The following is an 84861-nucleotide window of genomic DNA, read 5'->3' on the forward strand; positions in this document are numbered from 1 at the left end:
AGGCCCCCCACCCCAACACGCGCCCCAGCCACCCAGTCCCCGTCCACGTTCCAGAGTCTCGATCCCCGCGACCCGGTGCCCCTCACGCCGTCCGCATCCCAGGTTTCCGTTCGGCCGGGGCGGGCGTGGGATGGCTAGGGTTACGGAAGTGACCGAGGAAATCATCCGGTTGTTGGCCCGACATCTGCCCGGCTACGAGGTCGGCAGCGTCAAGCGGTTGGGCGAGGGACAGGACAACGCGGCGTACGAGGTCAACGGTGAGTTGGTCGTACGGCAGAGCAAGATTGACGAGGCGGCCGGCCGTGGGGAAGCGGTGCGGCGGGAGGCGGCGTTGCTGGCTGCCGTGGCCGAGTTGTCTCCGGTGCCCGTGCCGCAGCCGGTCTTCGTGGACGAGGTGGCGGGCGTGCTGGCGTACGGCAAGCTGCCGGGCCGTCCGCTGAACCTGCACCCGGTCAGGGAGCCGATGCGCCTGGCGGCTCCTTTGGGCGGTTTCCTCAGCCGGCTCCACGCGGCCCCGGTGGAGCGGATGGAAGCGTTCGTGCCGCGGGACATCTATCCGCTGAGTGAGCTGCTGGAGGAGGCCGAGGGCCATTACGGGGAGGTCGTGGCTCACGTGCCGTCGGCCGCTCGGCGGATGGTCGAGGACTTTCTCGGTAACCCGGCCCCGGCGGAGCCCGGCGTGCCGGCGTTCTGTCACAACGACCTGGGCGCCGAGCATGTGCTGGCGGACGCCGAGACGAGCACCGTGACGGGAGTCATCGACTGGACCGACGCGGCCATCGCCGATCCCGCGTACGATCTCGCGCTCGTCTACCGGGATCTCGGTCCGGAGGTTTTCGAGCGGACACTGGCGCACTATCACGGGCGTCTCGACGACGCCGGACGTGCACGTGTCCTTTTCTACGCCCGATGCGCGCTGCTGGAGGACGTCGCGTATGGCCTGCGCTCGGGTGTCCGGTCATACGCGGACGCCGGACTGGCGCATCTCGCGCGCACCTTCTCGTGACGCGCACCTTCTGCTGACGCGCTCGCGCAGCTTCTCGTGACGTGCGTCCCCCTGAGACAGCGATCACCCGGTGACCAGGCGGTACCCCACGCCGCGGACGGTCTGGATCATCGTGTCCTCCACGTCGCCGAGCCGGGCGCGCAGGCGTTTGACGTGTACGGCGATGGTGTTGGTCGACATCCCGTCGGTCGAGTGCCAGACGTTGCGCATGATCTGCTCGCGAGTGACGGTTCTGTCGGCATTGCGCATCAGGTAGTGCAGCAGCTCGAACTCACGCAACGGCAGGTGCACCACGCGTCCGCCGACCTTCACCTGGTATGCCGTGACGTCGAGCTCCACGTCGCCGATCGTGAGCACGGTCCGGTGGCCGTCCTGCCGGCGGAAGGCCGCGTGGACCAGGGGGAGCAGCTCGGGCACGCGGTACGGCCTGGCCACGCAGGCCGTCGCGCCCGCCTCCAGGGCCTGCAGCGCCTGCCCGGCGTCGCCGCCGAAGTCGATGCCGAGCAGGACGGGCACGGATCGCGCGAGCCGTACGGCGCGGACGAAGTCGACGGGTCCGACGATGGGGAGGGAGGCGCAGATCAGCACGGCGTCGGGCCGGAGCGCCCCGGCCTGCAGCAGCGCCTGGGCGCCGTCCGGTACGCCGGTCACGTCGACGCCCTCGGCCTGCATGGCGGCCGAGAGCTGTCGCACGAGACCCGCGTCCGGATCGGCCACCAGGAGCATGGGCGCCGTCCGAGTGTCCCCCTCCACTGCGGGTGCCGTCACCCGGGTCCCTCCAATGCTGTCAGCCGGAAGCGGTCGTCACCCGAAGCGGCCCGTGATGTAGTCCTCGGTCGCCTTCTCGGCCGGATTGGTGAAGATCTTCGAGGTCTCGTCCATCTCGACGAGCTTGCCGGGCTGCCCCTGCGCGGCCAGGTTGAAGAACGCGGTCCTGTCGCTGACCCGGGCGGCCTGCTGCATGTTGTGGGTCACGATCACGATCGTGTAGTCCTGCTTGAGCTGCGAGATCAGGTCCTCGATCGCCAACGTCGAGATCGGGTCCAGAGCCGAGCACGGCTCGTCCATGAGCAGCACCTGCGGGCGTACGGCGATCGCGCGGGCGATGCACAGGCGCTGCTGCTGGCCGCCGGACAGGCCCGCGCCGGGCTTGTTCAGCCGGTCCTTGACCTCGTTCCAGAGGTTGGCGCCCTTGAGCGACTCCTCGACGACGCCCTCCAGCTCCGACCGGGAGTGACGGCCGTTGAGCCGCAGGCCCGCCGCCACGTTGTCGAAGATGGACATCGTGGGGAAGGGGTTCGGGCGCTGGAACACCATGCCGATGGTCCGCCGGACCGACACGGGGTCGACGCCGGCGCCGTACAGGTCCTGCTCCTCTAGGCGCACCTTGCCCACGACCCGTGCCCCGGGGATGACCTCGTGCATCCGGTTGAGGGTCCGCAGGAACGTCGACTTCCCGCAGCCGGACGGGCCGATGAAGGCCGTCACCGACCGCGGCTCGATGGTCATCGAGATGCCCTCGATCGCCTTGTGCGAGCCGTAGTAGGCGTCGAGGCCCGCGACCTCGATCTGCTTGGCCATTCCTTACCTCCTCCTCGCGGGCGAACGCCACCAGGTGATGAGGCGTGCGACCAGGTTGAGCAGCATGACGATCAGGATCAGCGTGAGCGCGCCGGTCCAGGCCCGGTCGATCGCGGTGTCCGTGGGGCGACCGGCCTGATCGAAGACGTACAGCGGGAGCCCCATCTGCGGCCCGTTGAACGGGTCGTTGTTGATGGAGTCGGTGATGAAGACGGTCAGCAGCAGCGGCGCGGTCTCGCCGGCGACGCGGGCGACGGCGAGCATCACGCCGGTCACGATGCCGGTGAACGCCGTGGGCAGTACGACCTTGACGATGGTGCGCCACTTGGGCACGCCCAGCGCGTACGACGCCTCGCGCAGCTCCCCGGGCACCAGGCGGAGCATCTCCTCGGCGGACCTGACCACGACCGGCATCATCAGGATCGACAGGGCGAGCGCGCCGGCGAAGCCGGAGAACGGCATGCCGAGCACGAGGATCCAGAAGGCCAGGACGAAGAGCCCGGAAACCACGGAAGGGACGCCGGTCATGACGTCCACGAAGAAGCTGATCGTGCGGGACAACCGCCCTCCCTCGCCGTACTCGACGAGGTAGACGGCGGTGAGCAGGCCGATCGGGACCGCGATGAGCGACGCGAGCAGGACCTGTTCGAGCGTCCCGATGATGGCGTGGTAGGCGCCGCCGCCGGCGTCGCGCGCCCCGATGTTGCGCATGGAGTGGGTGAGGAACTCCATGTCGAGGCGGCCGATGCCGTTCTTGACGACGAGCCACAGCACCGACACCAGCGGGATGACCGCGAGCGCGAACGCCAGGTAGACGAGCACCTGGACGAGCCGGTCCTTGACCCGCCGGACGGCGGAGATGGGCTGGATTCCGGTCTGTACGGTCACGCTGCGGCCCTCGCGTACTCCTTGCGGCGGGCGATGACGAAGCGGGCGGCCATGTTCACCAGCAGGGTGATGAGGAACAGGACGAGACCCGAGGCGATCAGCGCGCCGCGGCCCACCTCGGTCGCCTCGCCGAAGCCGTTGGCGATGTTGGCGGCGATGCTGTTGCCGTACGGGCCGAGGACCTGGAACGTGATCTTGAACGTCGCGGGGAAGATGAGCGCGACCGCGATGGTCTCGCCCATCGCGCGGCCGAGGCCCAGCATGGCGGCGCTGATGACGCCGGGCCGGCCGAACGGCAGGACCGACATCCTGATCATCTCCCAGCGCGTCGCGCCGAGCGCCAGCGCGGCCTCTTCCTGCATCTTGGGGGCCTGCAGGAAGACCTCGCGGGAGATCGCCGCGATGATCGGCAGGATCATGATCGCGAGCACCAGCGACGCGGTGAGCATGCTCTTGCCGACCACGGTGTCACCGCCGAACAGCGGGATCCAGCCGAGGTAGTCGTTGAGGAACTTCGACGGGCCGAGCATGAACGGCACGAGGAAGGCGACGCCCCACAGGCCGTACACCACGCTGGGGACCGCCGCGAGGAGGTCCACCACGTAGCCCAGGACGGAGGCGAGCCGCCGGGGCGCGTAGTGCGAGATGAACAGCGCGACGCCGACCGCCACCGGGGTGGCGATGACCAGCGCGAGCAGCGAGCTCAGCACGGTGCCGAAGGCGAGCGCCCCGATGCCGAAGACCGGCTCGGTGGCGTTCGGCTGCCAGGTCAGCTCGGTGAGGAAGTGGGATGTGTTCGCCTGGAGGGCGGGGACGGCCTTGACGACCAGGAACACCCCGATCGCGGCCATGATCGCCAGAAGGACGACACCGGCCCCGGTCGAGGCGAAGCGGAACGGGCCGTCGCCGCGGCTGCGCCGGAAGGCGGACCGGCGCATGGCCGGCCCGCTCTCCCTGGTTCTGGTTGACGTCGTCATCTGCTAGGAGATCGCCTCGACCGCGGTGCGTACCTTGGTGAGCAGGCTCGACGGCAGCGGGGCGTAGCCCAGGCTGGTCAGCGCCTGCTGGCCCTCGTCGCTGGAGGTGTAGGTGAGGAACGACTTGACCAGCTTCGCGTCCTCGGCCGCCAGGCCCTTCTCACAGGTGATCTCGTACGTGACGAGCACGATCGGGTAGGCGCCCGCGGCGCTGGTGGCGTAGTCGATCTTCAGCTTGAGGTCGTTGCCGGTGCCCTCGATCTGGGCGGCCTCGACGGTCTTGCCCGCGCTCTCCGGCGTGAGCTCGACGAACTCGCCCGAGCCGTTGGCGACCTTGGCCTTCTGGAGCTGGGAGTTCTCGGCGAAGGACAGCTCGACGTAGCTGATCGCGCCCTCGGTGCTCTTGACGCTGGAGGCGATGCCGTCCGAGCCCTTCGAACCCTGGCCCTGCGCCTCGGCCGGCCACGCCTTCGCGGGCTCGTACGGCCAGTCAGCGGTGGCCGCGAGGAACTTGGTGAAGTTGTCGCTGGTGCCCGACTCGTCCGAGCGGTGGAACGCCTGGATGGCGGTCGAGGGCAGCTTGGCGTCGGGGTTGTCCGCCTTGATGGCCGGGTCGTCCCACTTGGTGATCTTGCTGTTGAAGATGCCGCCGATGGTCTTCGGCGAGAGCTGCAGGCCGTCCACGCCCGGCAGGTTGTAGACGACGGCCACCGGACCGGTCACCATCGGCAGGTTGATCGCCTTGCCGGTCTTGCAGCGGGCGTCGGCCTGGGCGGGCTCGCCCTTGTCCTCCTTCAGGGCCGAGTCGGAGCCGGCGAACGCCACGGTGCCCTGGATGAACGCCTGGACGCCGGCGCCGGAGCCGCTCGGGTTGTAGTTGATGCTGACGCCGGGGTTCGACGACTGGAAGTTCTTCTTCCACTCCGCGATGGCGTTCGCCTGGGCCGATGAGCCGGCGGCGTTGATGGTGCCCTGAAGGGTGTCGTCGCCCTGTGCGGGAGCGGCGGCGCTGGAGGTGCCCCCCGCCGTGCTCGTGTTGTCATCGGTCCCGCATGCGGCGAGCGAGAGCACGCCGGCGATGGTGGCGGCGGCGAGCCGGCCTGCATACTTCACGGTTGTTCCTCCCCTTGTCTTCTCAACATCAGGGACGGTAGGGAGCCAAGGTGACCTAAAACCTTGGTAAAGGTGAACGCGCAATGAACGCCCCCGGTCGCTCTCGTACGACTCCTGAAGAGATAACGAGCAGGTCACGGGCGTTATAGGAGAGGATTGAGTTCATGAAGCGTGTATGTCTGGTCTGCATGGGGAACATCTGCCGATCGCCCATGGCCGAGGTCGTGCTGCGCCGTACGCTGGCCGAACGCGGGCTCGACGTGGAGGTGGACAGCGCCGGGACCGGAGGCTGGCACGCGGGGAAGCCGATGGACGAGCGGGCCCTGGCCACGCTGGCCGACCACGGGTACGACGGATCGTCCCACCGGGCCCGGCAGTTCGACCGGGCGTGGTTCGCCGAGCGCGACCTCGTCCTCGTGATGGACCGCGAGAACCTGCGCGCCATACGGCGGATCGCGCCGCCGGACGCCGACGTGCGGCTGCTGCGGTCGTTCGACCCCGCCGCCCCCGAGGGCGCCGAGGTGCCCGATCCCTACTACGGCGGGCGGCAGGGCTTCGTCGAGGTGCTGCGCATGGTCGAGGCGGCGTGCGAAGGGGTGGCCAAGTACCTTGAGGATCATTAGGAACCTCGGCGGCGGGCACGCCTGGACGCTGCACGAGGGCGTGCTCGACGACGGCCGCCGGGTGTTCGTCAAGAGGAGTGCGGCCGCGTCCGCGGTGCTGGAGAGCGAGGCGGCGGGGCTGCGCTGGCTGGCCGAGCCGGGAGCGGTGGCCGTCCCCGAGGTGATCGCCGCGGACGGCGGCGCGCTGGTGCTGGAGTGGATCGACACCGCTCCCGCGACGGCGGTGGCCGCCGAGCGGTTCGGCCGTTCGCTCGCGGCGCTGCACGCCGCCGGCGCCGCGGACTTCGGCGCTCCCTGGCCCGGCTACATCGCCGAGCTCGCGATGGGCAACGAGCCCGCGCCGGACTGGCCCTCGTTCTACGTCTCCCGCCGGGTGCTTCCGTTCGTACGGCTCGCACGCGACCGCGGCGCGCTGTCGGCCGCCGACGTGGAGCTGGTCGAGGAGGCGTGCGACCGGGTGACGGAGATCGCCGGGCCGGCCGAGCCGCCGAGCCGGATCCACGGCGACCTGTGGAGCGGGAACCTGCTGTGGTCCGCGGACGGGGTCGTGCTCGTCGACCCGGCCGCCCACGGCGGCCACAGGGAGACCGACCTCGCGATGCTGGCGCTGTTCGGGGCGCCGCACCTCAACACGATCCTCGCCGCCTACCGCGAGGCGGCGCCCCTCGCGGACGGCTGGCGTGAGCGCGTGCCCCTGCACCAGCTCCACCCGCTGGCCGTCCACGTCTGCCTGTTCGGCGAGGCGTACCGCGGCAGCCTTCTCACCGCCGCGGGCGACGTCCTCGCCTTGTGACGCTCACCGATAGGAGGCGTGAGGGGACAGGCGCTTGAGGACCTCGTCGTGGAGAAGGCCGTTGGTGCACACGAGATTGCCGCCCTCGAGCGGCGGGGTGCCGTCGAGGGAGGTGCAGGAGCCGCCGGCCTCCTCGACGATGATCGTGAGGGCGGCCATGTCCCACGGGCTCAGCTCGGGCTCGGCGGAGATGTCCACCGCGCCCTCGGCGACCATCATGTGCGACCAGAAGTCACCGTAGCCGCGGGTGCGCCAGCACTCCCTGGTGAGACCGAGGAACGGGTCGAGCCGCCCGGCCTTCTCCCATTCCTCCAGGTCGGAGAAGGAGAAGGAGGCGTCGTCGAGGCGGCCGACCGAGGACACCTCGCAGCGCGTCGCCTTGCTCATGTTGCGCCCGGTCCACGCGCCGCTCTCCTTGGCGGCCCACCAGCGGCGGCCGAGCGCCGGGGCCGAGACCACGCCCACGACGACCTTGCCGTGCTCCATCAGCGCGATCAGCGTGGCCCACACGGGGACCCCGCGCACGTAGTTCTTCGTGCCGTCGATCGGGTCGACGATCCAGGAGCGCATGCCGTACCCGGTCATGCCGAACTCCTCGCCGACGACGGCGTCGCGGGGGCGCGCACGGCGCAGCGTGCCGCGGATGGCCTCCTCCACGGCCCGGTCGGCGTCGCTGACCGGGGTGAGGTCGGGCTTGGTGTCGACCTTGAGGTCCACGGCCTTGAAACGGCGCATCGTCATGTCGTCGGCGGCGTCCGCCAGCAGATGCGCGAGGTGCAGGTCGTCGCGGTACTCCGTCACAGGCCCAACGTATCGTGCCCCGACCTGGTCACATCAGAGGATGGATCGCCCCGAACCGTACCTGCCGGTAACATCCCGGCCATGGACATCGGCGCCTTCATGCTCGACAGCGTTCCTTTCGCGCGGCTGCTCGGCATCACGTTCGACTCGATCCGCACCGGTGCGGCGGTCGCGCGCCTGGCCGATCGGGGAGACCTGCACAACCACGTGGGCGGCCCGCACGCCGGCGCCCTGTTCACGCTGGCGGAGACCGCCTCGGGCGCGGCCATGCTGTCGGCCTTCGGCGACCAGCTGTCCCGGGCCGTGCCGCTGGCCACCGAGGCGGCGATCCGCTACCTCAAGCTCGCCAAGGGCGAGGTCACGGCGGCCGCCACTCTGCGGGCCGAGCGGGAGGCGGTCGTCGCCCGGCTGGACGCGGGGGAGCGGCCCGAGTTCGAGGTCGGCGTCGAGATCCGCGACGCCGACGACGTCGTCGTCTCGGAGATGACCGTCTCCTGGACCCTGCGCACCAACCGCCGGAGCTGAGGCGTCACTCGGCGAGGACGTCGTCCGGGGAGGAGCGCGCGAGCGCGGCGAGGGTGGCGAGGGCGCTTTCCAGCGTGTGCGCGGGCGGTGAGGCGAGGCCGAGGCGGACGGCGTTCGGCGTGCGGTGGTCGCCGACGGCGAAGGCGGCCGCCGGAGTGACGGCGATGCCGTGCCGCGCCGCGGCGGCCACGAACGTGTCGGCCCGCCACGGCGGCGGGAGCTCCCACCAGCAGTAGTAGGACCGCGGGTCGGCGCGGACGGCGAACTCGGCCAGGTGACGCGCCGCGATCTCCTGCCGGGCCTCGGCGTCCCGCCGCTTGCCCCGGCTGAGCGCTCCCACCACGCCGTCACCGGCCAGCCGGACCGCCGCCTCCAGCGCGAAGCGCGGCGGCGCCGCGCCCATCGAGTGCAGCGCCGCGGTCACGCCGGAGGTCGCGGCCTCGGGTACGACCGCGAACCCGACGGTCAGCCCGGGCGCGAGCCGCTTGGACAGGCTGTCGACGAGGATCGTGCGCTCGGGCGCCACGGCGGCGAGCGGGGGCAGGTCGTCCCGGAGGAACGACCAGATGCCGTCCTCGATCGCGGGCACGTCCAGCCGTGTGAGCACGGCCGCGAGCGCGGCGCGGCGCTCCACCGGCATGCTGGCCGACAACGGGTTGTGCAGCGTCGGCTGGAGATAGACGGCTCTGAGCGGAGCCCCGCGCGCGGCGGTCTCCACGGCCTCGGGAACCAGGCCCGCGTCGTCGACCGGCAGGGGGACGAGGGTGACCCCGAGCCGGGTGGCGATCGTCTTCACGACGGGGTAGGTGAGCTCCTCGACGCCCAGCCGCGTGCCCGGCGGGACCAGCGCGGCGACGACGGCCGCGATCGCCTGGCGTCCGTTGCCCGCGAAGAGCACCCGTGCCGGGTCCGGGCGCCAGCCCGGGCGGGCGAGCAGGTCCGCGACGACCTCGCGGGCGACGGGGGTGCCCGCCGCGCCCACCGGCCGCATGGAGGCCTCCAGCACGTCCGGGCGCAGCAGTCGCCTGATGCCGTCCCCGAGCAGACGGGCCTGCTCGGGGATGACGGGATAGTTGAGTTCGAGGTCCACCCTGCTGCCGCTCGGTTCGGCCAGGGCGGTCCCCGGGCGCCGGGCGGAGGCGCGTACGAAGGTGCCGCGGCCGACCTCGCCGACCGTGAGGCCGCGGCGGGTCAGCTCCGCGTAGACGCGCGCCGCGGTGGAGCCGGCGATGCCGCGCCGGCGGGCGAAGTCCCGCTGCGGAGGCAGCCGGTCTCCCGGCCTGAGCCGCCCGGCCGTGATGTCGGCGGCCACCTCGTCCGCCAGCTCCCGGTAGCTCTCCACCGCCGCCTCCTCTCCGTGCCACGGTGACGCATTCAAACACGACATTGCTCCGAGAACAATATGAATTATTGCCCTGATAACGCGAGGAGGATTAGCCTGATAAAGCCGTCCGGACCGGTGTGAATGACCTGCCAAGAGAAAGCGACATCGATGGTCGAACCTCACGCGGTCCTGGGCGTCGTGTCCGTGGCGCTCGGAATGGTGCTGTCCCCGGGCCCGAACATGATGTATCTGGTCTCCCGCAGCATCAGCCAGGGACGCCGGGCCGGAATCATCTCGTTGAGCGGAGTCGTCGCGGGATTCCTCGCCTACCTGACGGCGGCGAATCTCGGGTTGGCCGTGCTGTTCGCCGCCGTACCGGAGGTCCTCGCCGCGATCCGGCTGGCCGGGGCGGGTTACCTGATGTGGCTCGCCTGGAAGACGATCAGGCCGGGCGGTGCGTCGGTCTTCACCGTGCGGGAGGTGCCGGACGATTCACCGCTCCGGCTGTTCACCATGGGACTGATGACGAACCTGCTCAATCCAAAGATAGCCATTCTGTATATCTCCGTCATTCCGCAGTTCGTCGATCTCGGCGCGGGACACGTGCTGGTCCAGGGTGTCGTTCTCGGCCTCTTCCAGATCGCGGTGGCCTCGACGGTGAACCTGTCGATCGTGCTGGCCGCCGGAAGCGTCGCGGGTTTTCTGGCGCAGCGGCCGGCGTGGCTGCGGGCCCAGCGGATCGCCATGGGGAGCCTGCTCGGAGTGCTCGCCGTGACACTGGCTCTCGGCGGTGGCGGCGTGTTCTGACGTCCCGGTCGCCGGGACTGCTTCACCGCCGCCTGAGCGACGCCCGGATCGGCGGACTTCAGTCCTCGTCGGCGGAGCCCTCGCGGCTGGCGAGCAGTCGCCGCAGGGACTCCAGCCGCGTGGGATCGGCGTGCCCCTCCGCGACGTAGCGGTCGAGGGCGCACTCGTCGCCGAGGTGGGTGCAGCCCTTGGGGCAGCCGGCCGTGGCGTCCACCAGGTCGGGGAAGGCGGCGAGCACGGTCTCCACCGAGATGTGCGCGAGCCCGAAGCTGCGTACGCCGGGGGTGTCGATGATCCAGCCGCCCTCCGGCAGTTCGAGGGCGACCGCGGAGGTGGAGGTGTGCCTGCCGCGCCCGGTGACGGCGTTCACGTGGGACACGGCCCGGCGGGCGTGCGGGACCAGCGCGTTCACCAGGGTCGACTTGCCGACCCCCGAGTGGCCGACGAGCACGCTGATCCGGTCCTCGAGCGCTTCGCCCAGGTCGTCGAGCGGGCCGCCCTTGCGGACGACGACGTACGGCACGCCGAGGGGTTCGTACAGCGCCACGAGGTCGGCGGCGGGCGCCAGGTCGGCCTTGGTGAGGCACAGCAGCGGCTCGACGTCGGCGTCGTAGGCCGCGACGAGCATCCGGTCGATCATCCGGGGGCGCGGCGGGGGGTCGGCGAGCGCGGTGACGATGACCAGCTGGTCGGCGTTGGCGACGATGGGACGCTCGATGTCGTCGACGTCGTCGGCGCTGCGGCGCAGCATCGAGGTGCGCTCCTCCACGCGGACGATGCGCGCCAGCGTGTCGGGCTGCCCGGTGACGTCACCCACCAGCGCCACGCGGTCGCCCACGACGATGCCCTTGCGGCCGAGCTCGCGGGCCTTCATCGCCACGACGAGCGTCCGCTCGCCCCTCCGCTTCTTGGGCGTGGCGGAGCGGGGGACGCCCTCGCCCACCAGACAGGTGTAACGCCCGCGGTCGACGGCCACCACGAAACCCTCGACCGCCTCGCTGTGGGCAGGCCGGATCCGCGTCCGGGGCCGTGAGCCCTTGCCCGGCCTGACCCTGACGTCGTCCTCGTCGTACTGCCGCTTTCTCAGTGCCCGCGCCCTTCGGAGTGCACCGACCCCGGGTGATCCCCGCTGCCCAGCATCGCGGTCCACATGCGGGGGAACTCGGGCAGCGTCTTGCCGGTCGTGGCGATGTCCTCTACCTCGACGCCCGGCACGACCAGGCCGATGACCGCGCCCGCCGTGGCCATGCGGTGGTCGGCGTACGAGTGGAAGACGCCGCCGGTCAGCGGCCGGGGGTGGATCTCCAGGCCGTCGTCGGTCTCCCGGGCGTCGCCGCCCAGCCGGTTGATCTCCGTGGCGAGGGCGGTGATCCGGTCGGTCTCGTGCCCCCGGATGTGCGCCACGCCCCGGATGCGGGACGGCCCGTCGGCCAGCGCGGCCAGCGCGGCGATCGTGGGAGTGAGCTCGCTGACGTCGTGCAGGTCGGCGTCGATGCCGCGCACCCTGCCTTCGCCGGTCACCCGCAGGCCCTCCGGCACCCGCTCGACCCGCGCGCCCATCTCGGCGAGCAGCCCGCGAAGCGCGTCGCCGCCCTGCGTCGTCTCCTCCGGCCAGTCCGGGACGACGACCGAACCCCCGGTGACCAGGGCCGCGGCCAGGAAGGGCGCGGCGTTGGACAGGTCGGGCTCGACCGTGACGTCCCTGGCCCGGATCGGGCCGGGCTGCACCCGCCACACGTCGCGCTCGGAGTCGTCCACCTCGACCCCCGCCTGGCGCAGCATCTGCACCGTCATCTCGATGTGCGGCATCGACGGGACGGGCGGGCCGCTGTGCCGTACGGTCACGCCTTTCTCGAAGCGCGCGGCGGCCAGCAGCAGGCCGGAGACCATCTGCGAGGAGACCGAGGCGTCGAGGGTGACCTCGCCGCCCGGGATCGGACCGCGGATCGTGAACGGCAGCGCGTCGTTGTCCACCGACGCGCCGAGCGCCCGCAGCGCGCCCAGGATCGGGCCCATCGGCCGCTTGCGCGCGTGCGCGTCGCCGTCGAAGAAGACCGGCCCGTCGGCCAGCGCGGCGACCGGGGGCACGAAGCGCATCACGGTCCCGGCGAGCCCGACGTCGACCGACGCCCCGCCGCGCACGGGATGAGGGATCACCGACCAGTCCACGCTGTCGGCGCTCTCGTTGGACGGCGTCATCTCGGCGCCGAGCGAGCGCAGCGCCGCCGCCATCAGGTCGGCGTCGCGGCTGCGCAGCGCGAGCCGTACGGTGCCGGGGGCGTCGGCCAGCGCGGCGAGCAGCAGCGCGCGGTTGGTCACCGACTTGGAGCCGGGCAGGCGGACCGTCGCACGGACCGGCTCGGCGGCCACCGGGGCGGGCCAGAGCGGTGCGGCGGCGTTCTGGTGGACGGCGTGCGGCTCGGCGCCGCCGGACGCGGACTGCGGAGAGGCCATGTCCGCAAGCTTAGTGTGCGCGTGCGCGCCCGGGCCGTCTCGGAGAACGCGTACGGCCCCCGTAAGTGGCAGTCTTGGTGGCATGTGCGGGAGGTACGCGTCGGCGCGCAAGAAGCAGGAGTTGCTGGAGGAGTTCCAGGTCGAGCTGGACGGTGTGCCCGACCAGGAGCTGCGGCCCGACTACAACGTCGCGCCCACGAAGAACGTCTACGCGGTCATGTGCCGCGTGCCCAAGGACGACGACGGGGAGAGCCGGGGCGACGAGCCCGTCAGGCAGCTCCGGGTGGTCCGGTGGGGGCTCGTGCCGAGCTGGGCCAAGGACCCGTCGGTGGGCTCGCGGATGATCAACGCCAGGGTGGAGACGGTGGCGGAGAAGCCGTCCTACCGCAGGGCGCTGAAGTCCCGGCGCTGCCTGATCCCGGCGGACGGCTACTACGAGTGGATGCCGCTCGAAGGCAAGAAGAAGCAGCCGTTCTTCATCCACCCCGCCGACGGCGGCGTGCTCGCGATGGCCGGCCTGTACGAGTTCTGGAAGGACCCCACCCGCCCGGACGACGACCCGCTGAAGTGGCTGTGCACCTGCACGGTGATCACCACCACGGCGGCGGACAAGCTGGGCCGCATCCACGACCGGATGCCGATGATGGTCGAGCGCGAGCGCTGGGCGGAGTGGCTCGACCCGCGGGTGACCGACCCCACCGGCCTGCTCGTCCCGGCCGGGCCGGACCGGCTGGAGGCGTACGCGGTGTCGGACGCCGTGAACAGCGTCCGCCACAACGGCCCCGAGCTCATCGAGCCCCTCGAAGGAGACGACGTGCCGCGGCTCCTCTGACAGGCCGCGGAATCCGAGAAAACCGCGCGTTCGTCCTATCGCGGACAACTTGTTGATCGGGGACATGGCCGGACGTACGCTCCGGTGGCGCTTTGCACGACATGTACGTAACTCGCCACTCCCAGTCACCAGGAGCGTTACATGTCCCTGACGAACGACCTCACGGGCCCACCGGCCGAGCCGAGGACGGTGACCTTCGCAACGGTCAAGGTGACGGCCGACTACAAGGCGCTGCGTGCCCTCACCGCGGACAAGTACCCGGAGTACTTCAACCGCGTCTACACGCTGTTCACCGGGCTCGAATTCGACGTCTGGTCGCACATCGCGCAGTACGAGGGCGAGGACAAGCTGTGGCTGGCCCACGCCCTCTACCTGTACGGCAAGAACAAGGACGCCCTCCCCGCCGGTTTCGACCACACGGCGGCGGTGGCCCGTCTGATGAACCGGGCGACCCAGCGCACGGCGATGCCCGGCGCCCAGGACGACGCGTTCGAACGGGAGGTGCTCCGGGCCAGTGGATGGGTGTCGGCGATGGTCGTCAGGAACCTCGCCCCGCCGGACCAGGGCGAGACCGCGAAGCTGACCTCGATCTACAACCCCCCGGGCCAGGACCGGGACGGCAGGCAGCAGGTCGGGCCGCTGCGCAAGGACGTGCTCAAGGAGCTGATCGACGTGCTGGCGAAGGTGGTGGACGAGCAGCTCCTCCACTGGGTGCGGCCCAGGAACACGCCCTCCGAGCCGGAGTCGCTCGACCATCTCAAGCGCATCGCCGACTATCTCCAGAAGTACGTCGCCCGCGTTCTCGGGCCGTACGCGGACGCCTGGGAGGACGGGCCGTACTTCGACGGATTCCGCTACTCCGAGCGCCTGCAGAGCACGTGGGAACTGCCCGCAGGGCCCGCCCAGCGGCTCAACTGGATGACGAACAGGGCCCAGGCGGTCGGCTGGGACAAAGAGCGGGGAGCGCTGCTCGCCAAGGCGAACTACGACGGCACCCGTGGCGGCGACCAGGAGACGCTGCGCCAGATGCTGCGCGAGCGTCTGGAGTCCGACGAGTCCCTGAGCAGGCGGGTCGGCGCCATGATCAAGCTGACCGCGGCGCACAGCGGGGGCGAGGGCAAGATCTCCGTGCAGCCGATCTTTCCCAGCGCCACCTGGGGCACGAAGGCCGACTGGCGCTGGCGGGTGATCAGGACCCTCGCCCATGAGCTGATGCACCGGCTCGCACACCCCGGCTTCACCGCCACGGCGGGCAGGATCCGGCACGGGCAGATCGTCTCCGAGGGCTTCGTCGATCTGCTGGCCCTCGACGTCTACACACGGCTGTGGGGCCTGGTGTCCCAGTCGAGCGCCGCCACCGAGATCCTGCTGAAGGGCGTCGGCGCGACCAAGGCGCCCGACCCGTCGTTCCTGAAGGTGGGCTACGGCGAGGCGGGAACGTCGGCGGCGGCGGTCCGCGATCTGCTGGGCGACGACCGCGTCAGGGCGGCCTTCTTCCTCGGCGCGACGCACCTCATCGGGCTGCCCTCCGCGCAATGAGCACGTACGGGGATCTCCAAGGGGTGTAAGCGGCGCGCGAAGTGGGCATCCGTTCGGGAAAGCGGCCGCACGTGAGGTGATCGGCCGCTGACCGACCAGGAGACCGGGGGCTCCTGGGCGGGTGACTCCCCCACTCCCGGAGGTGCGGATCCGTGGACGTCGCGACCGTGCGTATGCGCCTGGAAGGCATGCTCGCCGAACTCGACCGGTCGATCAGCGTGCTGCGTGGGGATCCGGTCGCCGCGCACGACAGGTCCCTCGCCGACGCGGGAGCCGACCTCACCGACGCCGACCGGACCCGGGCCATGCTCGACGCCGCGTCCCGGCAGCGTACGGCCGTGCTGGCCGCGCTGCGGCGGCTGGACGACGGCGGTTACGGCCGGTGCGTCGACTGCGGCGCCCTCGTTCCCGAGGGCAGGCTGGAGGCACGCCCCGAGGCGGCCCGCTGCGTGCAGTGCCAGTCGCGGACCGAGCGCCGCCGCTGAGTCCGCCGTCCCCGAACACCGGGAGAGCGGTCACAAGGGCTTGCGCGCGCTGGCCACCAGGTGGATGCCGACCGTGTCGTCGTCGTCGGCCTCGGTCTCGAGTTCGGTGCGGACCAGCCAGGACAGCGACTTGCTCTCCGTGCTCAGCACGTGGTCGACGGTGGAGGGGGACAGCACCGTGCGCGGGCGCACCCACTCCACCTCCAGGCCGGCGCCGGTGATCAGCTCGCGTATCTGCTGGCTGGTGAAGCAGCGGGTGATGCTGCCGTCGGGCCACGGGATGAGCATGACCTCGCCCGTCTGGCACAGATGCGCCCAGTAGTTCTGCTCGGCCAGGATCGCCATCCCGAGGACCAGCGAGTCGACGCACAGCAGCGCGCGCCCGCCGGGCCGCAGCACCCGGGCCACGTCCTCGATTACGGACTCCGCCATGATCTCGACCGACAGCACGCGCTCCTCGGCGACCACGCCGTCCACGCAGCCCTCGGGCAGGAAGCCGAGGTCGTCGGCGCGCACCTTCTGTATGCGGTCGGAGGCGTCGCGCAACCACGGTTCGGCGGGTCTGCGGAAGTCCATGACCTCGATCACCCGGTGACCGGCGCGCGCCGCCTGGACCGGCCACCGCCCCCGCCCGCCGGACAGGTCCAGCAGGAGGGAGGGCCGGTCGGGCAGCCACTGGCGCAGCTGCTCGGCGACGACCGCGTGATAAAAGGTCCAGTACGGCCCGAGTGTGCCCGAGCCGTTGAGTTCGTTGGCCGGTATAGGCAGCACGAGCGGCTCCTGGACTCTGGCTGCCCCACGTATGGGGGTGAGACAGCGAAACTCGGTTTCCGGGCTACCAAGCCGGTGCTTACTTTTTTCCCCGCACCGGGTCGTTCGTCACCTCAATCTGCACCGGGAACAGACTCTACGCCCGCCCTGTTGCAGTTGGGCATGAAGACGTTGGTGCTGCCAGAAGGCCTCGACGGGCTGGACCTCACCGGGCCGGTATCCTCGGCTGGGTACGGTGTCCTTAAGGGGGTGGGTCCGGTCTCCAAGACAGCCGAGGAGACTCTGGAGCAGCGCAGCGAGCGGTTCGAGCGCGACGTGATGCCGTTTCTCGACCAGCTCTATTCGGCCGCACTCCGGATGACCCGAAACGCAGCGGATGCGGAGGATCTCCTCCAAGAGACCTTCGCCAAGGCGTTCGCCTCCTTCCACCAGTTCCAGGAGGGGACGAACCTCAAGGCCTGGCTCTACCGCATCCTCACCAACACCTTCATCAACAGCTACCGGAAGAAGCAGCGGGAGCCCAAGCAGGCGGGCACCGAGGAGATCGAGGACTGGCAGCTCGCGCGCGCGGAGTCGCACACGTCGAGCGGGCTGAAGTCGGCCGAGATCGAGGCGCTCGAACACCTTCCCGACAGCGACGTGAAGGACGCTCTCGCCGCGCTCCCCGAGGAGTTCCGCATCGCCGTCTATCTGGCGGACGTGGAGGGCTTCCCGTACAAGGAGATCGCCGAGATCATGGGCACGCCCATCGGGACCGTGATGTCGCGCCTCCACCGGGGCCGCCGGCAGCTGCGCAACCAGCTCGAGGACTACGCGCGCGAACGCGGTCTCGTGCGGCCGGACTCCCGCGGCGCGGGTCTCGGCGGGACGCTTGGCGAGGAGGAGCGATGAGCTGCGGGAAACACCACGACACCCCGTGTAGCGAGGTGCTCGACCGGGTGTACACCTACCTGGACGGCGAGCTGGACAACGACCGCATCGCCGAGATCAGGCAGCACCTCGACGAGTGCGGCCCCTGCCTGGAGGAGTACGGCCTTGAGGAGGCCGTCAAGCGGATCGTGGCCAAGCACTGCGGGTGCGACCCCGTGCCGCGGGACCTGCGCGCCAAGGTGCTCAGCAGGATCGAGCAGGTACGCGCCGAGATGGTGGAATAGCCCGCGGCCCACGGAAGGCGTGACCGGGCCGCGCCGGGGCAATGGCTCGTTAGGATCTTCCGTACAGGCCGGGAAGGGCGGGGACATGCGGGCACTTGTCACGGGCGGGGCGGGGTTCATCGGATCCACCCTCGTCGATCGGCTGTTGGCGGACGGCCACGAGGTCGCGGTGGTGGACGACCTGTCGTCCGGGCACGTGCGCAACCCCGACGCCCCCCTGCACGCCATGGACGTGCGCGACCCCGCGCTCGCGGAGTTCGCCGAGCGCTGGAGGCCGGAGGTCGTCTGTCACCTCGCCGCGCAGATCAGCGTGCGCAGGAGCGTCGCCGACCCGCTGACCGACACCAGGATCAACGTCGAGGGCACGGTCAACGTGCTGGAGGCCGCCCGCCGCGCCGGGGCCCGCAAGGTCGTCTACGCGTCCTCCGTCGCCGTCTACGGCAGGCCGGCCGTGATCCCGGTCCCGGGAGAAGCCCCTACCGATCCCCGCTCGCCGTACGCCGCCTCCAAGCTCGGCGGCGAGCTGTACCTCGCCACCTACCGGGCGCTGTACGGGCTCGAATACACCACGCTCGTGCTGTCGAACGTCTACGGGCCGCGCCAGTCGCCCGAGGGTGAGGCCGGGGTGGTCGCCATCTTCACCGACGCCCTGCTGGCGCGGAAGCCCACGGTCGTCTACGGCGACGGCTCCCAGACGCGCGACTACGTCTTCGTCGAGGACGTGGTGGACGGTTTCGCCCGCGCCTGCGGGCCGCACGGCGACGGCCGCCGCTTCAACCTGGGCACCGGCGTGCAGACCACCGACCGTGAGCTGCACACCCTGGTCGCCGCGGCGGCCGGAGCACCCGACCAGCCGCGCTTCGAGCCGCCGCGCATGGGCGATCTCCCCGCGATGGCCGTCGACCCCGCTCCCGCGTTCGAGGCCCTCGGCTGGCGCCCCCGGCACGACCTGCCCACCGGTCTCAAGGCCACCGTCGAGTGGGCCCGCCAAGCGCTTGTCTGACCTGTGAACCCGACGACCGGGGCGGACGTCTCAGCGGTGTGATGCGTCTGCGTTCGACCGCCCTCGTCGTCGCCCTCGCCGTGTGCGCGACAGCCGTACCGGCCGGGTGCTCGACCGGGCCGAAAGCGGTGCCGGACGCGTGCCCGCGGCGCTGGGGCGGAGAGGGCGTCGGCGGCTGGGTGCCGGCCGCCGCGGATGTGGACGGCGCCGGCGAGTCGCTGGTGCCCGGCTCGCCGGTCCGGGCGCTGATCTGCGCCTACCCCGGGAGCAACACGGATCCGGGCGGCGAACGGCTGGCCGGGTCGCGCACGCTGACGGACCAGGTGGCGGTGATGGCGCGCGACCTCGCGTACCTGCCGGTGACCTCTGGTGAACCCTCGATGGACTGCACGGACATGGGCGGGCCCATGACGAACTACCTGGTTCGCTTCGCGTACGCCGACGGCTCGGCGCTGTGGGTGGGCAGCGCCGAGGAGGTGAACTCCTGCGTCGCGACGACGAACGGCACGGTCCGGACCCGCTCGTACGTCGGGGAGGCCCTGACCGCCGCCTATCGGGAGGGGACGTGGCGGTCACCCTGGCCGTACGACGGCTGACTGCCCGCCTCGCGCCGGGAGAAGGCACGCCATGAAAAGGCGCTGACAAACCGGTGCAATTGCACGCGGTGTGATGGCTTGGTTACGGTTTGGCTGCGATGGTCGCGACATCCCGGACCGGCCGTCGGCCCTTCTGTAGCCTGAATCCGACATCGACGTGGAGGCGGCGCAATGCTAGGGAAGACCGTCGTCAGGCTGATAGTGGCGCTGGCGCTGCTCACTCCGGTGGTCGCTTTGGCCGGTCTCGCGGCCGGCACCCCGGGGATCTCCTGGACGTAGTCACTGCCCGTGGGCCGGTCCGGCAGGGCCGGCTCACGGGTCCGATCCGCATTCAAGGTGGCGTAATGCGGGAACTGCCGTGGCCCGCCAGGGTCTACTTCGTCGCACTCGTCGGAACCGCCGGACTCGTGATCACGCGAGGTCTCCTCGTGCATCGTGGGCTCGCGCCGGAGGACTGGTCGGCGCTCCTCGTCCTGGCGCTGCTCTTCCTGCTCTGCGAGTCGGTGCCGACGCTGCTCAACGTGCCGCACGTCGCGGTGTCGGTGAGCTTCTCCGCCGCGCTGGCCGCCGTGGTGCTCGTCGGCCCGGAGGGCGCGGCCCTGGTCGGGCTGGCCGCGGTCGTAAGCGTACGCCCCGGCCTGCCGATGGTGAAGCGGCTGTTCAACGGCGCGCAGTACGCCCTGTGCGGATACGCCGCGGGGTGGGCCTACGAGAGCGCGGGAGGCCGGGTCGGGCTGCCCGCACCGGCCGACTTCCCGGGCGTGCTCGTGCCGTACGCCGCGGCCACGGGGGTCTTCGTGGCGGTCAACTTCGCGCTGACGGCGGTCATCCTGCGCCTGGCGTCTGAGGTGAACAGAGACCAGGTCTCGCTCCGCGCGATGGTGCAGTTCCTGAGCTCCTACATCGGCTTCGCCACCTTCGGCCTGCTGATCGCGGCCCTGTGGTCGACGGTGCAGTCGATCTCGGCCGTGCTGGTGCTGCTGCCGCTGTTCGTGGCCCGGTGGGCGCTCGGGCACTACCACGCCGAGCAGCGCGCGTACGACGCGACCATCGCGGCGCTGTGCCAGGCGGTGGAGACGAAGGACTACTACACGCGCGGGCACTGCACCCGGGTCTCCGCGGCGTCGTCCATGATCGCCGAGGAGATCGGGATGGGCACCGAGCGGATGCGCGCGATCCGGTACGCCGGGATGCTCCACGACGTCGGCAAACTCGGCGTGCCGACGAAGGTGCTGCAGAAGGACGGCCGCCTGACCGAGGAGGAGTACGCCGCGATCCAGCTCCATCCGATGCGCGGACTGGAGATCGTGCGGGGCATCGACTTCCTCGACGAGGCGTTCGCCGGGATCATGCACCACCACGAACGGCACGACGGGAAGGGCTACCCGATGGGGCTGGCCGGGGCGGAGATCCCCGAGTTCGCGAGGATCATCGCGGTGGCCGACGCGTTCGACTCCATGACCTCCGACCGGTCCTACCGCAAGGCCAAGCCGATCGAGTTCGCGGTGGCCGAGCTCCGCAAGAACGCGGGCACGCAGTTCGACCCCGACATGGTCTGCGCATTCGTCAAAGCGCTCGACCGGCACGGCTGGCACCTCGCCCAGCCGGTGCAGGTCCCGCCCGACGACCCCGCCGTGGAGACCACGGTCAAGGACCACGACGACCCCACCACGCCCATCCAGGTGGTGTCGGAGCGGTGAGGGAGCGTCGGCTGACGGCCAGGCCGGTGGGGCTCGACTCGGGCCAGCTCCTGCTCATCTGCGCCGCCGGGATGCTGACCGTGGCGGGGATCGCCCACACCACGGCCCAGGGGCTGACCGACCCGCGGGTCGCCATCGGCTTCGGCGCGCTCATCGCCGCCGGGGAGCTGGCCCGGCTCACGATGCCCGGCAACCGCGAGGTCGCCCCGATCTCCACCGCCGCCTCGCTCGGGTACGCCCTCCTGCTCGACGTGGGCGGACGGCCGGCGGACCACTCGGCCCTGCAGGTCGTGGCGGTGATGTCGGTCGGCATGATCGCGGGAGGGCTGCCGCATCTGGCGGTCGGCCGGCCGCCGCGTCTCGACGCGATGGCCCGGCGGCTGCTCGCCGGGTCGCTGCTCGCCTTCGCCTACCGGCCGCTCACCGGCCCGCTGGGGGAGCTCGCGCGGGACACGGGCGACCGGAACGGCAACTGGTGGCCCGCGCTCGGCGTGATGGCGGTGCTCGTCACGGTCATGCTCGCGGCCGACGTGGTGATCGCGGCCATGCACCGGGCCGACCAGGTCAAGACCGCGTTCGGCGTCGCCGTACGGGACGAGATCAGGATGGCCGCGCCGCTCGGCGCCGCCGTCGGGGCGTCGGGCATCCTGCTCGCGCTCGCCTCGCACAGCATGGACATGACCGCGCTGCCCGCGTTCGCCGCGCCGTTGCTCGTCACGCAGGTGGCCTTCCGCAAGTACGCCGGCATCCGGGCGACCTATCTGCAGACCGTGCGCGCGCTGAGCCGGGTCACCGAGGTCGGCGGGTACGTCGAGCCGGGCCACTCGCGCCGCGTCAGCCAGTTGTCGGTCGCCATCGGCCGGGAGCTGGGCATGGCGGAGCCGCAGCTGCTGGAGCTGGAGTACGCCGCGCTCATGCACGACATCGGCCAGCTCTCGCTGCGCGACCCGATCCCCGGCGGCGCGACCGTGCTCGCCGACCCGGCGCAGGCGCGGCGGATCGCCGAGCTGGGCGCCGAGGTGATCAGGAAGACCGGCGTCCTCCACGGCGTCGCGGAGATCGTCCGGCGGCAGTGCGACACGCTCGGCGAGGCCCCGCCGATGGCCAGCCGCATCATCAAGGCCGCCAACGCCTACGACGACCTCGTGGGCGGCTCGACCGACAGGGACCGGGCGGCGGCGGCGCTGGAGCGGCTGCGCCTCGACGGCGGCTCGGCCTACGACCCCGGAGTGGTGGAGGCGATGGCGCGCGTCGTCGAGCGGCGCGTGCTCGTCACGCGCTTGTAGCAGACATAGCATCGGAGCGCGTTCACCGCCGCGCCGACGCCACTGATGTTGTGGCGACCCTACAGAATCGGCCCCCACGTTCAGTCGGAAGGGTCGGAGGGACGGAGCGTCGGGTCACCCTAGAGTTGGCTCCGTGTTCGACTCAGTTCTCGTCGCCAACCGTGGCGAAATAGCCCGGCGGATCACCCGTACGGTGCGGGGCATGGGCCTGCGCGCGGTCGCGGTCCACTCCGAGGCGGACGCCGACCTGCCGTTCGCGCGTGAGGCCGACGACGCCGTGCTCCTCGGCCCCGCGAACCCGGCCCAGAGCTACCTCGACATCGACAAGGTCCTCCATGCCGCCCGTACGACGGGAGCGCGGGCGGTCCATCCCGGGTACGGGTTCCTCGCCGAGAACGCGGCGTTCGCCCGCGCGGTGATCGACGCCGGCCTCGTCTGGATCGGCCCGGACCCCAAGGCCATCGAGCAGATGGGCGACAAGATCAACGCCCGCAACCTGATGGAGGCGGCGGGCGTGCCGGTCGCCGCCGGGACCAGGGAGCCGGTGTCCGGCCTCGCGCAGGCCGAGCGGGCCGCCCGGGAGATCGGTTACCCGGTGATGGTGAAGGCGGCCGGCGGGGGCGGCGGCATCGGCATGGGCGTGGCGCGCGACGACGCGTCGCTGGCCAAGGCGTTCGAGCAGGCCTGCCGGGCGGCCGCCCGTTTCGGCGGCGAGCCGGCCATCCTGCTCGAGCGCTACATCGAGCGGGCCAGGCACGTCGAGGTGCAGATCCTGGGCCTCGCCGACGGCACCGTGGTCGCCCTGGGCGAACGGGACTGCTCGGTGCAGCGGCGTCACCAGAAGGTCGTGGAGGAGAGCCCGTCCCCGGGCGTGACCCCGGAGCTGCGCGAGCGGATGCTGGCGGCGGCGGTACGGGCCGGAGAGGCCGTTGCCTACCGCGGCGCGGGCACGGTGGAGTGCCTCGTCGACGCCGACGCCCAGGACTTCGTCTTCCTGGAGATGAACACCCGCCTCCAGGTGGAGCACCCCGTCACCGAGCTGGTCACCGGCCTCGACCTCGTCGAGCACCAGATCCGCGTCGCCGCCGGGGAGGTCTACTCCGTCGAGCCGCGGGTGAGCGGCCACGCCATCGAGTTCCGCGTCTACGCCGAGGACCCCCGCAGGTTCCTCCCCGGGCCTGGCAAGATCGGGGTGTGGGAGGAGCCGGTCGGCGAGGGGGTGCGCATCGATTCGGGATACACGGCGGGCAACACCGTCACGCCGTTCTACGACCCGCTGATGGCCAAGCTCTGTGTCACCGGCGCCACCCGCGAGGAGGCACTGGAGCGGGGCCGGGAGGCCGTCGCCGGGTTCCGGATCGAGGGCCCGAAGCACAACCTGCCGTTCTGCGCCGAGTTGCTGGACCATCCCGAGTTCGTGAGCGGGGACTACGACACCGGGCTGGTCTCCCGGATGAGAAAAGCCTGATCTGCTGAATTCACGTTGAGGGGAGTTCCCGGGTGGCCGAGGTGCGCGCCGAGATGGTGGCGAACGTCTGGAAGATCGTTGTGAGCGAGGGCGAGGTCGTCGAGGAGGGCGACACGCTCGTGATCCTGGAGTCGATGAAGATGGAGATCCCGGTCCTCGCCGAGGACGCCGGGACCATCGCCAAGCTCCAGGTGAAGGAGGGCGACGTCGTCCAGGAGGGAGACCTCATCGCCGTCATCGAGTAGGACCCGAGGGGGTTCAGAGGCGGGACAGGAACCGCTCCCGGTCGACGACGACCCGCTCGATCGTGCCCGTGGCGACCAGGGCGCCGGTCTTGTCGACGGCCCTGACGGAGAAGACGAGCCGCCTGCCGTCCACCTCCGTGAGCTCCGCGCCGATCTCGACGTGCATCCCGACGGGGCTGGGCAGCCGGTGCTCGAGCAGCACCCTGGTCCCCACCGTGGTCTGCCCGGGCTCCAGGTGCTGCTGGACGGCTTTGACCGTCGCCCCCTCGGCGAACGACAGCAGCCGCGGCGTGCCCAGCACCGGCACGTCGCCGCTGCCGACCCGAATCGCCGTGTCCTCGCGCTCCACCATGATGAGGACCTCGGCGCGCAGACCTGGAGCAAGACTCATGCGGGCCAGCCTATTGGGTCGTGATTTCCCGGTGCCCGCGGAGAACGCAGGCAACTAAACGGGGCGGGGAAGCGTCTTAATCGGCGGCGGGGACTCCGCGATGCTTTCCGGGCGGCGGAGGCGGGCAGCGGTTAGGGTGATGCACAGGTAGGCTCGACTTCCGACCCCCGAGCCTGGATCCCGTACGCGTACAGGGTTCCGTGATCCTGTCGTTATCTACCCGCGACACGAACCTGCTTTGTTGGACACCTTCGGGGGTCGAGTGACTTAGGGGGTACGGGGCGCAAATGGTGGCCCAAGGCACGACCCTGGCTGGGCGCTACCGCTTGGACGCCCGGCTCGGCGCCGGGGGCATGGGCGAGGTATGGCGCGGCGAGGACACCGTCCTCGCGCGCACCGTCGCCGTCAAGGTGCTGCTCCCCGGTCGCCTCGACGACCCCGGATTCGCCGTCCGCTTCCAGGGCGAGGCCCGGGCGATGGCGACCGTCAACCACCCCGGGGTCGTCGACGTCTACGACTACGGGGTCACCGAGGTCCCCGGCGACGGCTCCACCGCGTACCTGGTCATGCGGTTCGTCGACGGCGAGCCCCTCGACCGTCTGCTGACCCGCCTCGGCCGCATCGGCGCCGAGCCCGCGATGGAGCTGATCGCGCAGGCCGCGTCCGCCCTCCAGGCCGTGCACGAGCGGGGCATCGTGCACCGCGACGTCAAACCGGGCAACCTGCTGGTGCGTTCCGACGGCACGCTGGTGCTCACCGACTTCGGCATCGCCCGCGCCGACCAGGGGACCCGTCTCACCGACGCCGGGATGGTGCTCGGCACCGCGGCGTACTGCGCGCCGGAGCAGGCCGAGGGCGCTCCGGTCACCCCCGCCGTCGACATCTACGCGCTGGGCGTCGTGGCGTACGAGTGCCTGGCCGGGCAGCGTCCCTTCGACGGCGACTCGCCGGTGACGATCGCGCTCAAGCACATCCGGGAGGAGCCGCCGCCGCTGCCCCCGCACGTGCCGCCCGCCATCCGGGCCATCGTCGAGCGGGCCATGTCGAAGGACCCGGCGCTCCGCTGGCCGTCCGCCGCCGCGATGAGCCACGCGGCCCGGCAGTCGGTGCTGTCTCCGGGGGCCGCGGCGGACGCGGCGCCCGCCTACGGCCCGCAGGGCCCGGCCGGAGCGGCGTACGGCCCACAGAGCCTGCCCGGCCTGCCCGCGGCCCCGGCCACCACGGGCATGGGGGTCACACCGCCTCCCGTGGGGGCGGCCACCGAGGCCCACCCCCACCCGATCGGGCCGGAGCCCATCCCGGCCACCGGCCACACCTACCGGGTCACCCGCGAGTCCTGGAACGACGCACCGGCCGTCCCGCCGACGACCGTCGCCACGCCGCAGCAGGGCACGCGTACGGCCCGGCGCGCCGCGCAGCGGTCCAGGAGGGGCAAGGGGATGCCCGTCGCGGCCGGGGTGGCGGGGTTCGCCGTCGTCGGAGGCCTGGCCGTGCTGGGCATCAACATGGCATCGGCGGGGCCCACGGCCCCCGTGTCGCCCGCACCGTCCCTGACCGTGGCCACCACCGACCCGCCGACCCCGTCGCCGACGCGAACCGCCACACGGCCCTCCGCGAGGCCCACGCAGGAGGTGCCGGTGTCGCGGCCCAGCCCGTCCAGGAGGAAGCCGAGCCCTTCGCCGAGCCCGACTCCCAGCGCCTCGCCGAGCCGCTCCGCCTCCCCGACGCCCTCGCCGAGCCCGACCGAGGGCATGGTCAAGGTGCCGCAGCTGAAGAACCTGCCGGAGAGCTCCGCGAACGCGCGGCTCAACATGCTGGGTCTCATCCCGAAGGCCGCCTACGAGGGCGCGGAGGAGTGCAAGGGGCTGGTCGTCAGCCAGAAGCCGGCGGCGAACACGCTGGTGAAGGAGGGCACGACGGTCACGTTCACCGTGAAGAGGACGTGCCCGTCCCCCTCGCCCAGCCCGTCGCCGAGCCCGGCGACGACCCGCACGCCCGTGGCGAACTGAATCCCGGAGGAGCGGAGCCCCGCGCGACCACGCGGGGCTCCTGCGCGGGTCACACTCCTGTGGTGTTGCGCGGGTAGGCGATCGCCGGGTCCGTGGCGATGTTCACCAGGTAGGGCACGCCGGAGTCGAACGCGCGGCGCAGCGCCGGCCCGATCTCGGCCGGCGACGTGACGAGCTCCCCGCCGCCGCCGAGCGCGGTGACCACCTGGTCGTAGCGGCACTGCGGCTGGAGTTCGGCCGCCACGTCGTAGCCGTACAGCATCTGCATGGGGTGCTTCTCCAGGCCCCACATGCCGTTGTTACCGCAGATCATGACGACCGGCAGGCGGTGGCGGACCAGCGTGTCGACGTCCATCAGCGAAAAGCCCGCCGCGCCGTCGCCGAGCAGCAGCACGACCTGCGAGGACGGCCTCGCCAGCCGGGCCGCGATGGAGTAGCCGAGCCCGGTGCCGAGGCAACCGTACGGGCCGGGGTCGAGCCAGTTGCCCGGCCGCCTCGGCTCGACGTACTTGCCGGCGTAGGAGACGAAGTCGCCGCCGTCGCCGATGACGACCGCGTCGTCGGCGAGCACCTTGTTCAGCTCGCCATAGATGCGCATCGGGTGGATCGGGTCGGCGTCCGACTCCAGCAGGGCCGCGTCCTCGGCGATCGCCGCCGCCGCGGTCTCGCCCAGCCTGCTCACCCACGGCTCGTACGCCTTGGGGTTCACCCCGGCGGCCCCGCAGGCCGCCGACAGGCCCCAGAAGATGACCGACAGGTCACCGGCGGCCGAGCCGGACAGGCCGGTGTGCGTGGCGAGCTGGGAGGGCGCGTCGGCGATGTGGACGACCCTGGCGAGAGGCGCGCCCTCCTTGCCGCCGAACCAGCCGTACGCGAGCCGGAAGTCGAGCGGGGTGCCGACCACGATGACGAGGTCGGCCTGGCCGAAGGCGACGCCCCGGGCGCGGGTGACGAGCAGGTCGTGCCCGGCGGGCAGGATGCCCCGGCCCTGCCCGTTCGGCACGACGGGCAGCCGCCACTCCTCGGCGAAGTCCCGGGCCGCCTCCTCGGCGCGCTCCATCCACACGTCCGAGCCGAGCACGAGCATCGGGCGCTCGGCCTCGGCGAGCAGCCGCGCGATGCCGGCGAGGGACTCGGGGTCGGGCTCCAGCGGCGACGGGGTCAGCGTCTCCGAGACGTACTCGGGCGACGGGGAGAACAGGTCGTCCATGTGGAAGTCCAGGAACACCGGGCCGCGGTGCGGGGCCAGGGCGGTCCGGAACGCCATCTCGACGTCCTGCCCGATGGAGTCCGCGCCCGACCCGGTGAAGGCGAGCTTGGTGATGGGCTCGAACAGCGGCGGATGGTCCATCTCCTGCAGGGCCCCCGAGCCCCAGCGCGAGCGCGGGGCGCGCCCGCCCAGCACGACGAGCGGTGAGCCGTTGAAGTGGGCGGTGGCGACCCCCGAGACGCCGTTGGTGACGCCGGGGCCGGCGGTGAGCACGGCGAGGCCGGGCTTGCGGGTCAGCCGGGCGGTCGCCTCGGCCGCGAACACCGCGCTCTGCTCGTGGCGCACGTCCATGATGCGCATGTTCTGGTGGACGGCCCCGTCGTACAGGGGGAAGACGTGCCCGCCGGACAGCGTGAACATGGTGTCCACGCCGTAGGCCTGGGAGACGGCGACCGCGATGTCGCCTGCGTGTTTGGGGGACTCCATACCGTGAAACCTACCAGTCGGTCACATATGGGAACAGATGGATGGCCAATGCCCTCCAGCCTCAGGAGAACGTCGGTCACCTCCGCTGATGCCCGATGCGGCCCCGGCTACTCCGCTCGCAGGGCGTGGGATTCCAGCCGCCCGCCGTCCGAGCGCCCGCCGGCGGTCTTCAGAGGGTCTGGGAGAGCGCCTTGACGGGCATCTTGAGGTCGGCGAGCAGCTCCAGGTCGCGCTCCGGCGCGCGGCCCACTCTCCAGGACGTCGGTCTTCACGCGGCCCTCCCCGTCACAGGGGCAGCTTGAGGGTCGAGCGGAATCTGGCCGGGTCGAACATGCCGCCGAGCGCGGGAGCCAGTCCGGCGCGGGCGGCGCGGGTGAACGCCTCCCGGCCGAGCGCGCCCGCGCCCTCCGGCATCGCGCCTGACAAGGGCCGAGCGGCGAGCATCTCCAGGTCGGCGACGTTCGACCGCTCGGCGAGCCCCGGATCGGCCGGCCAGGACCCGATCACCACGCCCGCCAGGTCGAGGCCCCTGCCCGCCATGGCTTCGAGCGTCAGCGCCGTGTGGTTGAGCGTGCCCAGCGCGGCGCGCGCCACCACGAGGACGGGGGCGTGCAGCCGCCGCGCCAGGTCCGCGAGTGTGCCGCCCTCCTCGTCGTAGCGGACCAGCAGGCCCCCTGCGCCCTCGACGAGCACCAGCCGGTGCGACTCGGCCAGCTCCTCGATCCGGGCCGCCGCCGACGTGAGCGACACCGTCGGCAGGCCGCGGGCGCGGGCCGCCGCGGCGGGGGAGAGCGGGTCGGGATAGCGCGTCATCTCGAAGGTCGTCGACACCCCCGACAGGCGGATCACCTCGTCGAGGTCCCCGGGCTCCCCGGCCGCCACCCCGGTTTGGGCCGGCTTCACCACCGCGACCGTCGCGCCTCGCTCCCCGGCCAGCACGGCGAGCGCCGCCGTCACCACCGTCTTGCCGACCCCGGTGTCCGTCCCGGTCACGATGAGAACACTCATGCCCGGGAGGGTAGAGCCTTCCTGCTTACGGGCGGCGGAGGCGGGTGACGAACTTGTAGCGGTCGCCGCGGTAGAGCGACTGGGCGTACTCGACGGGGTTGCCGTCGGCGTCGAAGGCGTGCCGGGTCAGCAGCAGCATGGGCAGGCCGACGTCCACCCCCAGCACCTGCGCGTCGTACGGCGTGGCGAGCACGGTCTCGATGACCTCCTCGGCGTCGGTCAGCCGTACGTTGTAGGCGTTGTGCAGGGTCTCGTACAGCGACGAGTGCACCTCCAGCTCGCGCCGCAGGCGCGGGAACCGCCGGGCGGACAGGTGCGTGGTGTCGATCGACATCGGCTCGCCGTTGGCCAGGCGCAGGCGGTGGATCCGCAGGACCCTGCCGCCGGGGTTGATGGCCAGCCGCCGTCCGAGCGCCTCGTCGGCAGTGATGTAGCTGATATCGAGGATCTTGGTGTCCGGCTCCAGGCCGACCGTGCGCAGGTCACCCGTGTACGAGGTGAGCTGGAGGACCTGGGCGACCTTGGGCTGGGCGACGAAGGTGCCCTTGCCCTGGATGCGCAGCAGCCTCCCCTCGACCACCAGCTCCGACAGCGCCTGCCGGACCGTCGTCCGGGAGGTCTCGAACCGTACGGCCAGGGTGCGCTCGGGCGGGAGCGCGCTGCCCGCGGGCAGGCTCTTGGTGAGCTCCAGGAGACTGCGCTTCACGTCGTAGTACTTCGGAACCCGGGGAGAGTCCTCGCTGTGCTCCGTCACCTGTCCACCCTCAACTCGCCCAACTCAGGCAACATCGTCAACTCGGCCACAGCGGTGAGCGCACCCCGGACCACCGCGAGATCATCGGACCTCAAATCGGCCCCCGCGGTCAACCGCGGACAGGACCGGCACCGAGGCACCGATGGTGGGCGGAAGCATCCCATGCGGACGCCCCGGTCCGCACGCAGGGCTCCCACTCCGGGTGCGAGCGGGGGCGGGCCGGGCACGACCGCTCCCACGGCGGCCGGCGGATCGGTCATCTCCAGCCCGGGTTCACGGGCCGCGGCGGCCGGCTCCCGAGTCCGCTGCAGCGCACGTCCGGGCAGGTCAGCGGTGATTTCCGGGACATCTAGGACATCCAGGACATCCGGGGCGACACCAGCACGGGCCGGGGCGCGGCCGGTGCCGAGGGTGAACGACCGGGCCGTGTCCGGGAGTGTGCCGACCAACTCGGGGGCGCCCGGGACGGCGCCGCCCTGAGCGCCCGGCGACCTCGGCAACGTGACGGTTCTCACACTCTCCCCACACCCGGCGAGGCCCGCCGCCCCACGCTCGGCGGCGGCCGCGCGAACTCTGTCCGTCGACCCTGTCATGAGGTGCATCTTGCCAGGTCGCGATGGTCGATTCGCTTTCGACCCGGACGGCGGCGCATCATGCACTCGTGCCGACTCTCAGCGACCTCGTGTCGCGCCACACCGCGCTCGATTCCGCCGACGTCGACTGGATCCACTCGCTGGTCTCGGACTGGCAGTTGCTCGCCGACCTGTCGTTCGCGGACCTCATCCTGTGGGTTCCCGACCAGGGCGGCACGAGGTGGGTGGCGGTGGCCCAGATGCGGCCGACGACCGGTCCGACCGTCTACCACGACGACGTCGTGGGCATGTCGGTCGAGGCCGGGGAGCGGCCCCTGATCGACGTGGCCTGGAGCGAGCACCGCATCTGCAGGGAGGGCGACCCAGACTGGTCCAGCGGCGTGCCGGTGCGCGAGGAGACGATCCCGGTGCGGCGGGGCAAGGACGGCCCGATCATCGGGGTCATCCAGCGCTCGACCAACCTGTCGTCGGCGCGCACTCCGTCCCGGCTGGAGCTGACCTATCTGCAGAGCGCGTCCGACCTGGCGCAGATGGTGGCCGACGGAAGGTTTCCCTTCGCGGAGGAGGAGCCGATCCTGGTCAGGTCGCCCCGGGTGGGCGACGGCCTGCTCCGCCTGGACAAGGCCGGGCGGGTCACCTACGCCTCGCCCAACGCGCTGTCGGCCTACCGCAGGCTCGGCCTGCACGCCGACCTGGTGGGGGCGGACCTGGGGAAGACGACCGCCGACCTGTGCTACTCCGACGAGCCGATCAACGAGGATCTGATGGTCGTCGCCAGCGGCCGGGCCCCGCGGGAGACCGAGGTGGAAAACGGCGGCACGGTCGTGCAGCTGCGGGCGATCCCACTGATCGTCGGCGGCGGCCGCATCGGGGCGCTGGTGCTGATTCGCGACGTGACCGAGCTGCGTCGGCGCGAGCGGGAACTGCTCACCAAGGACGCGACGATCCGCGAGATCCACCACCGGGTCAAGAACAACCTGCAGACCGTGGCCGCGCTGCTGCGGCTTCAGGCGCGGCGGCTCAACAACCCCGAGGGCCAGGAGGCGCTGAACGAGGCCGTACGGCGGGTCGGCTCGATCGCGATCGTCCACGAGATCCTCGCCCAGATGCCGGAGGAGATGGTCGAGTTCGACGACATCGCCGACCGGGTCATCGCGATGACAGCGGAGGTGGCGGTCGCGCAGGTGACGATCAAGCGGGTCGGCAGCTTCGGCGTGCTGCCCGCCGCGGTCGCGACCCCCATCGCCATGGTGCTCACCGAGCTGCTGCAGAACGCGGTCGAGCACGGGTTCGCCCACTGCTCGGGAAACGTGCAGGTCGTGGTCTCCCGGGACGCCGACCGGCTGGAGTTCGCGGTGGCCGACGACGGCAGGGGGCTACCCGAGGACTTCGACCTCGAGGCCACCGGCAGCCTCGGGCTCCAGATCGTCCGTACGCTGGTCGTCGGCGAGCTGTCGGGCCGGCTGGGCGTCGCGGGGAGAGAGGGCGGGGGCACCGAGGTCAGCCTCAGTATCCCGATGCAGTCCGGCTGATCTCTCGCCGGCGTCTCTCCTCAAGGGACGCGGGAGGCGCCACAGGGGACCCGCTGTGCGGGACCGTTGTGGGGGATGCCATAGTGGACGCGATGTTTTGGTGGACAGACGGCCCTATGGGCGGGAGGCTCCTCGGCCGTCCCGGCCGGGGTCAGGTGCCCCGCGATTCGGTGAATGCCATGGCCGGCATCCACCGAAGGCGTTCGCGTGCGGCGGGGGAGTCAGACGGCGGCGCGGGCGCGGGCGCGCGCCGTACGGCGCTTGAGGGCGCGGCGCTCATCCTCGCTGAGCCCGCCCCAGACTCCGGCGTCCTGGCCCGACTCGAGGGCCCACTTGAGGCAGGACTCGGCGACCGTGCATCGCCCGCATACCTGCTTGGCCTCTTCGATCTGCATGAGCGCCGGACCAGTGTTCCCGATCGGGAAGAACAGTTCGGGGTCCACGTCACGGCAGGCAGCGCGGTGGCGCCAGTCCATGCGTTCCACTCCTTCGTAAAGTGGAGCCACCGTGGCTCCTCGTCAACTTTGTGATTTCTTTCACTAATTGCTGCGAACACCGACCCGGATCCTGGGTGAGGGGCCGGGAGTGTCCGCGTGATCGCCGGGGCTCCTTACGGAGGCTGTGGTCTCCGTAAAGGTCCTACGTTCCGACGTCGTGTTCAGCTTTTCAGCCGTACCAACACCACACAAGAGGTTTGGGACAAGGTTTTGCCCGTCGTGGCTGTCGGATGCGTCACACTATGACTACCTGTAACAGGTCAGACGAGAACTTGTAACGCGTCCGGGATAGCGCGAAAGATCACCCACTCGTGTTCTCCCAGGTAGTCGCCGTCGAGTTGGAAGGCGACCGGGCGGGAGGCGAGGAGAGTGAACTCGGCCTCGTCATGGATCTGAACGAGGTTTTTACCGCGTGGCAATCCCCGGTGTTCGCCGATGATCTGCCGGACGAGCGCGAGCACGGCCGGCAGGCTCATCTTGCGGAGCCCGAGCATGTCGAGCCCCGTCTCGAAACCGGCCCACGGCGTCGGGTTGATCGGACGTGTGCCGGCGTACGTCCACGGCGACGTGTTGGACACGATCGCCATGAAGATCCCATCCTCTGGCGGCCGGCCGGGACGGGTCAGCCGGATCGCCGGCCGTCGACGGTCCGTCACGAAGAAGTGGCGCACCGTCGTGTTCACGTAGAGGGCGGGCAGGGCGCGATGTCCCGCGCTCCGCAGGCCCTCGACGGCTCGGACGACTTCGGCGTCGTATCCCAGCCCAGCACAAAATGTGAAATATCTAGACCTTTGCTGGTCAGGTGGCGCACCTGCCCCCGGATCCGGGCCCGAAACCTCGTCATGCCAAATCGCCTGTCCCAAACCTATGGTGCGGCGGCGTCCTTCCCGTAGCGCCTCCAGGACGGCTCCGGTCGCCTCGACCGGGTTGTTGGGCAGCCCGAGAGCGCGGGCGAAGACGTTGGCGCTGCCGCCGGGAATGACGATGAGAGCGGGCCGGTCGGTCGCGCCACCGCCGGGATGGGCGTCGAGCAGGCCGTTGACGGTCTCGTTGATCGTGCCGTCGCCGCCGAGGACCGCCACCGCGTCGAAGCCCTTGGCGTGCGCGGTGGCCGCGAGCGCGGTCGCGTGGCCACGGTAGGCGGTCTCCTCGACCGACAGATCGACGGCGGCGCCGAGCGCCCGGATCAGTACGTCCCGGGTACGCCGGTGCGTCGAGGTCGCCTTGGGATTGACGAGGAGGAGTGCCCGCATGCCTGAAGGTTAACGAACGGTTTACCGCTCGCGCCGGGTGACGCCTGCTCAGTGGGGCGCACGCCGCTGCGGGTAGGGTTGGGCGGTGTGATCAGCAGTTCCGTGGGCCGTCCCGGCACACTCACCGTGGCCGCCGCTCTCCTGGCCGCAGAAGGCCTGCTCGCCCTCGTCCTGGGCGGCTACGTCGGCGTCGAGACCGTCATCGGCGAGCCCACCGACGTGATCACCAGCATCGCCGTGGCCGGATTCGGCGTGCTCGGCGGCGCTTTGCTGCTCTGGGTGGCCCGGGGCCTGTGGCTGGTGCTGCGCTGGAGCCGGGGCCCGGCCGTGACGACGCAGATATTCGCCCTTCCGGTGGCGATCAGCCTCATCCAGTCGGCGCAGTACGCCTTCGGCGTCCCGCTCATCGCCGCGGCGGCGGTCGCCCTGGTCACCCTGCTCGCACCGACCTCCACACACGCCCTCATGGGCGAGGACGGCGCACCCGGCGCGTCCTGAGCCGTGCGATCGGTGACCGGGCGCCGCCGGGGGGAGCGCGGCGTCGCGGTCGTCTGCCTGGCGATCGTCCGATCGTCCGGGCTCTGATGGGTTTCCGCTCAGTCCTCGGCGGTGAGGCCCTCGCGGAGCTGGGCCAGCGTCCGGGCGAGCAGCCGGGACACGTGCATCTGCGAGATCCCCAGCTCGGTGGCGATCTGCGACTGCGTCATGTTGCCGAAGAAACGCAGCAGCAGGATCCGCTTCTCGCGCGGAGGCAGGCGCTCGAGCAGCGGCTTGAGCGACTCGCGGTACTCCACACCCTCCAGCGACTCGTCCACGATGCCGAGCGAGTCGGACACGGCGGGCGCGTCGTCGTCGCCGGAGTCGGGCGCGTCGAGCGACACGGTGGAGTAGGCGTTGGCCGACTCCAGGCCCTCCAGGACCTCCTCCTCGCTCATGCCGAGGTGCGCGGCGAGCTCGGCGACCGTGGGCGCGCGGCTCTCCCGCTGCGACAGCTCGCTTATCGCCTTGGTGAGCGAGAGCTTCAGCTCCTGGAGCCTGCGCGGCACGCGGACCGCCCAGCCCTTGTCGCGGAAGTGCCGCTTGATCTCGCCGACGATGGTCGGAGTGGCGTACGTGGAGAACTCCACGCCGCGGGCGAGGTCGAACCGGTCGATCGACTTGATCAGCCCGATCGTGGCGACCTGCGTGAGGTCGTCGAGCCACTCGCCCCGGTTGCGGAAGCGACGGGCCAGGTACTCCACCAGAGGCAGGTGGAGCTCGACCAGCTCGTCGCGGATGCGCTGCCGCCTCGGGTCGTCCGACGGGAGCTCCGACAGCTCGGCGAAGAGTGTGCGGGCGCGTACGCGGTCCGGCACCGCCGAGTCGCCGGAGGTCATCGCACTCGTCCTTTCCGTCATCACGACGGCCTCGCCGTACTCCGGCGCTTACGCAGCACGATCGCCAGGTGGTCGGCGTGGTCGGAGATGGCGTCCACGTCGTCGGCCAGCGCGGTCAGCACCATCCAGGCGAAGTCCTCCCGGTTGGGCGAGCTGACCCCGAGCGTGTTGACCTCGACGCGGACTGTCATCTCCGGGCCCGTGAGCTCGAACTCCGCGAGGAGATCCGTTCCGGGCACGGCGTGCCGCAGCAACATGGCGCACGCCTCGTCGACGGCGATGCGCAGGTCCTCGATCTGGTCGAGGGTGAAGTCGAGCCGTGCGGCGAGCCCGGCGGTGGCCGTGCGCAGCACGGACAGGTAGGCGCTCACGGCGGGCAGCCGGACACTCACAGCATCGCGAATCCCGGTCAGATCCACCGCAGGCGTCTCGGTTTCCTCGGTCACGTTCCTCCTCGCCTCTTCAGCCGGCTGAGTGCCGCTGACTGCAACTTACCGCCACTCGCGCGGTGCCGCCCCGGGCGGACGCGCTGATTGTGGCGATCCTTGGAGGTACCTGCACGTAAATTCCGTGCTACCGAATATGGAGTTTGTATGGGCCTTGGGGTGATCTGGCCCCGCGCGGCCCTGAAAGCCGTGCGGGGCCCGAGGTTCCGAGGCTCAGGCGGCCTTGGTCTCCCAGAAGATCTTGGCGATCTCGTCGATCTTCGCGAGGAGGTCGTCGGCCAGGGCGGGGTCCACGGTCCCCTTGGCCCCGGCGGCGCCGGCCAGCTTCGTGGCGTCCCAGAAGAGCTGGTGAAGCTGGGGGTACTGCTCGAGGTGCGGGGGCTTGAAGTAGTCGGTCCACAGCACCCACAGGTGATGCTTGACCAGCTCGGCCCGCTGTTCCTTGATGATCAGCGCGCGGGTCCTGAAGACCGGGTCGTCGTTGTCGGCGTACTTCTTAATGATCGCCTTCACCGACTCGGCCTCGATGCGGGCCTGCGCCGGGTCGTAGACCCCGCACGGCAGGTCGCAGTGGGCGGACGCCTCGTGCCGGGGTCGCAGCAGTCGTGCGAGCATCGGAATCCTTCCTTAGGAATGCTGGTGACAGCACTGTTCCAGGACCGACCTTACTCGTCTCGAAATCACTGTGCGGAGGGGGATGTGCTCACCGCCGTGTGCGTGTCCGGCGATTCGATGCTGCCCGCGTTGCGACCTAGAGACTGGCTGCTGGTACGGCGCGGCGCCCCGATCCGTCCCGGAGACCTGGTGGTCGCCAGGCGGCCGCACGGGCTGATCGTCAAGCGGGCCTTCCGGCTCACGGGCGACGGCTGGTGGCTGGAGAGCGACAACCAGTCGGCCCCGGGGCGCCGGGACAGCTGGGACTTCGGCGCGGTGCCCGAGGAGGACGTCGTGGGCAGGGTCGTGCTGCGTTACTGGCCCAGGCCCGCGCTGCGCTTCCCCGCGCCGGCCGCCTGACCGAGCCCTCCCACGGGCCCTTCCATGGGCCCTTCTGCCGGGCCGTCCTGCGCCTGGCTCAGGCGCCCCGCTTGCGCGCCCGGTAGGCGGCCACGTTCGCCCGGCTGGCGCAGCGTTCCGAGCAGTAGCGGCGCGACCGGTTGGAGGAGGTGTCGAGATAGGCGTTGCGGCACGGCGCCGCCTGGCACATGCCGAGCCGGTCCACGCCGAGCCGGGTCACGACGCTGGCCAGGCCCATGACCGACCCGACCGAGAGGGCGTCGGCGACCCGGCCGCCCTCGGTCAGGTGCAGGTGCCAGGGCTGGCCGTCGTGCCCGGAGATCTGCGGATGCACGGGATGACGGACCAGCAGCCCGTTGAGCCGCTCGACCACCTCCACGTCGTCGCCATCGGCGGCGGACGCGAAGACCCCCGCGAGTTCGTCGCGCAGCTCGCACAGCGCGTCGATGTCACGGCGGGTGAGACGCGCGGCCGCCTCCGTACGACCCGTCTCCTCCAGGAGAGCTCGCAGGGAGAAGGGGTTTTTGAGTTCGTCGCCCATGTTGACCAGCTGTACGGCCAGCTCGGCGTAAGACGTCAAGTCCACTGGGACGCCCAAATACGTAAGAGATCACCGGCAAAGCCGAGTATTACATGCCCGATGGCCTGGGGGAACACCTGAACGTGCAACGATATGTGACCCGATCCGGCCGGGGCGCGTGTCACATCCTGTGGCACAATCAGGGAACGGGTGACCCCCGTACCCCCTCAAGAGACGACCGTCAACGACGACGGCCTCCGGCGGCTACCGAAGCCAGGCTCTCGTTCTCTTGACGGCGTCTACCGAAGGAACTCGTCCTTTCGACACTGGGGTCGCTGTGACCGTCACATCTTCTTCCTTGGAATCTCTCGACCTGGATCCCGCTTTCGCCCTGCACCGCGGTGGCAAGCTGGAGGTCCGCTCCACCGTCCCGGTCCGCGACGCCGACGACCTGTCGCTCGCGTACACGCCCGGGGTCGCCCGCGTCTGCACCGCCATCGCCGACAACCCCGACCTGGTCAACGACTACACCTGGGTCTCCAACGTCGTGGCCGTGGTCTCCGACGGCACCGCGGTCCTGGGGCTCGGCGACATCGGGCCCGCCGCCGCCATGCCCGTGATGGAGGGCAAGGCCCTGCTGTTCAAGCAGTTCGCCGGCGTCGACGCGGTGCCCATCTGCATCGACTGCACCGACGTGGACGCGATCGTCGAGACCGTGGTCAGGCTCGCGCCGTCGTTCGGCGGCATCAACCTCGAGGACATCAGCGCCCCCCGCTGCTTCGAGGTCGAGGAGCGCCTGCGGGGGCTTCTCGACATCCCCGTCTTCCACGACGACCAGCACGGCACGGCGATCGTGGTCCTGGCCGCGCTGCGCAACGCGGCCCGCCTCACCGGGCGGTCCCTCGGCGAGCTGCGCGCGGTGGTGGCCGGCGCCGGAGCCTCCGGCGTCGCCGTGTCGCGGATCCTGCTGAACGCCGGGATCGGCGACATCGCGGTCTCGGACTCCAAGGGAGTCATCCACGCCGGTCGCGAGGACCTGAACCCGGTCAAGCGGGCGCTGGCCCGCGACACCAACAAGCTCGGCCTGTCCGGGTCCACCGAGCAGGCGCTCGCCGGCGCCGACGTGTTCGTCGGCCTGTCCGGGTCGACCGTTCCGGAGCGGGCCATCGCGTCGATGGCGCCGGACTCGATCGTGTTCGCGCTGTCCAATCCCACACCGGAGGTGGACCCCGCGGCGGCGGGCAGGCACGCCCGCGTGGTCGCCACCGGGCGGTCCGACTACCCCAACCAGATCAACAACGTGCTGGCCTTCCCCGGGGTCTTCCGCGGCGCGCTCGACGTCCGCGCGACGACGATCACGGAGAACATGAAGGTGGCCGCGGCGGACGCGCTGGCGGCCGTGGTCGGCGACGACGTCACCGAGAACTACGTCATTCCCTCGCCGTTCGACGCCCGGGTCGCCCCCGCCGTGATCGCCGCCGTCGCGCGGCAGGCCCGGGAGGACGGCGTCATCCGCAAGTAGTCCTCCGGCCACCACCGGACGCCGAAGGGCCGCGAGCCGCGCGATCACGCGGTGCGCGGCCCTTCGCCTTCTCCCTGTCTAGGCACGTAAACATTTGGGAATGCCTTTAGGTCCTCACGGTTAGTGCTATAAAGAAAGCTCTCCGTAACCAAATCGGCTATTGCCTGTCCCGGTTGGAGAGCGATGCGACGTGACCCCAACCGCCTGCTCCAGCAGCACCTCACCGAAGCCGGACTGTCCCGCAAGGGTCTGGCCCGCCGGCTCAACGGTCTCGGCCTGGCCCGGGGGCTGCGGGGGATGCGGTACGACCACGGTTCCGTGCTGCGCTGGATCGGCGGACGCCGCCCGCGCGAACCGGTTCCCGGCCTGCTGGCGGAGATCTTCTCGCTGCGGCTGGGGCGGCAGGTGTCCAGGGAGGACATCGGCATGCCGCGTGGAACGGTCCCCCTCGATCTGGGACGGGAGTTCCCCCATTCGTGGGAGGAGGGTGTGGCAAGCGTGACAGCACTGTGGAGGGCCGACGTCGAGCGGCGCAGGTTCCTGCTCGACTCCACTTTCGCCCTGGGAGCGGGTTCGGCGGGCATCGTCCGCTGGCTGGCGGCGCCCGACGGGGAGCGGCTCTCCGCGAACGGGCCGCGCCGCGTCGGACCTTCGGACGTGGCCGCCATTCGCGAGGTCACCCGGTCGTTCGGCGAGCTGGACAACCGGTTCGGCGGCGGCAGCATCCGCGGCCCGGTCGTGCGCTACCTGCACACCGCCGTGACGCCGCTGCTGCGCGAGGGCGCGTACGGCGAGGCCACCGGGCGCTCGCTGGCGACCGCGGCGGCCGAGCTGACCCGGCTGGCGGGATGGATGGCCTACGACCTGGAGCAGCACGGGCTGGCCCAGCGCTACCTGATCCAGGCGCTCGGCCTGGCGCGCGGCGCGGGCGACCACGCCCTGTGCGGCGAGATCCTGGCCGGGATGAGCCACCAGGCCGTCTACATCGGGCATCCCCGGCACGGTCTGGAGCTGGCCAGGGCGGCGGTGGCGGCGGCCCGGCGCTCGGGGGTCGGGTCGCTGCTGGCCGAGGCCCGGGTGCTGGAGGCGCACGCCCTGGCCCTGCTCGGGGAGCGCACGGCGTCCGGCGGCGCGCTGCACGAGGCGGAGGCCGCCTTCGACCGGCGGACGCCGCAGAACGAGCCCGGCTGGATCGGCTACTTCGACGAGGCCTACCTGGCCGCGAAGTCGGCCCACTGCCTGCGCGACCTCGGCGACGGGGCGCGGGCCGTACGGCAGGCCCGGCGTTCGCTGGTGATGGACGGGCGCTACGTGCGGGGCAAGATGTTCAACCTCTCGCTGCTCGCCACGGCCCTCATCCAGGAGGGCGAGCTGGAGGAGGCGTGCCAGGCGGCGTCGTCGGCCCTCGACCTCGCCGACAACATCCACTCGGCGCGAACCCGGACGTACGTGGCGGACATGTGCCGCCGGTTCGCGCCGTACGCCGCGGAGCCGCGGGTGGCGGAGCTGCTGGAGCGCGGCCGGGGCCGCGCGGGGAACAGGGAGAGCACGAGCAGGCAGACCGCGGCCAAGGAGGCGGTCGGCGTCTGAGGGCCGCCACGCCGGGGCCGGCCCCCTCAGCCGGCGCGCCGGGCCGCGTTGTAGACCTGGAACAGCTCCCCGTCGAAGTACGGCGACAGGCCGGTGCCCGCGCCGGAGAGCCCGATGGTCAGGCCGTTCAGGTACCCCAGGCCGCGTACGCCGCGGTAGGCGGCCAGCCACGGCGACCCGGATGCGGCGGCGAAGGCCGAGCGCACGGCGACCAGTTCGTTCGCGCTCCTCGACAGGTCCTGGGCCAGGAAGGGCCTGCGGTACGCCCGGATGAGCCCGTCCGCGGGACGCGCGGAGGCCCGCAGGGGGTAGCCGAAGATCGCGAGCGGCCGGTCGACCGGCAGGTTGTAGGCGAGGCCCTGCCCGCCGACCTTGTCGCCGAGACGCCCCGCGGGGAGCAGCCGGACGCCGGTGTAGCCGGTCGCGGTCCGGTATTTGGGGCCGCCGGAGAACCCGGCGTACTGCGCGGCGTTCCGCAGCGCGACGCGCTTGGGCAGCACGCCGGCGTGGACGCTGACGAACGCGTAGTCGCGGTCCAGGTCGCCGTACCTGGTGAAGTCACTGTGGGCGAAGGCCTGGTCGCCGGCGTAGACGCCCCACGGTGCGCCGCCGCCGGCGAAGCCCGGAATGAAGATCCAGTTTCGGTGGGGTGTGGCGGTGGAGCCCGCCGCGGACCGTGCGGCGTACACGCAGTGCCCGGCCGTCGCCACGAGATTGCGGTGGTCGGACTGTACGGACGTGCCCGCGCACCAGTGGGGGCGGCCGTCCGAGCCGACGAAGAAGACCTTGCCCGTCGTCCTCGGCAGGTTGACGTTCTTCGAGGGGCCGGTGGCCCGCTTGACCCCGGCGGCGGCGGGCACCACGCCCCGGACGCCGCTGGGAGCGGCGCCGTCGGCCGTGACAGGGGTGGCCTCGATCCCGGTCGGCGCGGACGCGGGAGTCGCGCCGGTGAGCGGGCGACCGCCGTCCCTCAGCCAGTAGGCGAGCACCGAAGCCACCTTCGCGCCGGAAGCGAGGGGCGTCGTCACGGTGATCTCGTAGCCGTGAGCGGGCACCGCCGTCCCGGTGACGAGCAACGCGGCCGTCGCCGCCGCACCCCACAGCGGGGGGAGGATGCGCTTCAACGGATCTCCTTGCTGTGTGACGTCTCCCGCGCCCCACACGTGAACGGGCTGCGAAGGAACATACAGCGATGGGGATCAAGTCGGGAAAACAACGCGGACGCTCGTCGTCGTCCCCGGAACGCCGAAGTGCCCCGCCGCGGCGCGGCGGGGCACTTCCTGGGGGGTGCCTCAGGACTGGGTCGTGAGGTTCGGAGTCCGCTGGGCGAACGTGATGACGATGTCCCTGCCGTTGGCGTAGCTGACCACCGGCCGCTGCAGCATCTCACCCACCCTGCGGGCGACCGTCTGCCACAGATCCACCATCTCCGGGCTGTCGGCGGTGATCCTGAACCGGCCCTTCGCCACGAGGTGTTCGGCGACGAGCTGCGAGAAGTTGACCTCGCTTCGCACCCTCTCCTCCGCGTCGAGGGGGGTTCGCCGGGGGGCGGGCTGCGTTCCGGAAGGGTGGGTCATCGCTGATCTCCTCGTGATCGCCGTCCGCTCAGCATGCCACCCGGGGGGCGGCGCCGGGCGTCCGCGCGACTCAGGCGATCGAGCCGGACCAGTTGTTGGCGGCGGCCTTGTAGACGCCGTAGGTCTCGCCGTCGAAGTACGGAGAGACGCTGGTGTCGATCCGCTTGTTGCCGTCGGTGTCGGAGACGCCGCTGGTGACGCCGTTGAGGTAGCCGAGCCGCTTGGCGCTGCTGTACCTCAGCAGCCACGACGAGCCCGAGGAGCCCTCACCGGTGAAGGACGACTTGACGCCCACGAGCTCCTCGCCCTTGACCGCGGGGGCCTTGGCGGCGAAGGTCTTGCCGTACGACCACTTGAGGGTCTGGCCGGTGAAGGCGTGGTTGCCGTCCGGGTGCGACCCGCTCGGGTAGCCGAACACGTAGACCGAGCTGCCGACCTTCTGGTTGTAGGCCAGGCCCTGGCCGCCGACGTTGTTCTCGAGCCGGCCGACGTCGGTGAACTTGACGACGTAGTACTTGCCGCCCTGGCTCTTGCGGATGAAGCGGTCGTACTTGAGGTAGGTCTTCCTGTCGACCTGCTTCCAGTTCCACTCGGCGATGTTGCGCAGGTCGCCGCCGCGCCCCGCCTTGATGCCGTTGTAGACGGTCACGAAGGCGTAGTCGCGGTCGCCGTCCTCGTAGACGTCGAAGTCGTAGTGCGTGTAGGCCGTCTTGCCGACGTAGATGCCCCACGGCGCCTTGCCCTGGTAGTAGCCGGGGATGAAGACCCAGCGGTCCAGGGTGGCCTTGTTCGTCTTGGTGTCGTATACGCAGTGCCCGGCCGTGGCGACCAGGTTGCCGTACTTCGACTGGACGGAGGTCGCGCTGCACCAGTGCGGCCTGCCGTCGCCGCCGCGGAAGAAGACCTTGCCGGTGGTGCGCGGCAGGTTCACGTTCTTCAGGGAGCCGCCCGACTTGCCGCCGCCGGTGGGCGAGACGGTGCCGGGCTTGCTGTCGGCGGACGGCCCGCCGGTCGAGACGTGCTTGGCGCTGACCCGGCTCTCGTACCCGTACGGGGTGGCGCGGACCAGGTTGGAGGCCTTCTGGTTGAGCCAGTAGGCGATGACGTTCTTCGCGGCGATGCCGCTCGCGGCCAGGGGGTCGGAGGCCGTGTCACCGGCCGCCTGCGCCGGGACCGCGATGGTGGCCCCGATGAGGCCGGCCGCGGCCACACCCCCGATGGGGACGATCAGACGGTTGACTCGGGTGCTCATAGAACTCCAGGTGCTGTCGTGGTACGCCACATGCGTCCCACCCGTGTGTAAAGGGCTAGTAAAGACAGTACCTCTCGCCTTTATTCGATTTTTACGTGGTTTTTGGGGTGTGGTGTCCGTGACTTTTCTGTGACTCCTAACAGGACTTGTCAGGGTCGAGATCATGCCGTGACATCAGTGCAGGTCCACTCGGATGCCTTCCGTGTCAAATCACGCACTGTCCGCAGCCGGATCGGATGGCGGGGTGTGACGTGAATCACACAGGAGCCTGTCGAGGCCCGGAGAGTCAGCCCGTGCTCTGCTTGCTCGCCTGGGTGTACACCCGTCGCGTCAGCTGGTTGAAGTACGGCGTGGAGACGGCGTCGAGGCGTCCGCCGCCGCTGAGGTTCCAGGTCAGGCTGGTGATTCCGGTGAGGTAACCGGTCCGCTTGGCGGCGTCGTAGCCGATCACCCACGGGCCGCCGCTCGCGCCGGCGGTGAACGGGCAGCCCGGCAGCCGCACCCCGTGTTCGAGCTGCCATGTTGGCGCGCTGACGAACTTCTTCTCGGTGGTGCCGTCGCAGGACTTCACCGTCTGGCCGGTGTACGGGCGGCTGCCGTCGGGGTGGGCCCCGGCCGGGTAGCCGAAGACGGAGGTCGGTTGTCCGGTCGGCTTGCCGGAGGCGAAATGGAAGGCGCCCACCTTGTCCTCCAGGCGGCCCACGTCGACCGACCGGTACTTGAGCCTGCCGTTCTCCACGTACGGCTGCCAGGTGAAGCCCCGGTGCACGGTCACGAAGGCGTAGTCGCGGTCGAAGTCGCCCTGGCCGGCGAAGTCCTCGTGCATGTAGAGCGTGTGGCCGACGAAGATGCCGGAGGGGGCGACGCCGTCGTGGTAGCCGGGGATGAAGACCCAGTTGTCCACCGTCTTGTCCTGGGCCAGCGCGTACGCGCAGTGCCCGGCGGTGGCGACGAGGTTGCGGCGGGCGGAGTGCACCGCGGAGGCGGAGCACCAGTACTCCTTGTCGCCGACCTTGAAGAAGACCTTGCCCACCATCGGAGGGGAGGCAGCGGGAGGGGGCGCCGCGGCGCGCGGCGCGACCGCGCGCGGTGTCGCGTCCCCCGGGCCCACCTCCACCAGGGAGGGCGTGCTCTTGGTCGAGGGCGACGGCTTCGTGCTCGGCACGTAGCTGCTCGCCTGCTTGAGCCGCTCCGGGCTCCAGTACGCCGCCACCCGTTGCTCGTCGGCCTGACGGGGGGCGAGGGGGAAGGCGCTGACCCCGTTCTTGCCGATGCCCGCCGCGGCGGAGACCGTCGTCGTGGTGACGCTCGACGCGGCGGTCGCGGGAACGGCGGGTCCCTGACTCCACAGCACGGCGACCGCACTCGCGGCGGCGACGCCACCGGCGGCGAGTGTCAGCTTCCTGGTCACCGTGGGACCTCTCGTTGTGGAGATATGGATAGTAAGGGGTGATTTTTCCAGATCCACACGGTTGTGGCATCCCTTCTTGCCCAGCTCGTTATGAATCCAGCGGAACCGATGTGGTCTGTGGTACGTCAGATTTCGTTGCGGTCCGGAGTGGGCGCTTGCCCTCGGGGGCTCCCCTGAGAACGCTGGTCACCAGCGGAAACGGGGGGATCGCATGAAACCGCTGCTTGTTCTCCTGGCCGGTGCGGCGCTGGCCGCCGGCCCCTCTGCCCAGGCCTGGGCCCATCCCGGCGCGGCCGGCGACGGCGGAAGTATCGCCCGATCCGGGCCGCTCGGGCCCGTGACGCCCGCGAGGGCGGGTGCGGCGCCGGCGCGGAGGGCCACCCTGCCGGCTCCGCCGCCACCCGAGATCGCCCTGCGGGCCGCCCGGTCGCCGGCCTCCCGGGTGCGGGCGGTGATCCTGACCATCGCGGACGGCGAGCAGCCGGAACCCGCGACGCGGTCGGCCTTCCTGAACTGCGCTCCGGTGGGCGGCTCACACCCCGCCCCGGAGAAGGCGTGCGCCTGGCTGAACCGGTCGGGCCGCGACCCGGGCGCCCTGCGGGTGAACGGAACCGAGCCCTGCACGATGATCTACGCACCTGTCACGGTCACCGCCAGCGGCATCTGGGACGGGAAGTACTTCCAGTTCCGGCGTACCTTCGGCAACGACTGTGAGAAGCGGTCGGCCGCCGGGGAACTGTTCGACTTCTGACACGCGCAGCAAACCGCACCCGGCGTACGGGGGACGTAAAGGTCGAAGACGCGATGGCCGCGCGGTCAGGTGTCCGCTCTCGCCGGATCCACCGGTTGGCGGCCACCGCCGTGGAGGTCGCCGAGGGACGACGTCAGCAGTGTGCGGAACGTCTCGGCGAGGTGCCGCGCGGTCGTGGCGGAGAACAGGTGGGCCGCGTAGTCCAGGAAGCCGAGGTGTTCGCCGTCGTCGACGACGAACGTGAAACTGAGGTCGGCCCAGGGCAGCCCCGGCCCCACGCGGAGCCGCCGGGCGGTCGCGCCCGGGAGGTCGATGCGTGGCCGCCCGGGCTCGTCGACCACGATCAGAGTGCGGCACAGTCGCATGGCGCCGGACCGCGACCTGCGGATGAGCCGGACGAGGTCGTGCTGGGTCACGTTCCGGTGGACGAGGGCCTCGTGGACCTTCCGCTTGGTCTGCCTGACGAGGTCCGCGTACGACTGGCCGGGGGCGAGCCGCAGCCGGAGCGGCAGGAGCCTGGTGAGCGGGGCGATCATCTGATCGCGGTCGGCGGCGCCCCGGTAGGACACCGGAGTGCCCACGATGACGTCGCGTGCGCCGCCGGCGGCGTGCAGGAGAAGGGCCGTCGTCGCGGCGAGCAGAACCAGGGGCGTGGTGTGGAGCCTGCGGCAGGCGGCGCGGAGGTTCTCGGCGAGTGCGGCGTCGAGCGCGAACGCCACCCGGTCGCAGTGGGGCGGTGCTCCCGGTGCCAGGGTCGGGGGAATCGTGGTCGCCGTGTCGGGAGACAGGCCGCGCAGGTTGTCGAGCCAGTAGGTCAGCGCCGCCGGGTCGCGTGGCGTCGAGCGTTGCCGGATGGCGTACGGACCGGGCTGCATGGAAGGCGGCGCCGACCGTAGGGGACGGTGTTCGACGCAGGCGCGGTAGTGCTCGGCGAACTCCCGCATGAAGGTGCGCATGGCCCAGTCGTCGGCCACGACGCGGTGGAACTGGACACAGAGGATCATCGCCTCGGGCGACATCTCCAGGAGGGTGGCGCGCATGGGGCTCGCGGCCAGGTCGATCGGCCGCCGGGCGAGTTCCCGCAGCTTCACCGCGGCCTGCTCGGGGGAGCACGTGTGGTGGGCCATCTCCGGCACGTTCCGCGCGGGCAGGACGACCTGGAGCAGTTGGTCTCCGTCCAGGACGAACCGGCTTCGCAGTGCCTCGTGACGGGCCACGATCCGGGCGACCGCCGAGGCGGCGGCCTGCCGGTCGACGTGCCCGCGTAGCTCCAGAGCGAAGGATTCGAGGTGGTGGGACGGCCCGTCGCCGTGCCGGCCGTCGAGCCATATCGACTCCTGTTCCAGCGTCATGGGATAGGTCCACGACGGCGTCGTGAGCGCCTTCCCCGGGGAGTCGTCGCCGGCCCGGCTCGGACGCCGCCGAGTCTCACCCGCCGGCCGGGGGAGGACGCCCGGCGGCCCGCCCTTCCGGATGCCCGTGCCGAAGTCGGTTCTCACGGAGCCTTCCCGCGATCTGCTCATGGTTTGGGTTCCCCCGTCGTCGAGTGCGGGTCCCGGAGGGGCGTCGGCGATCGAGCCGACGCCTTCGGCGATCTCAGCGGTGATTGCCTTTTCAAGTACAAGCGCGGGAAAGCCAACGCTTGTGCGGGCTTTCGCGTACCGCGCCCGTCCCTATCCTGTGCGTGCGCACGAAGGGTGAGAGGTCCCGAAAGACTCGGGCGGTGAACGGCGAGGATGAGCGTGACTTGACGAAGCAGGTGCTAATGGCTGATCGCTCTATAGCAATATCGTCAACGTATTCGCGGCCCCGCCGGCCCGTCAAGGCCGGCCGTACCGTCCCGGGACGGTACGGCCGCCCGTACGTGCTCAGACCTGTCGCCGGTGTGCAACTGTACGGCTGTGCACTCGCACACTTTTTCCGGATGGTGATGGTGGAACGTGCCAGGCTGATGCCGGCGAATTCCAATTGCGGGGCGTGCAAGCCGGACTGCGGTCGGTGACAGCCCGGGACCCCTCGGCGCCGTGGTGCTGTTCACAGCCGAACTTGACACTTTGCGCGGCTCCGGGTTAACGTCGAAATACATTTCTGTGGCAGGCGCGTCCGGCGTTCATTCTGACCGGCCCTGCGCGGCGTCGTCGAATCGTTTTATTCGGCACGCTCATCCAGTGAAGTCTCTCGCCGTACCGATCACTGACAGGGCCGTCCGGGCGGTGACGCGGTGGGGCGGAAACCGTCCGGGCCGCGGGCTCACCCGGCCGTCTCCGCTCGGCGGCGCCTGCCGGGCGGGCGCTGATCAGGCGACCCGTCGAGCGGTATGAGCAGGCAATATCTGTCCGCAGTCAGGCGAGCGACGCCCGTTGCCGGGCGTGGCGCCGGTTCCCGGCCCTCCGGCCCGTTCTGTGGGAGCGGTGTCATGACGCGCTGCTCCTTCCGCGGACGCACCGGATTGTGTCGCACAAGTCGCATCCGCCGCACAATCACCACTCGGATTGCGCACGAGCCCGAATTCGGATCGGTCCACAGCGAAAACACTGATCTGGTCGGCGCCGATTCCTCTGCTTACACATTGCCTCCGCCGCCGGGGCGTGCTTAGCATGCGTCGGTCGAGGAATGAAACCGGCCAATGAAACCATCGGGAGGCTCGTTGTGCACTGCCGGAGGGTGCCGAGATCACACGGCGGTCCGTTGACAGGATTATGTGCAGGCGTGACGTGAGCGACTCTCCGGGGCGCGACTCCGGTCCTCATCGCCACCGCGGGTGTCGTCCGGAGTTGCGTGCGCCGATCTGTGGGTTTTCCTGAAACGGTCGGGAGCAAATGGAATACGGCCGGTATCCGCCGGGTCACCGGACGGTGTGCCGCCCGGCCGGCCACGTCGCACTCGTCCGCCGCCGGATAAAAGCCGGGGAGGACTGGACTCACATTCTGCATACGGGTGATGACGCATGGAAGAAAATCGTGGGAACGGTTCGGATCCGGATGGTTATTGTGCCGCCGAGGGCCGGTGGAGCGATTTTCCGGTCCCGCCCTCACTTGCGAGGTCGCGGGTGCTGTCGATCGGCTCGCTGCTGCCGCCGAGGTCGCTGCGTCTCGAGGGTGAGAACGTCGAGCACACCCGTGTGCTGGCAGAGCTACGGGTCGCCCTCCCGCCGATCATCGTCCATCACCCGTCCATGCGGATCATCGACGGGATGCACCGCGTCGCGGCCGCGAGGCGGCGTGGCGAAACGACGATCCACGCCGTGCTGTTCACCGGGGACGAGCGTGAGGCGTTCGCTCTCGCGGTGCGGGCCAACACCGCACACGGTCTGCCGCTCTCGTACGCCGACAGAGCGGCCGCGGCGGTCGAGATCCTGCGTTACTTCCCGGGCCGGTCGGACCGCTGGGTGGCGGCGACCACGGGACTGAGCGCGGCGACGGTCAAGAACATCCGGGACCGGACGATACCTCCGGGCCAGGAGCCCGGGAAACGCATGGGCAGGGACGGCCGTATGCGGCCGGTGAACGGCAGCGCCGGGCGTAAGCACGTGCAGGAACTGGTGGAGAAGAATCCCGGCGCCTCGCTTCGGCAACTCGCCCGCGCGGCCGGGGTCTCTCCCAACACCGTGCGCGAAGTGCGCAGACGCATGCTGCAGGAGAAGGACACCGCACCGGACGCCGGGAAGACGGCCGGACAGGAAGACCGGGCCGCCTCCGGCGAGGTCGCCGCCCAGGTGACCGAGCCGTCCATTCCCGAGCCGCACATCCCCGAGCCGTCCATCGACGGAGTGCTGCGGCGGTTGAGCAAGGATCCGTCGCTCCGGTTCACGGAGTCGGGGCGTAGCACCATCCGGTGGTTCTTCTCGCGGGTCCTACGGCCCCGCGAATGGGCCGGCGTCATCGACGGCCTGCCCCCGCACACCGCCTTCGTCCTGGCCGCCGTGGCCGACAGGTGCGCCGCCGAATGGCGGGATCTCGCGTGCCGTCTGCGCGATGTGGGCGGGTCCGAATCCGATCGGGGGAAAGGCTCCCCGAGACGCCGATCCGGGTCGTGGCGCGGAAACGGCCGGACCCGGGCGGGTCCCGACTTCCGGTCGTCACCGGGTGTGGACGGTCCGGCGGTCTAGATCCGTTCGGCCTCTCCGCGTGACCGCGCACGCCGCCTCCCCGGCCCGATTCCCGCGCAATCCGCACCGCACCGGACAAGCAGCCGACGAGGGAAGATGGATATGAAGGAGACGCAGATGGCGGGCACGGGCGGAAATCCGCTGGATTTCGCCGCGGCCGCCCCCTCGTATATCAGCGACGTCCTGTATCTGATCGCCTCCGGTTACGAGGACCTGGTCGACTGCGAGGCCGTCGAGCGGCTCAACCAGGCGAACATCAGCTTCGTCCGGGGGGAATTCGTCAACGCGCTCGGCCTGATCGAGGCCGTTCTGGCCGATCTGGACAGGTCACAGCCCGCCTACACGAGCATCGCGGCGTTCAGGATGCTCCTGCAGTCCGTGGTCGGCCCCGATCCCGACCGCTGGAAGGCGGACGTCGACGAGAGACTCCTCGCCGTTCCCGGACCCCCCAAAGTCGTCCACCTCTGTATCGAGTCGGACCGGCTCTGGCACTCGGGCCGGCTCTTCCAGGGGCTCAGGCTGAACCAGCACGCGCTCCAGCAGTCCCGGCACGATTGCGGCCAATGGCACCTTTACGCCCTCGTCCTCCTGGCCAAGAAGCTCACCGACATGCATCTCCGCGGGCAGGCGCACAGGCTGGTCGGCAAGGTCGAGGCATGTGTCCACGACTCCGGGCTGCTGGCCTTCGAGCCCGTGGTGGAAGCCCTGCGGTCGTCCCTGCACCTGCAGGCCGGCGCGTTCGAGAAGGCGCTGGCGTCCGTCGCCGAGACGCTGGAGGTCGCCCAGCGCCGGGGATCGATAATCGGGGTCGAGCTCGCGCTCTCGGTGGCGGCCGTGACCCATCTCCGTCTCGGGAACCGCGACGAGGCGGCCGCGTGCCTCAAGCTGTTCCACGCCCGGAACGGGCAGCACACTCCGGCCGACACCAGGGCGCGGGCGGCCTTCGCCGAGATCTCCCTGGTGGCCGCGGAGGAGGGACCGCGTGCGGGCGCCGAGGAGATCCGGGACCGGTGGCATCTCCTCGCGACCGAGTCGGCGTGCTTCGCCGAGGACGTCACCCGGCCGGCCTGGCTGGTGGCCGTCGCGCTCCGGGCGGGGGACGCCGCGCTGGCCGAGCGGGCGCTGTGCGCGATCGAACGGCTGGCCGGCGACAACCGCGAGGTCCAGCTGCTCGCGGTCGCCGAAGAGCACGCGCGGGCCGTGTACCGGGGCGACGGCCGGTCGCTCCCGCTGCCGCTGGACCTCGACGCCGGCGCCCGTCCCGGAACCGGCGCCGCTCTCGCCACGTCGCAGGAGCCGAAGAGATCGTCGGTGCCGCCCCGGGTCCGCCCGGCCCGGCAGGCCGCGTCGGCGGCCAGGCCCGCCTGCCCGCCGACGCTCACCGCCCGGGAAAGCGAGGTCGCGACTCTCGTGTCGCGCGGCATGACCAACCGGCAGGTCGCCAACGAGCTCGGGCTCTCACCGCACACCGTGAACTTCCACTTACGGCGGATCTTCCGGAAGTTCTCCGTGTCCAGCCGCACCCAGCTCTGCCGGCTCATCGCGCAGACGGGCCCGGTGCCTGCGCCCGGGCTCGGGCCCGGGCGGGACGCCGAGCCGCGGTAGGACGGGCGGGACGATCACCACGCCCGGGCTCGCGTCATCACGGAGCGGAAGGGGCAGGATTCGAACCTGCGTGGGCTTTCACCCGACCGGGTCGCCCCGGTCCTCGTTGGGCCGCTTCGAGTACCCTTCCCTGTCCCGCGTCGCCGGGATCCCTCCCGGTCACAGGATGTTCGTCGTCACAGGATGTTCGTCGCTCGCACCAGGGCCCACAGGGACCGCGGCGACAGTCCGCCGTCGAAGGCGAAATACTCGGGCAAAATCGCCGACGGACCCCACTTGAGCTTGTACTCCAGCTGGCTCTTCGCCGGGTAGACACGATCGCCGTGGTCCGCAATGAGCCGGATGATCCGCGCGCCCGCTCCGCTGGCCGTCGGCAGCTCGTGCTCCTCGTCCAGGCCGGTGAAGGGCGTGAAGCCGAAGTGCAGCCAGGGCGTGCCCAGGGCGCGGAAGTGTTCGACGGCGTGGAAGTTGATCGCCTCCATGACGCCGGGCGGGCAGTCGGGCAGGCGGCGGCTCAGGTCGTGCAGCCAGCCGGGGCGCGAGCCGTACACGGGGGCGAAGGAGACGTACGCGACGGGCCTGCCGCCGATCGTCCCGAGGAACAGCTTGCGCAGCGGCTGCCACTCCCCGCCGATCTCGCCGATCAGGAATGTCAGCTCCTTGGTGTGCCGGCCCTTGTCGCGCAGCCAGCGTGCGTCGATCTCGGCGACGTCTTCGGCGTATCGGGTGGCGTCCACGACCGCTGTCTCGAGGCCGGCGCGCAACGCGCGGGATATCTTGTTGCGCAGTTTGAGGAACCGTTTTCCGCGCAGGTTGAAATCCGCCAGCTCCACGGCATAGGACGCACCGACCTGATTCACGGTGAATCCCAGCTCGGCGAACAGTTCCGCGTCCGCGCGCTGAAGCTGCACGCCGATGACACGGCGGCCGCCGGCGTGGGCGTGCTCGATGAACCTGGTTTGCAGCTCCTTCCTGGTCGCGGCGCCGGTGAACGGCCCGCCGAACTGCAGCCACCTGCGTCCGTGCGGCCGGTAGCACACGAAACCGTCGATCCCTGGCCAGGCGAAGTACTCGTTGCCGCGGTTGAGGGCGAGGAACGCGCTCGGGTTGTCCGCGTGCCGTTCGAGGCCGGACAGGATGTCGTCCCGGCTCTGCAACCGGGGCGAGTCGGGCGCCTTCATGCCTGCTCCCAACGGTTCGGAGTTCGTCGGTCCCGACCCTAGGGACCTCCTCTGACGTCGGGTCGACGCCGCGCCCCCGGTCATGTCAGGGCTGTGTCAGGGCCGGCTCCAATACTTGCGAAGCATGTCCTCGGCGGTGCGCCTCGAAAACGCGCCACCGGCTGTCAGAAACGCCTGGAACGCGGATTGCGGGGTCGTGGTGGCGGCGAACATCACCGAAACCCAACGAGTGCCTTCGTTGGGCAGCTTTGTTCGAGGTAAGGACGTCGAGAGCGGCAAATGGGTGTACAGCCTTCGGCCGCGCGCGGTTCTGGATGACTCGTTCGCCAGCCTGACGCTGAAACGCAGGCTGGAATCCGGCGTGATGTCCCTCGACGAGGCGCCGCCGGGCGTGATCGCCGGCCGCGTCGCGCTGGCGGAGGACGAGACCATCGAGGACGCGCTGGCCGCGGCGGCGGAGGCCACGAAGATCTGGCGGTCGGCGCCGTTGTCCACGCGCCTCGACGCCTGGACCGGGCTGATCCGGCGCGTCCTGCTGGACAGGCGCGACGAGCTCATCCACATGCTGACCCTGGAAGGCCACCCGGTGGAGCTGGCGCGCTGGGAGCTGTCCGGGATGCTGGAGCTGACCAGGGCGGAGACCGTCGAGTTCCTGCGCGGCCAGTTGTGGCAGGAGTTCACGGTCGACGGCCGCCGCAACATCGTGAGGCGCCAGGCCGACGGCGTGGTGTGCGTCAGCCCGCCCGCGAACGCGCCGCTGGTCAGCGCGCTGCTCGGCGCCGTGAGCATCGCGGGGGGCAACGCCGTCGTCGTCCGCGCGCCCCGGGCGGCGCCCTTCGCCGTCTCCCACGTCCTGCGTACGATGATCGTCCCGACCCTGGAGGAGCTCGGCGCCCCGCCCGGCACGCTCAACATCGTCTGCGGCAGCCCGGGGCGCATGCTCGACACCTGGATCGCCAGCCCGCACGTCAACGACATCATGTACTTCGGCGACACCCCCACCGGGCTGAAAATCGAGCGCCGCTGCGTCGAGATGGGCAAGAAGCCGATCCTCGAACTGGCCGGCAACGACGTCGTCCTGATCTGGAAGGACGCCGACCTGGACGCGGCCGCGGCCGCGCTGACGGAGAGCTTCTACGGGTCCGGGCAGCTCTGCATGGTCCCGAACCAGGCGCTGGTCCACCCGGAGGTGGCCGACGAGCTGATCAGCCGGGTGGCGGCCAGGGCGGAGGCGCTGCGGCCCGGCTACCCCGAAGAGGACGGCGTGCTGCTGTCGCCGGTGCTGCGCCACGACCGGTTCGACGAGTTCCTCGCGGAGGCGGTCGAGGCCGGTGCCACCGTCGTCACCGGCGGGCAGGGCATGCAGATCGACGGCACTCCGGACGCCTCCGGGTTCTTCCTGCAGCCGACGGTGCTCCGGATCGACGGCCTGGGCGGCGCGCGCGACCTCAAGGCCGTGCGGGAGGAGACGTTCTTCCCGCTGCTGCCCGTCGTCGTGCCCGAGCCGGCGGACGACGAGATCCTGCTTGACGCCTTCATCGGGTTCGTCAACTCCAACCGGTACGGCCTGCGCAACTCGCTGTGGGCCAGGGACGAATCCGTGATCGGCAGGTATGTGGCGGAGACCGCCGGAGGCGGCCTGCTCAAGGTCAACGACTCGCACATCGCGTTCACCGCGCCCCTGCCGTCGCACGGCGGCACCGGGCTGACCGGCGGCGCCTTCGGCGAGGCCAACTATCCCGCCCTCCGGGCCACGCACCTGCAGGGCATCTCGATCGTCACCGGCGAATCCGGGTCAGCGGCCTGAGGAGGGGCGGCTCCATGCGAACGATGGATGAAGCACGCGCGGTCTGTGAGCGGCACCTGCCGGGCCTGCTGGCCAAGCTGGCGGCCGTTCCGCTGCTCGAGCTGGAGAAGCCGGGCAACCCCGCGCTCGAGCTGTTCAAGGCGAGCGGCGGGCCGGGGCTGGTGATCCCCAAGGCGTACGAGGGGCGCGGCGTCACGCCGATGGAGGCGATCCAGGTCACCCGTGCGATCGGCGCGGCGGCCCCCTCTCTGTCGGTGGCCTCGACGATGCACCACTTCTCGGTGGCGACCATCTTCGCCCTCGCGGAGAGCCTGCGCTCCAGCGGAGTCGAGTGGGCGCTGCTGGAGGGCATCGCCACCCAGAACCTGCTGGTGTCCTCGGCGTTCGCCGAAGGCAACCCCGGCCAGGGCATCCTGTCGCCCACCGTCACCGGCGTACGCAAGGAGGACGGGGTCGTCGTCAACGGGTCCAAGCGGCCCTGCAGCATGTCGCGCTCCATGGACCTGCTCTCGGCGAGCATCGCGGTGCCCGGCGAGGACGGCGGGTCCGAGGTCATGCTGATGCTCGTCCCCAAGGAGACGCCGGGGCTGTCGGTGCATCCGTTCTGGGGGAGCGACGTGCTGGCCGGCGCGGAAAGCGACGAGGTGCGGCTGACCGACGTGTACGTCGACAACCGCCTCCTCGTCCCCACCGAGGTCGGTGAGCAGGGCGAGCTGGACGAGCTGCAGACCGTCGGCTTCATGTGGTTCGAGATGCTCATCACCTCCTGCTATCTCGGCATGGTCAGCGCGCTGGCCGAGCGGGCGCTGGCGAGCGGGAAGCTCGGCGCCGACCTCGCGGCCGAGCTCGGCGTGCGGCTGGAGACGGCCACGCTCCTGCTGGAGAGGATCGCCGCGCAGCTCATGGCGCGGGAGAGCGACAACGCCGCCCTCGCCAAGGCGATGATCGCCCGGTACGGCGCGCAGGAGGCGATCCTGGACGCCGAGAAGCGGGCCGTCGAGGCGCTGGGCGGGATGGCGTTCATCTCCTCGCCGGAGGTCGCCTACCTCGCCGCGGCCGCCCACTGCGTCACCTTCCATCCGCCCTCGCGCTCCGGTACGCGCCGGCACCTGGCCGCGTACTTCCAGGGCGACGTCCTGCGCGTCTCGTGAGGACCTGCCGATGCTCGAGAACCTTGTGACGTACGACGCCGGGATGAGCGACGAACAGGTGTCGGCTCTGTACCGGCGCACGATGAGCTCCGGCCGTGCCCGCCTGGCCGAGGTGCTGGGCGGGCAGGTGGAGGTGGAGTCGTCGGGCGCGTGGCTCACCACCAGCGACGGCCGGCGCCTGCTCAACGTCGGCGGGTACGGCGTGCTCATCAGCGGCGCCCGCCACCCGATCGTGGTGGCCGAGGTCGAGCGGCAGCTGCACAGGCACCCCGTCGGGACGAGGATCTTCCTCGACCCGGTGGCCGCCCGCGCCGCCGAGCTCCTGACCTCCGTGACCCCTCCCGGCCTGACCCGGGTGCACTTCTCCGGCTCGGGGGCCGAGGCGGTCGAGGCCGCCATCAAGATCGCGAGGCTCAACGGGCGGCGTCACCTCGTGGCGATGACCGGCGGCTACCACGGCAAGACGCTGGGCGCGCTGTCGGTGACCGCGAAAGACGCCTTCAGGGAGCCGTTCCACCCGCTGCTGCCGGGGGTGTCGCACGTGCCGTTCGGCGACGTGCAGGCGCTCACCGCCGTCCTGCGGCAGCACCCGGGCGAGTGCTGCGTCATCGTCGAACCCGTCCAGGGCGAGGGCGGCGTGGTGATCCCGCCGGAGGGCTACCTCGGCGACGTGCGCGCGGTGTGCTCCGAGTACGGCGCGCTGCTGGTCGCCGACGAGGTGCAGACGGGCCTCGGCCGGCTGGGGGCGTGGTGGGGCGTCGACCTGGAAGGGGTGCGCCCGGACATCCTGCTGTCCGGCAAGGCGCTCGGCGGCGGCGTCATGCCGGTCGCCGCGACCATCGCCACCGAGGAGACCTTCGCGGTCCTCGACCGGGATCCGGTCCTGCACACCTCCACCTTCTCCGCGGCTCCGATCGCCATGGCCGCCGTGTGCGGCGCGATCCGGGCGATCCGCGAGGACGACCTGGTCGGGCGGGCCGCCCGGCTCGGTGAGCGGCTCACCCCCGAACTGCGGCGGATCACGGCGGCGGGCCTGGTCCACCAGCGGCACGAGGTGCGCGGCCTCGGCCTGCTCATCGGGATCGAGTTCGCCGACCCCGCGACGGCGATCGAACTCTTCATGGCACTGGTCGCCCACGACGTCGTGGCGAACGTGTCCCTGAGCTCCGACCACGTCGTCCGGCTCACGCCGCCCGCGACGCTGGGCGAATCAGAGATCGCCTTCCTTCTGGAACGGTTCGAGCGGGCGGTCGCGCTGGTCGCCGAGCAGAACCCCGAGTACGAGGTGCATGCGGATGCGTAGTGTCGAACTCACCCTGAACTCGCCCGTGGACGCGGACTTCGCGTTCCAGCGGATCACCGAGTTCGAGCGATATCCCGACTTCGTGGACGAGGTCCGCTCGGTCGTCGTGCGGGACAACGACGGCGAGACGCTGGTCAGCGAGTGGGACATCCTGTTCCGCAACGGCCCGTTGCGCTGGTCGGAGGCCGACTACATCCAGCGCGGCGCACGCCGCATCGTCTTCGAGCAGACCGCCGGCGACTTCGACGTGTTCCGCGGGACGTGGCGGGTCGAGCCCGCCGCGACGGGCTCCGTGATCACCTTCGAGGCCACGTTCGACTTCGGCATCCCGAGCCTGGCCGGAGTGCTGGAGCCGATCGCGGCCAAGGTGCTCAAGGAGGCGATCGCCACCATCGTGCACCGGCTGCTGGGAGAGGCGACCGTCGTCGGCGAGCCCGCGATCGCCGTGGCCGTACGCGCCCGGCTCGAACGTCAGCGCGCGGCCGTCGAATCGGCCTAGGCCCCGGGAGGATGGCATGGACCACGCGAACCGTTTCCAGAGCCTGGTCACCTACCGGCTGCTCCGCGCGGAGTACGCCGTCGCCCTCGTCGTGTGCTCGGTGCTGTTCCTCTGGCACATCCGCGAGGTGCGATGGCTGCCGGCCGTGGCGCTGTTCGCCTACATCGACGTGATCGGCTACATCCCGGGGGCGATCGCCTTCAGGCGCGCCCGCGGCCGCCCCATCTCCAAGGTCTACTACGTGCTCTACAACACGATGCACAGCATGGTGACCCAGGCCGTGGTGGTGGGGGTGTGGGCCGCGGTCGCCGGCTTCGAGTGGGCCCTGCTGGTGGTGCCGATCCACCTGTGCGGTGACCGCGCGCTCTTCGGCAACTTCCTCAAGTCCTTCAGCGTGCCGTTCGAACCCGCGGTGATCCCGCAGTTCGCGGAGTTCGACAGGCGCGTCTTCGGGCGGGACGACGCGAAGCTCGCCGTCCCCACGCGGATTTGACCGGAACGGTGAGGAACGCGATGTCTCAGAGCCTGGAACGCCCTCTCATCATCGGCGCGGGGCCGGGAGGTCTCGCGGTCGCCTGGACGCTGAAGGAGGCGGGACTCGACCCCCTCCTGCTCGACCGGGGCGAGGTCCCCTGCTCCACCTGGCACAGCTACTACCCCTCGATGCGGATGAACTCCTGGCGGCGGCTCAGCCACCTGCCGGGCAGGAAGCTGTCGGCCGAGTACGGCCCCTGGCCGATGCGGGACGACTTCCTCGCCTACATCAAGGCGTACGTCCGGGACCTCGACCCGGACATCCGCTTCGGGACCGAGGCGCGGCGGATCGACCGCGAGGACGGCCGGTGGGTGGTGCGCACCTCCGGCGGCGACCTGACGACCGGGAACGTCGTGGTCGCCACCGGCCTGCACCGCACGCCGTACGTGCCGGACTGGCCCGGCCTGGACGAGTTCGAGGGCGAATTCCTGCACGCCCGGGACTACCGGGTGCCCGGGCCCTACGTCGGCAAGGACGTCCTGGTGGTCGGCTGCGGGCCGACGGGGATCGACATCGCGGTGGCGGTGATGCGGGCCGGCGCCTCCCGGGTCCGCATGTCGATCCGGAACACCCCGGTGCTGTTCAAGCTCAGCCCGGTCACGTCGCTGCTGAGCCAGGCCATCAAACACGGGCCGCTGCCGGACTGGCTGGTCAACCGGGGCAGTCTGCTGATGCACCGGTGGCACTGGGGGGACCTCACGCCGTACGGCCTGGCCCCGCCCACCGAGGGGACGCTGGCGGGCACGGCCCGGATCGGGCACGCCTACGGCGCGATCGACCGCGGCCTGATCCCCGCCGTCCGGGAGGGGTCGATCGAGATCGTCCCGGGCGTCGCCGGGTTCGACAGGAAGGCCGTGATGCTCGAGGGAGGCGCCGGCATCAAGCCGGACGTCGTCATCGCCGCGACCGGCCAGCGGCCCGGCATCGACGGGCTGGTCGGGCACCTCGGCGTGCTGGAACGGCCCGGCGGACGGCCGGCCGTGCACGGCGGCAGGTGCGCCCCGCACGCGCCGGGACTGTACTTCCAGGGGTTCCGGCTGCCGCCGGGGCAGCTGCCCGACATGGCCTTGGACGCCCACGCGATCGCCCAGGCGATCACCGGGACCCGCCGGTTCAACCCCCTCCGGGTCCTGGGGATCGCATGGTGAGCGGGCGGCCGGACGGCCCGGCGAACGGTCTCGGACCGCACTGGGCCGGCGCCGGCTCCACCGGCCCGCGCCCCCGCCTGCACGGCCCGCACCGCTGTGACGTCGCCATCGTCGGCGCCGGCCTGACCGGACTGTCCACGGCGGTGGAACTGCTGGAACTCGACCCGGACCGCCGGGTCGTCGTGATCGAGGCCGACCAGGTGGCGGCCGGCGCGAGCGGCCGGGGGACGGGCCTGCTGGGGCCGCGTATCGGCCCGGCTCTGACGGTCGCCCGCCGTCGCTACGGCGACGACGTGGCGCGGGCCGCCCACCGCTGGTCGGTCTCCGCCGTCCGGCACGTCCTGGACCTGGTGGAGCGCCATCGGATCCCCTGCGACCTGACGCCGGGCGGTCAGCTCGTCGTCGCGTCCGGCGACACGGCCGCCGAGGAGCAGGCGCGCGAGGCCGAGGCCGCCCGCGCCCTCGGCCTGGACATCCCCCTGGTCACCCGCGAGGCGCTGCCCAGGATCGGCGCCTCCTACACCAGCGGGCTGCGGTACGCCCCCGCCGCGACCCTGGACCCGGCCGCGCTGACCGCGCACCTGGCCCGGATCGGCGAGCAGCGCGGACTGACCGTCTTCGAGCGCAGCCCGGTCCGCGACGTACGGCCCGGCCTGCTGATCACCGTCGTCACCGATCACGGCGAGGTCGTCGCCGACCACGTCGTCATCGCGACCAACGCCTACGGCGGCCCGGGAGCGCCGGCGGGAGTCGTGGGCGTGCGGGTGCAGGCCGGGGTCACCGAGAAGCTGCCGGACGCGGTGCTGGGCGCGCTGTCGCCGCTCACGGCCGAGCCGCTGATCGGGCACGGCGAGCTGTCGCCGTACTTCCGGCTCACCTCCGACGGGCGGCTCGTCGTGGGCGGAGGGGCGATCCGGCGCGGGCCGTACGGTTCGTTCGCGCCGTCCCCCGGGAAGCTCCGCGCGGCGGTACGGGAACTGTCCCCGCTCCTGGCCGAGGTGGAGCTCGAGTCGGCGTGGGCGGGACCGATCGGTGTGACGCGCGACGGCCTGCCGGTCGTCGGCCGCCACCCGCACGACCCGGAGCTGTATCACGCGGGCGGGTGCAACGGGCACGGGCTCGCGGCCTCGGTCTACCACGGCGCCCGGCTCGCGTCCTGGATCGCGCACGGCGACGAGCACGCTCCGCGTCGCCTGCCCTGGGTCCGGGCGAAGGCCCCGTGGGTGCCCCGGGGACGTCTCGTGGACCGCGCCCTCGACCGGTACCTGTCGCATCTCACCGCAGTGTCCGACGTGTCGTGACGTCGCGTCCCGTCAGAGAGGAACACCGATGGACAGCCTGGGCAGCGACAACGCGACCGCCAACGAGCGGTTGATGTCGTCGGCGTCGATCGGCCGCGTGTCGGTCGACGTCCCGACGGAGGGAATGCCGCCGGGTCCGTCCCACCCGGTGTTGTGGCAGACCATCCGCTTCCGGCACGGCCGCCAGCACTACCTGCCGGAGATGCACGACCGGTTCGGGGACATCGTCACGCTGCGGGTCGTGCCCGGCGGCCCGTTCGTCATCCTGCGCGATCCCGAACACATCCGGGAGGTCTTCCGGGGCGCGCCCGAGGTCTTCCACGCGGGCGAGGGCAACTCCCTCCTGGTGCCGATCGTCGGCCGCCACTCGGTGCTGACGCTCGACGCGCCGGAGCACAAGCCGGCACGCAAGCGGATGATGCCGCCCTTCCACCACGAGCGGATCGCCACGATGGCCGAGGCGATGCGTGAGATGGCGATGGAGGAGGCCCGGAGCTGGCCGGTGGACCGGCCCTTCAGATTCCTGGAGCGGGCCTACGCGCTCACCCTCAAGATCATGGTGCGGCTCGTGTTCGGCGTCGACGACCTGCGGCGCGCCGACGAGCTCGGCCGGGCGCTGCGCCGCGTGTCCGACATCCGCCTGTCCGACATCCTGGTCTGGATCCGGCCCGAGCTGGGCAAGGTGTGGCCGTGGCGCGACTACGTACGCAGTCTCGACCACACCGATGAGCTGATCCACGCCGAGATCGCCAGGCGGCGCCGGGATCCGTCGCGCGGCAGCCGTTCCGACGCCCTGTCCATGCTGCTGGAGGACGAGCCCGACGACGTCGTCGTGCGCGACGAGGTGATGACGCTCCTGGTCGCCGGGCACGAGACGACGGCGGTCGCCCTCGCCTGGCTGTTCGAACGCCTGCTGCGCCACCCCCGGGCGCTGGCGCGGGTGCGCGAGGGACTGGACGAGCCGAAGGACCCCTACCGCACCGCCGTCTTCAAGGAGGCGCTGCGGGTCCGGCCCGTGATCCACAACGTCGCGCGGCGCCTCACCGAGCCCATCGAACTGGCCGGCTACCGGCTGCCCGCCGGAGTCTCCGTGCTGCCGTCCGTCGGCGCCGTGCACATCGATCCCCGGCTGTGGGGTCCCGACGCGCGGCGCTTCCGCCCGGAGAGGTGGCTGGAGGGCAGCCCGCCGCAGAACGCCTGGATCCCCTTCGGCGGCGGCGTACGCCGCTGCCTCGGCGCGACGTTCGCCCAGGTGGAAGTCGAGAACGTGATGGCCGCGCTGCTGCGCGCCGTGGACCTGGAGACCGTCGACCCCGGTGACGAGGGCAGCGCGATGCGCCACATCACCATGATCCCCAAGCAGGGCGCGCGTCTTCGCGTCGTCCGCAGACGCGACTGACGCCGGAGCGTCGCGAAAGGTGTGAACATGAATCAGCAGGTGCGCGTCGCCGCGGTCGTCAACCCGGCGGCCGGCGGCGACGGCGAAGCCGCCGTCAGCGCCATGAGGGAGGTGGGCGCCGCCGACGTGGAGGTCTTCGCGACCACGGCGGCGGGCGACGCGGCCGGCATCGCCTACAAGCTGGCCGCCGCCGCCGTTCCTCCGGACATCCTCGTCGCCGTCGGCGGTGACGGCACGGTCTCGGAGGTGGCCGCAGGCCTCTGCCAGGCCCGCGAGACGGGCGTCGCCGCGCTTCCCCCGCTCCTGATCGCGCCGGCGGGAACCGGTAACTCCAGCTATCGGGGGCTGTGGAACGACCGGCCGTGGGAGAGCGTGGCCGGGCTGGCGCTGCGGGGCGAGGCCGTCACCCGGACGATCGACCTGGCCAGGATCGAGCAGAACGACCACCTGGTGCTGCTGGGATCGGGCAGCGGTCTGTTCGCCGAGACCCTGCTCACGGCCAGGAAGATGGCGGGCAGGGGACGTGAGTTGCTGATGGCGGCCGCCCTGGCCGCCATGGAGGGCTACGTGCCGTACCCGGGCCGGGTGACCGTCGACGGCGAGGTCGTCTACGAGGGGGACGTCATCGAGACGATCGTGGCCGGTTTCCGCTACCGGGGAGGCCTGCTGCAACTGGTCCCGGAGTCGATCGTGGACGACGGAAGGCTCGACATCACCGTCGTCACCGCCGCCGTGGACATGGACGAGTTCGGACAGGCCGCCCTGTACGGCCGTGTCTACGACGTGCCGGGAGTGCGGTGGGGGCGCGGCGAACGGATCACCGTCGAGCGCCTGGACGGACAGCCGTTGTTGTACGAGCACGACGGGGAGCTCATGCCGCGGACCACCCCGTCCTACGACGTCCACGTCGTCCCGGCCGCGCTGACCGTCCTCACGGCGGCCGACGCGCCGTCGTGGTTCAGTGAGAGGTGATCGCGTGGTCAGCGCGAGTTCCGTGCGGGGGAGCGGCCCGTCCCTGGGCGCCGAGCCGTTCCGCGACTACTGCCGCAAGCTGGCCGCCGGCGTCGCCGTGGTCACCTCGTGCGGCCCGTCCGGCTGGTCGGGGACGACCGTGAGCACCGTGACCAGCGTGTCGATGGACCCTCCCCTCCTGATGTGCTGCGTCCGCCCCTGCTCCCAGACCCTGGCCGCGATCCGCGCCGCCGGGCGCTTCGCGGTCCACCTGCTGACCGACGACCAGGCCGCCCTGGCCGACCGGTTCAGCCGGTCGGCCGGCGAGGGCTCGCGTTTCGCCGGGATCGAGGGCCAGGTGCAGCTCGTCGACGGAAGCCCGGTGATCGCCGGCGCACTCGCGGTCGGGTGGTGCGACCTGTACTCCCTGGACGAGATCGGCGACCACGTCGTGGTGTACGGGCGGCTCACGAACATGCGGCTCGGGCAGGGCCGTCCGCTGGTCTGGCACGAGCGCTCCTACCGGCACCTGGAGGCCGCGTCGCCCGACGGCGTGAACGGGAGGGGAACCGCGTCATGACGACCACCCGGCCCGCCGGCGTCACCTCCGGCGAGCCTTCCGAGCCGCCCGCGAGCCTCACGGAGCAGCTCGCCGCCTGGGCGCACGCGGTGACGTACGGGGACATCCCCGCGGCCACGCTGGCGGCGGCCCGCAGCCAGCTCATCTCCAACCTGGCGGCCGTGCGGGCGTCGCTGCGCCACCCCGCCGGACGGGCGATCGTCGCGGCGTACGGCCCGCCGCTGCAGGCCGACCCCGCCCGGTCGGCCTGCGTACTGGCCGCCCTGGCCTCGGCGCTCGACTTCGACGAGGTCGCCTACGCGGGGCACGTCTCGACGGGGGGCGTGAACGTCGCGATCGCGCACGCCGGACTCGACCGGCTGGACGGGCGGGCGCTGCTGGCCACGATCGTCACCGCCAACGAGTGCGCCGCCAGGATCACCGCGGCGACGATTCTCAGCCCGTTCTTCCGGGGGCAGACCAACACCCACTGCCATCTGGCCGGCGCGGCCGCCGCCCGCCTCCGCGCCCGCGACGCCGCACCCGGCGAGTGGGTCGCGGGGCTGGGGCTGGCGCTGGGCACCCTGCCCGTCCCCCTCCACCACGCGGTCGTGACCAGCGACGTCAAGGCGCTGTCGGCGGCGGCGGCCGTCCGCATGGCGCTCGACGGGTGCGACGGCGCGGCGCACGGCCTGGCCGGGCCGGCCACGGTCCTCGAACACCCGGAGGGCCTGCTGGCGGCGCTGTCGGCCGTTCCGCTGCCCGAGATCGTGACCACCGGGCTCGGCCACCGGTGGCACACCGACACCCTGACCTACAAGCGCTTCCCCGGCAGCGCCTACCTGCACGCCGCGTTCGACTGCGCCGAGCGGTTGCACGAGTGGCTGCAGGGGCGGCTCGGCGCCGTCGATCCGTCCCGGGTCCGCCGGGTGGTCGTCCACGGGTCGCTGCTGACCTGGCAGATGGAGCGGAAGGTGGCCCGGGACCTCGACGGCCCCCGGACGAACGTCTCCGCCGCGACCCTGTCGGTCGGGTACGGCGTGGCCACACTGCTGATGACCGGGGCGTTCGGGCCGGAGGACCTCACTCCCTCGGCCCTGGCCGACCCGGAGCGCTGGGCCCTGGCGGAGAAGGTCGTGGTCGAGCACGACATGGACCTGTCGATCCGGATGGCGCAGGCCACCTCGCCGCTGGGCGAGTCGCTGCGCCGGGCCGGGGACCGGGCGCTGGACTGGCCGGAGTTCGTGCGGTGGACCGGCGACGCCGCGCCGGGCCTGCTGGCCGCGCTGGGCGGCCCGGAGGAGACGTTCGAGCAGGCCACCATGGCGATCGGCGCCAGGGTCACCGTCGAGCTGGCCGACGGCGCGTCCGCCGCGGAGAGCCGCGACGCGTTCACCGGGTCCGCGGGCCCCGCGACGCGCCGTGACCACGGCGCGATCGTGGGCCGCAAGTTCCTGTCCACCGGCGGGCCGCGGGACGTGCTGGCCGAGCTGGAACGCCTGGACGCCCTCGGCCCCGACCAGGTCGTCGCGGTCCTGGCCCGCGCCTTGGAGGAGCCGCCGGAGCCCTGACGGCCTGGAGCCCCGGCGGCAGGAGCCCGGCCCCTCAGGGCTCCGAGCCGTGTCCGGGCCCGGCGCCCTGCCGGAGCCCGGACCAGACGCCGGTCAGGAAACGGCCGATGTCGTGCACCGACTCGGCGGCCGCCCTGACCAGGCCCGCCTGCGCCTGGGCGGCGTGCCACAGCCTGGCGTGCTCGACGTAGCGCACCTCGACCCCCGCCGCGCGCAGCGCGGAGGCGAGCGTACGGCACTGGGAATAGAGCAGTTCCCGCGTGTTGGTGTGCAGGTACGTCGGGGGAAGCCCGGCAAGCGCTCCCAGCGCGGGCGCGTAGCGGTGGTCGGCGGGGTCGCCGTCGCCGAGGTAGGCGGCCGCGCAGGCGAAGGCCCACGTGCGGCTGACCACGAGATCCCGGCGCCGATCGGCCTGGACGCCGGGGTTGGCCCAGGGGGAGACGAGGGCCAGCGCGGCCGGCCGCGCCGTTCCCCTGGCGGCCAGCACCTGGGCGGCGGCGAGGGCGAGGCCGCCGCCCGCGGAGTCGCCCGCCAGAGCGACCGAGCCCACGACGCGGGTCAGCGCGTCGAAGGCCGCGACCGTGTCGTCCAGCGCGGCCGGGCACGGGTGCTCGGGCGCGAGGCGGTAGTCCAGGAGGTAGACGGGACGGCGGATCTCCCGGGCGAGGTGGGCGGCCAGCGACCTGTGGGTGGCCGGCGACCCCGTGGTGAACCCGCCGCCGTGGAGGTAGAGCACGGCCTCGGACGAGGGAGCGGCGCCGACGACGACCCGCTCGGCCGGACGGCCCCCCAGCCATGCTCTGGAGACCGTCGTGCCCGCCGGGAGCGGCTGCAGGCGCGCCACGGCGTTCAGCAGAGCGCGCTGCACCGGCCACGGCACCCGGTGGTGGAACGTCAGGCGGTAGTAGGGCGCCAGCAGCGCGGACGCGAGCGGCAGCGGAAGCGTCGGCATCGCCGTCACAGCGCGCTCCGGGGCGAGGGGGAGAGCCCGAGGAGCCGGGCCATCAGCACGCCGGCCCGCTGCGAGCCGGAGGGCGTGATCCGGGCCAGCCAGTCGAGGGCCTTGGCCTCGGCGCCCACGACGACCCGCGCCCTGCGCCTGCGCACGCCGTCGAGGATGACGGCGGCGGCCATCTCGGGGCTGTGCAACGCCAGCCGCCGGTCGAAGACGCCCGCGATCGCGTCCCCGTCCAGGCCGTCGGCGACCGCCAGGCGCCGGGTGATCCCCGTTCTGATGCCGCCGGGGTGGACGCAGGTCACGTGCACCGGGTGCCGCGCGGCCAGCATCTCCTGGCGCAGCGCCTCGGTGAACCCGCGGACGGCGAACTTGGAGGCGTTGTAGGCGCTCTGGCCGGGGAAGGTGATGAGCCCGAACAGGCTGGAGACGGTGACGAGGTGCCCGTCTCCGGACGCCACCAGGTGGGGCAGGAATGCGGTGGTGGCGTACACGGCGCCCCAGAAGTTGACCTTGAGGATGTGCTCGACGTCCTCCAGGCGCGCCCGCTCGACCTCGCCGTAGTAGGCGATTCCGGCGTTGTTGTACAGCTGGTTCACCCTCCCGAACCGGGTGAGGACGTCGCCGGCGTAGGAGACGACCGCGTCCCGGTCGGTGACGTCCAGGTGGTCGGCCTTGACGTCGGCGCCCCCGGCCTTGCACCGGTCGGCGGTCTCGGCCAGACCGGCGGCGTCGACGTCGGAGATCGCCAGAGCGGCGCCGGACCCGGCGAGGCGCAGGGCGAGCGCCCGCCCGATCCCCGAGCCCGCGCCCGTGATGACGGCGACCTTTCCCGTGAAACGGGTTGTTCCGGTTCTCCTGGTCATGGGGTCTCCGCGTGGGACGTGTGGTAGGCATCGAGGTCGAACGTGCGGGTGACCTGCCGGAACTCGTAGGAGAAGCCCGGCCACATCGTGGTGTTGGCGCCGTGTTTGTCCATGTACCAGCTGGCGCAGCGCCCGGTGTTCCACACGCTGCGCGACAGCTTGTCCTGCAGCGTCCGCGAGAACCGGTCCTGGGCGTCCGCGCGCACCTCCACCGATCGGATGCGCCGCCGCTTCATGGTCTCGACGGCCTCGACCAGGTAGTTCACCTGGCACTCGATCATGAAGATCATCGAGTTGTGGCCGAGGCCCGTGTTGGGGCCCACGAGGATGAACAGGTTCGGGAAGCCCGCGACGGCGGTGCCCTTGTAACACTTGCGGCCGACGTCGTCGAAGACCTCGCCGAGACTCCTGCCGTGCCTGCCGAAGATCTTGCGGTAGGTGGGGGAGTCGGTCACCTGGAACCCGGTGGCCAGGATGATGGCGTCGGTGTCGTGGAGGCCGCCGTCCGCGGTGGCGATGGAGTCGACGCCCACCTTGTCGATCCGCGCCGTCACCAGGCGCACGTGCTCACGGTTGAAGGCGGGGTAGTAGGAGTTGGACAGGAGGATGCGCTTGCAGCCCAGACGGTAGTCGGGCGTGAGCTGCCGGCGTACCTCCGGGTCGCGCACCTCGTACCGCAGCTTGGCCCTGCTCAGGTGCTCCACGGGCTTGAGCAGCATCGGCCGCCGCGCCAGGCCGACGACCTGGGCCTCGTGCGCCCAGTACAGGACCGAGCGGACGAGCCGCCGGTAGAACGGCAGACGCCGGAACGCCAGCCGCTCCGGCTTCGTGTAGCGGCGTTCCAGGCGCGGCAGTATCCAGGGGGCGGTGCGCTGGTAGACGCGCAGCTCGGCGACCTCGTCCGCGATGGCGGGGACGATCTGGACGGCCGAGGCGCCGGTGCCGATGACCGCGACCTTCTTGCCGGTCAGGTCCGCCTCGTGGCTCCACCGGGCCGAGTGGAAGATCGGCCCGCCGAACGTGTCGAGCCCGGGGATGTCGGGCAGCGCCGGCTCGCACAGCGCGCCCCACGCGCCTACCAGGACGGCGGCGGTGAACCGCCCCTTGGAGGTGCGCAGCTCCCACCGCCCGGTCGCGTCGTTCCAGCGGGCGTCGGTGACCTCGCACCCGAACACGTGCCTGCGGCGGATGTCGTACCGGTGCGCCACCTGGCGGATGTAGTCCTGGATCTCCGGCTGCTCGGAGAACGACCTCGTCCAGTTCGGATTGAGGGCGAAGGAGTACGAGTACAGGTGGGACGGCACGTCGCACGCCGCCCCGGGATAGGTGTTGTCACGCCAGGTGCCGCCGACGTCGCCGCCGCGTTCCAGGATCAGGAAGTCGTCCCACCCCTTGAGGCGGAAGCGGACCGCGGCGGCGACGCCGGCCAGTCCTCCGCCGATCACGATGATGTGCGCGTGCCGCACCGGCGGATCCGCGGGCTCCGGGTCCCCGGTGCCCGCGGCCACGACGTCGAGCGGCGTCTTCGAGTCTGTAGAGTCCACGCGCGATCCGATCTCTCGTCATCGCCGTCTGCGCGATTCGCCCGGCGATTGTCCCAACCCGGCCTGACGTGCCTCTGAAACCCGGCCCCGCCGACGGACAGCGGTGTTTCAGGGGGCTTGTGGACCATGGGTGCCGCAACGGCCGCGATGTCCGGTGCCCCGGACCTTCGCCGTCGACGACCGGGCAGGTGAGGAGAGGTCCCATGGGATTCACGCCAGCGGAGACGGGATCGGCCGAGACGCCGGACGTCCTGATAGTGGGGGCCGGAATGGCCGGGCTGGGCATGGCGATCGAACTGCTCCGAGCCGGCATGTCCGACTTCGTCGTGCTGGAGAAGGCCGACGGCGTCGGCGGGACGTGGCGGGAGAACACCTATCCGGGCTGCGCGTGCGACGTGGCGAGCGTCATGTACTCCTACTCCTTCGCCCCCAGCCGCAAGTGGTCCAGGATGTACGCGCGGCAGCCGGAGATCCTCGACTACATCGGAACCGTCGCCAAGGACCACGAGCTGGAGCCCTTCATCAGGTTCGGCACCGAGGCGGTGTCGTACGAGTTCGACGAGGCCGACGACCGGTGGCGGGTCCGCACCCGGTCGGGTCAGGAGTACCGGCCGCGGATCGTCGTGCTGGCGCACGGGGCGCTGCACCTGCCGAACATCCCGGACTTCCCGGGCATGGCCCGTTTCAAGGGCCCGATCTTCCACTCGGCCCTGTGGGACGACTCCGTCGAACTGGCGGGCAAGCGGGTCGCGGTGATCGGCACCGGGGCGAGCGCCGTGCAGTTCATCCCGGAGATCGCGGGGATCGCGGCGCACGTCGACGTCTACCAGCGCAACGCGCACTGGATGCTGCCCAAGGCCGACCGGCCGTTCAAGACCTGGGAACACCGGCTCTTCCGTACGCTGCCGTTCACGCAGTGGCTCTACCGGAACGTCGCGTACTGGACGCACGAACTCCCCGTCCTGGCGTTCCTCAACCCGCGGTTCGTCAAGATCCTGGAGGTGGCGTCGCGGCGCATGCTGGACAAGCAGGTTCCCGATCCGGAACTGCGTGCCAAGCTCACCCCCCGGTACAAGATCGGGTGCAAGCGCATCCTGTTGTCGAACGACTACTATCCCGCGCTGCTGCGCCCGGACGTGGACCTGGTCACCGACGGCGTCGCCGAGTTCACCGAGACGGGCGTCAGGACGGCGTCCGGTGAGGTCCGGGAGGCGGACGTGGTGATCCTCGGCACCGGGTTCCGCACCCACAACAGGTGTGCCGACATCCCAATCACCGGCCGGGACGGGCTCACGATCCAGGAGGCGTGGCGCGACGGCATGACCGCCTATCTGGGCATGACCGTCGCCGGGATGCCGAACATGTTCATGATCATGGGGCCCAACTCGGGCGGCGGAGCGCAGTCGATCCTGTTCGTCATCGAGTCGCAGCTCCACTACATCGTCGAGTGCCTCCGCATGATGAAGGCGCGCCGGGCCACCCGCCTGGAGGTGCGCGCGGAGGTCCAGCGCCGGTTCAACGCCTGGCTGCACGGCAAGCTCAACCGGTCGGTCTGGAACACCGGCGGCTGCCACAGCTGGTTCCTCGACCACACCGGGCACAACCGGCATTCGTGGCCGGGGACCGGCACGTCGTACTGGAAGGCCACCCGCCGCCCCGACCCGCGGGCGTTCATGCTGTCCGGCTCACGGGCCGGGCGGGACGCCGAGGGCGCCCCGCGGGTGGACGCGCCCCCGCGGGCCGGGTCCTCCGCCGGCGGTCAGTGAGGCGCACGCCCGGCACGCCGCCGTGGGCCCGAGGCGTCGCGTTTCCCTTGCCCTATAAATACGGTCGATCGTACTCTTTCTTAATGGATACCACCGCGCACATCGGTCTGACCGAAGAGACGGACCCCTACTGCGTCACGGCGGAGGACGCCGTCAGGATGCTGTCCGGAGCCCCCTGGCGCCGATACGCCGTGATCGGGGACAGCCTGTCGGCCGGCACCGGGGATCCCAGCCCGGGCTATCTCGACCAGGGGTGGTCCGACCGGCTCGCCGGCATCCTGCGGCGTGTCCGGCCGGACCTGGAGTACCTGAACACGGCGGAGATCGGGGCGACCACCGGCGAGACGCTCGACAAGCAGGCCGGGCGGATGCTCGAGTTCGAGCCCGATCTCCTGCACGTGCCGTGCGGGGCCAACGACATCATCCGCAGGCAGCCGGACTTCGGCGAGATCGAGGCGACGCTGCGGCGCATGTACGACCTGGCGGCGGGGACCGGCGCGCGGCTGACCACGTTCACCCTGGGCCGGGCCTTCGTCGTGCCGGTCTTCCCCGACTGGCACGACCGGGTCACCACGCTGAACGACATGGTCCGCCGCCTGGCCGCCGAGTACGGCGCCGTCGTCATCGACATGTGGAGCCACCCGGTCAACGACCGCGACACGCTGCTGAGCGCCGACCGCATCCACTTCTCCACGTCCGGGCAGGCGGTGATGGCGGCGGAGATGGTCAGGGCGCTGGCCGGCGTCCTCGGCCGCGACCGGCTCGGGTCCGGCGACGACGCTCCCCGGCACACCTGACAGGCCCCACCTGACCGGCCCCACCTGACCGGCCACACCTCTCGGTCCCGCCTCCGCGCACGGGCCGGCGGCTCTCGCCGCCGGCCCGTCGTCGCGAGAGCGTTGAAGAAGAAATACGTACGGGCGTATGCTCTTCTTGTTCTCTTCGTGTCCCGTCGTGCCGAGAGCCGGCGGGGATTCCCACGTACGGCAGGCGCAGTGCGAGAGGCGCAGGAACAGGGAGGTCATGTGACCAAGGACCGGCAACAGGTGATCGCCCCCGCGGCGCCGACGGAGGAGGCGGCGATCCCCTGGGGTGCGATGTCGCTCGTCATGGTCGGCATGTTCATGGCGATCCTCGACTCGTTCATCGTCGTGGTGGCGGCCCCGTCGATCGCGGCGGATCTCAACGCCTCCGTCGGCGACCTGCAATGGATCCTGGCCGCATACCAGCTCAGCTACGCGACCCTGATGATCACGGGTGGCCGCGTGGCGGACCTGTTCGGCCGCAAGCGGATCTACATCCTGGGCATGGGAATATTCACGCTGTCCTCCATCGCGTGCGCGATGGCGCCGAGCCCGGGAACGCTCATCGCCGCGCGTGTCGTCCAGGGCGTGGGCGCGGCCCTGATGGTCCCCCAGGTGTTCGCCGTCGTCACGGTGCTGGTCCCCGAGAAGGGAAGACACCGGGTCTTCGGCGTCCTGGGCGTCGTGATCGGCATGGCCACGATCAGCGGCCAGCTCGTCGGCGGCCTGCTGATCGGAGCCGACATCTTCGGGTCCGACTGGCGGGCGGTGTTCTGGGTCAACGTGCCGATCGGCGTCGTCACGCTCCTGCTCGCCCTGGCGTACGTCCCGGAGTCGCGGTCTCCGGCGGCTCGCAAGCTCGACATCCCCGGAATGCTGGCGCTCAGCGTCGCGCTGCTGCTGGCGGTCTTCCCGCTGATCCAGGGGCGGGAGGAAGGCTGGCCGTGGTGGATCTGGGCGTGTTTCGCCGCGAGCCTGATCGCGTTCGGGGTCTTCGTCGTGGTCGAGCGCGCCGTGGCCGCCCGCGGCGGCGATCCGCTGATGACGCTGTCGCTGTTCGCCCAGCGCTCGTTCTCGCTGGGCATCGTGCTGGTCCTGGCCGTGTACGCGCTGCTCAGCTCGTACTACCTGTCGCTGTCGGTCGCCATGCAGCAGGGTCTCGGCATGTCGGCGCTGGGCGCGGGGCTGGTGTACACGCCCGCCGCGACCGTCTTCTTCATCTTCAGCATGGTGGCGGGCCGGCTCGTACCGAGGTACGGCCGGCGCGTGCTCGAGGTCGGTGCGATCATCCTGGCCCTCGGATACCTGACGACGACGCTCGTGCTGCTGTTCGGCCCGCGGCTCACCCCGGCGCTGGTGATCCCCACGCTCATGCTGCAGAGCGTCGGAGGCGGGCTGCTCATCACGCCCCTGCTGAACACCGTGCTGAGCCGGATCAAGCCGGAGTCGGTCGGGATGGCCTCCGGGTCGCTGTCCACGGCTCAGCAGGTCGGCGGCGCGCTCGGCGTCGCCGTGATCGGCGCGGTGTTCTTCAACTCCTTCCACCCGCAGGCGGACGGACCGGTGGAGGCCGCGGGGCACGCCTTCGCGATGGCGTCGCTGGGCACGTTCGTGGTCGCCGCGGTGACCGCCGTCCTCATCTTCCTGTTGCCCAAGCAGGCCAGGGCAGGCCGATGAGGCGATGACCGGCCCTCCCCGGGAGGGCCGGTCAGAGGCCCAGCATCCCGTTCACGGCACGGTAGACCTTGTCCACCACGTCGGCGTCTCCCATGCGCAGGGCGGTGTTGGCGGCGCACAGCAGTGCGTCGATCTGGAAGGCGGCGAGCTGGGTGTCCAGACCGGAGACCTCGCCCTCGGCGACGGCGTGCCCCAGCTCGCCCGCGATGGTCGCGACCCACTCCTGCTGGTCGCGGAACAGCGCGTCGCGGATCGGGCCCGGCCTGCTGTCGAAGTCCGCCAGGTTCGCGGCCCGGAAACAGCCGCCGGCGAACAGCGGAGCCGTGGCGTACTCGGTCCAGTGGTCGAGCAGCGCGCGCAGCCGGGCGACGCCCGGCTGCGCCGACCGGGTCGGCCGGATGACCGCGTCGATGAACAGGCGGCGCGCGTACTCGATGGTGGCGAGCTGGAGCGTCTCCTTGCTCTTGAAGAGGGTCTGGATGCCGGCCTTGCTGAGCCCGGTCTCGGTGGCGAGCCGTCCGAAGGAGACGTTCTCGAGACCCTCCAGCGAGGCCAGGTCGACCGCGTGCCGCAGGACGCGCTCGCGTGTCCTGGCACCGCGCAGCAGGCGTTTGTCCGTGACCCCGGTCTTTCCCCGCAGGAGAGCCTGACCGGGTGCGATCGTGTCATCGTGCGGCGCGACGGGATCCACAGCACTCCCCATACGATCGACCGTACACCATAAGTCCTCACCCCGATCGGCCGCAGGCAAACGCGAGGACCCGGATCCGCCGTCATTCCCCCGACCGGCCTCGGCGCGACCTACTCGATCGACCGGGTAGCTGCTCGAACGTGCGGGTCCCCCCTGGAGATTCCCTCTGGTTAGACTCCTGCCGATGACAATTCGGTGAGATCCACCTTTTACTCGTCGCCAGAGGCCTTGACCTGCCGCCGGGGAGGATGTCCCGTTCCTCCGCCGGTGATGCGGCAACTATGTGGCACAGCCTGTTTTCCACTAGGGGGAAGTGAACTGTGGCGATCGTTGGCATAGATATTCTCGGCCCACTGCGAGTCAGGTTCTCCAATTGCGAGGCGGCACCGACCGGAGCGAAGCTGAGGAGTCTTTTCGCCATTCTCGCGTTCCGCGCCGGCCATACGGTGATGCGCGACGAACTCATCGACGAACTCGACCTGATGAACACCACCGACGACGCCGTCAACGCCCTGCACGCGCACCTGGCCCGGCTCCGCCGCTGGCTGCGGCACTACGGCCGGGAATCCGACCTGATCGAGACGGTCGGCTCCGACTACCGGCTCAACCTGGACCGGGGCACGGTGGACGCGCACCGGTTCGTCAATCTCACCGAGCGCGCGCTGGAACTGGCGCCGGGAACTCCCTCGGTGGTCGCGAGCATCCTCAAGGACGCGCTCTGCCTGTGGCGCGGCGATGCCATGCTCGACGCCCTCGACGGCCGGCTGGGTGCCGCGGCGGCCAACGAACTCGACAACTGGCGCGCGGTCGCGCGGGAGACGCTGATCGACGCGTGGCTCTGTCTCGGCAGCAACCAGCAGGTGGTGCTGAACGCCAGGAAGTTCATCGCCGAGAATCCGCTGAACGAGATGATGCACGCCCGGCACATTCGCGCGCTGTGCCGGATGGGCCGGTACGCCGAGGCGATCGAGGCCTACAAGAACGCCGAGAAGGTGCTGAGCGACGAACTGGGCGTCGGGCCGGGCAGCGAGCTCCGTCTCGCCACCGAGGATCTGGCGACCCTCGGCCCGGGCCTGGCGCTCCCCGCCGAGAGCCGGCGAGGCGCGGCCGACCACGGGGAGCCGACGCCCCACGCCGGACGCGCCACGAGGAAGGCGCCCCGCCCCACGGGTCCGGCCCGGCCGGACAGGCCCGCGGACCGGTGGGCCGCGCTCGGCGCGGGCCGATGACCCCCGACGGGAAGCGGCGGGACCACTGCGACCGGCCGCTCCTGCGGCGGGCAAGCCCGCGCCCGGGCGGTGTCTCCTGACGAAAGCCGGAAGGGCGGGCGGCGACCGCGATACATGACTCGTCGTTTTCCCGGATGAGCAGGCCGCCTGCCGATTTCTGCCCTTGTCACTGTTTTCCCGATATGCCCGTCTGCGGCGGCGGATTTCCCTGCGGGCGGCCGCCGGGCTTTCGCCGAGACTGGACGGCACCGTCGCGCCACCGTTTTATCGCCGCTATGTCACCGCCATGGCGCGATGTCCTGGCCTGCGACGGCGGCGTATCGCCCCGACCACGCGTCGTGGCTGCGCAACGTCCTGCGTACGGCCCTGCTGCACCTGACGGGCGAGCGCCTGCGCGTGACCGTGCTCGCCTGCGCCCGTTTCTCTTCGTTCAACAGGGCTGTCGCGGACGTCCTCGCCGAGCGGTGGGCGGAGGCGGCGTCGCGGCTCGCCGTGGCGGAGGTCCGGCAGGTCGTCTCCTACCTCGACACGTGGGCCCCGGCGGCCTTCCCGGCACAGGCCTGCCCGGATGAAGCTCCGAGGGCCGACGGATGGACCGCGTGGTGACGGGCTGCCTCGAAGCGGCCTCCGCGGTTCTCCCGGGCGTCACAGGCGCCGGCGGCGAGCCGCGCGGGGCCGTACCGGGCCCGGCGCGATGGCCGGAGTAATGTTCTGGCATGTTCGCCGTCACCGTCACTCAGACCGATCCGGACGACCCGCTCAAGGGCCTGACGCTCGGGGAGCACCCCGAGCCGGCCGTGCCGGAAGGATGGACGACCGTCACGGTCCGGGCCGCCGCGCTCAACCATCACGACCTGTGGACCCTCAAGGGGGTGGGGATCAGCCAGGACCGGCTGCCGATCGTGCTCGGCTGCGACGCGGCGGGTGTGGACGAGGACGGCAACGAGGTCATCGTCCATTCCGTGATCGGCACTCCGGTCGACGGGGACGAGACCCTCGACCCGGCGCGTTCGCTGCTGTCGGAGAAGTACGACGGGACGTTCGCCGAGAAGGTCGCGGTGCCCCGCCGCAACCTGGTGCCCAAGCCCGCGGCGATCACCTTCGAGGAGGCCGCCTGCCTGCCCACGGCCTGGCTGACGGCCTACCGCATGCTCTTCGACAAGGCCGGGCTGGAGCCGGGCTCGACCATCCTGGTCCAGGGCGCCGGTGGCGGCGTGGCGACCGCGCTGATCGCGCTCGGCCGGGCCGGCGGCTTCCGCGTCTGGGCGACCAGCCGCTCGCAGGACAAGCGGGAACGGGCCCTCGCGCTCGGCGCTGACCGGGTCTTCGAGACGGGCGCCCGGCTGCCCGAGCGGGTGGACGCCGTCATGGAGACGGTCGGCGAGGCCACCTGGAAGCACTCGCTGAGCTCCCTGCGCCCGGGTGGCCGGATCGTCACCTGCGGCGCGACGAGCGGCATGGTCGCCGCGACGCAGCTCGCGCAGGTCTATTTCCTGCAGAAGTCGATCATCGGGTCCACGATGGGCACGCGCGGGCAGCTCGGGCGGCTCGCGGTGTTCCTGGAGCAGACGGGCGTCCGGCCGGCGATCGACCGGGTGCTGCCGCTGACCGAGGCGGAGGAGGGGTTCGCCGCCATGCATCGCGGCGAGGTCTTCGGCAAGGTGGTCTTCACGCTCTGACGGGGGCCCGTGCGGGGTGGGCGGCGCTCTCGTCGCCGCCCTCCCGCCGCGTCGTAGGGGGACGTCAGGGGTGCAGGGCCCGGCGGATGCGCTCGGCGGCCTCGTCGAGGGCGGCCCGGCACTCGGCCACGGCGCGCTCGTCCGGCACGCCGGCATCCGAGGTCCGGTGGACGTCGGCGACGAAGTCGGCCAGCATCCGGCTGAGCTCGGCGTCGTGGCCGCCCTGCCGGCCGCCGCCGAACCCCCAGGACTCCTCCCAGACGCGGCGCCACTCGTGCTGCCAGCGCTCGCTCTCCTCCTGCCACTGGCGCTTGTGGCGGCGCCACTCCTCCTTCTGCCTGCGCCACTCCTCCTTGGCGTGGTCGCGCTGCCGCCGCCAGTCCTCCTTCTGCTCACGCCGCTGGTCGCGGTTGTCGTGGCCGATGTCCCTGGCCATCTGGGTGAGCTCCTCGCGCAGGGAACGCACGGTCTGCCGCACGTCCTCCTTGACCTCGCGCGCGATGTCCTGGACCGAGGCGGTGATCTCCTGTTCGAGGTCGGCCAACTCGTCCATCCGGTCGTTGAGCTCGGCCCGGCCCTTGTCGGTGAGGGTGAAGACCTTCTTGCCGTCCACGACCTCGTGGGTGACCAGGCCCTCGTCCTCCAGCCGGGCCAGCCGGGGATAGATCGTGCCGGGAGAGGGGGAGTAGACGCCGAGGAAACGGTCCTGCAGGAGCCGGATGACCTCGTAGCCGTGCCGCGGGCTCTCCTCCAGCAACTTCAGCAGGTACAACCGCAACCGGCCATGCCCGAAAACAGGACTCATGCCTTCTCCTCTGCTCGCCTGCCGGCGGGCTGGCCGCACAGCAGGGTGACTGCGCCGGACACCGTGGTCGCCGACAGGGACGCCATGCCGCCGCCCAGCCGGCCGTCGAGCGAGCGGGCTCCCGGCATCGCGGAGGCGCGCAGCTCGGGGAAGGCCGAGTCGACCCTGCCCGAGGTCGAGTGGACGGACACGTCGGCGTCCACGTCCTGCGGGAGCCGTACGACGATCGTGCCCGACATGCTGTGCAGCGTGACGTGACCGGTGGGCTCCAGGTCCAGGTCCGCGGTGACGCGCCCGGACACCGTGTTCGCGCGCAGCCGCCGCAGCCGGCCGGCGGCGACCGTGAGCTCGCCCGAGACGCTGGAGAAGGACAGGTCGCCCACCAGCCCCCGGCTCTCCACCGAGCCCGAGACCGTCTCGGCCTGCACCTCGCCGCTGACGCCGTCGAGGACGATGTCCCCGGACACGGCCTTCACGCCGGTGATCCCCTCCATGCCCGCGACGACGGCGGAGGCGGAGACGACCCCGGCCTGGACGGGACACGTCCTCGGCACGGTGAGCGTCAGCGTGGTCCTGCGCGGGCCCGGGCGCAGCCACCCCAGGATGCCGTCCCATGTCAGGTCCTTGTACGCGACCGTCAGGCGGCCGTCGTCGTCGTGGGTCACCACGAGTGGCGCGCCGTCCACCTCCGTCACTTCGAGTGTCGGCGGGCCGTCGCTGGCCAGCACGGCCAGCCGGCCGGCCACGACGCGTACGTTGAGTGCGGTGACCTCTCCGAACGTGAGCCGTCCGGGAGAGTCGATCGTGTATTGGGGCATCGCTCGGGCCCTTCCACGCGAAGTCCTGCGTCCCCGCGGACACCGCGCGGACGTACCATCACAAACAAGATATATCTCGTTCGCGAAAAGTCAAGACATATCGCGTTTGCCCGGGCTCCCCGGCCGGGCGGAGCGGGCCTCGTCAGTCGTCGTCTCCCTCAGTCGTCGTCCTCGTCAAGGCGGGCGAGCCAGGTGGCCAGCCGCTCCACGGGCACCTCGAACTCGGGGTTGAGGTCCACGAACTCGCGCAGCCGCTCCGCGAGCCAGCCCACGCTGACCTCCTCCTCGCCGCGGCGCTCGACGAGCTCCTCGATCCCCCTGTCGGTGAAGTACATACCTCGCTCCAGTACATGGCCTGATTCATGGAGAGAGGTCCCCCACGGATGTGGGGGACCTCCTCAGTCGTACGAAACCTCCGGTCAGCCGAAGATCTCGCCCAGGATGCCGTGCAGTTCCTCGTCGTGCTTGGCGTGTGAGCCGACGGCCGGCGAGGAGTTCGGCGTACGCGAGACCCGGCGGAAGGTGCGGCCCCCGAGCAGTTCGGGCTTCTCCACCATCTTCAGGCTCAGGTATGGCCACGGGCCCATGTTGACGGGCTCGTCCTGCGCCCAGACGAGGTCCGCGTCGGCGGGGTAGCGGCCCAGCTCGGCCTTGAGCGGGTTCTCCGGGAACGGGTAGATGCGCTCCAGGCGCACCAGCGCCACGTCGTTCCTGCCGTCCTTCTCGCGCCGCGCGAGCAGGTCGTAGTAGATCCTGCCCGAGCAGACCACGATCCGCCGGACCGCCGCCGGGTCCACCGTCGAGTCGCCGATGACCGGGCGGAAGGCGCCGGTGGTGAACTCGGACGTGGCCGAGGCCGCCGCCTTGAGCCGCAGCAGCGACTTGGGCGTGAACACGATGAGGGGCTTGCGCCGCTGCGAGAGCACCTGCCAGCGCAGCAGGTGGAAGTAGTTCGCCGGGGTGCTCGGCTGCGCCACCGTCATGTTGTCCTGCGCGCACAGCTGCAGGTAGCGCTCGATCCGGCCGGAGGAGTGGTCCGGTCCCTGACCCTCGTAGCCGTGCGGCAGCAGCAGCACGACCGAGGAGCGCTGGCCCCACTTCTGCTCGCCCGACGAGATGAACTCGTCGATGATCGACTGGGCGCCGTTGGCGAAGTCGCCGAACTGCGCCTCCCAGGCGACCAGGGCGTCCGGGCGGACCACGCTGTAGCCGTACTCGAAGCCCATCGCGGCGAACTCGCTGAGCAGCGAGTCGTACACGTAGAACTTCGTGGTGTCGTGGTTGAACGTCTTGAGCGGCGTGTGCTCCTCGCCGGTCACGCGGTCGACCAGCACGGCGTGGCGCTGGCCGAAGGTGCCGCGGCGGGAGTCCTGGCCCACCAGGCGGACCGGGTGGTCGTCGATGAGCAGCGAGCCGAACGCGAGCAGCTCACCGGTCGCCCAGTCGATCGCGTCCTCGGAGATCATGGTGCCGCGGCGCTGGATCACCGGGGCGAGGCGCGGGTGGACGGTGAAGCCCTCGGGCAGGTTGAGCTGGGTGTCGATGACCCGCTTGACGACCTCCTCCGAGATCGCCGTCTTGGTGTCCTCGTGCGACCACGGGATCTGCTCGTCGGGCTCGGGAACCACGACCGCGCCGGGCTCCAGCGGCCTCTTGGCGGCCTCGCGGGTCTCGGTGAAGGCCCGCTCCAGCTGCTCCTGGTAGTCGCGCAGGGCCTGCTCGGCCTCCTCGACCGTGATGTCCCCGCGGCCGATGAGGGCCTCGGTGTACAGCTTGCGGGTCGAGCGCTTGGCGTCGATGAGGTCGTACATCAGCGGCTGGGTGAAGGCCGGGTTGTCGCCCTCGTTGTGACCGCGCCGCCGGTAGCAGATCATGTCGATGACGACGTCCTTGCGGAACGTCTGACGGTACTCGTAGGCGAGCAGACCGACGCGGACGACCGCCTCGGGGTCGTCGCCGTTCACGTGGAAGATCGGCGCCTGGATCATGCGCGCGACGTCGGTGGCGTACACGCTGGAGCGCGAGGACGCGGGGGAGGTGGTGAAGCCGACCTGGTTGTTCACCACGATGTGCACGGTGCCGCCGGTGCGGTAGCCGCGCAGCTGGGACAGGTGCAGGGTCTCGGCGACCACGCCCTGACCGGCGAACGCCGCGTCGCCGTGGACGAGCACGGGCAGGACGGTGAAGCCCTCCTCGCCGCGCTCAAGCAGGTCCTGCTTGGCCCGGACCACGCCTTCCAGGACCGGGTCGACGGCCTCCAGGTGCGAGGGGTTCGCGACCACGGACGTGCTGATCTTGTTGCCGCACGGGGCCACGAAGTCGCCGCTCGCGCCGAGGTGGTACTTCACGTCGCCGGAGCCGTGCGCGCTGCGGGGGTCGATGTTGCCCTCGAACTCGCCGAAGACCTGGGCGTACGACTTGCCCACGATGTTGGCGAGCACGTTGAGCCGGCCGCGGTGGGCCATGCCGATGACGACCTCGTCGAGGTTCTCCTCGGCCGCCGCGCTGATGACCGAGTCGAGCAGCGGGATCAGCGACTCGCCGCCCTCGAGCGAGAACCGCTTCTGGCCGACGTACTTGGTCTGCAGGAACGTCTCGAACGCCTCGGCGGTGTTGAGCCTGCGCAGGATGTGCAGCTGCTCCTCGCGGTCGGGCTTGGCGTGCGGCCGCTCCACCCGCGCCTGGATCCAGGCCCGCTCCTCGGGGTTCTGGATGTGCATGTACTCGATGCCGACCGTGCGGACGTACGAGTCACGCAGCACGCCGAGGATGTCGCGCAGCTTCATCAGCGGCTTGCCGCCGAAGCCGCCCGTCGGGAACTCGCGCTCCAGGTCCCACAGCGTCAGCCCGTGCGACTGGATGTCGAGGTCGGGGTGCTTGCGCTGGCGGTACTCCAGCGGGTCGGTGTCGGCCATGAGGTGGCCCCGGACCCGGTAGGCGTGGATGAGCTCGAGCACGCGGGCGGACTTGGCCACGTCGTCGTCGTGCGTGGCCGAGATGTCCTGCACCCAGCGGACCGGCTCGTACGGGATGCGCAGCGACTCGAAGATCTCGTCGTAGAAACCTTCGGCGCCGAGCAGGAGCTGGTGGATGCGGCGCAGGAAGTCACCCGACTGGGCGCCCTGGATGATCCGGTGGTCGTAGGTGGAGGTGAGCGTCATCACCTTGCTGATGGCCAGGCGGGACAGCGTCTCCCCGGAGGCGCCCTGGTACTCCGCCGGGTACTCCATCGCACCGACGCCGATGATCGTGCCCTGGCCGGGCATCAGCCGCGGCACCGAATGGACCGTGCCGATCGTGCCGGGGTTCGTCAGGGAGATCGTGGTGCCCTGGAAGTCCTCCACGCCCAGCTTGCCGCCGCGGGCCTTGCGCACGATCTCCTCGTACGCGGTCCAGAACTGGCGGAAGTCCATCGACTCGGCGTGCTTGATCGAGGGCACCAGCAGCTGACGGGTGCCGTCGCTCTTCTGCACGTCGATCGCGAGGCCGAGCCCGACGTGCTCCGGCTTGACGAGGACCGGCTTGCCGTCCACCTCGCCGTACGAGTAGTTCATCTCAGGCATGGACTTGAGCGCCCGGACGATCGCGTAGCCGATGAGGTGGGTGAAGGAGATCTTGCCGCCGCGCCCGCGGGACAGGTGGTTGTTGATGACGATGCGGTTGTCGATCAGCAGCTTCGCGGGGACCGCGCGGACGCTGGTGGCCGTGGGGACGACCAGCGAGGCCTCCATGTTGGCGGCCGTGCGCGCGGCGGCGCCGCGCAGCTTCTCCTCGACCGCGCCGGCCGGCACCGGGGCCTGCTGCTTGGCGGGCGCGGGCGCCTTCGCCTCGGGCTTGGCCTGCGGCGCGGGCTTCGGCGGGGCCGTCTGCGGCGCCGGGGTCACCGGCGCTGGAGCCTCGGGTGCGGCCGTCGCGGTCGCACCGTTCGCGGCGCCTGCGGACTTGGACGGAGCGGGCTTGGCCGTCCCGTTGTAGTCAGCGAAGAAGTGCCACCAGGCCTGGTCAACAGACTCGGGATCTTCGAGATACTTTTGGTACAACTCGTCGACAAGCCACTCATTTTGCCCGAAGCTTGCCAGCGGGTTTGTCCGCGACGACTCAGACGACACGGCGGAAATCGCCCTCTTCCGCAGATCGGCGTTGATGTTTGGTGAACCTGTCCAAGGCTACTCGCCTCGCACACCGAGGTGCGCCCCGGCGGGTCGCAGGTCCCGGCCCATCCTCCCAGGATCGATAAAACAGGTCACGCGCGGATAGTCCGTCTGGGTGGTGAGGTGTCCCTTACCATCTGGTCACATCGACTGGGTCAGCCGATGAGCCGCGACTCGATCCGGATATCGGGAGCTATATCGGACAGCATACCCGTGAGGTCGTCGCCCGCCGCACGCAACGCGTCCAGAGAGAGCGGTTCGAGTCGCTCCAGGAGGAAGAGCGCGTCCACCGTCTCCTCGGTGATCCTCGTCCTGACGCACTGCCGCCAGTTCCACCGCCGGCAGGTGACCCCGGCGTCGTCGCGCCACACCACCTCGCCGATCTCCGGGTCGCCCAGCGCCTCCTCCGACGGCTCGTCGCCCGCGGCCCGCATCAGCCGCGCGCTGCCCTGGTAGCGGCGCAGGTCCTCGCCGCCGATCGGCAGGCCGTGCCGTACGGACACGGTGTTGTAGGCGTCCACCACCAGGTTGATCTCGGGGAGCGGCATCCGGCGGACCAGCGCGTCGACCGACGGCCGGGTGCGCTGGGGCTTGGCGCCGAAGGCGCGGTAGGCCGTCCGCCAGGCCTCGATCCTGGGGTCGTCCAGCGGCACGGCGTCCGCGGCGGCGTCGGCGAGCCAGGCCCGCGAGCGGTCGTCGGACGGCCCGTTGCGCAGGCCGTACGCGCAGATCACCAGGACGGCGAAGTCCGGACGCAGCGCCGTGACGGCGTCGTCCACCCAGATGTCGTCGATCACGCCCGACAGCCTACGGCGACGCCCGCATGGCGAGCGTCGCCACCGCCTGGAGGTCCTCCCGGCTCGCGCCATCCCTGGCCTGGGTGGACATGCCCTGGATGACGGCGGCGAAGAACGTCGCCAGCGCGGGGGCGTCGGTCTCGGGCGAGAGGAGGCCGGCCTCGACGTCCCGCTCGACGCGGCGGCGGATCGCCGCCTTGCCGGCCTCGCGGTGCGCCCGCAGTTCCTCGATCACGCCGTGGGTATGCTGGTAGCGCCGCACGGCCTCGGCGAACAGCCGGCGCTTGTCGCCCGTTTGAAGAGATCACGCCGGAGGATTACGACAGGGCGTTCGCCGTCAACACGCGGGCGGCCTTCTTCGTCACGCGCCGGGCGCTGCCGCGCATCCCCGACGGCGGGCGGATCGTGACCGTCACCTCGGGGGTGACCCGGATCGCGTTCCCCGAGGCGATCACGTACGCGATGACCAAGGGGGCGCTGGAGACCTTCACACTGGCGCTGGCCAAGCATCTCGGGCCCCGGGGGATCACGGTCAACAACGTGGCGCCGGGGATCGTCGACACCGACACGAACGCGGACTGGCTGCGCGGCGACGAGGCGGCCTGGGCGGCGTCGGCCGGCCGGGCGGCGCTGGGCCGGGTGGGCACGACGCGGGACGTGGCCGGGGTGGTCGCGTTCCTCGCCTCCGACGACGCGGGCTGGGTCACCGGCGCCACCGTGGACGCCACCGGCGGCAGCGACCTGTGACGCCTTCGGGCCCTCAGTCCCAGGGGACGTCGAGCAGCCGCTCGAACTGGGCGGCGGCCTCGTCGGGGTCGAACCCGGGAAGGCCGTCGCGGATCAGCTCCCGGGTCCGGCGCGCGGCGTCGAGCCGCGCCCGGGAGACGGCGGCGCGGACCTCCTCCGCCAGCGTCCGGCTGTCCAGGCGCGTCGCGCGCGGCCCGAACGCCACGTCCAGCACCAGGCCCTCCGCCGACACGGTGGCCGTCACCTGACCGGAGGCCGCCTCGCCCGTGCCGGTGATCTCTTCGAGGTGGGCCCGCGCCCGCTCGGCCCAGGCGTGGACTCGCTCCGCCTGCTCCTCGGCCCGGGCGAGATCCTCCTCGCGGATGTCGGCCGGGTTCATGCGAGAGCCGTACACGGGGCCTCCAGTCGGGTCGTGAAGGGTCACAGCAGGTCGCGGGCGATCCGCTCCACGCGGTCGCGGACGAACCTCTCGTCCAGCGGCGCGGGGACGTCCGCGGTCTCGGCGAGGGCGGCGTCCATGATCTCCCGGGTCCTGGCCTCGGCGTCCCGCTGGGCCGCGCGCAGCACGGCCGTCACCTGCCGGCCGAGGGCCTCGCGGTCGAGCCGCATGACGCGCGGGTCGAAGTGCAGCTCCACGATCTCGCCCCGGCCGTCGGCCACCGCTTTCATCGTCCGGTCGGGACTTTCCGCCCCTCCCGTCACGTCGCGGACCAGGGCCCGCGCGTCCTGCAGCCGCCGCATCATCGTCCGGCCCTCCAGCAGCACGCGCTCCAGCAGCTCGGCGTCGCCGTCGGGGGAGGGGGTCGTCATGAGAAAGAAGGCTATCGAAAGGTAGATCAGTGTTTACTGTGATCCGTACGAAACGGGAAGTGGGGGAGTTGAGTCTGCGGCATGGAGTCGGGACTGGAGATCATCCACGACCGGATGAGGCAGGACGCCTCCCGGATGCAGGTGCACGGTGAGGACTACGCCGCCGCGCTGAGCCGGCTCAGGGAACGCGGGCTCGGCGGCGCTGCGTGGCAGGACGACGGCCTGCTCGGCATGCTGGCCGGGCCGTACGCCGAGTGCACGCTCCTGGGGGTGGAGGCGCTGACCGGCCTGTCCGCGGCGATGGGCGACACCGGCGACGGGCTGGGCAGGGTCAGCGCCCGCGTCGGCGAGGCCGAGGGCGCGAGCCTGTCGCGGTCCCGCGACCTGTACGGCGAGCAGTGGGCGTGACGGGGGCCCGACGGTGGGTGTGACGGTTCCCCCGCAGGTGGAGATGATGCTGAGCCTGCTCGGCGTGCCCTGGCCGAACGTCGATGAGGACGAGATCCGCAAGGACGCCGACGCGTGGCGGACCGTGCTCGCGGGCACCGATCGGTCCGGTACGGCGGCGAACGCGACGATCGCGGGGACGGGCGAGGTCTACCGCGGCAGGTCGGCGACGGCGCTGGCCGGCTACTGGAGCGAGACGGGCGGCGAGGGCGGACATCTGAGCCGGGCGGCCGCCGCCGCGCGATGGGCCCCGCCCGTGCTCGACAACGCGGCCTGGCTGACGACGGGCGTGAAGGTCGCGGTGGCCTCGACCGCCGTCTACACGACCGTGCGGGTGGCCAGGGCGTACCTGGCGGGCGGTCCGCTCGGCGCGGCCCTGGCCGCGGCGGAGATGTTCCGCTCCCGCGCCGCCATCGGGAAGATCCAGCGGGAGGGCGCCGAGGGCGCCGGACGGGTGCTGGCCCCCGCGCTCGACCGCCGGGTCACCGAGCAGTTCCGCCGGATCCTCGAAGGCCTGCGCCGCCCGGGCGGCGCGGGGCCGGTCCCCGCGTTCGCCGGCGCGGGTCACCGCATCCCGGCCCGGGGCACGGTGGGCCCCCGAGCGACCGGCCGGTCCCCGCACGACGGCCTGGCGCTCATGGGGCGCAGCAACAAGAACGCCAGGAGCGGCGGCAACGGGCGCCGCGGCGGGGGCGGGCGCCGTGGCGGCGGAGGAGGCGGGGGCGGGGGCGGGGGCGGGGGCGGCGTCGCCCGCCCGAACGAGGACGGCAAGACCGCTCATGTCGCCCGGGACCG

General features: G+C 71.2%; 83 protein-coding genes and 1 tRNA gene. 45 read left to right on the top strand and 39 right to left on the bottom strand.

The genetic code is table 11. The features are described 5' to 3' along the window. The first annotated feature begins 148 nt into the window (after positions 1-148). The gene (locus HHX41_RS37485) at positions 149-1006 is read left to right on the top strand and encodes a phosphotransferase (protein ID WP_182909749.1); all 858 of its coding nucleotides are present in this window, start codon (positions 149-151) and stop codon (positions 1004-1006) included. Positions 1007-1069: 63 nt separating this feature from the next. On the opposite strand, the gene HHX41_RS37490 is transcribed toward HHX41_RS37485, so the two are convergent. The 5 genes from HHX41_RS37490 to pstS are packed head-to-tail and all read right to left on the bottom strand — an operon-like array spanning position 1070 to position 5565. Further along, a complete protein-coding gene (locus tag HHX41_RS37490) occupies positions 1070-1774 on the bottom strand; it encodes a response regulator transcription factor (protein ID WP_310742358.1) in 705 nt (234 codons plus the stop codon). Between the two features lie 36 nt (positions 1775-1810). Continuing rightward, complete coding sequence (gene pstB, locus HHX41_RS37495; protein ID WP_182909750.1) at positions 1811-2587, bottom strand: phosphate ABC transporter ATP-binding protein PstB; 777 nt, start codon at positions 2585-2587, stop codon at positions 1811-1813. A gap of 3 nt (positions 2588-2590) precedes the next feature. Next, entirely contained in the window at positions 2591-3475 is an 885-nt protein-coding gene (gene pstA / locus HHX41_RS37500; RefSeq protein WP_169988114.1) for a phosphate ABC transporter permease PstA, read from the bottom strand. Next, positions 3472-4452, bottom strand: a complete 981-nt coding sequence (pstC, locus tag HHX41_RS37505; RefSeq protein ID WP_182909751.1) for a phosphate ABC transporter permease subunit PstC — start codon at positions 4450-4452, stop codon at positions 3472-3474. Before pstC ends, pstA begins: the two co-directional genes overlap by 4 nt. A gap of 3 nt (positions 4453-4455) precedes the next feature. After that, positions 4456-5565: a phosphate ABC transporter substrate-binding protein PstS gene (pstS, locus tag HHX41_RS37510; protein ID WP_169988117.1), complete on the bottom strand. Its 1110-nt coding sequence runs from the start codon at positions 5563-5565 to the stop codon at positions 4456-4458. Between the two features lie 164 nt (positions 5566-5729). Between pstS and HHX41_RS37515 the strand changes: the two genes are divergently transcribed. Further along, a complete protein-coding gene (locus HHX41_RS37515) occupies positions 5730-6188 on the top strand; it encodes a low molecular weight protein-tyrosine-phosphatase (protein WP_182909752.1) in 459 nt (152 codons plus the stop codon). After that, positions 6175-6981 carry a fructosamine kinase family protein gene (locus tag HHX41_RS37520; protein WP_182909753.1) on the top strand — a complete coding sequence of 269 codons (807 nt, stop codon included), beginning with the start codon at positions 6175-6177 and terminating at the stop codon, positions 6979-6981. Before HHX41_RS37515 ends, HHX41_RS37520 begins: the two co-directional genes overlap by 14 nt. 3 nt (positions 6982-6984) lie before the next feature. Here HHX41_RS37520 and hisN read toward each other — a convergent pair whose 3' ends face one another. Further along, positions 6985-7782 (bottom strand): histidinol-phosphatase, encoded by a 798-nt coding sequence (hisN, locus tag HHX41_RS37525; protein WP_169988123.1) that lies wholly within the window; start codon positions 7780-7782, stop codon positions 6985-6987. Between the two features lie 81 nt (positions 7783-7863). Here hisN and HHX41_RS37530 point away from each other — a divergent pair, with 81 nt between their 5' ends. Next, a complete protein-coding gene (locus HHX41_RS37530) occupies positions 7864-8307 on the top strand; it encodes a DUF4442 domain-containing protein (RefSeq protein WP_182909754.1) in 444 nt (147 codons plus the stop codon). 4 nt (positions 8308-8311) lie between these two features. Here HHX41_RS37530 and HHX41_RS37535 read toward each other — a convergent pair whose 3' ends face one another. Next, positions 8312-9649 carry a PLP-dependent aminotransferase family protein gene (locus HHX41_RS37535; protein WP_182909755.1) on the bottom strand — a complete coding sequence of 446 codons (1338 nt, stop codon included), beginning with the start codon at positions 9647-9649 and terminating at the stop codon, positions 8312-8314. Between the two features lie 150 nt (positions 9650-9799). Between HHX41_RS37535 and HHX41_RS37540 the strand changes: the two genes are divergently transcribed. After that, complete coding sequence (locus HHX41_RS37540; RefSeq protein ID WP_169988127.1) at positions 9800-10438, top strand: LysE family translocator; 639 nt, start codon at positions 9800-9802, stop codon at positions 10436-10438. Between the two features lie 58 nt (positions 10439-10496). On the opposite strand, the gene rsgA is transcribed toward HHX41_RS37540, so the two are convergent. Together rsgA and aroA are read right to left on the bottom strand one after the other, a co-directional pair. Then, positions 10497-11525 (bottom strand): ribosome small subunit-dependent GTPase A, encoded by a 1029-nt coding sequence (rsgA, locus tag HHX41_RS37545; RefSeq protein WP_182909785.1) that lies wholly within the window; start codon positions 11523-11525, stop codon positions 10497-10499. After that, on the bottom strand, positions 11522-12892 hold the full coding sequence (gene aroA, locus HHX41_RS37550) for a 3-phosphoshikimate 1-carboxyvinyltransferase (protein ID WP_169988129.1): 1371 nt from the start codon (positions 12890-12892) through the stop codon (positions 11522-11524). The genes rsgA and aroA overlap by 4 nt, the downstream gene beginning before the upstream one ends. An 82-nt stretch (positions 12893-12974) precedes the next feature. Between aroA and HHX41_RS37555 the strand changes: the two genes are divergently transcribed. The 3 genes from HHX41_RS37555 to HHX41_RS37565 all read left to right on the top strand — a co-directional run bounded on the left by HHX41_RS37555 (position 12975) and on the right by HHX41_RS37565 (position 15748). Next, the gene (locus tag HHX41_RS37555; RefSeq protein WP_182909756.1) at positions 12975-13724 is read left to right on the top strand and encodes an SOS response-associated peptidase; all 750 of its coding nucleotides are present in this window, start codon (positions 12975-12977) and stop codon (positions 13722-13724) included. A 141-nt stretch (positions 13725-13865) separates the two neighbouring features. Beyond that, entirely contained in the window at positions 13866-15263 is a 1398-nt protein-coding gene (locus HHX41_RS37560; RefSeq protein WP_182909757.1) for a hypothetical protein, read from the top strand. A gap of 152 nt (positions 15264-15415) precedes the next feature. Beyond that, complete coding sequence (locus tag HHX41_RS37565; protein ID WP_169988134.1) at positions 15416-15748, top strand: TraR/DksA family transcriptional regulator; 333 nt, start codon at positions 15416-15418, stop codon at positions 15746-15748. Positions 15749-15778: 30 nt separating this feature from the next. On the opposite strand, the gene HHX41_RS37570 is transcribed toward HHX41_RS37565, so the two are convergent. Continuing rightward, on the bottom strand, positions 15779-16519 hold the full coding sequence (locus HHX41_RS37570) for a methyltransferase domain-containing protein (protein WP_169988136.1): 741 nt from the start codon (positions 16517-16519) through the stop codon (positions 15779-15781). A 318-nt stretch (positions 16520-16837) separates the two neighbouring features. Between HHX41_RS37570 and HHX41_RS37575 the strand changes: the two genes are divergently transcribed. The 8 genes from HHX41_RS37575 (at position 16838) to HHX41_RS37610 (ending at position 23971) form a co-directional block, all read left to right on the top strand. After that, positions 16838-17410, top strand: coding sequence for a sigma-70 family RNA polymerase sigma factor (locus tag HHX41_RS37575; RefSeq protein ID WP_249350825.1), 573 nt, complete (start codon positions 16838-16840; stop codon positions 17408-17410). Further along, positions 17407-17673 (top strand): mycothiol system anti-sigma-R factor, encoded by a 267-nt coding sequence (gene rsrA, locus HHX41_RS37580; RefSeq protein WP_169988140.1) that lies wholly within the window; start codon positions 17407-17409, stop codon positions 17671-17673. The genes HHX41_RS37575 and rsrA overlap by 4 nt, the downstream gene beginning before the upstream one ends. 85 nt (positions 17674-17758) lie before the next feature. Next, positions 17759-18676: an NAD-dependent epimerase/dehydratase family protein gene (locus HHX41_RS37585; protein ID WP_169988142.1), complete on the top strand. Its 918-nt coding sequence runs from the start codon at positions 17759-17761 to the stop codon at positions 18674-18676. Positions 18677-18717: 41 nt separating this feature from the next. Further along, positions 18718-19272 (top strand): hypothetical protein, encoded by a 555-nt coding sequence (locus HHX41_RS37590; RefSeq protein ID WP_182909758.1) that lies wholly within the window; start codon positions 18718-18720, stop codon positions 19270-19272. 344 nt (positions 19273-19616) lie between these two features. Further along, complete coding sequence (locus HHX41_RS37595) at positions 19617-20972, top strand: HD-GYP domain-containing protein (RefSeq protein WP_169988146.1); 1356 nt, start codon at positions 19617-19619, stop codon at positions 20970-20972. Further along, positions 20969-22258: an HD domain-containing phosphohydrolase gene (locus HHX41_RS37600; RefSeq protein ID WP_310742359.1), complete on the top strand. Its 1290-nt coding sequence runs from the start codon at positions 20969-20971 to the stop codon at positions 22256-22258. Before HHX41_RS37595 ends, HHX41_RS37600 begins: the two co-directional genes overlap by 4 nt. Positions 22259-22391: 133 nt before the next feature. Further along, positions 22392-23726 carry an acetyl/propionyl/methylcrotonyl-CoA carboxylase subunit alpha gene (locus tag HHX41_RS37605; protein WP_182909759.1) on the top strand — a complete coding sequence of 445 codons (1335 nt, stop codon included), beginning with the start codon at positions 22392-22394 and terminating at the stop codon, positions 23724-23726. A 32-nt stretch (positions 23727-23758) separates the two neighbouring features. Next, positions 23759-23971, top strand: a complete 213-nt coding sequence (locus HHX41_RS37610; RefSeq protein ID WP_169988150.1) for a biotin/lipoyl-binding carrier protein — start codon at positions 23759-23761, stop codon at positions 23969-23971. A 13-nt stretch (positions 23972-23984) separates the two neighbouring features. Here the strand turns inward: HHX41_RS37610 and HHX41_RS37615 are convergent, their stop codons facing one another. After that, on the bottom strand, positions 23985-24362 hold the full coding sequence (locus tag HHX41_RS37615) for a thioesterase family protein (RefSeq protein WP_169988152.1): 378 nt from the start codon (positions 24360-24362) through the stop codon (positions 23985-23987). 287 nt (positions 24363-24649) lie between these two features. Here HHX41_RS37615 and HHX41_RS37620 point away from each other — a divergent pair, with 287 nt between their 5' ends. Further along, entirely contained in the window at positions 24650-26371 is a 1722-nt protein-coding gene (locus HHX41_RS37620) for a serine/threonine protein kinase (protein WP_182909760.1), read from the top strand. A gap of 49 nt (positions 26372-26420) precedes the next feature. On the opposite strand, the gene HHX41_RS37625 is transcribed toward HHX41_RS37620, so the two are convergent. The 3 genes from HHX41_RS37625 to HHX41_RS37635 all read right to left on the bottom strand — a co-directional run bounded on the left by HHX41_RS37625 (position 26421) and on the right by HHX41_RS37635 (position 29829). Beyond that, complete coding sequence (locus tag HHX41_RS37625; protein WP_169988156.1) at positions 26421-28067, bottom strand: acetolactate synthase; 1647 nt, start codon at positions 28065-28067, stop codon at positions 26421-26423. A gap of 285 nt (positions 28068-28352) precedes the next feature. Further along, positions 28353-29075 carry a dethiobiotin synthase gene (bioD, locus tag HHX41_RS37630; protein WP_182909761.1) on the bottom strand — a complete coding sequence of 241 codons (723 nt, stop codon included), beginning with the start codon at positions 29073-29075 and terminating at the stop codon, positions 28353-28355. A gap of 25 nt (positions 29076-29100) precedes the next feature. Next, positions 29101-29829 (bottom strand): GntR family transcriptional regulator, encoded by a 729-nt coding sequence (locus HHX41_RS37635; RefSeq protein ID WP_079316286.1) that lies wholly within the window; start codon positions 29827-29829, stop codon positions 29101-29103. A gap of 661 nt (positions 29830-30490) precedes the next feature. Here HHX41_RS37635 and HHX41_RS37640 point away from each other — a divergent pair. Continuing rightward, entirely contained in the window at positions 30491-31954 is a 1464-nt protein-coding gene (locus tag HHX41_RS37640) for a PAS domain-containing sensor histidine kinase (protein WP_169988160.1), read from the top strand. Between the two features lie 221 nt (positions 31955-32175). Here the strand turns inward: HHX41_RS37640 and HHX41_RS37645 are convergent, their stop codons facing one another. Both HHX41_RS37645 and HHX41_RS37650 read right to left on the bottom strand, forming a co-directional pair. Continuing rightward, entirely contained in the window at positions 32176-32430 is a 255-nt protein-coding gene (locus HHX41_RS37645; RefSeq protein WP_169988162.1) for a WhiB family transcriptional regulator, read from the bottom strand. 281 nt (positions 32431-32711) lie between these two features. Further along, on the bottom strand, positions 32712-33704 hold the full coding sequence (locus tag HHX41_RS37650; RefSeq protein ID WP_182909762.1) for a diacylglycerol kinase family protein: 993 nt from the start codon (positions 33702-33704) through the stop codon (positions 32712-32714). 87 nt (positions 33705-33791) lie between these two features. On the opposite strand from HHX41_RS37650, the gene HHX41_RS37655 reads away from it, so the two are divergent. Next, on the top strand, positions 33792-34202 hold the full coding sequence (locus HHX41_RS37655; RefSeq protein ID WP_310742360.1) for a hypothetical protein: 411 nt from the start codon (positions 33792-33794) through the stop codon (positions 34200-34202). A 98-nt stretch (positions 34203-34300) separates the two neighbouring features. Here the strand turns inward: HHX41_RS37655 and HHX41_RS37660 are convergent, their stop codons facing one another. From HHX41_RS37660 to sodN, 3 genes are all read right to left on the bottom strand, one after another. Further along, complete coding sequence (locus tag HHX41_RS37660; RefSeq protein WP_169988165.1) at positions 34301-35101, bottom strand: RNA polymerase sigma factor SigF; 801 nt, start codon at positions 35099-35101, stop codon at positions 34301-34303. Further along, positions 35101-35526, bottom strand: a complete 426-nt coding sequence (locus HHX41_RS37665) for an anti-sigma factor (RefSeq protein WP_169988166.1) — start codon at positions 35524-35526, stop codon at positions 35101-35103. The genes HHX41_RS37660 and HHX41_RS37665 overlap by 1 nt, the downstream gene beginning before the upstream one ends. Before the next feature lie 213 nt (positions 35527-35739). After that, on the bottom strand, positions 35740-36141 hold the full coding sequence (gene sodN / locus HHX41_RS37670; protein WP_169988168.1) for a superoxide dismutase, Ni: 402 nt from the start codon (positions 36139-36141) through the stop codon (positions 35740-35742). 84 nt (positions 36142-36225) lie between these two features. Here sodN and HHX41_RS37675 point away from each other — a divergent pair, with 84 nt between their 5' ends. Then, positions 36226-36540 (top strand): S24 family peptidase, encoded by a 315-nt coding sequence (locus HHX41_RS37675; RefSeq protein ID WP_310742361.1) that lies wholly within the window; start codon positions 36226-36228, stop codon positions 36538-36540. 58 nt (positions 36541-36598) lie between these two features. Here the strand turns inward: HHX41_RS37675 and HHX41_RS37680 are convergent, their stop codons facing one another. Next, on the bottom strand, positions 36599-37126 hold the full coding sequence (locus tag HHX41_RS37680; protein ID WP_169988170.1) for a CGNR zinc finger domain-containing protein: 528 nt from the start codon (positions 37124-37126) through the stop codon (positions 36599-36601). Between the two features lie 292 nt (positions 37127-37418). Between HHX41_RS37680 and HHX41_RS37685 the strand changes: the two genes are divergently transcribed. Together HHX41_RS37685 and HHX41_RS37690 are read left to right on the top strand one after the other, a co-directional pair. Further along, positions 37419-38582, top strand: coding sequence for an NADP-dependent malic enzyme (locus HHX41_RS37685; protein WP_211593220.1), 1164 nt, complete (start codon positions 37419-37421; stop codon positions 38580-38582). 183 nt (positions 38583-38765) lie between these two features. Next, positions 38766-40172, top strand: a complete 1407-nt coding sequence (locus tag HHX41_RS37690; RefSeq protein ID WP_259401625.1) for a hypothetical protein — start codon at positions 38766-38768, stop codon at positions 40170-40172. Between the two features lie 26 nt (positions 40173-40198). Here the strand turns inward: HHX41_RS37690 and HHX41_RS37695 are convergent, their stop codons facing one another. The 4 genes from HHX41_RS37695 to HHX41_RS37710 form a co-directional block, all read right to left on the bottom strand. Then, complete coding sequence (locus HHX41_RS37695; protein WP_259401626.1) at positions 40199-41296, bottom strand: serine protease; 1098 nt, start codon at positions 41294-41296, stop codon at positions 40199-40201. Positions 41297-41464: 168 nt separating this feature from the next. After that, entirely contained in the window at positions 41465-41749 is a 285-nt protein-coding gene (locus HHX41_RS37700; RefSeq protein ID WP_182909763.1) for a hypothetical protein, read from the bottom strand. Positions 41750-41819: 70 nt separating this feature from the next. Further along, the gene (locus HHX41_RS37705; RefSeq protein ID WP_182909764.1) at positions 41820-43001 is read right to left on the bottom strand and encodes a serine protease; all 1182 of its coding nucleotides are present in this window, start codon (positions 42999-43001) and stop codon (positions 41820-41822) included. A 286-nt stretch (positions 43002-43287) separates the two neighbouring features. Then, positions 43288-44412 (bottom strand): trypsin-like serine protease, encoded by a 1125-nt coding sequence (locus HHX41_RS37710; protein ID WP_169988178.1) that lies wholly within the window; start codon positions 44410-44412, stop codon positions 43288-43290. A gap of 211 nt (positions 44413-44623) precedes the next feature. Between HHX41_RS37710 and HHX41_RS37715 the strand changes: the two genes are divergently transcribed. Further along, positions 44624-45163, top strand: a complete 540-nt coding sequence (locus HHX41_RS37715; protein ID WP_182909765.1) for an SSI family serine proteinase inhibitor — start codon at positions 44624-44626, stop codon at positions 45161-45163. A 65-nt stretch (positions 45164-45228) separates the two neighbouring features. Here HHX41_RS37715 and HHX41_RS37720 read toward each other — a convergent pair whose 3' ends face one another. Further along, on the bottom strand, positions 45229-46662 hold the full coding sequence (locus tag HHX41_RS37720) for a condensation domain-containing protein (protein WP_182909766.1): 1434 nt from the start codon (positions 46660-46662) through the stop codon (positions 45229-45231). Positions 46663-48212: 1550 nt separating this feature from the next. Here HHX41_RS37720 and HHX41_RS37725 point away from each other — a divergent pair. Together HHX41_RS37725 and HHX41_RS37730 are read left to right on the top strand one after the other, a co-directional pair. Beyond that, entirely contained in the window at positions 48213-49271 is a 1059-nt protein-coding gene (locus HHX41_RS37725; protein ID WP_182909767.1) for a ParB/RepB/Spo0J family partition protein, read from the top strand. A 102-nt stretch (positions 49272-49373) separates the two neighbouring features. Continuing rightward, complete coding sequence (locus tag HHX41_RS37730; protein WP_182909768.1) at positions 49374-50876, top strand: helix-turn-helix transcriptional regulator; 1503 nt, start codon at positions 49374-49376, stop codon at positions 50874-50876. A gap of 45 nt (positions 50877-50921) precedes the next feature. On the opposite strand, the gene HHX41_RS37735 is transcribed toward HHX41_RS37730, so the two are convergent. Continuing rightward, a tRNA-Arg gene (locus HHX41_RS37735) sits at positions 50922-51006 on the bottom strand. A gap of 46 nt (positions 51007-51052) precedes the next feature. Further along, positions 51053-52057: a bifunctional lysylphosphatidylglycerol flippase/synthetase MprF gene (locus tag HHX41_RS37740; RefSeq protein ID WP_169988188.1), complete on the bottom strand. Its 1005-nt coding sequence runs from the start codon at positions 52055-52057 to the stop codon at positions 51053-51055. 364 nt (positions 52058-52421) lie between these two features. Here HHX41_RS37740 and HHX41_RS37745 point away from each other — a divergent pair, with 364 nt between their 5' ends. Genes HHX41_RS37745 through HHX41_RS37795 form a run of 11 tightly spaced genes read left to right on the top strand, consistent with a single transcriptional unit; the run spans position 52422 to position 64281 of the window. Further along, the gene (locus HHX41_RS37745) at positions 52422-53864 is read left to right on the top strand and encodes an aldehyde dehydrogenase (protein ID WP_211593221.1); all 1443 of its coding nucleotides are present in this window, start codon (positions 52422-52424) and stop codon (positions 53862-53864) included. A gap of 14 nt (positions 53865-53878) precedes the next feature. Further along, positions 53879-55015, top strand: coding sequence for an acyl-CoA dehydrogenase family protein (locus HHX41_RS37750; RefSeq protein WP_182909769.1), 1137 nt, complete (start codon positions 53879-53881; stop codon positions 55013-55015). A 10-nt stretch (positions 55016-55025) separates the two neighbouring features. Then, the gene (locus HHX41_RS37755) at positions 55026-56318 is read left to right on the top strand and encodes an aspartate aminotransferase family protein (RefSeq protein ID WP_220504796.1); all 1293 of its coding nucleotides are present in this window, start codon (positions 55026-55028) and stop codon (positions 56316-56318) included. Continuing rightward, entirely contained in the window at positions 56311-56817 is a 507-nt protein-coding gene (locus HHX41_RS37760) for a type II toxin-antitoxin system RatA family toxin (RefSeq protein ID WP_169988194.1), read from the top strand. Before HHX41_RS37755 ends, HHX41_RS37760 begins: the two co-directional genes overlap by 8 nt. 16 nt (positions 56818-56833) lie before the next feature. Continuing rightward, positions 56834-57310 (top strand): hypothetical protein, encoded by a 477-nt coding sequence (locus HHX41_RS37765; RefSeq protein ID WP_169988196.1) that lies wholly within the window; start codon positions 56834-56836, stop codon positions 57308-57310. A gap of 20 nt (positions 57311-57330) precedes the next feature. After that, positions 57331-58500 carry an NAD(P)/FAD-dependent oxidoreductase gene (locus tag HHX41_RS37770; RefSeq protein WP_169988198.1) on the top strand — a complete coding sequence of 390 codons (1170 nt, stop codon included), beginning with the start codon at positions 57331-57333 and terminating at the stop codon, positions 58498-58500. Further along, positions 58497-59801 carry an FAD-binding oxidoreductase gene (locus HHX41_RS37775; protein ID WP_182909770.1) on the top strand — a complete coding sequence of 435 codons (1305 nt, stop codon included), beginning with the start codon at positions 58497-58499 and terminating at the stop codon, positions 59799-59801. The genes HHX41_RS37770 and HHX41_RS37775 overlap by 4 nt, the downstream gene beginning before the upstream one ends. A gap of 28 nt (positions 59802-59829) precedes the next feature. Beyond that, on the top strand, positions 59830-61200 hold the full coding sequence (locus HHX41_RS37780; protein WP_182909771.1) for a cytochrome P450: 1371 nt from the start codon (positions 59830-59832) through the stop codon (positions 61198-61200). Positions 61201-61227: 27 nt separating this feature from the next. Beyond that, on the top strand, positions 61228-62172 hold the full coding sequence (locus tag HHX41_RS37785) for a diacylglycerol kinase family protein (protein ID WP_182909772.1): 945 nt from the start codon (positions 61228-61230) through the stop codon (positions 62170-62172). A gap of 4 nt (positions 62173-62176) precedes the next feature. Then, positions 62177-62731, top strand: a complete 555-nt coding sequence (locus tag HHX41_RS37790; RefSeq protein ID WP_169988214.1) for a flavin reductase family protein — start codon at positions 62177-62179, stop codon at positions 62729-62731. After that, positions 62728-64281, top strand: a complete 1554-nt coding sequence (locus tag HHX41_RS37795; protein ID WP_182909773.1) for an MmgE/PrpD family protein — start codon at positions 62728-62730, stop codon at positions 64279-64281. The genes HHX41_RS37790 and HHX41_RS37795 overlap by 4 nt, the downstream gene beginning before the upstream one ends. A gap of 34 nt (positions 64282-64315) precedes the next feature. On the opposite strand, the gene HHX41_RS37800 is transcribed toward HHX41_RS37795, so the two are convergent. The 3 genes from HHX41_RS37800 to HHX41_RS37810 are packed head-to-tail and all read right to left on the bottom strand — an operon-like array spanning position 64316 to position 67646. Beyond that, complete coding sequence (locus tag HHX41_RS37800) at positions 64316-65233, bottom strand: alpha/beta hydrolase fold domain-containing protein (protein WP_182909790.1); 918 nt, start codon at positions 65231-65233, stop codon at positions 64316-64318. Positions 65234-65238: 5 nt separating this feature from the next. Beyond that, a complete protein-coding gene (locus tag HHX41_RS37805; protein ID WP_182909774.1) occupies positions 65239-66102 on the bottom strand; it encodes an SDR family oxidoreductase in 864 nt (287 codons plus the stop codon). After that, positions 66099-67646, bottom strand: coding sequence for an NAD(P)/FAD-dependent oxidoreductase (locus tag HHX41_RS37810; RefSeq protein WP_310742362.1), 1548 nt, complete (start codon positions 67644-67646; stop codon positions 66099-66101). The genes HHX41_RS37805 and HHX41_RS37810 overlap by 4 nt, the downstream gene beginning before the upstream one ends. A 203-nt stretch (positions 67647-67849) precedes the next feature. On the opposite strand from HHX41_RS37810, the gene HHX41_RS37815 reads away from it, so the two are divergent. The 3 genes from HHX41_RS37815 (at position 67850) to HHX41_RS37825 (ending at position 71892) form a co-directional block, all read left to right on the top strand. Next, the gene (locus tag HHX41_RS37815; RefSeq protein ID WP_182909775.1) at positions 67850-69412 is read left to right on the top strand and encodes an NAD(P)/FAD-dependent oxidoreductase; all 1563 of its coding nucleotides are present in this window, start codon (positions 67850-67852) and stop codon (positions 69410-69412) included. Between the two features lie 83 nt (positions 69413-69495). Beyond that, complete coding sequence (locus tag HHX41_RS37820) at positions 69496-70209, top strand: SGNH/GDSL hydrolase family protein (protein ID WP_182909776.1); 714 nt, start codon at positions 69496-69498, stop codon at positions 70207-70209. A 228-nt stretch (positions 70210-70437) separates the two neighbouring features. Then, positions 70438-71892 carry an MFS transporter gene (locus tag HHX41_RS37825; RefSeq protein ID WP_211593225.1) on the top strand — a complete coding sequence of 485 codons (1455 nt, stop codon included), beginning with the start codon at positions 70438-70440 and terminating at the stop codon, positions 71890-71892. Between the two features lie 31 nt (positions 71893-71923). Here the strand turns inward: HHX41_RS37825 and HHX41_RS37830 are convergent, their stop codons facing one another. Next, positions 71924-72595, bottom strand: a complete 672-nt coding sequence (locus tag HHX41_RS37830; protein WP_182909777.1) for a TetR/AcrR family transcriptional regulator — start codon at positions 72593-72595, stop codon at positions 71924-71926. Between the two features lie 308 nt (positions 72596-72903). Between HHX41_RS37830 and HHX41_RS37835 the strand changes: the two genes are divergently transcribed. From HHX41_RS37835 to HHX41_RS37845, 3 genes are all read left to right on the top strand, one after another. Further along, positions 72904-73812 (top strand): AfsR/SARP family transcriptional regulator, encoded by a 909-nt coding sequence (locus HHX41_RS37835; protein WP_169988226.1) that lies wholly within the window; start codon positions 72904-72906, stop codon positions 73810-73812. A 294-nt stretch (positions 73813-74106) separates the two neighbouring features. Then, positions 74107-74418 carry a hypothetical protein gene (locus tag HHX41_RS37840; protein ID WP_182909778.1) on the top strand — a complete coding sequence of 104 codons (312 nt, stop codon included), beginning with the start codon at positions 74107-74109 and terminating at the stop codon, positions 74416-74418. Between the two features lie 110 nt (positions 74419-74528). Then, entirely contained in the window at positions 74529-75491 is a 963-nt protein-coding gene (locus tag HHX41_RS37845) for a zinc-binding dehydrogenase (RefSeq protein ID WP_169988235.1), read from the top strand. Positions 75492-75555: 64 nt separating this feature from the next. Here HHX41_RS37845 and HHX41_RS37850 read toward each other — a convergent pair whose 3' ends face one another. The 6 genes from HHX41_RS37850 to HHX41_RS37875 form a co-directional block, all read right to left on the bottom strand. Further along, positions 75556-76296: a helix-turn-helix transcriptional regulator gene (locus HHX41_RS37850; protein ID WP_182909779.1), complete on the bottom strand. Its 741-nt coding sequence runs from the start codon at positions 76294-76296 to the stop codon at positions 75556-75558. Continuing rightward, entirely contained in the window at positions 76293-77114 is an 822-nt protein-coding gene (locus HHX41_RS37855) for a DUF4097 family beta strand repeat-containing protein (RefSeq protein ID WP_182909780.1), read from the bottom strand. The genes HHX41_RS37850 and HHX41_RS37855 overlap by 4 nt, the downstream gene beginning before the upstream one ends. Before the next feature lie 158 nt (positions 77115-77272). Beyond that, positions 77273-77449: a DUF6104 family protein gene (locus HHX41_RS37860; protein ID WP_167769298.1), complete on the bottom strand. Its 177-nt coding sequence runs from the start codon at positions 77447-77449 to the stop codon at positions 77273-77275. Positions 77450-77533: 84 nt separating this feature from the next. Continuing rightward, entirely contained in the window at positions 77534-81223 is a 3690-nt protein-coding gene (locus tag HHX41_RS37865) for a multifunctional oxoglutarate decarboxylase/oxoglutarate dehydrogenase thiamine pyrophosphate-binding subunit/dihydrolipoyllysine-residue succinyltransferase subunit (protein ID WP_169988240.1), read from the bottom strand. 197 nt (positions 81224-81420) lie between these two features. After that, positions 81421-82062 (bottom strand): B3/4 domain-containing protein, encoded by a 642-nt coding sequence (locus HHX41_RS37870; protein ID WP_169988242.1) that lies wholly within the window; start codon positions 82060-82062, stop codon positions 81421-81423. A gap of 10 nt (positions 82063-82072) precedes the next feature. After that, positions 82073-82297, bottom strand: a complete 225-nt coding sequence (locus HHX41_RS37875) for a hypothetical protein (protein ID WP_182909781.1) — start codon at positions 82295-82297, stop codon at positions 82073-82075. A 68-nt stretch (positions 82298-82365) separates the two neighbouring features. On the opposite strand from HHX41_RS37875, the gene HHX41_RS37880 reads away from it, so the two are divergent. Further along, positions 82366-82809, top strand: a complete 444-nt coding sequence (locus tag HHX41_RS37880; RefSeq protein WP_182909792.1) for an SDR family oxidoreductase — start codon at positions 82366-82368, stop codon at positions 82807-82809. Between the two features lie 13 nt (positions 82810-82822). Here HHX41_RS37880 and HHX41_RS37885 read toward each other — a convergent pair whose 3' ends face one another. Then, positions 82823-83203 carry a YbaB/EbfC family nucleoid-associated protein gene (locus HHX41_RS37885; protein WP_182909782.1) on the bottom strand — a complete coding sequence of 127 codons (381 nt, stop codon included), beginning with the start codon at positions 83201-83203 and terminating at the stop codon, positions 82823-82825. A gap of 26 nt (positions 83204-83229) precedes the next feature. After that, on the bottom strand, positions 83230-83619 hold the full coding sequence (locus HHX41_RS37890; RefSeq protein WP_182909783.1) for a YbaB/EbfC family nucleoid-associated protein: 390 nt from the start codon (positions 83617-83619) through the stop codon (positions 83230-83232). An 81-nt stretch (positions 83620-83700) separates the two neighbouring features. Here HHX41_RS37890 and HHX41_RS37895 point away from each other — a divergent pair, with 81 nt between their 5' ends. Further along, complete coding sequence (locus HHX41_RS37895; protein ID WP_169988251.1) at positions 83701-84027, top strand: hypothetical protein; 327 nt, start codon at positions 83701-83703, stop codon at positions 84025-84027. A gap of 19 nt (positions 84028-84046) precedes the next feature. Further along, positions 84047-84861, top strand: an 815-nt coding sequence (locus tag HHX41_RS37900; protein WP_182909784.1) for a hypothetical protein, incomplete at its 3' end; no start/stop codon positions are given.

Source organism: Microbispora sp. H13382 (genome assembly GCF_014161445.1).
In the GTDB taxonomy this organism is placed as follows: domain Bacteria; phylum Actinomycetota; class Actinomycetes; order Streptosporangiales; family Streptosporangiaceae; genus Microbispora.

What these genes read in the sequence shown, in the direction of transcription:
- pstB (WP_182909750.1), bottom strand. Translation starts at nt 2,587, where the DNA reads ATGGCCAAGCAGATCGAGGTCGCGGGCCTCGACGCCTACTACGGCTCG.
- pstC (WP_182909751.1), bottom strand. Translation starts at nt 4,452, where the DNA reads ATGACGACGTCAACCAGAACCAGGGAGAGCGGGCCGGCCATGCGCCGG.
- HHX41_RS37515 (WP_182909752.1), top strand. Translation starts at nt 5,730, where the DNA reads ATGAAGCGTGTATGTCTGGTCTGCATGGGGAACATCTGCCGATCGCCC.
- HHX41_RS37530 (WP_182909754.1), top strand. Translation starts at nt 7,864, where the DNA reads ATGGACATCGGCGCCTTCATGCTCGACAGCGTTCCTTTCGCGCGGCTG.
- HHX41_RS37540 (WP_169988127.1), top strand. Translation starts at nt 9,800, where the DNA reads ATGGTCGAACCTCACGCGGTCCTGGGCGTCGTGTCCGTGGCGCTCGGA.
- aroA (WP_169988129.1), bottom strand. Translation starts at nt 12,892, where the DNA reads ATGGCCTCTCCGCAGTCCGCGTCCGGCGGCGCCGAGCCGCACGCCGTC.
- HHX41_RS37555 (WP_182909756.1), top strand. Translation starts at nt 12,975, where the DNA reads ATGTGCGGGAGGTACGCGTCGGCGCGCAAGAAGCAGGAGTTGCTGGAG.
- HHX41_RS37560 (WP_182909757.1), top strand. Translation starts at nt 13,866, where the DNA reads ATGTCCCTGACGAACGACCTCACGGGCCCACCGGCCGAGCCGAGGACG.
- HHX41_RS37575 (WP_249350825.1), top strand. Translation starts at nt 16,838, where the DNA reads ATGCCGTTTCTCGACCAGCTCTATTCGGCCGCACTCCGGATGACCCGA.
- rsrA (WP_169988140.1), top strand. Translation starts at nt 17,407, where the DNA reads ATGAGCTGCGGGAAACACCACGACACCCCGTGTAGCGAGGTGCTCGAC.
- HHX41_RS37585 (WP_169988142.1), top strand. Translation starts at nt 17,759, where the DNA reads ATGCGGGCACTTGTCACGGGCGGGGCGGGGTTCATCGGATCCACCCTC.
- HHX41_RS37590 (WP_182909758.1), top strand. Translation starts at nt 18,718, where the DNA reads ATGCGTCTGCGTTCGACCGCCCTCGTCGTCGCCCTCGCCGTGTGCGCG.
- HHX41_RS37595 (WP_169988146.1), top strand. Translation starts at nt 19,617, where the DNA reads ATGCGGGAACTGCCGTGGCCCGCCAGGGTCTACTTCGTCGCACTCGTC.
- HHX41_RS37615 (WP_169988152.1), bottom strand. Translation starts at nt 24,362, where the DNA reads ATGAGTCTTGCTCCAGGTCTGCGCGCCGAGGTCCTCATCATGGTGGAG.
- HHX41_RS37620 (WP_182909760.1), top strand. Translation starts at nt 24,650, where the DNA reads ATGGTGGCCCAAGGCACGACCCTGGCTGGGCGCTACCGCTTGGACGCC.
- HHX41_RS37625 (WP_169988156.1), bottom strand. Translation starts at nt 28,067, where the DNA reads ATGGAGTCCCCCAAACACGCAGGCGACATCGCGGTCGCCGTCTCCCAG.
- bioD (WP_182909761.1), bottom strand. Translation starts at nt 29,075, where the DNA reads ATGAGTGTTCTCATCGTGACCGGGACGGACACCGGGGTCGGCAAGACG.
- HHX41_RS37645 (WP_169988162.1), bottom strand. Translation starts at nt 32,430, where the DNA reads ATGGACTGGCGCCACCGCGCTGCCTGCCGTGACGTGGACCCCGAACTG.
- HHX41_RS37650 (WP_182909762.1), bottom strand. Translation starts at nt 33,704, where the DNA reads ATGCGGGCACTCCTCCTCGTCAATCCCAAGGCGACCTCGACGCACCGG.
- HHX41_RS37660 (WP_169988165.1), bottom strand. Translation starts at nt 35,101, where the DNA reads ATGACGGAAAGGACGAGTGCGATGACCTCCGGCGACTCGGCGGTGCCG.
- sodN (WP_169988168.1), bottom strand. Translation starts at nt 36,141, where the DNA reads ATGCTCGCACGACTGCTGCGACCCCGGCACGAGGCGTCCGCCCACTGC.
- HHX41_RS37690 (WP_259401625.1), top strand. Translation starts at nt 38,766, where the DNA reads ATGCGACGTGACCCCAACCGCCTGCTCCAGCAGCACCTCACCGAAGCC.
- HHX41_RS37700 (WP_182909763.1), bottom strand. Translation starts at nt 41,749, where the DNA reads ATGACCCACCCTTCCGGAACGCAGCCCGCCCCCCGGCGAACCCCCCTC.
- HHX41_RS37705 (WP_182909764.1), bottom strand. Translation starts at nt 43,001, where the DNA reads ATGAGCACCCGAGTCAACCGTCTGATCGTCCCCATCGGGGGTGTGGCC.
- HHX41_RS37715 (WP_182909765.1), top strand. Translation starts at nt 44,624, where the DNA reads ATGAAACCGCTGCTTGTTCTCCTGGCCGGTGCGGCGCTGGCCGCCGGC.
- HHX41_RS37730 (WP_182909768.1), top strand. Translation starts at nt 49,374, where the DNA reads ATGAAGGAGACGCAGATGGCGGGCACGGGCGGAAATCCGCTGGATTTC.
- HHX41_RS37740 (WP_169988188.1), bottom strand. Translation starts at nt 52,057, where the DNA reads ATGAAGGCGCCCGACTCGCCCCGGTTGCAGAGCCGGGACGACATCCTG.
- HHX41_RS37745 (WP_211593221.1), top strand. Translation starts at nt 52,422, where the DNA reads ATGTCCCTCGACGAGGCGCCGCCGGGCGTGATCGCCGGCCGCGTCGCG.
- HHX41_RS37750 (WP_182909769.1), top strand. Translation starts at nt 53,879, where the DNA reads ATGCGAACGATGGATGAAGCACGCGCGGTCTGTGAGCGGCACCTGCCG.
- HHX41_RS37755 (WP_220504796.1), top strand. Translation starts at nt 55,026, where the DNA reads ATGCTCGAGAACCTTGTGACGTACGACGCCGGGATGAGCGACGAACAG.
- HHX41_RS37760 (WP_169988194.1), top strand. Translation starts at nt 56,311, where the DNA reads ATGCGTAGTGTCGAACTCACCCTGAACTCGCCCGTGGACGCGGACTTC.
- HHX41_RS37765 (WP_169988196.1), top strand. Translation starts at nt 56,834, where the DNA reads ATGGACCACGCGAACCGTTTCCAGAGCCTGGTCACCTACCGGCTGCTC.
- HHX41_RS37770 (WP_169988198.1), top strand. Translation starts at nt 57,331, where the DNA reads ATGTCTCAGAGCCTGGAACGCCCTCTCATCATCGGCGCGGGGCCGGGA.
- HHX41_RS37780 (WP_182909771.1), top strand. Translation starts at nt 59,830, where the DNA reads ATGGACAGCCTGGGCAGCGACAACGCGACCGCCAACGAGCGGTTGATG.
- HHX41_RS37785 (WP_182909772.1), top strand. Translation starts at nt 61,228, where the DNA reads ATGAATCAGCAGGTGCGCGTCGCCGCGGTCGTCAACCCGGCGGCCGGC.
- HHX41_RS37795 (WP_182909773.1), top strand. Translation starts at nt 62,728, where the DNA reads ATGACGACCACCCGGCCCGCCGGCGTCACCTCCGGCGAGCCTTCCGAG.
- HHX41_RS37800 (WP_182909790.1), bottom strand. Translation starts at nt 65,233, where the DNA reads ATGCCGACGCTTCCGCTGCCGCTCGCGTCCGCGCTGCTGGCGCCCTAC.
- HHX41_RS37805 (WP_182909774.1), bottom strand. Translation starts at nt 66,102, where the DNA reads ATGACCAGGAGAACCGGAACAACCCGTTTCACGGGAAAGGTCGCCGTC.
- HHX41_RS37815 (WP_182909775.1), top strand. Translation starts at nt 67,850, where the DNA reads ATGGGATTCACGCCAGCGGAGACGGGATCGGCCGAGACGCCGGACGTC.
- HHX41_RS37820 (WP_182909776.1), top strand. Translation starts at nt 69,496, where the DNA reads ATGGATACCACCGCGCACATCGGTCTGACCGAAGAGACGGACCCCTAC.
- HHX41_RS37830 (WP_182909777.1), bottom strand. Translation starts at nt 72,595, where the DNA reads ATGGGGAGTGCTGTGGATCCCGTCGCGCCGCACGATGACACGATCGCA.
- HHX41_RS37840 (WP_182909778.1), top strand. Translation starts at nt 74,107, where the DNA reads ATGTCCTGGCCTGCGACGGCGGCGTATCGCCCCGACCACGCGTCGTGG.
- HHX41_RS37845 (WP_169988235.1), top strand. Translation starts at nt 74,529, where the DNA reads ATGTTCGCCGTCACCGTCACTCAGACCGATCCGGACGACCCGCTCAAG.
- HHX41_RS37850 (WP_182909779.1), bottom strand. Translation starts at nt 76,296, where the DNA reads ATGAGTCCTGTTTTCGGGCATGGCCGGTTGCGGTTGTACCTGCTGAAG.
- HHX41_RS37855 (WP_182909780.1), bottom strand. Translation starts at nt 77,114, where the DNA reads ATGCCCCAATACACGATCGACTCTCCCGGACGGCTCACGTTCGGAGAG.
- HHX41_RS37860 (WP_167769298.1), bottom strand. Translation starts at nt 77,449, where the DNA reads ATGTACTTCACCGACAGGGGGATCGAGGAGCTCGTCGAGCGCCGCGGC.
- HHX41_RS37890 (WP_182909783.1), bottom strand. Translation starts at nt 83,619, where the DNA reads ATGACGACCCCCTCCCCCGACGGCGACGCCGAGCTGCTGGAGCGCGTG.
- HHX41_RS37895 (WP_169988251.1), top strand. Translation starts at nt 83,701, where the DNA reads ATGGAGTCGGGACTGGAGATCATCCACGACCGGATGAGGCAGGACGCC.